This window comes from Bradyrhizobium vignae, from assembly GCF_004114425.1.
In the GTDB taxonomy this organism is placed as follows: domain Bacteria; phylum Pseudomonadota; class Alphaproteobacteria; order Rhizobiales; family Xanthobacteraceae; genus Bradyrhizobium; species Bradyrhizobium vignae.
In genome coordinates, this window is sequence record NZ_RDQF01000013.1 from 1 (window position 1) to 115,343 (window position 115,343).

Annotated in this window: 97 protein-coding genes, 1 tRNA gene and 7 pseudogenes; 33 read left to right on the forward strand and 72 right to left on the reverse strand. The window is 61.4% G+C overall.

Annotation, left to right across the window (positions count from 1 at the left end):
• Positions 1-193: 193 nt before the first annotated feature.
• On the forward strand, positions 194-1,381 hold the full coding sequence (locus tag EAV90_RS13425) for a hypothetical protein (protein WP_129143592.1): 1,188 nt from the start codon (positions 194-196) through the stop codon (positions 1,379-1,381).
• A 17-nt stretch (positions 1,382-1,398) separates the two neighbouring features.
• On the opposite strand, the gene EAV90_RS13430 is transcribed toward EAV90_RS13425, so the two are convergent.
• The 3 genes from EAV90_RS13430 to EAV90_RS13440 form a co-directional block, all read right to left on the reverse strand.
• Entirely contained in the window at positions 1,399-1,632 is a 234-nt protein-coding gene (locus EAV90_RS13430) for a hypothetical protein (protein ID WP_245509498.1), read from the reverse strand.
• A 346-nt stretch (positions 1,633-1,978) separates the two neighbouring features.
• Positions 1,979-2,395, reverse strand: a complete 417-nt coding sequence (locus EAV90_RS13435) for a hypothetical protein (protein ID WP_122406856.1) — start codon at positions 2,393-2,395, stop codon at positions 1,979-1,981.
• 41 nt (positions 2,396-2,436) lie between these two features.
• The gene (locus EAV90_RS13440; RefSeq protein WP_122405048.1) at positions 2,437-2,727 is read right to left on the reverse strand and encodes a hypothetical protein; all 291 of its coding nucleotides are present in this window, start codon (positions 2,725-2,727) and stop codon (positions 2,437-2,439) included.
• Between the two features lie 1,259 nt (positions 2,728-3,986).
• Between EAV90_RS13440 and EAV90_RS39440 the strand changes: the two genes are divergently transcribed.
• From EAV90_RS39440 to EAV90_RS13450, 4 genes are all read left to right on the forward strand, one after another.
• Positions 3,987-4,160, forward strand: a complete 174-nt coding sequence (locus EAV90_RS39440) for a hypothetical protein (protein ID WP_164936902.1) — start codon at positions 3,987-3,989, stop codon at positions 4,158-4,160.
• Positions 4,161-4,462: 302 nt separating this feature from the next.
• The gene (locus EAV90_RS39445; protein WP_164936903.1) at positions 4,463-4,660 is read left to right on the forward strand and encodes a hypothetical protein; all 198 of its coding nucleotides are present in this window, start codon (positions 4,463-4,465) and stop codon (positions 4,658-4,660) included.
• A gap of 462 nt (positions 4,661-5,122) precedes the next feature.
• Positions 5,123-6,715, forward strand: coding sequence for an EAL domain-containing protein (locus EAV90_RS13445; RefSeq protein WP_129143593.1), 1,593 nt, complete (start codon positions 5,123-5,125; stop codon positions 6,713-6,715).
• Between the two features lie 72 nt (positions 6,716-6,787).
• Complete coding sequence (locus EAV90_RS13450; protein WP_122405052.1) at positions 6,788-7,153, forward strand: VanZ family protein; 366 nt, start codon at positions 6,788-6,790, stop codon at positions 7,151-7,153.
• Between the two features lie 44 nt (positions 7,154-7,197).
• Here EAV90_RS13450 and EAV90_RS13455 read toward each other — a convergent pair whose 3' ends face one another.
• The 12 genes from EAV90_RS13455 to EAV90_RS13510 form a co-directional block, all read right to left on the reverse strand.
• Positions 7,198-7,626 carry a CHRD domain-containing protein gene (locus EAV90_RS13455; protein WP_129143594.1) on the reverse strand — a complete coding sequence of 143 codons (429 nt, stop codon included), beginning with the start codon at positions 7,624-7,626 and terminating at the stop codon, positions 7,198-7,200.
• Positions 7,627-7,702: 76 nt separating this feature from the next.
• Positions 7,703-8,164 (reverse strand): hypothetical protein, encoded by a 462-nt coding sequence (locus EAV90_RS13460; protein WP_129143595.1) that lies wholly within the window; start codon positions 8,162-8,164, stop codon positions 7,703-7,705.
• Positions 8,165-8,314: 150 nt separating this feature from the next.
• Positions 8,315-10,042: a coiled-coil domain-containing protein gene (locus EAV90_RS13465; RefSeq protein WP_129143596.1), complete on the reverse strand. Its 1,728-nt coding sequence runs from the start codon at positions 10,040-10,042 to the stop codon at positions 8,315-8,317.
• A gap of 5 nt (positions 10,043-10,047) precedes the next feature.
• Positions 10,048-11,139 carry a protein-glutamate methylesterase/protein-glutamine glutaminase gene (locus tag EAV90_RS13470; protein WP_122405055.1) on the reverse strand — a complete coding sequence of 364 codons (1,092 nt, stop codon included), beginning with the start codon at positions 11,137-11,139 and terminating at the stop codon, positions 10,048-10,050.
• A 16-nt stretch (positions 11,140-11,155) separates the two neighbouring features.
• The gene (locus EAV90_RS13475; protein ID WP_129143597.1) at positions 11,156-12,010 is read right to left on the reverse strand and encodes a CheR family methyltransferase; all 855 of its coding nucleotides are present in this window, start codon (positions 12,008-12,010) and stop codon (positions 11,156-11,158) included.
• A gap of 140 nt (positions 12,011-12,150) precedes the next feature.
• Positions 12,151-13,950: a methyl-accepting chemotaxis protein gene (locus tag EAV90_RS13480; protein ID WP_129143598.1), complete on the reverse strand. Its 1,800-nt coding sequence runs from the start codon at positions 13,948-13,950 to the stop codon at positions 12,151-12,153.
• Positions 13,951-14,011: 61 nt separating this feature from the next.
• Entirely contained in the window at positions 14,012-14,500 is a 489-nt protein-coding gene (locus EAV90_RS13485; RefSeq protein WP_129143599.1) for a chemotaxis protein CheW, read from the reverse strand.
• A gap of 45 nt (positions 14,501-14,545) precedes the next feature.
• Positions 14,546-16,633 (reverse strand): HAMP domain-containing methyl-accepting chemotaxis protein, encoded by a 2,088-nt coding sequence (locus tag EAV90_RS13490; RefSeq protein WP_129143600.1) that lies wholly within the window; start codon positions 16,631-16,633, stop codon positions 14,546-14,548.
• A 38-nt stretch (positions 16,634-16,671) separates the two neighbouring features.
• Positions 16,672-17,133 carry a chemotaxis protein CheW gene (locus EAV90_RS13495; RefSeq protein WP_162500418.1) on the reverse strand — a complete coding sequence of 154 codons (462 nt, stop codon included), beginning with the start codon at positions 17,131-17,133 and terminating at the stop codon, positions 16,672-16,674.
• Complete coding sequence (locus tag EAV90_RS13500) at positions 17,133-19,217, reverse strand: chemotaxis protein CheA (RefSeq protein WP_129143601.1); 2,085 nt, start codon at positions 19,215-19,217, stop codon at positions 17,133-17,135. Before EAV90_RS13500 ends, EAV90_RS13495 begins: the two co-directional genes overlap by 1 nt.
• On the reverse strand, positions 19,214-19,579 hold the full coding sequence (locus tag EAV90_RS13505; protein ID WP_122405062.1) for a response regulator: 366 nt from the start codon (positions 19,577-19,579) through the stop codon (positions 19,214-19,216). The genes EAV90_RS13500 and EAV90_RS13505 overlap by 4 nt, the downstream gene beginning before the upstream one ends.
• Positions 19,579-19,902 carry an STAS domain-containing protein gene (locus EAV90_RS13510; RefSeq protein ID WP_129143602.1) on the reverse strand — a complete coding sequence of 108 codons (324 nt, stop codon included), beginning with the start codon at positions 19,900-19,902 and terminating at the stop codon, positions 19,579-19,581. Before EAV90_RS13510 ends, EAV90_RS13505 begins: the two co-directional genes overlap by 1 nt.
• Before the next feature lie 264 nt (positions 19,903-20,166).
• Between EAV90_RS13510 and EAV90_RS13515 the strand changes: the two genes are divergently transcribed.
• From EAV90_RS13515 to EAV90_RS13525, 3 genes are all read left to right on the forward strand, one after another.
• Complete coding sequence (locus EAV90_RS13515; protein WP_129143603.1) at positions 20,167-21,294, forward strand: HD domain-containing phosphohydrolase; 1,128 nt, start codon at positions 20,167-20,169, stop codon at positions 21,292-21,294.
• Positions 21,295-21,479: 185 nt separating this feature from the next.
• Complete coding sequence (locus EAV90_RS13520) at positions 21,480-22,148, forward strand: hypothetical protein (protein WP_164936905.1); 669 nt, start codon at positions 21,480-21,482, stop codon at positions 22,146-22,148.
• 19 nt (positions 22,149-22,167) lie between these two features.
• Positions 22,168-24,315 (forward strand): adenylate/guanylate cyclase domain-containing protein, encoded by a 2,148-nt coding sequence (locus tag EAV90_RS13525; RefSeq protein ID WP_129143605.1) that lies wholly within the window; start codon positions 22,168-22,170, stop codon positions 24,313-24,315.
• An 85-nt stretch (positions 24,316-24,400) separates the two neighbouring features.
• Here EAV90_RS13525 and pobA read toward each other — a convergent pair.
• Positions 24,401-25,574, reverse strand: a pseudogene (pobA, locus tag EAV90_RS13530) (4-hydroxybenzoate 3-monooxygenase).
• Between the two features lie 50 nt (positions 25,575-25,624).
• Between pobA and EAV90_RS13535 the strand changes: the two are divergent.
• Positions 25,625-26,530: a helix-turn-helix domain-containing protein gene (locus EAV90_RS13535; RefSeq protein ID WP_129143606.1), complete on the forward strand. Its 906-nt coding sequence runs from the start codon at positions 25,625-25,627 to the stop codon at positions 26,528-26,530.
• Positions 26,531-26,891: 361 nt separating this feature from the next.
• Positions 26,892-27,503 (forward strand): LabA-like NYN domain-containing protein, encoded by a 612-nt coding sequence (locus EAV90_RS13540; RefSeq protein WP_129143677.1) that lies wholly within the window; start codon positions 26,892-26,894, stop codon positions 27,501-27,503.
• Between the two features lie 24 nt (positions 27,504-27,527).
• Here the strand turns inward: EAV90_RS13540 and pcaG are convergent, their stop codons facing one another.
• Complete coding sequence (gene pcaG, locus EAV90_RS13545) at positions 27,528-28,154, reverse strand: protocatechuate 3,4-dioxygenase subunit alpha (protein WP_122405070.1); 627 nt, start codon at positions 28,152-28,154, stop codon at positions 27,528-27,530.
• 5 nt (positions 28,155-28,159) lie between these two features.
• A complete protein-coding gene (pcaH, locus tag EAV90_RS13550) occupies positions 28,160-28,948 on the reverse strand; it encodes a protocatechuate 3,4-dioxygenase subunit beta (RefSeq protein ID WP_129143607.1) in 789 nt (262 codons plus the stop codon).
• Between the two features lie 102 nt (positions 28,949-29,050).
• On the opposite strand from pcaH, the gene EAV90_RS13555 reads away from it, so the two are divergent.
• A complete protein-coding gene (locus EAV90_RS13555; protein WP_164936906.1) occupies positions 29,051-29,971 on the forward strand; it encodes a LysR family transcriptional regulator in 921 nt (306 codons plus the stop codon).
• Positions 29,972-30,114: 143 nt separating this feature from the next.
• Positions 30,115-31,419 carry a nicotinate phosphoribosyltransferase gene (pncB, locus tag EAV90_RS13560; protein ID WP_129143609.1) on the forward strand — a complete coding sequence of 435 codons (1,305 nt, stop codon included), beginning with the start codon at positions 30,115-30,117 and terminating at the stop codon, positions 31,417-31,419.
• 86 nt (positions 31,420-31,505) lie between these two features.
• Here pncB and tcuB read toward each other — a convergent pair whose 3' ends face one another.
• Together tcuB and tcuA are read right to left on the reverse strand one after the other, a co-directional pair.
• Entirely contained in the window at positions 31,506-32,606 is a 1,101-nt protein-coding gene (gene tcuB, locus EAV90_RS13565) for a tricarballylate utilization 4Fe-4S protein TcuB (RefSeq protein WP_129143610.1), read from the reverse strand.
• Positions 32,593-33,984, reverse strand: a complete 1,392-nt coding sequence (gene tcuA / locus EAV90_RS13570) for an FAD-dependent tricarballylate dehydrogenase TcuA (RefSeq protein WP_129143611.1) — start codon at positions 33,982-33,984, stop codon at positions 32,593-32,595. Before tcuA ends, tcuB begins: the two co-directional genes overlap by 14 nt.
• Before the next feature lie 151 nt (positions 33,985-34,135).
• Here tcuA and EAV90_RS13575 point away from each other — a divergent pair, with 151 nt between their 5' ends.
• Positions 34,136-34,819: a GntR family transcriptional regulator gene (locus tag EAV90_RS13575; protein WP_122405076.1), complete on the forward strand. Its 684-nt coding sequence runs from the start codon at positions 34,136-34,138 to the stop codon at positions 34,817-34,819.
• Positions 34,820-34,828: 9 nt separating this feature from the next.
• Here EAV90_RS13575 and ybaK read toward each other — a convergent pair whose 3' ends face one another.
• The 9 genes from ybaK to mobB all read right to left on the reverse strand — a co-directional run bounded on the left by ybaK (position 34,829) and on the right by mobB (position 47,827).
• Positions 34,829-35,302 (reverse strand): Cys-tRNA(Pro) deacylase, encoded by a 474-nt coding sequence (gene ybaK / locus EAV90_RS13580; RefSeq protein ID WP_129143612.1) that lies wholly within the window; start codon positions 35,300-35,302, stop codon positions 34,829-34,831.
• Between the two features lie 140 nt (positions 35,303-35,442).
• Positions 35,443-38,208 (reverse strand): formate dehydrogenase subunit alpha, encoded by a 2,766-nt coding sequence (fdhF, locus tag EAV90_RS13585; RefSeq protein WP_129143613.1) that lies wholly within the window; start codon positions 38,206-38,208, stop codon positions 35,443-35,445.
• Positions 38,205-39,908: an NADH-ubiquinone oxidoreductase-F iron-sulfur binding region domain-containing protein gene (locus EAV90_RS13590; RefSeq protein WP_129143614.1), complete on the reverse strand. Its 1,704-nt coding sequence runs from the start codon at positions 39,906-39,908 to the stop codon at positions 38,205-38,207. Before EAV90_RS13590 ends, fdhF begins: the two co-directional genes overlap by 4 nt.
• A 298-nt stretch (positions 39,909-40,206) precedes the next feature.
• Positions 40,207-41,841, reverse strand: coding sequence for an OFA family MFS transporter (locus tag EAV90_RS13595; protein ID WP_129143615.1), 1,635 nt, complete (start codon positions 41,839-41,841; stop codon positions 40,207-40,209).
• 338 nt (positions 41,842-42,179) lie between these two features.
• Positions 42,180-44,204, reverse strand: coding sequence for a sensor histidine kinase (locus EAV90_RS13600; protein WP_122405081.1), 2,025 nt, complete (start codon positions 44,202-44,204; stop codon positions 42,180-42,182).
• Positions 44,197-45,630 carry a sigma-54-dependent transcriptional regulator gene (locus tag EAV90_RS13605; RefSeq protein WP_122405082.1) on the reverse strand — a complete coding sequence of 478 codons (1,434 nt, stop codon included), beginning with the start codon at positions 45,628-45,630 and terminating at the stop codon, positions 44,197-44,199. Before EAV90_RS13605 ends, EAV90_RS13600 begins: the two co-directional genes overlap by 8 nt.
• Positions 45,631-45,754: 124 nt before the next feature.
• Entirely contained in the window at positions 45,755-45,988 is a 234-nt protein-coding gene (locus tag EAV90_RS13610; RefSeq protein WP_122405083.1) for a sulfurtransferase TusA family protein, read from the reverse strand.
• A gap of 45 nt (positions 45,989-46,033) precedes the next feature.
• Positions 46,034-47,290 (reverse strand): molybdopterin molybdotransferase MoeA, encoded by a 1,257-nt coding sequence (locus EAV90_RS13615; protein ID WP_129143616.1) that lies wholly within the window; start codon positions 47,288-47,290, stop codon positions 46,034-46,036.
• A 9-nt stretch (positions 47,291-47,299) separates the two neighbouring features.
• On the reverse strand, positions 47,300-47,827 hold the full coding sequence (gene mobB, locus EAV90_RS13620; RefSeq protein WP_122405085.1) for a molybdopterin-guanine dinucleotide biosynthesis protein B: 528 nt from the start codon (positions 47,825-47,827) through the stop codon (positions 47,300-47,302).
• A 205-nt stretch (positions 47,828-48,032) separates the two neighbouring features.
• Between mobB and EAV90_RS13625 the strand changes: the two genes are divergently transcribed.
• Both EAV90_RS13625 and mobA read left to right on the forward strand, forming a co-directional pair.
• A complete protein-coding gene (locus tag EAV90_RS13625) occupies positions 48,033-48,923 on the forward strand; it encodes a formate dehydrogenase accessory sulfurtransferase FdhD (RefSeq protein WP_122405086.1) in 891 nt (296 codons plus the stop codon).
• Positions 48,868-49,560: a molybdenum cofactor guanylyltransferase MobA gene (gene mobA / locus EAV90_RS13630; RefSeq protein ID WP_245509499.1), complete on the forward strand. Its 693-nt coding sequence runs from the start codon at positions 48,868-48,870 to the stop codon at positions 49,558-49,560. The genes EAV90_RS13625 and mobA overlap by 56 nt, the downstream gene beginning before the upstream one ends.
• A 49-nt stretch (positions 49,561-49,609) precedes the next feature.
• Here the strand turns inward: mobA and EAV90_RS13635 are convergent, their stop codons facing one another.
• The 3 genes from EAV90_RS13635 to EAV90_RS13645 are packed head-to-tail and all read right to left on the reverse strand — an operon-like array spanning position 49,610 to position 53,561.
• On the reverse strand, positions 49,610-51,559 hold the full coding sequence (locus EAV90_RS13635) for a molybdopterin biosynthesis protein (RefSeq protein WP_164936907.1): 1,950 nt from the start codon (positions 51,557-51,559) through the stop codon (positions 49,610-49,612).
• 13 nt (positions 51,560-51,572) lie between these two features.
• A complete protein-coding gene (locus EAV90_RS13640; protein WP_129143618.1) occupies positions 51,573-52,679 on the reverse strand; it encodes a molybdopterin-binding protein in 1,107 nt (368 codons plus the stop codon).
• 54 nt (positions 52,680-52,733) lie between these two features.
• Positions 52,734-53,561 (reverse strand): ABC transporter substrate-binding protein, encoded by an 828-nt coding sequence (locus EAV90_RS13645; RefSeq protein WP_122405090.1) that lies wholly within the window; start codon positions 53,559-53,561, stop codon positions 52,734-52,736.
• Positions 53,562-53,690: 129 nt separating this feature from the next.
• Here EAV90_RS13645 and EAV90_RS39450 point away from each other — a divergent pair, with 129 nt between their 5' ends.
• Together EAV90_RS39450 and EAV90_RS13655 are read left to right on the forward strand one after the other, a co-directional pair.
• Positions 53,691-53,993, forward strand: a complete 303-nt coding sequence (locus EAV90_RS39450) for a substrate-binding domain-containing protein (RefSeq protein WP_407194493.1) — start codon at positions 53,691-53,693, stop codon at positions 53,991-53,993.
• Positions 53,994-54,091: 98 nt separating this feature from the next.
• Positions 54,092-55,306 carry an ABC transporter substrate-binding protein gene (locus tag EAV90_RS13655; RefSeq protein WP_129143619.1) on the forward strand — a complete coding sequence of 405 codons (1,215 nt, stop codon included), beginning with the start codon at positions 54,092-54,094 and terminating at the stop codon, positions 55,304-55,306.
• 119 nt (positions 55,307-55,425) lie between these two features.
• On the opposite strand, the gene EAV90_RS13660 is transcribed toward EAV90_RS13655, so the two are convergent.
• On the reverse strand, positions 55,426-56,376 hold the full coding sequence (locus tag EAV90_RS13660; protein ID WP_407121628.1) for a TAXI family TRAP transporter solute-binding subunit: 951 nt from the start codon (positions 56,374-56,376) through the stop codon (positions 55,426-55,428).
• A gap of 119 nt (positions 56,377-56,495) precedes the next feature.
• Here EAV90_RS13660 and EAV90_RS13665 point away from each other — a divergent pair, with 119 nt between their 5' ends.
• A complete protein-coding gene (locus tag EAV90_RS13665; protein WP_164936908.1) occupies positions 56,496-57,470 on the forward strand; it encodes a Bug family tripartite tricarboxylate transporter substrate binding protein in 975 nt (324 codons plus the stop codon).
• A 426-nt stretch (positions 57,471-57,896) separates the two neighbouring features.
• Positions 57,897-57,972 (forward strand) — tRNA-Ile (locus EAV90_RS13670).
• Positions 57,973-57,986: 14 nt separating this feature from the next.
• Here EAV90_RS13670 and EAV90_RS13675 read toward each other — a convergent pair.
• From EAV90_RS13675 to EAV90_RS13710, 8 genes are all read right to left on the reverse strand, one after another.
• Positions 57,987-59,240, reverse strand: coding sequence for a tyrosine-type recombinase/integrase (locus EAV90_RS13675; RefSeq protein ID WP_164936909.1), 1,254 nt, complete (start codon positions 59,238-59,240; stop codon positions 57,987-57,989).
• 223 nt (positions 59,241-59,463) lie between these two features.
• Entirely contained in the window at positions 59,464-59,898 is a 435-nt protein-coding gene (locus tag EAV90_RS40495; protein ID WP_245509500.1) for an ABC transporter substrate-binding protein, read from the reverse strand.
• Positions 59,899-59,900: 2 nt separating this feature from the next.
• Positions 59,901-60,206: an ABC transporter substrate-binding protein gene (locus tag EAV90_RS40500; protein ID WP_245509501.1), complete on the reverse strand. Its 306-nt coding sequence runs from the start codon at positions 60,204-60,206 to the stop codon at positions 59,901-59,903.
• 292 nt (positions 60,207-60,498) lie between these two features.
• Positions 60,499-61,896, reverse strand: a complete 1,398-nt coding sequence (locus tag EAV90_RS13690) for a M20 family metallopeptidase (protein ID WP_129143622.1) — start codon at positions 61,894-61,896, stop codon at positions 60,499-60,501.
• A gap of 31 nt (positions 61,897-61,927) precedes the next feature.
• Complete coding sequence (locus EAV90_RS13695) at positions 61,928-63,055, reverse strand: ABC transporter ATP-binding protein (RefSeq protein ID WP_129143623.1); 1,128 nt, start codon at positions 63,053-63,055, stop codon at positions 61,928-61,930.
• Positions 63,052-64,194: a M24 family metallopeptidase gene (locus EAV90_RS13700; RefSeq protein WP_164936910.1), complete on the reverse strand. Its 1,143-nt coding sequence runs from the start codon at positions 64,192-64,194 to the stop codon at positions 63,052-63,054. Before EAV90_RS13700 ends, EAV90_RS13695 begins: the two co-directional genes overlap by 4 nt.
• Before the next feature lie 121 nt (positions 64,195-64,315).
• Complete coding sequence (locus tag EAV90_RS13705; protein ID WP_164936911.1) at positions 64,316-66,052, reverse strand: ABC transporter permease subunit; 1,737 nt, start codon at positions 66,050-66,052, stop codon at positions 64,316-64,318.
• Between the two features lie 66 nt (positions 66,053-66,118).
• On the reverse strand, positions 66,119-67,234 hold the full coding sequence (locus EAV90_RS13710) for an ABC transporter substrate-binding protein (protein ID WP_164936912.1): 1,116 nt from the start codon (positions 67,232-67,234) through the stop codon (positions 66,119-66,121).
• A gap of 121 nt (positions 67,235-67,355) precedes the next feature.
• Here EAV90_RS13710 and EAV90_RS13715 point away from each other — a divergent pair, with 121 nt between their 5' ends.
• Positions 67,356-67,838, forward strand: a complete 483-nt coding sequence (locus EAV90_RS13715) for an Lrp/AsnC family transcriptional regulator (RefSeq protein ID WP_129143627.1) — start codon at positions 67,356-67,358, stop codon at positions 67,836-67,838.
• Between the two features lie 19 nt (positions 67,839-67,857).
• Here EAV90_RS13715 and EAV90_RS13720 read toward each other — a convergent pair whose 3' ends face one another.
• Entirely contained in the window at positions 67,858-69,075 is a 1,218-nt protein-coding gene (locus tag EAV90_RS13720; protein ID WP_164936913.1) for a diaminopropionate ammonia-lyase, read from the reverse strand.
• An 87-nt stretch (positions 69,076-69,162) separates the two neighbouring features.
• Here EAV90_RS13720 and EAV90_RS13725 point away from each other — a divergent pair, with 87 nt between their 5' ends.
• Entirely contained in the window at positions 69,163-70,527 is a 1,365-nt protein-coding gene (locus tag EAV90_RS13725) for an aminotransferase class V-fold PLP-dependent enzyme (protein ID WP_245509502.1), read from the forward strand.
• 570 nt (positions 70,528-71,097) lie between these two features.
• Here EAV90_RS13725 and EAV90_RS13730 read toward each other — a convergent pair.
• Positions 71,098-72,261, reverse strand: coding sequence for a TlpA disulfide reductase family protein (locus tag EAV90_RS13730; protein WP_129143630.1), 1,164 nt, complete (start codon positions 72,259-72,261; stop codon positions 71,098-71,100).
• 1,246 nt (positions 72,262-73,507) lie between these two features.
• On the opposite strand from EAV90_RS13730, the gene EAV90_RS13735 reads away from it, so the two are divergent.
• Positions 73,508-74,833, forward strand: coding sequence for a DUF3422 family protein (locus EAV90_RS13735; protein ID WP_129143631.1), 1,326 nt, complete (start codon positions 73,508-73,510; stop codon positions 74,831-74,833).
• Positions 74,834-75,051: 218 nt separating this feature from the next.
• Here the strand turns inward: EAV90_RS13735 and EAV90_RS13745 are convergent, their stop codons facing one another.
• From EAV90_RS13745 to EAV90_RS13770, 6 genes and pseudogenes are all read right to left on the reverse strand, one after another.
• Positions 75,052-76,107: a hypothetical protein gene (locus tag EAV90_RS13745; RefSeq protein ID WP_129143632.1), complete on the reverse strand. Its 1,056-nt coding sequence runs from the start codon at positions 76,105-76,107 to the stop codon at positions 75,052-75,054.
• 863 nt (positions 76,108-76,970) lie between these two features.
• Positions 76,971-77,252, reverse strand: coding sequence for a hypothetical protein (locus tag EAV90_RS41440; RefSeq protein WP_208738489.1), 282 nt, complete (start codon positions 77,250-77,252; stop codon positions 76,971-76,973).
• Between the two features lie 135 nt (positions 77,253-77,387).
• Entirely contained in the window at positions 77,388-77,867 is a 480-nt protein-coding gene (locus EAV90_RS41445) for a hypothetical protein (protein WP_208738490.1), read from the reverse strand.
• 665 nt (positions 77,868-78,532) lie between these two features.
• Positions 78,533-79,813, reverse strand: coding sequence for a type II toxin-antitoxin system HipA family toxin (locus tag EAV90_RS13760; RefSeq protein WP_129143634.1), 1,281 nt, complete (start codon positions 79,811-79,813; stop codon positions 78,533-78,535).
• Entirely contained in the window at positions 79,803-80,141 is a 339-nt protein-coding gene (locus EAV90_RS13765; protein WP_129143635.1) for a helix-turn-helix transcriptional regulator, read from the reverse strand. Before EAV90_RS13765 ends, EAV90_RS13760 begins: the two co-directional genes overlap by 11 nt.
• A gap of 402 nt (positions 80,142-80,543) precedes the next feature.
• A pseudogene (locus EAV90_RS13770) lies at positions 80,544-80,836 on the reverse strand (transposase); the annotation flags it as partial.
• On the opposite strand from EAV90_RS13770, the pseudogene EAV90_RS41665 reads away from it, so the two are divergent.
• Positions 80,829-81,135, forward strand: a pseudogene (locus tag EAV90_RS41665) (transposase family protein); the annotation flags it as partial. The pseudogenes EAV90_RS13770 and EAV90_RS41665 overlap by 8 nt on opposite strands.
• Here EAV90_RS41665 and EAV90_RS40110 read toward each other — a convergent pair.
• Both EAV90_RS40110 and EAV90_RS13785 read right to left on the reverse strand, forming a co-directional pair.
• Positions 81,128-81,223: pseudogene (locus tag EAV90_RS40110) on the reverse strand (IS5/IS1182 family transposase); the annotation flags it as partial. The pseudogenes EAV90_RS41665 and EAV90_RS40110 overlap by 8 nt on opposite strands.
• A gap of 102 nt (positions 81,224-81,325) precedes the next feature.
• Positions 81,326-81,799, reverse strand: a complete 474-nt coding sequence (locus EAV90_RS13785; protein WP_122405124.1) for a MarR family winged helix-turn-helix transcriptional regulator — start codon at positions 81,797-81,799, stop codon at positions 81,326-81,328.
• A 96-nt stretch (positions 81,800-81,895) separates the two neighbouring features.
• Here EAV90_RS13785 and EAV90_RS13790 point away from each other — a divergent pair, with 96 nt between their 5' ends.
• The 3 genes from EAV90_RS13790 to EAV90_RS13800 all read left to right on the forward strand — a co-directional run bounded on the left by EAV90_RS13790 (position 81,896) and on the right by EAV90_RS13800 (position 83,496).
• Positions 81,896-82,264, forward strand: a complete 369-nt coding sequence (locus tag EAV90_RS13790) for an antibiotic biosynthesis monooxygenase family protein (RefSeq protein WP_244558879.1) — start codon at positions 81,896-81,898, stop codon at positions 82,262-82,264.
• A 30-nt stretch (positions 82,265-82,294) separates the two neighbouring features.
• Positions 82,295-82,741 carry a hypothetical protein gene (locus tag EAV90_RS13795; protein ID WP_129143636.1) on the forward strand — a complete coding sequence of 149 codons (447 nt, stop codon included), beginning with the start codon at positions 82,295-82,297 and terminating at the stop codon, positions 82,739-82,741.
• A 239-nt stretch (positions 82,742-82,980) separates the two neighbouring features.
• A complete protein-coding gene (locus EAV90_RS13800; RefSeq protein ID WP_122405127.1) occupies positions 82,981-83,496 on the forward strand; it encodes a hypothetical protein in 516 nt (171 codons plus the stop codon).
• A gap of 52 nt (positions 83,497-83,548) precedes the next feature.
• Here EAV90_RS13800 and EAV90_RS41670 read toward each other — a convergent pair.
• The 4 genes and pseudogenes from EAV90_RS41670 to EAV90_RS13815 form a co-directional block, all read right to left on the reverse strand.
• Positions 83,549-83,977, reverse strand: a pseudogene (locus tag EAV90_RS41670) (IS66 family transposase); the annotation flags it as partial.
• Between the two features lie 107 nt (positions 83,978-84,084).
• Positions 84,085-84,345: an IS66 family transposase gene (locus tag EAV90_RS41675; protein WP_430644726.1), complete on the reverse strand. Its 261-nt coding sequence runs from the start codon at positions 84,343-84,345 to the stop codon at positions 84,085-84,087.
• Between the two features lie 329 nt (positions 84,346-84,674).
• Positions 84,675-85,052 (reverse strand): annotated as a pseudogene (locus EAV90_RS13810) (ectoine synthase).
• Positions 85,053-85,853: 801 nt separating this feature from the next.
• Positions 85,854-86,063 (reverse strand): hypothetical protein, encoded by a 210-nt coding sequence (locus tag EAV90_RS13815; RefSeq protein ID WP_129143637.1) that lies wholly within the window; start codon positions 86,061-86,063, stop codon positions 85,854-85,856.
• Positions 86,064-86,458: 395 nt separating this feature from the next.
• Here EAV90_RS13815 and EAV90_RS13820 point away from each other — a divergent pair, with 395 nt between their 5' ends.
• Positions 86,459-86,662, forward strand: a complete 204-nt coding sequence (locus EAV90_RS13820) for a hypothetical protein (RefSeq protein ID WP_122405129.1) — start codon at positions 86,459-86,461, stop codon at positions 86,660-86,662.
• Positions 86,663-87,306: 644 nt separating this feature from the next.
• On the opposite strand, the gene EAV90_RS39455 is transcribed toward EAV90_RS13820, so the two are convergent.
• The 4 genes and pseudogenes from EAV90_RS39455 to panB all read right to left on the reverse strand — a co-directional run bounded on the left by EAV90_RS39455 (position 87,307) and on the right by panB (position 90,836).
• Positions 87,307-87,513 (reverse strand): hypothetical protein, encoded by a 207-nt coding sequence (locus EAV90_RS39455; protein WP_164936914.1) that lies wholly within the window; start codon positions 87,511-87,513, stop codon positions 87,307-87,309.
• 1,116 nt (positions 87,514-88,629) lie between these two features.
• Positions 88,630-88,827: a hypothetical protein gene (locus EAV90_RS39460; protein WP_164936915.1), complete on the reverse strand. Its 198-nt coding sequence runs from the start codon at positions 88,825-88,827 to the stop codon at positions 88,630-88,632.
• Between the two features lie 282 nt (positions 88,828-89,109).
• Positions 89,110-89,950, reverse strand: a pseudogene (gene panC, locus EAV90_RS13835) (pantoate--beta-alanine ligase).
• A 13-nt stretch (positions 89,951-89,963) separates the two neighbouring features.
• Positions 89,964-90,836: a 3-methyl-2-oxobutanoate hydroxymethyltransferase gene (gene panB / locus EAV90_RS13845; RefSeq protein WP_164936916.1), complete on the reverse strand. Its 873-nt coding sequence runs from the start codon at positions 90,834-90,836 to the stop codon at positions 89,964-89,966.
• A gap of 121 nt (positions 90,837-90,957) precedes the next feature.
• On the opposite strand from panB, the gene EAV90_RS39465 reads away from it, so the two are divergent.
• Positions 90,958-91,113, forward strand: a complete 156-nt coding sequence (locus EAV90_RS39465) for a hypothetical protein (protein ID WP_164936917.1) — start codon at positions 90,958-90,960, stop codon at positions 91,111-91,113.
• Positions 91,114-92,125: 1,012 nt separating this feature from the next.
• Here the strand turns inward: EAV90_RS39465 and EAV90_RS13860 are convergent.
• The 5 genes from EAV90_RS13860 to bioB form a co-directional block, all read right to left on the reverse strand.
• Positions 92,126-93,391, reverse strand: coding sequence for an adenosylmethionine--8-amino-7-oxononanoate transaminase (locus tag EAV90_RS13860; protein ID WP_129143641.1), 1,266 nt, complete (start codon positions 93,389-93,391; stop codon positions 92,126-92,128).
• Positions 93,388-94,023 carry a dethiobiotin synthase gene (bioD, locus tag EAV90_RS13865; protein WP_129143681.1) on the reverse strand — a complete coding sequence of 212 codons (636 nt, stop codon included), beginning with the start codon at positions 94,021-94,023 and terminating at the stop codon, positions 93,388-93,390. Before bioD ends, EAV90_RS13860 begins: the two co-directional genes overlap by 4 nt.
• Positions 94,023-95,174, reverse strand: coding sequence for an 8-amino-7-oxononanoate synthase (locus EAV90_RS13870; protein ID WP_129143642.1), 1,152 nt, complete (start codon positions 95,172-95,174; stop codon positions 94,023-94,025). Before EAV90_RS13870 ends, bioD begins: the two co-directional genes overlap by 1 nt.
• A 78-nt stretch (positions 95,175-95,252) precedes the next feature.
• Positions 95,253-95,606 (reverse strand): aspartate 1-decarboxylase, encoded by a 354-nt coding sequence (gene panD, locus EAV90_RS13875; protein ID WP_129143643.1) that lies wholly within the window; start codon positions 95,604-95,606, stop codon positions 95,253-95,255.
• A gap of 50 nt (positions 95,607-95,656) precedes the next feature.
• Positions 95,657-96,652 (reverse strand): biotin synthase BioB, encoded by a 996-nt coding sequence (gene bioB, locus EAV90_RS13880; RefSeq protein ID WP_129143644.1) that lies wholly within the window; start codon positions 96,650-96,652, stop codon positions 95,657-95,659.
• Between the two features lie 112 nt (positions 96,653-96,764).
• Between bioB and EAV90_RS13885 the strand changes: the two genes are divergently transcribed.
• From EAV90_RS13885 to EAV90_RS13900, 4 genes are all read left to right on the forward strand, one after another.
• Positions 96,765-97,400: a GntR family transcriptional regulator gene (locus EAV90_RS13885; RefSeq protein WP_129143645.1), complete on the forward strand. Its 636-nt coding sequence runs from the start codon at positions 96,765-96,767 to the stop codon at positions 97,398-97,400.
• Positions 97,401-97,533: 133 nt separating this feature from the next.
• Entirely contained in the window at positions 97,534-97,851 is a 318-nt protein-coding gene (locus EAV90_RS13890; RefSeq protein ID WP_129143646.1) for a Dabb family protein, read from the forward strand.
• A 138-nt stretch (positions 97,852-97,989) separates the two neighbouring features.
• Positions 97,990-99,384 (forward strand): aminodeoxychorismate synthase component I, encoded by a 1,395-nt coding sequence (pabB, locus tag EAV90_RS13895; protein ID WP_164936925.1) that lies wholly within the window; start codon positions 97,990-97,992, stop codon positions 99,382-99,384.
• Entirely contained in the window at positions 99,381-99,977 is a 597-nt protein-coding gene (locus EAV90_RS13900) for an anthranilate synthase component II (RefSeq protein ID WP_164936918.1), read from the forward strand. The genes pabB and EAV90_RS13900 overlap by 4 nt, the downstream gene beginning before the upstream one ends.
• Positions 99,978-100,066: 89 nt before the next feature.
• Here the strand turns inward: EAV90_RS13900 and EAV90_RS13905 are convergent, their stop codons facing one another.
• Both EAV90_RS13905 and EAV90_RS13910 read right to left on the reverse strand, forming a co-directional pair.
• Positions 100,067-100,651 carry a hypothetical protein gene (locus tag EAV90_RS13905; protein ID WP_245509503.1) on the reverse strand — a complete coding sequence of 195 codons (585 nt, stop codon included), beginning with the start codon at positions 100,649-100,651 and terminating at the stop codon, positions 100,067-100,069.
• 1,853 nt (positions 100,652-102,504) lie between these two features.
• Complete coding sequence (locus EAV90_RS13910; protein WP_129143647.1) at positions 102,505-104,775, reverse strand: hypothetical protein; 2,271 nt, start codon at positions 104,773-104,775, stop codon at positions 102,505-102,507.
• 923 nt (positions 104,776-105,698) lie between these two features.
• Here EAV90_RS13910 and EAV90_RS40515 point away from each other — a divergent pair.
• Positions 105,699-105,908 carry an IS1096 element passenger TnpR family protein gene (locus EAV90_RS40515; RefSeq protein WP_245509504.1) on the forward strand — a complete coding sequence of 70 codons (210 nt, stop codon included), beginning with the start codon at positions 105,699-105,701 and terminating at the stop codon, positions 105,906-105,908.
• Positions 105,909-106,748: 840 nt separating this feature from the next.
• On the opposite strand, the gene EAV90_RS13925 is transcribed toward EAV90_RS40515, so the two are convergent.
• The 6 genes from EAV90_RS13925 to EAV90_RS13950 all read right to left on the reverse strand — a co-directional run bounded on the left by EAV90_RS13925 (position 106,749) and on the right by EAV90_RS13950 (position 114,782).
• On the reverse strand, positions 106,749-108,086 hold the full coding sequence (locus EAV90_RS13925) for a glutamine synthetase (protein WP_129143648.1): 1,338 nt from the start codon (positions 108,084-108,086) through the stop codon (positions 106,749-106,751).
• Positions 108,086-109,372, reverse strand: coding sequence for an ATP-grasp domain-containing protein (locus tag EAV90_RS13930; protein ID WP_129143649.1), 1,287 nt, complete (start codon positions 109,370-109,372; stop codon positions 108,086-108,088). The genes EAV90_RS13925 and EAV90_RS13930 overlap by 1 nt, the downstream gene beginning before the upstream one ends.
• Complete coding sequence (locus tag EAV90_RS13935; RefSeq protein ID WP_245509505.1) at positions 109,369-110,238, reverse strand: DMT family transporter; 870 nt, start codon at positions 110,236-110,238, stop codon at positions 109,369-109,371. The genes EAV90_RS13930 and EAV90_RS13935 overlap by 4 nt, the downstream gene beginning before the upstream one ends.
• 162 nt (positions 110,239-110,400) lie before the next feature.
• On the reverse strand, positions 110,401-111,219 hold the full coding sequence (locus tag EAV90_RS13940; protein WP_129143650.1) for a gamma-glutamyl-gamma-aminobutyrate hydrolase family protein: 819 nt from the start codon (positions 111,217-111,219) through the stop codon (positions 110,401-110,403).
• Positions 111,216-112,274: a dhydrorhizobitoxine desaturase gene (gene rtxC, locus EAV90_RS13945; RefSeq protein ID WP_129143651.1), complete on the reverse strand. Its 1,059-nt coding sequence runs from the start codon at positions 112,272-112,274 to the stop codon at positions 111,216-111,218. The genes EAV90_RS13940 and rtxC overlap by 4 nt, the downstream gene beginning before the upstream one ends.
• Before the next feature lie 30 nt (positions 112,275-112,304).
• The gene (locus tag EAV90_RS13950) at positions 112,305-114,782 is read right to left on the reverse strand and encodes a 2-aminoethylphosphonate--pyruvate transaminase (RefSeq protein ID WP_164936919.1); all 2,478 of its coding nucleotides are present in this window, start codon (positions 114,780-114,782) and stop codon (positions 112,305-112,307) included.
• Positions 114,783-115,343 lie beyond the last annotated feature (561 nt).

Genomic DNA, 115,343 nt, shown 5'->3' on the forward strand with positions numbered 1-115,343 from the left:
GACCCTGAAACGGCGGGGCCGGCCACCAAAAGACGGAGGTGCTGATCACGTCGACGGCTGATCGCCATCCCGCCAACTGGGGAATTTTGCGGCGCCACTTCTGAGGAGATTCCGTGCGCCGTTGACACCGGTGGGATCCGAAGGTGAAAAGCCCTAGCGAAACAGCACCATCCGGGCTAGTTGATCGGCCTTGATGACGGAGCCCGGCGACACAGCAGCCAGCGCCTCGCAGGCGCAAGAGATCCAGGCCGGACTGGTCCGCCTGCTGACGGAGCGGATCCGCGAAATCTCCGACGATCCCAGGCAGATGCGGGATGTCGTGTACGAGCTGGCCCGGATCAAGCTCCTGGAACAATTCACCCACACCGATGCGCGGGAAGCGCGAGAGCTCCAGCAAGTCCTCGAGCGCGCCATTCGGGAGGTCGAGCGGACCTTTGAACGAAGCGGAACATCCCCACCGCCAAAGGCCGCCCCCGCGACGCCGGTCAGCGTCTCTGTTCCGGCACCGGCTGCCTCGGCTTCAGCGGCCATTCCAACGGCTGCCGAGACGCCGCGCCATCCTGCCGCACCGCCACGATCGCCCGACCGAGCCAAACGGAGCGGCGCCTTCAATTCTCTGGTTCGATTGAGCCCCATCCTCCTGCTCATCGCGGGCGCCGGGACCGCGGCCATCTATTGGCCACGGCTGAAGACACAACTGACCGCATCGTCGCAGGTGGCGCCGCTGTCCGAGCGTGCGCCGAAAAGTCCGGAGCCTCAGCCGACCGCGATCCCGGCTCGCTCGGCAGGCGAGACCATGGAACGAACGGCGGAGAGCACAAAGGATCCGGCGCCAGCTGCGCAACCCTCGATGCCTTTGCCGACGACGTTCGGCGTCTACGCCTTGAGCGAGGGCCAGCTCCATGAACTCAAGCCGGTTCCTGGAAAAATCCCGGACCGGCGCGTCGCGATCTCCGCCGCCATCAACACGCCGAGCGTGACCACATTGCCGGACGGCGACGTCAAGTTCATCGTGTTCAGGCCCGACGGAGGTGTCGATGCAAGCGGGACCGAAGTTCGCGTGGTCGCGAAGGTCTCCCGGGCCATGGGCGTCGATGCCACCGGGAAAGCCGCCATGGTCAGCGCCGGCGATTCCTGGGTCATCCGCAGCATGTCCTACCCCTACAAGGTAGGTCCGATCGAAGATCAATCGAGAATGCTATTGCTGCAGCCGGAGCAAGACGGTTTTGCGCTTGCGCCGGGCCGCTACATCGTCGTCGTCAAGGGCATGGGCTACGACTTCACCGTGGCTGGAACGATCACTGATCCCAATCAATGCGTCGAACGCATCAATGCGACCAACGGCGCGTTCTACTCGCCCTGCCCGCCGCCGCGAAGATAACGCTGCGTCCCCCTTTCCTATTTGACCGGCTTGTTGTCCTTTGGCGCATCCGCCGGCATGTCGTCGACCTTGCCGTTGTTGGCGACGCACTTTTGGAAGTATTCGCGCCGATCCTTGGCCGTTCCCTTGGCGCTCCCGGCCGCGGGGTTGCCGATTTGTCTGGGCGGAAAGGCCTTGGCGACCGCGGCATCGCATGCGCGCGCCACTTCGGCAGTGATGGCCGAAGCCGTCGCCGGCGCGACCAGCGTCAAGGCACCTGCCAATCCAACCAACGTCCGCAAATTCTTGACCGGCACCGCTTCGCTCCTTCAGTCCGTGAATGCTTGCCGGAACCATACCAAAAAGCAACGAAGCGCCAAACGGCAAAGCGATGCCGAGTTGTCACGCGGTCTGCCTGCAACGGCTATCGCAAGACTCGGCGGCGGCCTCAGCGCACGCCTCGTCCTTCGAGACGGCGCGTACGCGCTTCTCAGGATGAGGCTAATCGACGTCAGAGCCTATTGAAACTGCTGCCGCGCACGCCGTCCCTCATCCTGTGAGGAGACCGCGAAGCGGTCGTCTCGAAGGATGGCCGCAAAGCGCGCACCGAGGTCCCAACTAGCTGTTGAGCTGCGGCGGCTTGAAGTCCGGGAAACGGGTGAGCATTGCGGTCTTGACGAACTTCAAGTGGGCAATGGTGCTGGCCAATTCCTTGAGCCGTCGCTGGCCGTTCGAGATGTCGGCTGCAAAGAGATCCTGATGATAATTATCGAGCGCCTCGCGCTCGAGATATTCGTCGGTGCCGTTTCCGAAGGTGACGGATGCACGCGCAAGGGCATCGTCAACACGCCGGTTGAGCCCGACCTGTTCCCTCTCCGCCTCTTGCAACGCTGTTTCGATCGCCGCCAGGACGGCACCGATCCGCACGCGGTCGGTCTCGGCATCACGCTCGACGGAGCGGGCTTTGAAGCCTTTGTCCTCGCGGCGGGAGCCGAGAAGATTGTGTGCGCGCGCTCTCAGGAACAGCTGAAACATCTGGGCCATCCCACATTCGAGATTCAGACGGCTACCATCGGTCAGACATAGTTAACAAAGCTTAAATCCTGCGCTCGCCCTGCCTGGCTTTGTACGATCCACGCCCGCCAAGCTCCTTCGTGCTTGGCATAGAGCTCGCGCCAGCGAATTTCGTGCCTGGCAGCGGCGCCTTCGCGCACGCAGATCCCGGATGCGAGCTGCACTGTCTCGTCCGGTGCAAGATCGAGCGCCTCGAACTCTGCCGTCTCTTCCGCAGACAGGCCGATCAGAACACGATGTCCTTGGGCGTCGACGAAATATCTGCGGGGCGCGTTGTGCCTTTGATCAATCATTCGAATGGCCCTCGTTCAGGATCCAAGGACCCGGAAGATGTTTCAGCCGCCGATCAAAGCTACGAACAAACGCGATCGAAATAAGGACGCAAATCGCGCCCAGCAACGCAATCAAATACGCCATTCACGCTACCTATGCGCGCCGCGAAAAATATCGAAGCAGCCAAATTCTCGCCATGAACTGATACGTTTTAGGTTGCCTTTCCGAAGCTCTCAAGGACCGCACCATGTTAACCTAACTGCACATGGTTATCCGATCTTTCGGCAAGGCAAGATCAACCCCAGCCGACACCGCGGCCATGGCTCTGCCATCACGATGGATGCTCATTTTGCCTGACGCCCATCGATGCCGGCGTGTAGGGCGCATAGAGACGATATCGGGCTGATCGCTTGCGCGAGCGCCACGCCCGCACACCATAGCCACAGCAAAAGCCAGCTGCAAAAATCGAAATCAAAACCAGAACTGCAAGCATTTGGAATGTTCCCAATTTTCGGAACGCACCTCCCGGTACATTTCAACGTGATGCTGTAACCAGTTCAAGATCAGCGGCGCTGAAACTTTTGTCAGACGAACATGAAGTTTGTGCAACGTGATGCTCGAAGCTCGGTCGTCATGACGGGGTTATGCATTTGATGGCTTTTCCCTGCGGCCATCCTTCGAGACGCCCGCCTTAGGCGGGCTCCTTTTTGAGTCAGGCTCTCAGGATGAGGACGGAGTGCGCGGCAGCAGCTTCAACGGGTACTGACGCCGATTGGCCTCATCCTGAGGCGGCGCGGAAGCGCCGTCCCGAAGGACGAGGCGTGCGCGCAGGCTGCCGTCGCGAGCCATATGCGATAGCCCCTGCAGAAGATGACGCAATCTCTCATTGTTCGAGAGCAGTATCCAGCGGGCGATGTTAACCCCTGTTCATTTCGACAAGCAGCCTCAAACGAAGCGGCTGAACGCGCTGTGGTCGGGCACAGCTGCGATCTGCACGCTAGTGTCTCCGGCACGTTCTCGAACACGTCTGGCAGCCGTCGCGGGTGAGACTGCTGACGAAAACACCCGTGGTTATACGGAGCGTCATGCACCAACTTCAGCGCGGTAAGGTTGAGAGGTTAGCTTAATCCCCGTTGTTTGTTGCGAACCCTCGCGCTTTGCTTATCCATCTTCCGCACCGGGCTCCCCCAAGCCCGGCCCCACCCAAGCAAAGCCGTCGAGCGAACATGGGTCCGCTTGGCGGCTTTGTCGTTGTGTCGACGAGAGGATCATTTCGGTTATGGCGCGCAGGCCCTGGTCGTTCAAGGAAGATCGCCGGCTCATGGAGTTGGCCAAGTCTTCAGCCTCGTTGGAGCAAGCGGCGAAAGCTCTCGGGCGCTCGCCCGATGCGATCAAGCGCATGGCGTTGCGCCTTGGTCTTTCGTTGAAGTCGAAGGCGGCTAAGAAAACCTGATTGCGAAAACGACCGCGCTCGCCGCAGGCGGCGCAGTCTGCACGGCTTCCCTTCGGCGCAGGGCCATCGCATATGAGATCCTTTCCCTGCGGCCATACTTCGAGACGCCCGCTTGAGGCGGGCTCCTCAGCATGAGGACGGAGTGCGCGGCAGCAGCTTCAACGGGCACTGACGCTGATTGGCCTTATCCTGAGGAGGCGCGTACGCGCCGTCTCGAAGGACGAGGCGTGCACGCAGGCTGCAGCCACGACCCATATGCGATAGCCCTGCCCTCGGCGGGACGGAACCAAATCAACCTTCGGATGTTGGTCCCGATCTCGCAGCGAGGTCTGGCGGTGCTCCACTTTGCCATTTCCGCAATCTTGGTTTGGCTGGCGATCAACATCGCCTTCGTGCTGCTCCGGTTGCGGACGATTCGCCATTCCGCCGCGCACCGCATCGACGGGCCTAACCGGTCCTATCCTGAGCTCATTCCCGTCCGCCAGCGCCCCGGGCAGTGAGCATCGATTGAGCGTCCTGCCCGGCGGCCTGGCCTGCTCAACTAGTTGTGCGTCCTCTTCTGGGAGCCCATCCCCGGGCTGGTGCCGTAGTTCGGCGTCCCCGTTCCTTTGAACGCACCCCCCATGCTGTCCGAACCGGAGTTGGTGCCCGTGCCGCTGCGCGTCGCGGAAGTCGGCTGCGTGCCCGATGGCGTGTCTTTGGTTCCCTGCGCCGAAGCCACAGAGATCCCGACGGCTAGCGCCAGGAGGAGGCTTAACGTCCTGATCATACTGCTCAACTTTCCATGCTCGTTTCTATCCGGGCCGCCGGACCATTGGTCAGGCCATCCTCGGGTCGGCCGTCCGGCCGGTCTCTCCGTTAAACCCTATCTTAGCCCTTGCTGGCTAGGATCAATCGCCAAGCCTTGGCCCAAATTCAAGCCTCGCCCGAATTCAAGCCTCGCCTGATTTCACCCAAGCCGGATGCGATTGCTGCGACCAACCTTTCCGTTTGCGGCGCTCGTGCTTGCGAGCACGATGGCGTTCGCCTTGGCGGGCCATTTCGCCGCTGAGGCCGTCATTCGCCGCCAGCAGGCGCATCAACTCGACGAGCTGACCGAGGTCGTTCTGCGCCGGTCGGAATTTGCGGTCGATTTTGCCGCGGCCAGCCTGGACGAGCTCGCAAGGCGCAAGCTGGTCAGCTGCGAGCCGGGCGCACTGCAAGCCATCCGCCTGCACGTCTATCAGCGCTCGGCGATCAAGGACGTCCGGCTCGTCAAGCCGGATGGCTCCGTGATCTGCTCGGCCTATTCCGAGACGCTCGAATTCGACAAGGGATGGGTGGATCGTCGCGACATGCTGCCTTCGCGCGACAAGGCGCTTTCGCTGTTTCGCGTGGAGCAGTTCGGAGGCGCCGCCTTGGGCGTGCTCAGGGACATCGATGGCAGCTCCGCGCTCGTCGCCATTGTCGGCATCAACGCCAGCCTGTTCGACATCATGCCCGCCGAGCTGCGCGCACGCAGCGACGTGATCCTCGCCTTGGGCAATGGCGAGAAGCTCGGCAAATTCCAGAGCGACGCCGGTAAGTCCTTGCTGGAGCCGATCAGCTTCGAGCGGAATTCCGTTCGCTTCCCGCTTCATGCCACGATCCAGCTCGAGCGCGCGGTGCTTGCGAGCTGGAATAACGAGGCATATTGGCCCACAGTCGCGGTGGCCCTCGGACTTGGCGCAATCTTTGGCATCCTGTTGGCACGCAGCCGCCGCATGGAGGAGCCTGTCGCCGATCTCGATCGGGCGCTGGCAGCCGGCGAGTTCAAGCCATATTACCAACCGATCTTCGACCTGCGGACAGGTCAGATCAAGGGCTGCGAGATTCTGGCGCGTTGGCTGCGCCGAGACGGCTCGGTCGTCCCGCCGATGAACTTCATTCCGCTCGCCGAATCCAGTGGGCGCATCCAGGCGATGACGTGGCATCTGCTGGGATCGGCGCTGACCGAACTGAAGCCGTTGCTGAAGACAGACAAGAATTTCAAGCTGTCCCTGAATGTCGTACCCAATCATCTCCTGAGTGCGGGCTTCGTCGAAACGCTGCGCCGCACGGTCCTGGCGGCGCGTGTCTCCGCGCGCCAGATCGTGGTCGAGATCACCGAGCGCGACGAGCTCGACGATCTCGCGCGCGCCGCGGCGGTCGTTGCCGAGCTGCGGGACCACGGCTTCCGCGTCGCCATCGACGACGTCGGCGTCGGCCATAGCGGACTGTCCCGGCTGAAGGGCCTCGGCGCCGACATGATCAAGATCGACAAGTTCTTCGTCGACACGATCACCGTGGACGCATCGACGACGGCGATCGTGGAAATGCTGGTGGCGCTTGCGAAGGACCTCAATATGACCGTGGTCGCGGAGGGCATCGAGACGGAGGAGCAGCTCCGTGCATTGATCGCGTCCGGCGTCGAGGAGGGCCAGGGCTATCTCGTTGCGCCGCCCCTGCCCTTCGCCCGCTTCAATGAGCTCGTGGTATCGCGCCGCGTGAGGCGGTCAGGCGCGGCGGTCTCCGGCGACACGGTTTTGGTGGCCTGATCCCGACGCGGGCCTTTAACGATATTTTCGGCTTTCGAACCAGACCGGCAACCAACCGGCTATGCTGGCGCCATGCGCAGAAACCACGTCATTGCAGCCGCGAGCATCTGCCTTGCCCTGATCGTCTACGCCACGCTGGCGAAACTATCGGGAAGGCCGGCGCTCATGGGGCATCACGAGGCGTACTGGGTCGTCGTGATCGAGCGCTTCAGCGCCTATGGTCTGCTCGGTTTTCTGCTTTCCTTCCTGCTGCCCGGACGAATCGGTTTGGCTTGCTCGCTCGTCATCGCGGTCGCAATGGGACTGGAGCTGATGCAAGCGTTCATCCCCGACCGGGATCCGGGCTTCCTCGACGTTTTGCAGAAGGCGGCAGGAGGCACTGTGGGCGTCATGCTCGCCCAGATGATCCTGGCGTTCCTTCCGAGACCCCCGTCCTGAGGCGGCCCGCATCTCCTTGGCGAGATGACCGGCGGACCGCGCTTTTACTTCATCATCTGACCGCGCAACTCACCGCCCGGATTCGCGGCCGTGTGGATGTTCGCGTACCATTTGCCGCCCAGCAGATCTGCCGCCTGCGCGTCGGTGAGCGTGGCATGGCCTTGGATCGGGCTTTGCACCGTCTTGAACGGCAGGACGATGCCGGCATTCTTGCCGGCCTCGCCGGGACCGTGAAAATGCGCCCCCATCGCCGGCCCCGTGAGCCCGGTATAGGTGACAACGTAAGTCAGAACTCTGGTTTCAGTGTCGTAGCTCGCCTCGGCCTTGCCCGACCCGGTCGAGCCGTTCGGAGGCACTTCATTGCTTCCCTTGAGCTCGGCTTGCAGCTTCACGACTTCCGCGTTTGCCGTTCCGCTCGCCGCAATGATGCCTCCGACGAGCGCAAGTGTCCCCAACAGTGCCACTTTGCTCATGCACTCCTCCCGCACACTCCGCTCCCTATCGTGATCGAAACACCGACCGCAACCGGAAAATTCCGCCATGGAGGGATTATTGCCGATTTGGCTTTTGCTTGGGCGAGCCCGCCTTGAACGGAGGCCGCGGTCGGGAACGGCCGTCGAGTCCCTTGGGCAGCTTGTCGGCATTGAGCTTTACGACCGCGCTCCGGGCGTCGGCAGCCGGCGCGACTTCCTGGCTGTAGATCAGGGTCGCTTCGAACCTCACGTCGGGCGCTTGGCGAGCCGTGCCCGAACAGGTCGCCATCGCACCGCTATACACGCCGGAGAGCTCGACCTCGACTTCGTCGAACCCGAACACGGTCGGCGGTCCGTCGGCATGTCGCCGTGTGGTCAGAACGGCCGTGAAACGCTGGTCGTCGTCGAACCGATAGGAGCCGCCATAGGTGAAGAAGCTGTCACTGCCCGAGATCCGACCCTGGGCCAGATGCACGATACCAGTGCCTTGTGCTTGCGCGGTTCTGAACCACGCCGCGTATTTGCCCTCTTTCAGCATGGAAACGTCCACCCATGAATTCCATGCGTATTTGCAACGAACCGTGAGGGCGCGACAATGACCGTCGCGGCGAGCATTCCGCCACGGTTAACGCCCTGCAAAGTCAATCCGTCAAATTTCCGCGGGCGCGAGGCGACGCCCACGGCAGCATCAAAACAATTCGATGCCATCGTCCGCGCTCTCGATCGCCTCGACCCGGCGCGTGGTCGCGATCGACGCCAGCCCGAGCGTCTGCAGAAATTCCCGGTGGACGTGCCGCTCGCGCTCCATCGTGTAGCGCGCGAACAGCTGGTCGAGCATCGCTTGGTCCTGCGCTTGCGGCCGCGGCTTCTGCGCGCCAGCGCTTGCGGCTTCGAGCCGCGCTGCGACCGCGGGCAATGCCGCGGAGGCCTCGCCAAGCGTGGTCATCAGGCCTTGCGCCGAATTCATGAGCTCCTCGAATTCCGCACCTTCATTGACCAGCCGGCTCATCAGCTTGCCGAGCCGTTCATTGCCGGCCTCGACCTCGCGCAGCGCCTGGAGAATCTGCGGTTCGAGCTTGGCGAGCTGGGTGGGATCGCCCTGCACGCGGAGCTCCTTCAGGTCCCTGGCCGAGCGCTCGATGCCGTCGAGCACGGGCCTCAGACGCCCCGCCCCCGCCGAGACCTGGTCGGCGGTGGCCTTCAGCTCGTTGGCAATGACGACGAAAGCGCTGCCGCGGCTGCCGAGATGGCTTGCCTTGAGGCCCGCATTCATTCCGATCAGCGTGATGTCGACGGTCGCCTCGGCCAGCCCGGCGATGGCGTGGCGGAATTTCGTCAGCGTCTCCTCGACGATCGCGAGCGCCTCGTCCACCGAGCGGCCGGCGCCCTCGCAGGTGGCGATCAGGGTCGAGGCGTGCGCCAGCGTCTGCTTGATGCGCGCCAGGAACGATGACGACCCGCCCTCCTCGCCGCCGAACAGCGTGCGGCCCCGGCCGACGACACTGCCCGCATCGCGCAGGATTGCGGTCAGCGCGTGAACGATCTGGCCGATGTCGCCGCCGAACTCGCGTTGGGCATCTCTGAGCTGGGCCGCCTGCAATTGACAAATGATGCGCACCCCGTCGTCGCTCGCGACAGGTTCGGGAACGAGGCTCGGGGTGGATCCCGAGGCGAGCGTGAGGCCATCGGAGACGTGCTCGAGACGCTGACGCGTGCTGTCGCCGGCCTGCAAGGAGATGATCGCACTGCCGACCGCCTCGGCGATCTTCCTCGTGCTGGCGCTCGCAAGATCGGCGAGATGGCTGCTGTTGCTGCGCTGGTCGCGCAACCCGGAATAGGCGGACGCGAGCTCGACGCTCTCCGCCGCCAGCTGATTGCGGTAGCGGCTCTCGAACTCCTTCTGCCGGCCGAATGCGGTGGCGACCGCCTCGGACAGGCGCTGCTGATCCCGCGCGCAGCCCTCGATCGCGCCCTGGACGGCCTTGCCGAGATCGTAGGCCTCTTGCGTGAAGGCGAGAAAGCCCTCGCGGTCGCCGTCGAGCGAGGCCGCCTCGATCCGCGCGCTACGCGCGATGATGGTGATCATCTGGATGTGCTTGAACAGCGGCTTGAGCAGCGAAGACGCCTCCGCCGTGCTCGTGCCGATGGTCTCCAGCAGCGCGGCCTCGGCCGGCAGCGCCTGCGCCAGGTCGTTGAGCCGCGCGGCGATCTCCTGGAGCGCCGTTGCAGCGCCTTCGATCTCGGCGCCGGAGAGCTCACCGGAAAGCGCCGCGAGACCCTGGTTCAGCTCCTTGAAGACGAGATGCCCGCGTCCCAGCTCGTTGCCGACGCGCGCGAACACGGCCTCGATTCGCGAGGAGACGTCCTCGATCCCGGCGATGGCCTCGGTGAGCATATTGGCTGGAATGAGCGACATTGCCATCAGCCCGCCACCGCTGGATGCCCGGCCTGATACCAGAGCATGATCTCGCGCGGGATGTGGTGCAGCGAAACGACCTTCTCGACGCCGCCATGGGCGATGGCTTCCTTGGGCATGCCGAACACCACGCAGCTCTCTTCGTCCTGCGCCCGCGTCGCGGCGCCGAGCTTGCGCATCTCCAGCATGCCGCGCGCACCGTCATCGCCCATGCCGGTCATGATCACGCCGAGTGCGTTGGCGCCGGCATGCTGGGCGGCCGAGCGGAACAACACGTCCACCGACGGACGATGCCGGGACACCGGCGGTCCGTCCTTGATCGCGATCTGGTAGCGCAGACCGATGCGCTGGAGCAGCATGTGGCGGGCGCCCGGCGCGATATAGGCACAGCCCGGCAGCACCGGCTCACCGTCCTCGGCCTCCTTGACCCGGATCTGGCAGACGCTGTCGAGACGCCTGGCAAAGGCCGCGGTAAAGCCTGCCGGCATGTGCTGGACGATAACGATCGGCGGACAGTGGGCCGGCAGCATCTCGAGGACGTCGTTGAGCGCTTCGGTGCCGCCCGTCGAGGCGCCGATGCAAACGATGCGCTCGGTGGTCGGCCGGACCTTGCCCTGTACCGGCGGCGGGATGATGGCATCGGCAGTCAGCTTCTTCTCGATCTCCCGACGCTCCGCGCGCGGACGCACCCGGGCGCGGGCGGCCGATTTCACGGCCTCGCGCAACCGCGTGGAGCATTCGAGCAGCGCCTGCCGCGTGTCGATCTTCGGCTTCGGCACGATGTCGACCGCACCCGCCTCGAACGCCTCGAACATCACGTTGGAGCCCTCCTCGGTGAGCGAGGAGCAGATGATCACCGGGATCGGACGTTGCGCCATGATCTTGCGCAGGAACGTCATGCCGTCCATGCGCGGCATTTCGAGGTCGAGAATGATGACATCGGGCAACTCCTTCTCGAGCCGGCGCGCCGCGGCGAAAGGATCGGAGGCGGTCGCCATCACCTCGATATCAGGGTCTTCGGAAAGGATCGTCTGCAGGATTTGGCGCACCGACGCCGAATCGTCCACGATCAGCACGCGAACTTTCCCCCTCGGCATCGTGGTTGCGCTCCGGCTAGACCTGGAAGATGGTTGGCTGAACCTGCTTCAGCCCAGGCACGGTACTGTGAATCATCGATTCCGAATGCCCGACCAGCAGGTAGCCGCCCGGACGCAAATGGCCGCACAATTGCTCGACCACCTTGCGCTGGGTCTCGCGCTCGAAATAGATCAGGACGTTGCGGCAGAAGATGATATCGACGTCACGGTCGACGGGATAGGACTTGTCCATGAGGTTCATCCTCATGAAGTGCGTCATGCGCCGTAACTCGGGCACGATCCGCACTTCGCCGCGCGACCTGTCCCGCGACGACGAGAAGTATCGTTTTGCGAATGGCTCCGGCACCGGGGCGAGCACATCGCGGGTGTAGATCGCCGTCCTGGCGAGGCGCAGCACCGCGGTCGAGATGTCGGTGCCGAGGATGCGGTACTGGAAGCGCGAGCCGTTCCGCGTCATGTCGTCCAGCACCATGGCGATCGTGTAGGCTTCCATGCCGGTGGAGCTCGCCGAGCTCCAGATCTTCAGGTTCGCATTCTTCCGTCCATGCGACTTGAGCAGAGCAGGGACCGCGACGTCCCTCATGAAGGTGAAGTGCTGCGGCTCGCGGAAAAAATCGGTCTTGTTGGTCGTCACCACGTCGATGAGATGAGTAAGCTCGGTCTCGAACAGATCCGCCTCGAACAGGTTCTCGACATATTCATTGAGACCGGCGAAGTTCAGCGCGCGCACGCGCTTGTGCAGCCGCCCCTCCAGCATCAGCCGCTTGCCCTGCGGCAGCTTGATGCCGACCTGGCTCTCGATCAATTCGGCGATGGTCCGGAAGTGGCGGTCGGACAGATGCACGGCCGTATCCTGCATGGCGGGCATCATGGATGACGACCCTGCTTCGTAACGGCCGCCTGCACTGAATGTCGGGTCATCCTGGCCATGTTGAATCCCACGCGTTCACGTTCACCGCTGAAAGCGGACCGGTCACCGAACGGACCGGTCCGCAGGAGCCTCGCGGGGGCCTAGCGCTGGAAATCGGCGTCGCGGTCGTCCTCGCCGTCATTCATGTCGAAAGTGAAGCCGCCGCCGGCGACCTTTGCGGCGCGTACCGGCTTGGCCTGCGGCTTCTTGGCCGGTCGTTCAGCCGCCGCCATGGAGGCCGCCTTGGCGCGCAGCTGGCTGACCGCCCGGTCGATCGGCGCGGGCGCCTGGCTCTTTGCGCCCTGTTCGATGCGGAAATAGGCGATGGTGGACTGCAGCTGTTCGGCCTGCGAGGCGAGCTCCTCCGAGGTCGAGGACACCTGCTCGGAGGCGCTGGCGTTCTGCTGGCCGACCTTGTCGAGCTGCTGGATCGCCTGGTTGATCTGCGCCGAACCGACGTCCTGCTCGCGGCAGGCCGCGGTGATCTCCTCGACCAGCTCGGCCGTCTTCTTGATGTCAGGAACGAGCTTGGCGAGCATCGAGCCCGCCTCCTGCGCCACCTTGACGGTGTCGGCCGAGAGCGTGCCGATCTCGGCGGCGGCCGCCTGGCTGCGCTCGGCGAGCTTGCGCACCTCGGAGGCGACCACCGCAAAGCCCTTGCCGTGCTCGCCGGCGCGCGCGGCCTCGACCGCTGCGTTGAGCGCGAGCAGGTCGGTCTGGCGCGCAATCTCCTGCACGATCGTGATCTTCTCGGCGATGGTCTGCATCGCGTTGACGGCGCGGCCCACGGCGGCGCCGCTGGCCTCGGCGTCCTTGGCGGACTGCGCGGCGATCTTCTCGGTCTGGTTGGCGTTGTCGGCGTTCTGCTTCACGTTCGAGGCCATCTCCTCCATCGATGAAGAAGCTTCCTCGGCGGACGAGGCCTGTTCGGCTGCGCCCTGCGAGAGCTGCTCGGCGCTCGCGGAGAGCTCCTGGCTGCCGGCAGAGACGTTCTGCGCCGCCGTCAGCGCCTCCGATACGATCTGCCGGAGCTTCTCCACCATGCGTTCGAGCGCGAGGCCGAGCGTGTCCTTGTCCGACAGCGGCTTGGCTTCGATCGTGAGATTGCCTCGTGCGATCTCGTTGGCGACCGCCGCGGTGGCATTCAGATTCACCGTCATCGCGTTCAGCGACTTGATGAGATCACCGATCTCGTCGTCGCTGGAGGATTCGATCTTTTGGCTGAGATCGCCGATCGCCACCGCATCGGCAAGGCCGACGGCCTGCCCCAGCGACCGGCTGATGTTGAGTGCGATCAAGATGGCGGCCACCGCCGCGATCAGGAGCGAAGCGATGACCAGGATCATCAACAGCAGCTCGGCGCGCGAGCCATCCTGCCTGGCCTGCTCGACCTGCTCGGCCATGTTCTTCTTGACGTTGTTGATGTAGGCATTGGCCGCTTCGAGCGCATCGGCGACGACCTTGCGGCCGTCATGCATCGAGCGGTCCATCGCCCTGGCCTTGTCGGTCTTCGCCAGCCTGACCGTTTCGTCCTGGTAAGCGTTCATCCTGCCATAGGCGGCGGAGAAGCCATCCATCAGCTTCTTGCCGCCTTCGCTGGCGGCTGCATAGATCTCGTCCTTGGACTTTGCGAGCTGTTCGCGGGTCTTGGCGAGGTCGGCGACGAATTGATCGTATTCGGCGTCCGATGCGAGGATCGAGTTCTTCTCCGCGCGAAGCTGGAGCAGGATGCCTTCCTTGAGCTCGGACGCCTTTTCCATGCGATTCGCGCGAGCGACCAGAGCCTCGGTGGTGCCGACCATATCGGACAGCTTCATGTAACCGACCCCGCCGGCGATCATGGACAGCAGGATGACCACACCGAATGCGCTGGCCAGCTTGGCTTTGACGGTGAATCTCATCTCAATCCCTTTTGGTTCGAATGGAGCTGCGTACGCTCGATAACGCCTAAAACGAACAAACTCAGGCGGCGCGGGACGCGTCCACGGCAGCATCGCGCCCGTCCGGGAACTCGTCCTTCGCCATCAGTTTGGCGAGATCAAAGATGATGACAAACTTTTCGCCCTTGCGCCCGATACCGGCCGCATAGTCAGACTGCCATTTGCCGCCGACCTCCGGCACGGGCTCGATCGCCTGTTCGTCGATGTCGGTGACCTCGAACACGCAATCCGCGACGAAGCCGACGCCGACCAGGCGGTCCTTCATCGGCACGTCGAGGATGATGATGCGCGTCGCCTCGGTCGCCGAGACGCTTGGCAAGCCGAGCTTGGTCCTGAGATCGACGATCGGATAGCCGCTGCCGCGCACGTCGATCATGCCCAGCAGGAAGCTCGGCGCATGCGGCAGCCGCGAGATCGGCCGCATATCCAGGATCTCCCGGACGTTGCGAATGCTGATGCCGAACGTCTCGCCGGCGAGACCGAGCGTCAGGTATTGCGAGGTTGCGGCCATGGTGCGTCCATTCGATGTTGGGAGAGGCCTGTTCGGACCAGCCAGTCAGCGTTGAAACTCCGCGTCGCGATCGTCGCCGCCAGCATCCATGTCGAAGGCGAAGCCGCCTCCCGCGCCGGCAACCTTCAGGGCTCGGGCCGGTTTGGCAGCGGGCGCCTTGCCGCGGCGATCGACCGCCGCCATCTTCGCCGCCTGGGCGCGGAGCTGTCCAACGGCCCGGTCGATCTCCTGAGGTGCGGCCTTCGCTCCGCGCGCAGTGTCATCGATACGGAAGAACGAGATCGTCGACTGCAACTGCTCGGCCTGGGAGGCCAATTCCTCGGAGGTCGAGGAGACCTGCTCTGATGCGCTGGCGTTCTGCTGGCCGACCTTGTCGAGTTGCTGGATCGCCTGGTTGATCTGGGCCGAGCCGACGTCCTGCTCGCGACAGGCCGCGGTGATCTCCTGAACGAGCTCCGCCGTTTTCTTGATGTCGGGCACCAGCTTGGAGAGCATCTCTCCGGCCTCCTGGGCAACCTTGACTGTTTCGCTCGACAAGGTGCCGATCTCGGCGGCGGCGGCCTGGCTGCGCTCGGCGAGTTTGCGCACTTCGGAGGCGACCACCGCAAAGCCCTTGCCGTGCTCACCGGCACGGGCGGCTTCGACGGCAGCGTTGAGCGCGAGCAGGTCGGTCTGCCGCGCGATCTCCTGAACGATCGTGATCTTTTCGGCGATGGTCTGCATCGCCTGAACGGCCCGACCGACAGCGCTGCCGCTGGATTCGGCATCGCGCGCCGACTGTGCGGCAATCTTCTCCGTCTGGTTGGCGTTGTCGGCGTTCTGCTTCACGTTGGACGCCATTTCCTCCATGGAAGACGAAGCTTCTTCCGCCGAGGAAGCCTGCTCCGTCGCACCCTGCGACAGCTGCTCGGCGCTGGCGGAAAGCTCCTGGCTGCCGGCAGATACGTTCTGGGCCGCGGTGAGAGCTTCGGACACGACCTGACGAAGCTTCTCGACCATGACGTTGAGAGAACGGACGAGATCTCCGATCTCATCGTTGCTCTTGACGGCGATCGTCTGGCTCAGATCGCCATTGGCGACCGCGCCGGCGAGGCTGACCGCGCGCGACAAGCCGTGGCTGATGCTGAGTGCCATCATGACTGCCGATCCTACGCCAAGCAGGAGTGACAATCCGATGACGCTGACCAACATGATCTTTGCGCGAGCGGCATTCTGCACCGACTCCGCGGACATCTCCGCCATCTGCTTCTTGACCAACGTGATGTACTCGCCCGAGGTTGCGATCGCGTCCATAGCGTTCGCCTTCCCTTCGGTCGCGGCAAGCGTGGTTGCCCTGATATTACCGCCCTCCTTCACGATTTCCGCCACGCGGGAGACGACATTGACGAGGCGATCCGTCTGAGCCACAAAGCTCGCGGGCGACACGCCGGCCGCGGTGAGGGGGGCGACGGCCTGCTTGGTTGCCGCCTTGAGCGCTTCGTCTCCTTCGCTGATTGACTTGATCGCGGCATTCAGCTCCTCGACGCTGGAGGCCGAGAACGACAAGGCGACCTGCCGCTGCAGGCGGACACCTTCGAGCCTGATGGCATGGATCGCCAGAACGGCGCTGTTCTTCTCGGCGGAAGGCGGCAGGCGATTCAGCTCGGCGAGAGACGCATCGAGCGAGTCGTTCCAATGCTTCAGAATCGGCATCGCGTCGGTGGTCCACAGCTGGCCGCCCCGATAGTTCGAATTCTTCATCGCGAGCCCGACGATGACGTCCTCTCCGGCATTCATCTTGTCGTAAGACGCCGAGAACTTGTCGAGCAGGTGCTTGCCGACGTCAGAAGCGGTCGCCTTGATCTCGGTAAGAAGACGACTCACCTCGGCGCGATACTTCTTGATCTCATCGGCCAGCTTCTGCATCTCCGCGTCCGTGGACGCGAGGATGATGTCGCGCTCCGCCCGGGTCTGATAGAGCACGTTGTTTTGCAGCTCGCCGGCCCTGTCGATGCGCGCCGCGCGCACCACGAAATCCGCGGAGACCTCGACCTGATCCGAAAGCTTCAGAAAAGCCAGTCCACCCGTGAGTCCCGAAAGCACGATGATCGCACCAAACGCGCAAGCCAGCTTTGCCTTGATCGTGAATCGCATATCGAGCCCCCAATTTACCGGCCTTCTCGAGACCGCTCTCAATTCAAAATGCGTTCCATGTTGGGAACAATAACGAACTCTTCACGCCACTTCGCGATAAAACGAATGAACTCAGGCTTCCAGTGCATGCCGACACGCGGCGTCTGCTGCACATCGGCCTGCGAGATCTCCGTGACCTCGTAAACCTTGTCCGCGGTCACGCCGACCAGCACCGGTTCGTTATCGATCTCGATTTCGATCACGACGATGCGGGTGTCGGCGGAGTTGTCGAGCTGCGGCATGCCGAAACGGATGCGCAGATCCGCGAGCGGAATGACGTTGCCGCGCACGTTGATCACGCTGGGAACGAAGGCTCGCGCGCCCGCAACCTGGGTCACGGGAACGGGATCGATGATCTCGCGCACGAGGCCCGCGTCCAGCGCGAACTTCTCCTCGCCGAGGCCGATCATCACGACCTGCATCGCACTCGACTGCTGCTCGCCCGCCAACCCGCCGTTCATCACGCCGCCTCGTTGATATGCTGCTTCTCGAACTTCGACTGCGCCAGCGAGACCAGCTGCGCGACGTCGAGGATCAGCGCCGCCGTGCCGTCACCCAGGATCGTCGCGCCGGAGAAGATCGTGACGTCCGAATGCAGCTTGGACAGAGACTTGATCACGGTCTGGTGGTTGCCGATGATCTGGTCGGCGACGAGGCCGACGCGGGTCTCGCCGGTCGAGATGATGATCGTCTTCTGGTGCTGGTCGGGCGCACCGGATGCGGCCATGAGCTCGCGCAAGCGCAAGAAGGGCACGAGGTTGCCGCGCACGTTGAGGAAGTTGCGGCCGCGCGAGCGCTCGTCCTCGGCCGTCAGCTCGACGCATTCCTCGACCGCCGACAGCGGGATGATGTAGCGGCCTTCGCCGACGCGGATGAGCAGGCCTTCGATGATCGCGAGCGTGAGCGGCAGGCGCAGCGTCACGGTGGTGCCCTGGCCGGGCCTGGTCGACAGGTCGATCGAGCCGCGCATGTTCTCGATGGTGCGCTTGACCACGTCCATGCCGACGCCGCGGCCGGACAGTGCCGAGATGGTCTGCGCCGTCGAGAAGCCCGGGTGGAACAGGAATTGATGGATCTCATGGTCGGTCAGCACGGCGCCGGCCGCGATCAGCCCCTGCTCTTCCGCCTTCGCGCGGATGCGCGCGGTGTTGAGGCCGCCGCCATTGTCCTTCACCGTGACCAGCACCTGCGCGCCCGAATGCACCGCGGCAAGCTCGATCCGGCCCTGATCGGTCTTGCCGTTGGCGGCGCGCGTCGCGGTGTCTTCGATGCCGTGGTCGATGGCGTTGCGGATCAGGTGCACCAGCGGATCGGCGAGGCACTCGATCATGGTCTTGTCGAGCTCGGTATCCTCGCCCGAGGTGACGAATTCGACCGGCTTGGACAGGTCGCGCGACAGATCGTGCACGAGGCGGCGGAAGCGGCCGAACAACGAGCCGATCGGCACCATGCGCGCGCCCATCGTGGTGTCGCGCAAGGAGGACGCAAGGCGCTCGATCTCCTCGGCGATCATCTTGATCGAGAGGTCGGAGCCGGAGGCGGCGAGCTGGGTCAGCCGCGCCTGGGCGATGACGAGCTCGCCGACCCGGTCCATCAGCTCGTCGAGGCGCTCGGCCTGGACGCGAACCGTGGCGATGCCACGCTCTTGCTTTCCGTCCTCGCGGCGCGCGGGTGCCGCCTCGCGCTTGATCTCCGGCTTCGTCTCCGGCTTGGCCTCAGATTGGGGTTTCGCCCTTGCGACGGGCTGCTCGGCAACAGCCTCCACCACCGGCGCAGCCATCTCGGCGATCACCGGCTCCTCCTCGGACAGCTGGAACAACGGGACCGGCGCGAGCGCTTCGACACGTTGCAAAGGCGAGAGCGTCAACTTCATCTCGTCCTGGACGAACATGAAGACGTCGTCGATGGCGTCCTTGGTGCAGGCGGCGTGCAGCTTGACGTCCCACTTCAGATAGCAGTCTTCCGGCTCCATCTCGTCGAGGAACGGGATGCCGTCGGTGACGGGCACGACGAAGCAGGGACCGAGCTTGCAGAGATCTTCCAACAGATCGAGCGGATTCGAGCCGTTGCGCAGGATATGGGAATCGAACTCCAGATACAGGTGCCAGCCGGCCTGCTTGCTCTCGGGTGGAGACAGCAGCGGTGCCTCGACGACCGGAGCGGCAGGCTTGTCGGCGGAGACGAAGCGCTTGAGGTCGTCGAGGATGGCTTCGCCGATGATGTCGTCGGTCGACTGCGGGTCCTCGATCAACGCGCGGATGTAGTCCTTGGCGGCGAGCGCGACCGAGATCAGCTCCTGCGTCGGTTTGATCTCGCCCTTCCTGACGCGGTCGAAGGCGGTCTCGAATTCGTGGGTGAAGGAGGCGACCTTGTCGAAGCCGAACATGGCGCCCGATCCCTTGATCGTATGCAGGGCGCGGAAGGCGGAATCGACCAGCTCGCGGTCGTCGGGACACTGGCCGAGATCGAGCAAGGCCCCTTCAAGAACTTCGAAGAGCTCGCTGGCTTCCTGACGGAAGACCTCGGCCGGGTCCATTGCGCTCATGTGCGCACCAGCTTGCCAACCACCGCGAGCAACTGCTCGGGCTTGAACGGCTTGGTGATCCAGCCGGTGGCGCCGGCGCTCTTGGCCTCCTGCTTTACGGCATCGTTGGATTCGGTGGTCAGGAACACGATGGGCATGCCGACCGCGCTCGGCAGCTTGCGCAGTGCCCGGATCAGCTCCAGTCCATTCATGACGGGCATGTTGAGGTCGGTGATGACGAGGTCGAGCTTGCCCGCTTGCGCCTTGGCGAGCCCTTGCGCGCCGTCGCCGGCCTCGATCACGTTGTGACCGGCCGGCTCGAGCACGACCTTGATCATTTGCCGGATACTGGGGGAGTCGTCGACGGTCAGAATCGTGGCCATTAGATGCCATCTTTCTTTTGCGGGAAATGCTGATCGATCAGTGAATCGCTGGCGAAGCCGGCGCGGCGCAGGGTGTTGCGCAGAGACTGGGAGAAGGAGGTCAGGACCACCGGGCGGCCCTGGGCCTCGCCCGTCTTGGCGGTCGACAGCAGAAGCTGGATCGAGGTCACGTCGGCCTTATCGACGCTCGAACAGTCGATCTCGAGCCGCTCCTGGCGGCCGAACGCCTCGCGAACGAGGTCGTAGACGCTGCGAATGGCCGCAATGCTGCAGTCGGCGGGCAACCGTAACGACCACTTCGGCTCCGTGGGATTGAGCGCCATCGCTGCCCCGCCTTTGCGAAACTTCTAATACACGTTTGACGCGAATCAGATGAGCAAACCCCTAACGGAGGGCTCCGTACAACTACGGGTCACATTCCCAAAGACTTCGCGCGAATGCCTGCAACCGTGCATAGCGTGGCGAAATCTCATGCAAGGTGCGCAAGCCCATCGCCGCGTATCTGCACGATGCATTTGCTTCGCGTTAAATCGTGCGCGGTATGCAAGGGGCCGTGCTTTTGCCAGCGAAGAGAGCCCCGGCCGCCGATGCTGACCCAAGCGCTCCTGGTTGATGACAGTCGCTCCGTCCTCAACTTCCTGAAACGTCACATCGAGGCCGAAGGTCTGGTCGAGGCCACCGCCTTCCTCGATCCCGTGGAGGCGCTGGCCTGCGCGCAGGAGCGCGTCTTCGATCTGGTGCTGGTCGACTATGAGATGCCGCATATGGACGGCATCAGCTTCATCCGTGTCTTCCGGACCTTGGCCGGCTGCTCCGACATTCCGATCGCGATGATCACCTCGCGACAGACCGATGACGTCAAGATGGAAGCGCTGCAGGCCGGTGCAACCGATTTCCTGCCCAAGGCGCCGCAGAGCGTCGAGATGACGGTGCGCCTGCGGAATTTGATTCAGCTCGGTGCAGCCGTGCGCAAGCTCAACGATCGCGCCGCGCACCTGGCCAGCGAAGTCGCGGCCGCGACACGAAAGCTCGGCGAGCGCGAGGAGGAGATCATCCTGCGGCTCGCGCTCGCGGTCGAATACCGCGACAACGACACCGGCGAGCATACGCTGCGTGTCGCCCGCTACAGCCGCATCATCGCCGAGCAGCTCGGCCTGCCGGCCCGGCTCTGCCGCGACATCTATCTCGCCGCGCCGCTGCACGACGTCGGCAAGGTCGCCATTCCCGACAATATCCTGCTCAAGCCAGGCAAGCTCACCGACGAGGAGATGGCGGTGATCCGGACGCACGCGACGATCGGCGAGCGAATCCTGGCCGATTCCGGCTGCGAGCTGATCCGGCTCGGTGCGCAAATTGCCGCAGGACATCACGAGCGCTGGGACGGCGCGGGCTATCCGAACGGGCTCAAGGCGGATGAAATCCCGGTCGCCGCGCGCGTGGTCGCAGTCGCCGACGTCTTCGACGCCCTGACGACGCGGCGGCCATATAAGGAGCCGATGCCGCTCGAGGTGGCGCGGACTTACCTCGCTGAGAACGCGGGCCGGCAGTTCGATCCCGCCTGCGTCGAGGCTTTCTTGTCGCGCTGGGACGAGGTGATCGAGATCGCCGCCGGTCAGCGGACGACCTCTTTTCAGAGGATCGAGTCCCCTCTCGTTCCAGCTATGGAGGGTGCGGCGGAGAGCCGTCCGGCCAATCGGCCGAGGCCGACCGCCTGACATGATCAGTTCGCGAACATCTTGCCGCGGCTTCATTTTTCTGCGGTCGCCGGTTTGAACCTGTTCCTGCTAGAGTGGCACCAACAGCTAAGAGTGATTCTGGTCACACTTGCCCCGGCGCCCTGCTGCTAGGCATCGAACCAGGACGGGGCACCAGAGCATCGTCGAATTGGATGAGAATTCCCATGAAATGCCTGATCGGCGCCTGTGTCGGCGCGTTTTTTGTTGCGGCCCCTGCTTTGGCGGAGACCGCTGCCGCGATCGTCGAGGACGTCCAGGGCAAGGTCGATGGCATCGCGTTCATGGACTATGTGGCGCCGGGCAAGATCATCAAGCTCGGGCCCAAGGCGAGCATCACGCTCAGCTACCTCAAATCCTGCCAGCGCGAGACCATCAGCGAGGGTGTCGTCCTGGTCGGCGCCGAGCAGAGCACCGTGCAGCTCGGCGAGGTCAAGCGGGAAAAGGTGCCCTGCGATACCAATGCGGCAAAACTGTCCGAGCGCGAGGCGAACCAGAGTGCCGCAACGACCTTCCGCACCATGCGGTCGGACGCGAAGGGCATGCCGGCCAAGCTGCCGACGCTCTACGGCGTCTCGCCGCTGGTGCAAGCCAAGGCCGGCAGCACGCTGGTGATCGAGCGCACCGACGGCAAGGAGCCCACGATCAGCGTGCCGCTCAAGGGCGATGCCATGATCGGCGGCAAGTTCTATGATTTCGCCAAGGCCGGGAAGGCACTGACGCCGGGCGGCAGCTATCTCGCCATTCTCGGTGCCAAGCGCTACACCTTCCAGATCGACGCGAGCGCCACCTCCTCGCCGACCCCGATCATCGGCCGCCTGCTGCGTCTCGAATAGGAAGCCTGGCGAAGGCGCGATGCGGCGGATCGGCAGGCGGGATATGGTTGCGGCGATCCTGATCGCGCTCCTTGCGGGCGGGGTCTTCACGTCGCCCCCGCTTGAGACGCTGCAAGGTCTCTCCCTCGACATCCTCACGGCGCTGCGCGGCAAGATCATTGGCGATCGCCGCGATCCCGCGACATCACCCGTCGTCGTGGTGGCGATCGACGGGGAGACCTACGACACGCCACCCTTCAAGGGGTCGCCGACGCAGACCTGGACGCGCGAGATCGGCCGGGTGCTCGGGAGCATCACTGAGGGCGGCGCCAAGGTGATCGGCTTCGACGTCATCTTTCCGAGCTCGATCGAGCAGTCCGAGATTCCCTTTGGCGAGGCGCCGCTCGGCGCGCGCATGAAGGGATTTGACCGGGACTATCTGATTGCGCTCAGGCGACTTTCCGACAGCGGCAAGCTCGTGCTGGGCGAGATTCTCAGCAACGACCATCCGGACAGGCCCGACCGCGCGCAGCAACTGGCGGCGAAGAACAACATCCGCGCGCTCAACGTCCATACCGACAGTGACGACGTCATCCGGCGGATGCCGCTGAGCTTTTCCATTGCGGGCCAGCCGGCGCCTGCAATGGCGGTCGAGCTTGCCGCGCGCGCCCTCGGTGCCAAGCCTGAGATCGGACCGACCGGAATGACGAACTTGTCGGGCTATGCCGTCCCCAGCGCGGTGCCCAACACGCTCACGCTCAACTTCCGCGGCCTCGGCCGCGACGTCCCGGCCTATTCATTCGCCGACCTGCGCGCCTGCGTCGAGAAAGGCGACCGTGATTTCTTCCGCCGCGCCTTCGAGGGCAAGGTCGTGCTGCTCGGCACCATCCTCAATTTCGAGGATCGCAAGCTCACCTCGATGCGGCTGTCCGGCGGATATGACGGCTCGCCGGGGTCGCGATGCGCGCTGCCCGCCCCTGCCAGCACCGCGAAGACCCGCAGCGACGTTGCAGGCGTGTTCGTGCATGCCACTGTGGTCCGCAGCCTGATCGAGCAGGACGCCGTGACCGAGCTCGGCTCTCCCATGCGGACCATTCTCACATTTGCGTTCGCAGTGATCATCGCCTGCGCGGCTTGCATGCTCGCGCCTTTCGGTGCGGTGATCGCCTGGCTCGCCCTCACCGCCGTTTACGCGGCCGCGGCCGTCGGCGTGTTCGTGCATGCGCTGGCACTGCCGCTGACCGAGCCTGCGCTCGCGAGCCTTGCCGCGCTCGCCATGATGACCGGCTATCGCTTCGTGCTGGCCGACCGCGACGAGCGTTTCCTGCGCAAGAGCTTTGCGCTCTATCTCGCGCCTGAAGTGATCGAGACGATGGTCGCCTCCGGCAAGATGCCGGCGCTCGGCGGCGAGATGCGCAATGTCACCATGTTCTTCTCCGACCTCAGCGGTTTCTCCTCGATCGCAGAGACGATGACGCCCGGTGAGCTGGTCACGCTGATGAATGAATATCTCTCCGCCATGACCGACATCATCGAGGGTCATGGCGGTTACGTCGACAAATATATCGGCGATTCCATCGTCGCCATGTTCGGCGCGCCCGCCGACGATCCCGCGCACGCGCGCAACGCGGTGTGTGCCGCACTGAAGTGCCACGGGAAGCTGGCGGAGCTCAATGCCGGCCATCCCGCGTTCGCCGGCCACGGCCTGTCGCATCGCATCGGGCTCAACAGCGGCGAAGCCGTGGTCGGCAACATCGGCTCGCGGCGCCGCTTCAACTACACCGTGATGAGCGACACCGTGAACGTCGCCTCGCGGCTCGAAGGCGCCAACAAATATTACGGCACCGCGATCATGGCATCGGAGGCGACGGTCGCGCAGACCGGCGACACCTTCGCCTGGCGCGAGCTCGATGCCATCAGGGTGATGGGACGCGGCGAGGCGATCAGGGTGTTCGAGCCGCTGGCGGAGATGGGCGCGGAAACCGCCGCGCAGGCAAAGGTCGCCGCCGCGTATGCAGAGGGGCTGACGTGCTGGCGGGCAAGGGAGTTTGCGAAGGCGGCGGATGCGTTCGGAAAGACGGCAGAGACCGATGCGGCGTCGGCATTGTTCGAAAAACGCGCGAGAGCGCTTGCGGCAAGTCCAACGCCGTCGGGTTGGACACCGGTCAATATCCTGGAAGGGAAGTAGCGCAGAACCCCTCATCCGGCGCATCGCGCCACCTTCTTCCACAAGGGAAGAAGGGATGGCAGCACGCATCTTGCGAGAGCGCTCCCTAGAACGGCAGGCCCACGTAATTCTCCGCGAGCAGGCGCTGCGCTGTCTCGGACGAGAGCAGATAGTCCAGCTCCGTGTGTTGCAGCCGATCCTCATATTCGATCCGGTCGGGGAAGCGGTGCAGCAGCATCGTCATCCACCAGGAGAAGCGCTGCGCCTTCCAGATCCGCGCCAGCGCCTTGGCGGAATAGCCTTTGAGGACGGAATCGTCGCCGTGCTGATAGTGCGCGAGCATGGCATGGTAGAGATAGTAGATGTCGGAGGCGGCGCTGTTCAGGCCGCGCGCGCCGGTCGGCGGCACGATGTGGGCGGCATCGCCGGCGAGGAAGAGCCGGCCATAGCTCATCGGCTCGGCGACGAAGCTGCGCAATGGCGCGATGCTCTTCTCGATCGACGGCCCCGTGATCAGGCGGCCCCGCGACCTCCTCCGGCAGGCGGCGCTTCAGCTCGGCCCAGAACGCATCGTCGCTCCAGTCCTCCACCTTGTCGGTCAGCGGCACCTGGATGTAGTAGCGGCTGAGCACCTGCGAGCGCAGGGAGCAGAGCGCAAAGCCGCGCGCGTGCTTCACATAGATCAGCTCGGGCGACACCGGTTTCGTGCGCGACAGCACCCCCAGCCAGCCGAACGGATAGACCTTTTCATATTCACGCAGCACGTCCTTCGGGATCGACTTGCGGCTGACGCCATGGAAGCCGTCGGCGCCGACGATGTAGTCGCAATCGACGCGGATCGTTTCACCGTTCGAGCGATACGTCACATAGGGCCGGTCGGATGTCAGATCGTGCGGGGTCACATCCTCGGCGTTGTGCACGACCTTGCCGCCGAGCCGGTCGCGGGCCTCGTACAGGTCCCGCGTCAGCTCGGTCTGGCCGTAGACCAGCACCGAATTGCCGCCGGAATGCTTGTGCAGGTCGATATGGGACAGCATGCCGTCATGGGCGATCTCGAACCCACGATGGATCTCGCCCTCGCGGTCCATCCGCTCGCCGCATTGCGCCTCGCGCATCAGTTTCGCAAAGCCGTGCTCGAGCACGCCGGCGCGGATCCGGGCCAGCACGTGATCGCGGCTGTATTTCTCCAGCACGACCGTATCGATGCCCTTGAGGTGCAGCAGCTGGGACAGCAGCAGCCCGGACGGCCCGCCGCCGATGATACAGACCTGAACTTTCATTTTTGCATCCTCCCGTCGCTACTTTTTTGCAGAATCGGCGCCGCAAACCGATGGAGGGTTTCGTCATTGTCTTGTACTATTCGAACATGAAGAATGCCGCCCCTGCTCCGCCGATCCGGGTCTACAATCTGTTCGGCGAGTCCGGCGATCTGCCGGATGTCGTGCATTGCGAGACGATCGCGTCCCGCTCGGTGCTGCACGACTGGACGCTGGCCGTGCACCGCCATGCCCGGCTGCACCAGGTGCTGCTGATCGAGCGCGGCGGCGGCGAGGCGACACTCGACGGGCGCCTGGTGCCCTTGAGGCCGATGCAGATCGTCAACGTGCCTGTCGGCCACGTCCATGGCTTCCGCTTCGTGCCCGGTACCCAGGGCTGGGTACTGACGATCGCGGCGGAGATTCTGGATGAGGCGTTGCTCTCGGCCGAGGGCCTGCGCGGTGTCCTGTCGCAATCGGGCGTGGTGCGCGGCACGCCGCAGATCCGCGCCATCATGAAGCAGATCTTCGCCGAACACGCCGCTCGCCATTTCGGCCGTGCGCACGTGCTCCGCGCCCTGTCGGCGGCCATGATCGGGCTCGTGGCACGCGCACTCACGGGCGAGTGCGGCGGCAGCGGTACGGCAGAAAGCGGATTATTCCGCCGCTTCGAGGCACTGCTGGAGCAGCACCACCTGGAGCGCTGGAGAGTCGCCGATTATGCCAAGGCGCTGTCGGTGTCCCCGACGCATCTCAACCGGATCACGCGGGCGGCGACCGGCGACACCGCCTCGCATCTCATCCTCAATCGCCTGATCCGCGAGGCGCGACGCAACCTCGTCTACACCAACCTGCCGGTCTCGACGATCGCCTACGCGCTCGGCTTCGAGGATCCTGCCTATTTCAGCCGGGTCTACGCCGCAGCCACGGGCGTATCGCCGCGCGCCTTCCGCGCGCAGCTCCATGGCAGCGAAAGCTGAGGCCCCGGAAGCCAAACCTGCAAGCGTCGCATTCTACTAGGCCGCGGTGCGCGCCGACCGCCTCAATCCGGCGTCTTCGCGGCCACTTACCTTCGTATATGGCGTCCCATCCTTTGGATAGAGGCCCTTTACCTCCGTACAATTGAGCAGGGGATGCGAACGCCTTAGCGTGACTGCATTCGGCGCCCTGGCGCTGGTGGCATGGAACCTCCCTAACCTCGGCGCAAGGCGGCCAACCCTGTCCGGTCGTCTGCGCCGCTTTTTAGGCAAGCCATCGGCGCCTTCAGTATTTTCCGGCCGACACACCGAGCCATTCCGGCTGGACGGTCAGCTTTCGTGTCGAACTGGGGATTTGTGCACAATGTCTTCGTTTGGGAAGATCGCGCTCTTCATCGACGGCTCCAATCTCTATGCCACCGCCAAGGCGCTCGGCTTCGACATCGATTACAGACGCCTGCTCGGCGAATTTCAAAGCCGAGGTACGCTGCTTCGGGCCTTCTACTATACGACCCTCATCGAGGATCAGGAATTTTCGTCGATCCGCCCGTTGATCGACTGGCTCGACTACAACGGATACACCGTCGTCACCAAGCTCACCAAGGAATTCGTCGACGCCACGACCGGCCGCCGCAAGGTGAAAGGCCGCATGGATGTGGACCTCGCCGTAAGCGCGATGGAGCTCGCCCCGCACGTCGACCAGATCGTGTTGTTCTCGGGCGATGGCGATTTCCGTTCGCTGGTTGAGGCCTTGCAACGCCGCGGTGTCCGCGTGACGGTCGTCTCCACACTGTCCACTCAGCCCCCCATGGTCGCCGACGACTTGCGCCGGCAGGCGGACGTCTTCATGGATTTGGCCGAACTGAGACCAAAGCTGGGACGAGATCCGGTCGAGCGCACGGGATCGCGCGAGCTGCGGCAGCCGCAGCAATTCCTCGCGCGCGGAACGATCAAGCGCGACGACCGGGTCGAGTGACCCTGCGAGACGACCGCAGGATACTCACACGTCGAAGAACACCGTCTCTTCCGGCCCCTGCAGATTGATCGTGAAGGTGTACACGATCTTGCCGGCACGCTCGCTGCGCTTTGCGATCAGCGTCGCGCGCCGGGCCGGCTGCTCGATCAGGTTGAGCACGGGATCGGCGGCATTGGCGGCCTCTTCGTCCGAGAAATAGAGCCGCGTGTTGAGACCGATATTGATGCCGCGCGCGACGATCCAGAGATTGACGTGCGGCGCGCATTTGCGCCCAGTCCTGTCGGTGATCGCGCCCGGTTTGATGGTCTCGAAGGTGACGAGGCCGCTGTCGAAGTCGGAGCCGGCGCGGCCCCAGCCGCGAAACTCTTCCTCCAGCGCACCGGCCGAACGGTCGGCCGGATGGTTGTAGCGGCCGGCCGCATTGGCCTGCCAGATCTCCAGCAGCACGTCGCGCAACGGCGTGCCGGCGCCGTCGAGCACCCTGCCCTCCAGCGTGATGCGTTCGCCCTTGGTATTCGGCGTCACCAGCACGTTGGAGAAATTCTTCTCGAAGATGTCGAAGCCGGCCATCGCCGGGATCAGGCCGATATGGACGTAGGGCCCGGCGGTCTGCGAGGCGGTTTCCTTGAGATAGTTGAGCGGCTGCGGCATGGGTTTTAGTTCCCCGCGGTGCGATTTTCGAAATAGGTGGAGCGCTGGCCACGCAGGACGATGTCGAAGCGGTAGGCCAGCGAGTCGAACGGCGTCGAGGCGTTGAGGTCGAGCGGCGCCACCAGGCGGTCGAGTGCATCCTTGTCCGGGATCGTCGTCAGGATCGGGCAGACCGGGATCAGGGGATCGCCCTCGAAATACATCTGCGTGATCAAGCGCTGGGCAAAGCCCGAGCCGAACACCGAGAAATGGATGTGAGCGGGGCGCCAGCTGTTGACGTAGTTGCGCCAGGGATAGGGCCCCGGCTTCACGGTGCGGAAGTAGTAGTAGCCGGTGTCATCGGTGAGCGCGCGGCCGCAGCCACCGAAATTCGGGTCGATCGGCGCCACATAGGTGTCCTTCTTGTGCCGGTAGCGGCCGCCGGCATTGGCCTGCCAGAACTCGACCAGAGTGTTCGGAACGCCGCGGCCGGTCTCGTCCAGCACGCGGCCATGGACGATGATGCGCTCGCCGACCGGATCGCCGTCCTTGGCGTAATTGCGGATCAGATCATTGTCGAGCGGGCCGAGATCATTGTGCCCGAACACCGGCCCGGTGATCTCCGAGATCGAGTTCTCCAGCGACAGCAGCGCCTGGCGCGGCGAGCGCAGCACCGAGGATTTGTACCCCGGCGCATGCGCCGGCGGATGAATGGAACGGTCGCGCTGAAAGAAGCCGCCGTCGCCGAGCGGCGGCGTAAAGGGCTCGGGTCGGTTGAGGCGGGGATCCCGCAAGGCTGGCGCCTGGGCATTCATCGGCGTTGTCTCTCCCTGAAGCGCCCAGGTCCGGGCGCGGCTTATCGGGAGATCATGGGCCGGACTTTTCCACAGATAAATAGATCGATTATAATATATTTCATGAAGAAAATCGATCATTTGGCTCTCGACGGCCACGCCCTCGAACTGTTCCTAGCCGTGCTGGAGGAAGGTTCGGTGACGGCGGCGGCCACGCGGCTCGGCCTGACGCAATCTGCGGTCAGCCACGCCCTGAACAAGCTGCGGCGCATCGCGGGCGATCCGCTGTTCGCCAAGTCCGGCCGTGGCATCGTTGCGACGGCTCATGCCCAGGCGCTGGCCGGCAAGGCACGCGCGCTGATCGATGAGATGCGCAGCTTTGCCGGCGGCGTCAGCTTCGCGCCGGCCCAGGCCCAGCTGTCGCTGACGATCGCCGCCAACGACTTCCAGCGCGACCTGTTGCTGCCACGGTTCTTCGACCACGTCGCCGCACAAGTGAAGAGCTTGAACCTGCGCGTGATTCCCTCGCAATCGCCTTCGCCGGCGATGCTGCGCGAGAACCGCTGCGACCTCCTGATCACCCCGCTGCCGCCATCCGGCGTCGACATCGTGCAGAAACGGCTGCTGAGAGATCACTACGTCTGCTACTACGACGCAAAGGCGCGTGCCGCGCCGGCCAGCCGCAACACTTATCTCGCGGCGCGTCACATCACCGTGGTCTATACTGACAACGAGCGGCTCGACTTCGATCGCCGGCTGGCAGCCAACGGGCTCCATCGCGACATCGCGATCTCGGTGCCGAGCTTCTCCGGCGTGCCGTCGTTCCTGCGCGGCTCGCAGATGCTTGCGAGCATGCCGAGCCTGCTCGCATCCGGCGTGATGCGCGGTTTTGGACAAACGCCGATACCGCTGGCGTCCCGCGCGCGGACCCTGGCCGAGTTGCCGATGTTCATGGTCTGGCACCAGCGCTACCAGAAAGACCCGGCCCACCGCTGGGTCAGGAGCCAGCTCGAGGCCGTCGCGGCGACGGCCGCCAAGTCCTGACATCGAGTCCTGACATCGAGCCCCGATATCGAGCCCTGACATCGAGCCCTGATATCAAGTCCTGATGTCAGGTGCCGTCGTCTGCAAGACTGCCCTTCGCAAACCCACTGGTTGCGCAAGGGGAGCCGCGCTAAAATCCGCTCATGACAGTGACCGACATTGCGAGCCGGACCTACAATCACAGCTGGCGGCTGGATCCCATCATCCGCAGCCTGCTTGATACCGACTTCTACAAGCTATTGATGTTACAGATGATTCGGGAGGATTACCCGAGTCAGCAGGTGACCTTCTCGGTCATCAACCGCTCGCGCCATGTGCGGCTCGCCGAGATCATCGACGAGGGCGAGCTGCGCGCCCAGCTCGACCACGCCCGCACCATCCGCTTCAGCAAGAAAGAGCTGATCTGGCTCGCCGGTAACACCTTCTACGGCAAGACTCATATGTTCTCGGCGGACTTCATCCGCTGGCTGGCGGAATTCCGTTTGCCTGAGTACGAGCTGCGCAAGGTCGAAGGCCAGTACGAGCTGCATTTCCATGGCCCCTGGACCCACACCACGATGTGGGAAATTCCGGCGCTTGCGATCCTCAACGAGCTGCGCTCGCGCGCGGCGATGAAGGGCCGCGGCCGCTTCGAGCTCGACGTGCTCTATGCCCGCGCCAAGGCCAAGCTGTGGACCAAGGTGGAGCGGCTGCGCAAGCTGGAGAACTTGCGGCTCTCCGACTTCGGCACCCGCCGCCGTCACGGCTTCCTCTGGCAGCGCTGGTGCGTCGAGGCGGTGAAGGAAGGCCTGGGCTCATCCTTCATCGGCACCTCCAACGTGCTGCTCGCGATGGACAACGATCTCGAAGCGATCGGCACGAACGCACACGAGCTGCCGATGGTCGCAGCCGCGCTCGCCAGGGACGACGAGGAATTGCGCTGGGCGCCTTACCGGATTCTCGACCAGTGGCGCCAGACCTATGGCGGCAACCTCCTGATCGCGCTGCCCGACGCCTTCGGCACCAAGGCCTTCCTGCGCGATGCGCCGGAATGGGTCGCCGACTGGACCGGCTTCCGCCCCGACAGCGCGCCGCCGATCCAGGCCGGCGAGGAGATCGTCGCCTGGTGGCAGAAGAAGGGCCGCAACCCCAAGGACAAGCTCCTCGTCTTTTCCGACGCGATGGACGTCGGCTCGATCGAGGAGACCTATCATCACTTCGCCGGTCGCGTGCGGCTCTCCTTCGGCTGGGGCACCAACCTCACCAACGACTTCGTCGGCTGCACGCCGGATGGCTCGTTCGATCTCGATCCGATCTCGCTGGTCTGCAAGGTCTCGTCGGTGGACGGCCATCCGGCCGTCAAGCTCTCCGACAATCCGGAGAAAGCGACCGGCCTTCCCTCGGAGATCGAGCGTTACCTGCGCGTGTTCGGCGACGCCGGCCGCGTGCGCAAGCCGGTGCTGGTGTAGAGCACGTCACGGCGACGGCGATGGCCCGCGAGCAGGCTTCCGCGCCGGAGCGCGAGGTGGCGTAAGACGGCGAGCGGGTTCGCCGGTCATGCCGCCGTTCGCCGCTCCTGCGCGTAACGCACCAGCGCGGCGAAGCGATAGATGCCGTGCACGAACTTGCCGTAGGGCATGGTGATGAACAGAGCAAACACCGCACCGAGATGCAGCGCGAGCAGCGGGCCCATCGCGCCAGTCTCGCGCAGGAGCAGCAGCAGCATCCCGGTGAAACCGGTCAGGAACAGCATGGCGATGAAGCCGACATCCATGCCGTAGCGGCTCTCGTCGAGCAGCGCCGGATCGCGCTGCATCCTGGCCATGAACAGGCCGATCGGCCCGATGATCAGACCGATGCCACCGAGCGTGCCGAGCACGACCGGCAGATCCCACCACGGATACGGCGCCTCGCGTCCCCAGAGATAGTGATACAGCGTCGCCACCGACGTCGCGACAAAGCAGAGCAGGAAGCCATAGAACGTCAGATGATGATAGAGCTTGCGCCGGTCCGTCGGACGGTCGTCCTCGTTGTAGCAGCCGACGCCGCCGCCATGGAGATAGCGCAGCTCGCCGGCATCACGGATCGCCTGGAACATCGAGCCGCCATCGACGCGGCCGCCGATCGGCGCACCAATATCGCGCCAGAACGCGCGCACGCTCATGGCGAGGGCCAGGATGGCATAGAGAAGTGCGGCGCTGAACAGCGCAGCCATCGCATTGTGCGGCATCAATTTGTAGAACGCACCCGGCCCGGTGTTGACGCCGAACAGCACGCTGCGATCGTTGAGCACGGCGAAGCCGAGGATGAAGGCCGCCATGCTCAGCGCGGCGATGATGCTGATGAGGAGGCCGTTGCGCGCGAAGGCGCCGGACAGCATGCGCGGCCAGGCATAGGCCGCATAGGATTCCGCGCGTGCGACCGCAAGCGTCTTGGGAACGTTGACGTTGAACTCGTGCGGCGGCGAGAACTGGCAGTCGACGTAGCAGGCGCCGCAGGCATGGCAGAGATTGGCGAGATAGTTGAGGTCGCCGTCGGAGAAGGCGCGCCGCATCTCCATCGCCGGAAATACCGCGCACAGACCCTCGCAATAGCGACAGGAATTGCAGACCGTCATCAGACGGTCGGCTTCGTCCAAAATCCTAGTTCCGTGCATGTTCCGCCGCTTCCCGTCCTGCGATCCGCCCGAACACGCTGCCGATGGTCATGCCCATGCCGGCCGCATAGCCCTGGCCGAGCACGTTGCCGGCCATGATCTCGCCGGCGGCGAACATGTTGCTTGATGGCTTGCCGCCCTTCATCAGCATCCGCGCCTCCTTGTTCACGCGCGTGCCGAGATAGGTGAAGGTGATGCCGGGTCGCACCGGATAGGCGAGATAAGGCGGCGTTTCGATTTTGCGCGCCCAGTGCGTCTTGGGTGGCGTTATGCCCTCTGTGCGACAGTCGTCCAGAATGGTGTGATCGAACGTGCCGGGCCGCACCGCGGCGTTGAATTCAGTGATGGTCTTCTCCAACGCGGTCGGATCGAGCTCCAGCTTACCGGCAAGCTCGGCGACGCTCTGCCCGGCGATCGGCGGAAACAGCGTCGGCATGAAGCTCGTCACGACGGTGGAATCGAAGATGATGTAGGCGATCTGGTCGGGCTGCGCCGCGACCAGGCGGCCCCAAATCGCGTAGCGCTTCGGCCAGATGTCCTCGCCCTCGTCGTAGAAGCGCTGGGCATGCTTGTTGACGACGATGCCGAACACGACGGAGTCGTGGCGCGTGATGATGCCGCCGTCGAATTTCGGCGCGCGGGCGTCGATCGCGACCGCATGACATTGCGTGGGATCGCCGACCTCCTGCACGCCCTTGTCGAGCAGCAGCTTCAAGATCGAGCCGCGATTATAGGGGGTGCCGCGGATCAGGAAATTGTCGGCAGCCTCGCCCCAATATCGCTTCAGCCATTCGACGTTGGCCTCGAAGCCGCCAGCCGCCGCGACCAGCGAAGTCGCGCGGATCTCGGTCTCGCCCTTGACCGGCCGCTTGAGGCGCGCGGCGAGGAACATGCCATCCTCGATCACGAGGTCGATGACCTCGGCGTCGTATTCGACCTCGACGCCGAGCCGTTCGGCCGTGAGATACAACGCGTTCAGCATGGCCCGGCCGCCGCCGAGAAAGAAGGAGTTGGTGCGGCCGAGGCTCAGCGTGCCGCCCAGCGAGGGCTGCCAGCGCACGCCCTGCTCCACGATCCAGTTCAGGATGTCCTTGGACTCCCGGATCATGTGACGGGCCAGCTCCTCGTCGGTCTGCCCGCCGGTGACGCGCAGCAGGTCCTCCCAGAATTCCTGTTCGGTATAGGGGCCAGTCAGGATTTCGGTCGCCGCATCGTGGGCGCAGCGCATGTTGCGGGTGTGGCGGGTGTTGCCGCCGCGATAGAACTTCGGCGCACCTTCGAGCACGAGCACCGAGGCGCCGCCGCGCCGTGCGCTGATCGCCGCACACAGGGCCGCGTTGCCGCCTCCGATCACCAGCACGTCGTATTTGCTGCCCATGCCGTCTGCCCGATGCGACGAAGTTGGAGACATTCTGCCGGCCGGCGGGCTCGATTGCCGCCGATCCGCCATTGCGTACTTTTGTATACAAAGATATACATAACAGGCGCAAGCGGCATCTCTGCATGGGCAGGATGCGCATCGAGGGATCATGGCCAGACGCCCGGCAAAGACAGGCGGATCGGTTTCGCGCGGCGCCGGCGTGGCGCTGGGCGAAGCCGTGTTCCGCTCACTGTGCGAGGCGCTCCAGGCCGGCAGCTACCGCGCCGGCGACCGCCTGCGCGAGGAGGAAGTGGCGCAGCGGCTCAAGGTCAGCCGCACGCCGGTGCGGGAAGCGCTGGGCCGGCTCGCGGCGCGCGGTTTCGTCGCGCCCGCCGGCGGCCGCGGGCTGATCGTCCGCAATCTCGACATCTCCGAGGTGCTCGAGCTCTACGCCATGCGCGAGATCATGGAAGGCGCTGCCGCGCGCCTCGCCGCCGCGCACGCTTCAATGACGGAGATCGACGCGCTCTGCGATATCGAGCAGGCCTTTGTCGAGACATCCGCGAGAGACGCAGCCGAAATGGCGCGGCTCAACCGCGCCTTCCACGAGGCCATCTGCCGCGCCGCACGCAACCGCTATCTCGACAACGCTTCGCGGGAATTGCAGGATTGGATCGCCCTGCTCGGCCCGACCACCTTCACCGTATCGGGCCGCCCTTCGACCAGCCACGCCGAGCATCAGGCTATCATCGACGCGATCGCCGCGCGCGACGGCGACAAGGCCGAGCAGCTGGCGCGCGCACACATCCGCGAAGCGCTGCGCTGCCGGCTCAAGCTGCTGCAGAAGCAATAGCCGAGACGCTCACGCCAGCACGTCCGCGACGACCGCCTTCAAAACTTCCCTGACGTCACCGGGCTTCAGCCGCACCTGCAAGCCGCGCTGCCCGCCGTTGAGATAGACCAGGTCATGGGCGAGCGCGCTCTGCTCGACCACGGTGCGCACCGTCCGCCGCTGCCCGAACGGGCTGATGCCGCCGACCTTGTAGCCGGTGACGCGCTCGGCCTCGGGCGGCTTCATCATCTGCGCCGACTTGCCGCTCGCCGCCGCCGCCAGCTTCTTCATCGAGACCTCCTGGTCGGACGGCACGACCACGCAGACCGGCTTGCCATCGACCAGCGCCATCAGCGTCTTCAGGACGCGCGCCGGGTCCTCGCCAAGGGCAGCGGCCGCCTGAAGCCCGATACTCTCGGCGTCGGGATCATAGTCGTAGGTGTGAACGGTGAAGGCAACACCGGCGGCGCCAAGCGCACGTGTGGCGGGGGTGACTTTGGACATAAACGGTATTTACCACCGTCATTGCGAGGAGCGAAGCGACGAAGCAACCCGGAATCTTGCCGCGGAGGCAGTCTGGATTGCTTCGCTTCGCTCGCAATGACGGTGTGGGTGCAGATGCGCGCCCCACCCGCGACGCCCCCCTACTCCGCCGCGTCCCGCATCTCGGCGCGCTCGGCCCGTACTGCGCAGAACTTGAACTCCGGGATCTTGCCGAACGGGTCCAGCGCCGGGTTGGTGAGCAGGTTCGCCGCCGCCTCGGCGTAGCAGAACGGCATGAACACCATGTTCTCCGGCACGTCGCGGTCGGAGCGGACCTTGACCTCGACGGCGCCGCGGCGAGTCTCCAGGCGAATGAAATCGCCCGGCGCGAGGTTCTTCTTCCGCATGTCCTTCGGCGACATGAACGCGACCGCCTCCGGCTCGATCTGATCGAGCACCTGGGCGCGGCGCGTCATCGAGCCGGTGTGCCAATGCTCCAGCACGCGGCCGGTCGACAGCACCATCGGATATTCATCGTCCGGAATCTCGTCCGGCGGGATGACCTTGGCCGGCACGATCTTGCCGCGGCCGGTCGCGGTCGGGAAGCCCGTGGTGAAGATGATCTCGTTGCCGGGCTTGTCGGGAGCGTCGGCCGGATAGGTGACCGCGCCTTCGCGCACCAGCCGCTCCCAGCTGATGTTCTTCAGCGACGGCATCAGCTCCGCCATTTCGGTATAGACGTCGCCGGGGCCTGAATAATTCCACGGCAGCCCCATGCGCTTGCCGATCTCCTGGATGATCCAGAGATCCTGCCGCGCATCGCCCGGCGGATTGATCACCTGGCGCGCAAGTTGCACGCGGCGGTCGGTGTTGGTGAAGGAGCCCTCCTTCTCCGCAAAGGCCGAGGCCGGCAGGATCACGTCGGCATGGAATGCGGTCTCGGTGACGAAGAGATCCTGCACCACGAGATGATCGAGCATGGCGAGCGCTTCGCGGGCATGCTGGAGATCGGGATCGGACATCGCGGGGTTCTCGCCCTCGATATACATGCCCTTGATCTCGCCGGCATGGATCGCGTTCATGATCTCGACCACGGTCAGGCCCCGGACGGGATCGAGGTCCTGCTGCCAGAGCTCTTCGAAGGCGCCGCGCAGGTCGTCGCGGCCGACCGGCTGGTAATCCGGCAGGAACATCGGGATCAGGCCGGCGTCGGAGGCGCCCTGCACGTTGTTCTGGCCGCGCAGCGGATGCAGGCCGGTGCCGGGACGGCCGACCTGGCCGGTGATCAATGCAAGCGCAATCAGGCAGCGCGCATTGTCGGTGCCGTGAACGTGCTGGCTGATGCCCATGCCCCAGAAAATGATCGACGATTTCGCGCGCGCATAGGTCCGTGCTACCTCGCGCAGCATCTGCGCCGGGATGCCGCAGATCGGCTCCATCCTCTCCGGCGTGAATTCCTTGATCTTCTCCTTGAGCTCCTCGAAGCCCTCAGTGTAGCCGGCGATATACTGGTCGTCGGTCAGGCCTTCGGTGATGATCGTGTTGATCATCGCATTCAACATCGCAACGTCGGAGCCGGGCTTGAACTGCAGATGCTTGGTCGCGTGACGCGACAGCGTCTGTCGCCGGGGATCCATGACGAACAGCTTGGCACCGTTCTTCGCCGCATTCTTGATGTAGGTCGCCGCGACCGGATGATTCACCGTCGGGTTGGCACCGATCACCCAGATCACTTCGGCGTCCATCGCGGCCGCAAACGGCGCCGACACCGCCCCCGAGCTCAGTCCTTCGAACAGCGCCGCGACCGACGAGGCGTGGCACAAACGGGTGCAATGGTCGACGTTGTTCGAGCCAAAACCGGTACGCACCAGCTTCTGGAACAAATACGCCTCTTCGTTGGACCCCTTGGCCGAGCCGAAGCCCGCCAGCGCCTTCACGCCCTTCTCGTCGCGAATCTTGACCAATCCCTCAGCCGCGATGTCGAGCGCCTCTTCCCAGCTCGCTTCACGGAAATGCGTGAAGGGATTGGCGGGATCGACCTGGTCGTTGGCATCCTTCTTCGCATTGGGCAGCCGCACCAGCGGCTTGGTCAGGCGATGCGGATGGTGGATGTAGTCGAAGCCGAAACGACCCTTCACACAGAGACGGTTGTGGTTGGCGGGGCCGTCACGGCCTTCCGCATAGATCACCTTCTCGTCCTTGACCTCATACGTGACCTGGCAGCCGACGCCGCAGAATGGGCAGAGCGAGTCGACCTTCCTGTCGGCATAGGTGACGCGGGTCTGCTTGTCGTCGAGCATCACGGCCGGCATCAGCGCCCCGGTCGGGCAGGCCTGCACGCATTCGCCGCAGGCGACGCAGGTGGACTCGCCCATGGGATCGTCGAAATCGAACACGATCTTGGCGCCGGCATTGCGATAGGCCATGCCGATGACGTCGTTGACCTGGACCTCGCGGCAGGCGCGCACGCACAGGCCGCACTGGATGCAGGCATCGAGATTGACGCGCATCGCCGGATGGCTGGCGTCGGTCGCCCAGCGTTCGGCGGCGGGGAAGCGGCTTTCGGTGACACCCGTGGTCTCGGCCCAGTGCCAGAACTTCGAATCCGGATCGTGCGAGGTTTCGCGTGCCGGCTGGTCGGCGACGAGCAGCTCCATCACCATTCTTTGTGCCGCAATCGCACGCGCGGATTCCGTCTTCACCTTCATGCCGACCGACGGCGTGCGCTTGCAGGACGCCGCGAGCACACGTTCGCCCTCGATCTCGACCATGCAGGCGCGGCAATTGCCGTCGGGGCGATAATCGGGCGCCGGCGAGTAGCACAGATGCGGGATGTCGCGGCCCTGGCGTTTGGCGACCTGCCAGATCGTCTCGCCGGGATTGGCCTCGACCTGCTTGCCGTCGAGCTCGAACGTAATCTTCGTCATTCGGCCGCTTCCTTGAACTCGTCAGGGAAATATTTGATCACAGAGGACAGCGGGTTCGATGCCGCCTGTCCGAGCCCGCAGATCGAGGCGTCGCGCATCGCCTGGCTTAATTCTTCCAGCAAGGCACGGTTCCAGACCGGCCTCTGCATCAGCAGCGCCGCCTTCTGGGTTCCGACGCGGCACGGCGTGCACTGGCCGCAGCTCTCGTCCTCGAAGAACTTCATCAGGTTCAGTGCCGCTGCGCGCACGCTGTCCTTCTGCGACAGGATCACGATCGCAGCCGAGCCGATGAAGCAGCCGTATTTCTCCAGCGTGCCGAAGTCGAGCGGGATGTCGTCCATCGAGGCCGGCAGGATGCCGCCGGACGCACCGCCCGGCAGGTAGGCGTAGAACTGATGGCCGTCGGCCATGCCGCCGCAATATTCGTCGATCAGCTCGCGCACGGTGATGCCGGCAGGCGCCAGCTTCATGCCGGGATTCTTCACGCGCCCCGAGACCGAGAAGCTGCGCAGGCCATGACGCTCGTGGCGACCATGGCCCTTCCACCAATCGGAGCCCTTCTCGACGATGTCGCGCACCCACCACAACGTCTCGACGTTGTTGATCAGCGTCGGCAGCCCGAACAGGCCGACCTGGAACGGATATGGCGGCTTGTGCCGGGGCAGGCCGCGCTTGCCCTCGATGCTTTCCAGCAGCGAGGATTCCTCGCCGCAGATATAGGCGCCGGCGCCGCGGCGCATGTGCAGCGTCGGGCCGCCCGGCGGGAGCTTGGCAATCTCGCGCTCGAGGATCTCGCGCGATGCCGGGTATTCGTCGCGCAGATAGATGTAGACGTCGGAGGCCTGCACCACGTGCGCGCCGATCAGCATGCCCTCGATGAAGCGGTGCGGATCGGTTTCCAGGTAATAGCGGTCCTTGAACGTGCCGGGCTCGCCCTCGTCGCCGTTGATCGCCATCAGCCGCGGGCCCGGTTCGCCCAGCACCGCGCGCCATTTCCGTCCCGTCGGGAAGCCGGCGCCGCCGAGGCCGCGCAGCGAAGCATCGTCGAGCGCCTTGAGGAGATCGTCCTTCGACAGCTCGCCCGAGCGCAGCCGGCCCAGCAGCTTGTAGCCGCCGCCGGCGACATAGGCATCGTAGTCGATATATTTGGGCAGATGCGCGTGAGTGTTGCCAGCCTTGGCCGCCGCCATCACATTGGCGACGGTGGCGTGATCGACGAAGTTGTGACCGACCTCCGCGGCAGGCGCGGTATCACAACGACCGACGCAGGGCGCGCGCACGACGCGGATGCCGGGACCTGACGCACTCTGCAGATCCTCGAGCAGCTTCTCGCCGCCAAGCATCGCGCAAGTCAGCGAATCGCAGACGCGGATCGTCAGCGGCGGAATGTCGGGCTCGCCTTCCTTCACCACGTCGAAATGCGCATAGAAGGTCGCGGTCTCGAACACCTCGGCGAAGGCGAGCTTCATCTCGTCGGCGAGCGCGGCCAGATGCGCAGCCGAGATTTGATGGTACTTGTCCTGGATCAGGTGCAGATATTCGATCAAGAGATCGCGCCGCCGCGGCCTGTCGCCGAGCAACTTCTCGATCTCGTGCGCGGCCGTGGGATCGACCTGCCGCCCCTTGGGGGTCGCCTTGGCGCGTCGGCGCCCCTCGCCGGGATGCTCGAACGGGCGGACCTTGTGCACGTCGTGGCTCATCGATTCGTCTCGATCTCGTCTTTTAGAACGGCTCCAGTTCTAGCTTCTGGCATGCCAGATGCCAAGCAAATTCTCATGCTCTCGGAAGCAGTTAAGCGCGGCTCGAAAGGCAACCCTGGAACGCTGCCGGACACAGCCTTGCGTTCGTCTAACGCGCCAACCGATGGAACGAAGCCTGAATTGGTCTGGAGATCAATAAAGGCTTCCCATGCTGCGATAGCGAAATCGTATCGCGCTCCGGCTCCGAGGCTACGGCGGGAGCGCGCAAGCTGCGCTCCCGCCCGTGGCGAACGTGCGATCAGAAAATCTTGACCGCGCTCTCCAGCGTCTTCCAGACACCCCAGAGGAGAGGACCGCCGACGATCGCCCAGAAGAACGCCGCCTTGATGTCAAGCCCGCCAAATCCGATGCCGTAGGAGCCGTGCGGCCCCGCAGCCGCGGCGCTGGCGCTCGCCGCCTGCAGCTTGGCGACGTCGGCCTCCTTCATGTGCCACTTCGAATCCACCGGCTTGATCAGGTAATTGCAGATCAGGCCCGCGATCAACATCGCACAGAGGATGTACATGGTGGTGTTGTAGAGTTGGTCGCGCGGCACGCCGGCCGCAAGTTGGAACTCGCGGATGTAGTTCACCACGACCGGGCCGATGATGCCGGCGGTCGACCACGCCGTCAGCAAACGGCCGTGGATGGCGCCGACGAACTGCGTTCCGAACATGTCGGCAAGATAGGCCGGCACGGTCGCAAACCCGCCGCCATACATCGACAGGATGATGCCGAATCCGGCCACGAACAGGAGCTTCGAGCCCATCGCCGCAAAGGTCGGCGCCAGCGCGTAGAGCACGATGCCGAGGATGAAGAACGTGTAGTAGGTGTTCTTCCGCCCGATCCTGTCCGACAGCGACGCCCAGAAGAAGCGGCCGCCGATGTTGAACAGCGACAGCAATCCGGCGAAGCCGGCGGCGATCGCGGCGATCTGCGCCTTCTGCCCGGCATCGAGCGCGTTGAAGCCGACTTCCGGCAAACCGATCAGCTTGCCGGCGAAGATCTCCTGAAGCATCGGCGAGGCCATGCCGATCACGCCGATACCCGCCGACACGTTGAGGCAGAGCACCCACCAGATCAGCCAGAACTGCGGCGTCTTGTGCGCGTCGTTGAGATGGACGTTGTTCTTCGAGATCATCGCGTTGGCCTTGACCGGCGGGGTCCAGCCTTCGGGCTGCCAGCCGGCCGGCGTCACGCGATAGGCGAAGGCGCCGATCATCATGAAGACGAAATAGACCACCCCCATCGTGACGAAGGAGGTCGGCGTCTTGAAGTAGTTGATCAAGAGATTGGCCAGAGGCGCTCCGATCATGGCACCGCCGCCAAATCCCATGATGGCCATGCCGGTCGCCATGCCGCGGCGGTCCGGAAACCATTTGATCAAGGTCGACACCGGGGAAATGTAGCCGAGGCCGAGACCGACGCCACCGATCACGCCGCAGCCAAGCCACATGATCCAGAGCTGGTGGACGTAGACGCCGAAGGCACCGATCAGAAGCCCGCCGCCCCAACAGCAGGCAGCGACGACGCCCGCCTTGCGCGGACCGGCGCGCTCGAGCCAGCCGCCCCAGATCGCGGCCGAAACGCCGAGCAGGACAAAGAACAGCGTGTACATCCAGCCGAGGCTCGCGACCTTCCAGTCGCAGGTCGTGGTGAACAGCTCCTGCCACAGCGACATGTCGGGGCAGGCCTTCGGCGCCGCGACGCCAATTGCGCGCGACAGCGGTAGCCAGAACACCGAGAAGCCGTAGGCCATGCCGATGCACAGATGGATGCACAGCGCCGCCGGCGGCACCAGCCAGCGATTGAACCCGGCCGTCGCGATCGTGCGTTCACGATCGAGAAAGCCGGAAGCACCAACCGGTGCAAGAACGGTATCGGCAGTCGTCATAAGCATTACCTCCCAAGCGCGGCCTTGCCGGCACATCGGTTTGAGACCGGGCATGCGTGCTCCCAGCCGCGCATGACGGGTCGGACTTCATGTCGAAGCGGAATGTCTGGTGCACATCGCCTCATGCGCACCGAGCAAGCAGCTGATCGCGGGTGATGTCCCTTCGCCTTGCGAGCAGCGTTGCAGTGACGGCTATCGCGCCCTCATCCCCTCAACACCCTGTCTTGAAATGAGCAACGCGCGTGCCAGAAATGGCATCGTGACAATTCAACGACTTCCCGCAGCGCAATGTGCTGCGTCGGACAGAATGTCCCGAGGTCCTTGGACAAAATGTCCAATCAGGTCGCTTCCGGCAGCCACACCGTGAATGTACTCCCGGAACCGACGCGGCTTTCGGCCGTGATCTGTCCGCCCTGGCGCTTGATCAGCGTCTGGCTGATGGAGAGGCCGAGCCCGGTGCCTTGCCGCCGCTTCGTCGTGTAGAAGGGGTCGAATATCTTTTCGATCACCTCAGCGCTCATGCCGATGCCGGTGTCGGCGACCTCGATGGCGACGCCCTGCTGGCCTTCGCGCTCGGCATCGAAGGAGCGGAGCGTCAGGGTTCCGCCTTCCGGCATGGCGTGGATCGCGTTGACGATGAGATTGACCAGCACCTGCTGCAACTCGTTGCTGTTCATCAGCACGAGCCGGTTGGCACGATCATCCCTGACCACGGCGATCTCGGTCTTGTTCAGAAGATGCTGCACCAGCGGCAGACAGTCGGAGATGACGCTTGCCGGTGCATGGCGCTCGACATAGCCGGCATATTCCTCCGGCCTCGCAAACTGCAACAGCTTGGTCACGATCTGACTGATGCGGTGAATCTGCTCGTCGAGCAGGCGAAACTCGACCTTCGCCTTGTCGGCATCGCCGCCGAACACGCTGCGGATGACGTCGAGATTGCCCTGCATCACCGCGATCGGATTGTTGATCTCGTGCGCAACGCCGGCGGTGATCTCGCCGATCGCAGCCAGCTTCTCGGACATGATGAGCTGCTTGGTGGTTGCCTCGAGCTTGAGATTGGCGTGCTCGAGGTCGCGGGTGCGCTCGCGCACGCGCACGTTCAGCTCTTCATTCCATTCGCGGAGTTGCCGGTCGCGTTCCTGGATCTGGTCGAGCAGGCTGTCGAGATGAACCGCGACGCGGCCGATCTCGTCGCCCAGTACCGGCATCTTGGTGCGGGCGGAGAGGTTCCCGCGCTCCACCTCGGTGATCGTCGCCGTAACGCGCTCCAGCGGCATGAAGATGGAGCTCGCCCAGCGCAGGAAGATCGGTACGGTCGCGGCGGTGATGATGATGAACGCCGCGATGATGATCACCAATGTCTGGTATTTGGCTTCGCTGAACGGCTTCTCCAGAAAGCCGACATAGAGCATGCCGACCCGCTTGCCGTAACTGTCCACCAGCGGCTCGTAGGCGGAGATGTACCAGTCATTGACCACGAAAGCGCTGTCGAGCCAGGTGCGCCCCTCGCCCAGCACGGCCGAGCGCACCGCCGCCGACACGCGCGTGCCGAGCGCGCGCCGTCCCTCGAACAGGCGGACGTTGGTCGATATCCGTACGTCGTCCAGGAACAGCGTCGCGGTGCCCTGGCTGCCCTCCGGCAGGCTCGCCGCGCGATAGACGAGATCGTTGATCGTGTCGATGAATTCGAGATTCTGGTTGAGCAGTGTGCCGCCGACCAGCGCAGCGGCGCCACCGTCAGGCAGCATCGCCCGGCTGGCCGCATGCACGACCATGCCGCGCGTCTCCGTGCTGCGGTCGGTCGGCACTGCGTTCGGGGTCGGCACGAGGTCCAAGCGCGCGCGCTCGGCCAGGGCCGGCGAAATTGCGGCGAGCTCGTCATTGCCGAAAATGTCGACGCCCGTCGCAGGAGCCTGGCCCGACAGCGCCGACATGATGATCGGCCAGTCACTTCTCGGTCGATGCTGCAGCGGCGGCGACGAGGCCAGGACGTCGCCGTGGCCGTTGGCCAGATACAGGAAATCGAGGCCGATTTCCTTGCGGGTCTCATCGAGCAGATCCTGCAGGGAGCCGCGCGCATCCGGCGCCAGCACCTCGTGGAAGCGGGCCGACAGGCTGAGCGCCCGGAGCTGGACGCCGGTCTTTTCGAGGATGCGGGCGAGATATTGGTGGGCGATGGTGAGATCGCCGTTGACCTTGGAGATCAGGGTCGCGTCGAATTTCGCGTTCCAGCGATAGATCGCAACGCCGAGCAGGAGCGGCAGGATGACCAGCATCGGCAGCAGCGCGATCGCGAGCAGCCGGAAGCGGACGGAGCGTCCCCGCACGGGCTCGCCGCTGCGGCCGCCAGCATCAGACATCCCACAACGCGCATTTGCGGTCGATGGTCTTGCGCGAGATGCCGAGGCGCCGCGCCGCCTCCTCGCGATTGCCATTGACCTCCTTCAGCACGCCGAGAATGTGACGGCGCTCGAGCTCCGCGAGACTGTCGGCAGGCGCCGACTGACCGTTGTCGCGGGGGCCGGCGAAATCGTCGGGGAAGGCGCCGAGGATCAGCGTGCGCTCGATCAGGTTACGCAGTTCGCGCACGTTGCCCGGCCAGTCATAGCTTGCGAGCGCCGCCCGCACCGAGGCGTCGATCGGCACCGGCGGCATGCCGAGCTGAGCCGAGAGCTTGCTCATGAAGATGGTGGCAAGCTCCTGCACGTCATCGCCGCGATCCTTCAGGAGCGGCAGGCGGATCTGCATCACGTTGAGCCGGTAGAACAGATCGGCTCGGAAACGTCCCTTCTCGACCTCCTTCTGCAGCTCGGCATTGGTTGCGAAGATGAAGCGCAGGTCGACCGGAACTTCGCGCTCGGAGCCGACCGGACGGACGCGGCGGTCCTCGAGCACGCGGAGCAGCTTGCTCTGCATCGGCAGCGGCAGCTCCCCGATCTCGTCGAGAAACAGCGTGCCGCCATGCGCATACAGGAACAGGCCCTCGCGCCCCGAATCGGCGCCGGTGAAGGCGCCCTTGATGTGCCCGAACAGCTCGGCCTCAATCATCTCGGGCGGGATCGCCGCGCAATTCACGGGCACGAAGGGCTTGTCGGCGCGATCGGACAGCGAGTGGATCGAGCGCGCGGCGACTTCCTTGCCGGTGCCGGATTCGCCGGTGAGGAGAACCGAGGTCGGCAGGCGCGCGACGCGGGCGATGGTCTCACGCACGCGCAGCGTCGCCGCCGACCGTCCGATCAGATTGTCACGCAGGAACGTGCGGTCGGACGAGGCACGCAAAGCGTAGCGCAGGACATAGTTCTCGCGCTGCAGGCGGACACGGTCGAGGCATCGTGCCACCGCGTTGAGGATCTGGTTGGAGCGGAACGGCTTCAGCACGAAATCGGCCGCACCGGCGCGCAGGGCCTGGATCGCGGTGTCGAGGTCGGCATAGGCGGTGATCAGGATGGCGTCGGCGAAAAAGCCGACGGCGCGCTGCTCGGCGAGCCAGTCGACGCCGTTCTTGCCCGGCATGATGTTATCGAGAATGACGACGTCGTAGCGATTGGAATCGAGCTTGCGCGAAGCCTGGTCGGTATCGGCCGCCTCGTCCACCAGCTTGCAGCGCGGCGCCAGCGTGCGCACCAGGAAATTGCGCATGCCCGGCTCGTCGTCGACGATCAGGATGGAGGCCTGCGCCAGCGCGCTGAACTCCGGCCCTGCAGCTGCCTTGCCGAGCTTGACGGCAGGCTCGCGACCCACCGTGGGGTTTGCGGCTGCGCTTGCCCTCGATGTTGAGAAAGTCATGCCCGATGTTTAAGGTTTGAGATCATCCACCACAATAATCGGCGCCTTTCGCATTGCAGCGAAGCTCCGGCCGTTCCCCCAGGCGCAGCATAGTCAAACGTCCCCGCCGTGAATATTCGCCTTCCTACGGGGCGTCGCTCTTTTCGACCAGGAACACGATGCGCGTCTCGTTGCGCTCGGTGATCTCGACCTTGTCGCCGGTCTCGCGAATCAGGTTCGGAATGTCAATCACCGACAAGGGATCGGTACAGTGAACCTCGAGCTGATCACCCGGCTGCAAAGGCTTGAGCGCCTTGCGCGTCTTGAGGGCGGGCAGCGGGCATTTCAGTCCGGTGAGATCGAGCGTCGTTCTGGCCATGGCCGCAACATGGCGGGACGAAGCGATGGCGTCAACGGAAGGGCCCTAGAGCAGGTCGGCGTAGGACAGGAAGCCCACGTCCTGACCCGGCTCGACATTGGTGATGTCCTCGCCGAGTTCGACGAGTCCGTCAGTCTCGACCAGCGAGGACAACAGCCCGGCTCCTTCGCGCGGGAACTTGATCGCCTCGAGGCCGCCGTCCTCAGCGCGGCGCAGCGAGGCGCGCACATATTCGCGCCGCCCGGCCTTCTTCTTGTAAGTGAACGCCGCCCGCAGCGGGATGGGCGTCAGCGGCTCCGGTAGGCCTCCCCCCAGCGCCAAGGCCGTCGGTCGCACCACATGGACAAACGTCACGAAGCTCGCGACGGGATTGCCCGGCAATCCGATCAGCGGCACGCCGTCGATGATACCCATCGCCACGGGACGGCCGGGCTTGATCGCCATCCGCCACAGCACCAGCGAGCCGACGCTCTCGACCGCCGCCTTGACGTGATCCTCCTCCCCGGTCGAGACGCCGCCGGTGGTGAGGATCAGGTCGTGGTGACCTGCGACCTGCTTCAGGCCGCTCGCAAGTGACGTTCGCTCATCCCGCAGGATGCCGAGGTCGCTGACCTCGCAGCCGAGCCGCCGCAGCATCGTCATCAGCATGAAGCGATTGGAATCAAACAGCTGCGAGGCGGAGCGCGGCTCGCCAGGTGAGGCCAATTCGTCGCCGGTCGAGAACACGGCGACGCGGATGCGCCTGACGACGTCGAGCCTCGTCAGGCCGAATGCGGCGGCGAGCGCGACATGCTGCGGCCGCAAGCGCTGGCCGCCGCGCAGCGCGACGTGACCTTGCGGAATGTCCTCGCCTGCGGGACGGACATTGGCGCCGGGCTTCAGCCCCGGCGGCAACACGATCTTGCCGGACTCATCGATGCGGACGTCCTCCTGCATGAAGACGGTCTCGGCATCCGGCGGCATCGGCGCGCCGGTGAAGATCCGCGCGGTGTGGCCGGGCTTGATTGGCGCTTGCGCAAGCCCGCCGGCCTGGATGCGACCATCGAGCGGGAATGCCTGCTCCGCAGCTTGCGGAAGGTCGGCGTTGCGCACGGCGTAGCCGTCGACCGCGGAGTTGGTGAACGGCGGCAGCGGCAGTGGCGCCGCGTTATCGCGCGCGAGCACGCGCCCGTCGGCATCGACCAGCGCAACAGTCTCGAGATCGGTGATCGCGTTGACGCGTGTCGTGATGAGGCCGACGGCTTCGTCGACCGACATCATCGGGCCGCCGAAGGCAAAGCAATCGTCCGATAATTGCGCCATGGTGCCTCGTCAGCGTATCGCGGTGCTTCTTGCCACCACTTCCTCGACCGGCATCGCCGCAAGCAGCAGCAACGCGGCTACAGCAGGGATATCATCGAGATGGACGGTCGGCAGCCGGGTTTCAACCGCGGTGTCGGTCGCAATCCCGGCAATTCCGGGATCGTCGGGAAAGAGCAGCGGTTTGCCGTTCGCGGCACGATGCACCTCGATCTTGCGATGCGGCTCGCGCTTGAAGCCCTCGACCACGACGACATCGACCGCGGAGAGCTTCTCGAGCAGCTCCGGCAGCCGCGGCTCCGCCGCCCCGCGCAACTCATGCATCAGCGCCCACCGCTTTGACGAAGCGACCAGCACCTCCGCCGCGCCGGCCTCGCGATGGCGCCAGGAATCCTTGCCGGGCACATCGACGTCAAACTGGTGATGCGCATGCTTGATCACGGAGACGCGCAGGCCTTGCGCCTTGAAATGCGGGATCAGCCGCGTCAACAGCGTGGTCTTGCCCGCACCGCTCCAGCCTGCAAGGCCGATGACTTTCATAACCGTTCGATCTCCGCCAACGGCTCGCCAGCCGATGGAACCCGCCGGCCGTCATTGCGAGCGCAGCGAAACAAATCCAGACCGTCACTGCGGATATTATTCTGGATTGCTTCGCTGCGCTCGCAATGACGACGAGGCGGCATTTCGCTCTCTTGCCGCCATGCTTATATCGGCTTGACCCGAATGTCATGCTAACCTCGCCGCCATGATGAAGATCGACAAAGCCCCGGTGCCCCTGATCGTCCCCAATCCGGACGACCCGCGCCTGACCCAGAGCGTGACCGGCACTGACCAGACCGGCGCCAGGGTCGAGATCAAGGTCCCGATGGAGCGGCCACTGACGCTCTACCTGAATGCCCAGGAGATCGTCACCATGATGACGATCGGCGATTACCCCGAATATCTGGCGCTCGGCTATCTGCTGAACCAGAACATGCTGAAATATAATGACGTGGTCACCGAGGTCGAATACGACGACGACCTCCAGGTGGTCGTCGTGCGCACCGAGCACCACACCAATTTCGAGGCCAAGCTGAAGAAGCGCACGCAGACCTCGGGCTGCGCGCAGGGCACCGCCTTCGGCGACCTCTTGGAGGCGGTCGAGAGCGCCGCGCTGCCCAAGGCGGAGCTGCGCACCTCTTGGCTCTACCAGATGACGCAGACCATCAACACCATGCCCTCGCTCTACCTTGAGGCCGGCGCGATCCATGGCTGCGTGCTGTGCAAGGAGGGCACGCCGCTCTGCTACACCGAGGACGTCGGCCGCCACAATGCCGTCGACAAGATCGCAGGCTGGATGTATCGCCACGGCGTCGATCCCTCCGACAAGATCCTCTACACCACGGGACGCCTCACCTCGGAGATGGTGATCAAGACCGTGCGCATGGGCATTCCAATCCTGGTCTCGCGCTCCGGCTTCACCGCCTGGGGCGTCGACCTCGCCAGGCAGGTCGGGCTGACGCTGGTCGGCCGCACCCGCGGCAAGCGCTTCATTGCGCTCGCGGGCGAGGAGCGCATCGTCTACGACCAGAACCTCGCCTATGTGGAAGAGGAGTCCGCCAAGCACAAGCGCAAGGGTGAAGGCGGTGACGACTGACATCCCCGCCACGAGTGTTCCTTCGACTCTTGGCGTGCTGCTCGCCGGCGGTCTCGCGCGGCGCATGGGCGGCGGCGACAAGCCGATGCGCACCATCGGCGGCCGCACCATTCTGGAGCGCGTGATCGCGCGCCTTTCGCCCCAGTGCAGCGGGCTGATCCTCAACGCCAACGGCGATCCCGCCCGCTTCGCCGCGTTCGGCTTGCAAGTCGTCGCCGACGACGTGCCCGGCTTCCCCGGCCCGCTCGCCGGCATCCTCGCCGCGCTCGACTGGACCGCGGCGAACCGGCCGGAGATCGAATGGGTGCTCAGCGCCGCCGGCGACTGCCCGTTCCTGCCGCGCGATCTCGTCGCACGGCTACATGACGCGCGCGCGCGTGAGAACGCGCAGCTCGTGGTCGCCGCATCAGGCGAGCAGTCGCATCCGGTGATCGGCCTGTGGCGCGTCGCCTTGCGCGACGAACTGCGCCACGCCCTTGTCGTCGAAGACCTCCGCAAGATCGACCGCTGGACGGCACGCTATCCGCTGGCGACGGTGACATGGCCGACCGAGCCGCTCGATCCATTCTTCAATGCGAACACGGTCGAGGACATTGCCGAGGCCGAGCGGCTGGCGGCGCTGGATGACGCGTCCTAAGGCGGTGCATTGAGCTCTGGCCGTGACCCGGGATAGACCCAGCTGGTATCTACGCGGGCCGGAAGCCGGCGCGCTCGAGTGCTACGCGGGCCGCGTCCGAGCCGAGCGCATCGAGAAAGGCCTGCACTGCCGGCCGGTGTTTGCGCGCCGTCACCAGCGCGAAGTCATAATGCTCTTCCGCCAGCGGAATGAAGCCGAGGCTGGCCGCATGGGCGACCGGCGCGATCGTCATGCCCCAGTCCGCGCGGCGCTGGGCGACGGCCGCCGCCACCGCATTGTGCGAACGCGGCTGGTTCCAGTAGCCGTCCGGCCGTACGCCGCCGAGCAGCCGGTCGATCAGGATGCGCGTGCCGGCGCCCTGGTTGCGGTTGACCATGATGCAGCTGGAGTCCGCGAGCGCGGCAGCGACCGCATCCTTCGCGTTCAGGCCCTGGAAGCGCGTGTCGCCCTTTCGGAAGACGATGCCCTGCATCCGCCGCCAGCCTGGGACGAGCTCGAGCCCGTCGACGAGATAAGGCGTGTTGTAGGTCTCGCTCCTGTCGTCGAACAGGTGGATCGGCGCGAGATCGCATTCGCCGCGCTTGGCCGCTGCGAGGCCGCCGAGGCTGCCGACCGCAATGGAACGCACGGTCAGGCCGGCATGCGCGACTTGTGCGGTGACGAGATCGAGGCCGGTGCAATGGCTGCCGACAATGACGAGATCGGGCACGCGCACATGCGGCGTGAATAGCGTCACCTCTGTCGCGGTCCCAGCCGGCATCTGATCGGCGAGCGCGTCGATGCGCAGGAATCCATCGGCCTGTGCAAATGACGTGATCGCACCAGAGCCCTTGCCGGAGGGATAGGCAATCAGGCCATCCCTGCCCTGGACCAGCGAGACCATGACGAATTCGGTGCGGCCGAGCTCGGACGCAATGCGCACCGGCACGGTCGCGCTGACCTTGGCATCGGAGCGCGGCGGCAGGCCGGCCATCCTGCGCAGCACCGGCACGATCATATCGTGGAAGGTGAACATCGCCGAGGTTGGGAAGCCCGGCAGTATCACCACCGGCTTGCCGTCGCAGACCGCAAGGCAAAGCGGCTTGCCGGGCTTGAGCGCCACACCATGCGCAATGATGCCGGGCGCGCCGAGTCGGCCGATGATGCGATGGGAGAGATCGCCCGCGCCTTTCGACGTCCCCCCCGACAGCACCAGCATGTCGGCATCCGCAAGCGCGCTGCACATGGCGGCTTCGAGCCTGGCTTCATCGTCGGGAATGGCACCGAGGAAAACGGCCTCGCCACCATTCTCGTCGACCGCGGCCGCGACGATGGCGCCGTTGGTATCGTAGATTTCGGCAGGTCCGAGCGGCTGGCCGGGCTGAACCAGTTCGTCGCCGGTGGAGATCACGGCAACCCGCGGCCGGCGCGCGACACTCACCTCGGCAATGCCGCAAGCCGCCAGCATGCCGATCTCGCGCGAGCCCATGACGGTGCCGGCGCGCAGCAGCGCCTCGCCGCGCGCGATGTCGGATCCGGCGTATGAGACGAACTGCCCCGGCGAGACGGCGCGGCGGACATCGATCGCATCCGGCCCGGCCGGCTGGGTGTGCTCGACCATGACCACGGCATCGGCGCCGCGCGGCAGCGGACCGCCGGTGGCAATCGGCGTCGCAGTCCCGGCGGCCACCTGCAGCGACGACGCGGTGCCGCAATGAATTGTCTCGCCATTCAACGCAAGGCGCACGGGCGCGCCCTCGCCGGCCCCCGCGAGGTCGGCAGAGCGCACGGCAAAGCCGTCGACATTGGAGCGGTCGAACGGCGGCACGTCGATCGGCGCGGTAATGTCCTCGGCGAGCGCCGCGCCGAGCGCAGCGGCGAGCTTGCGCGTTTCGCTGCGAAGCGCGCGCGGCAACAAGGCCGCCTCGAAGCGCACCAGGGCCTCCTCGCGCGAGAGGATCTTGAGGAACTGCTCCTGTTCGAGCGCGCTGCGGTCTGGTGATTTCGGGATCATCGTCATGCCAGGACCCATATCACTCCCGCATCGGATGGGCATCCACCGGCGTACCTGCCGCAAATCCCTCGTGACTGGCAGGAATGAGCAGCCATGCGTCCGCACCGGCGATGGCCTGAAGCGGCCATTCTCGCACGGCAAGCGGCAGCCAGGCACGATGTTCCTCGGCCAGCAAAGCGATCTCAGCGATGCCGACACTGGATGCGATTTTTCGCGCGAGCGGCAGGGACACTTTTAGTCGCGGCCGACGCGCCGACAAACGGTCGACGAGCGGCAGCACGAGCGCGAGCCACGCCGCAAGCGCAGAATCGGGCGAGCCGGGCAAGGCGACGACGGGAACTCGTCCGAGCCGTCCGACCGCGGCGGTGCGCCCGGGCTGGAGCGCAAGGCCGTGCGCCATCACCTCGCCGCGCTGCGCCAGGGCCGTGATGGCGGCGTCCTGTCGGCCGACGCCGCTACCGCCGATGGACAGCAGAAGATCGCAGGAGGACGCATCAAGCACGTCGGCAATCGATGCTGCATCGCGTGCACGGGCTTGACGCGTTTCCGCGTTCAATCCCGTGGCGCGCGCGATCCCGGCAATCAGATGCATCGTTGCCGTTGCGCCCGGCACGTTCACGATGTGCAGTCGGGGCCGCCGCACGCCGATTTTCTCCAGGCCCGCAACGCGCGCGAGCAGCAGATCCGTCGCACCGATCGGACAGCCCTCGGCACCGGCTGGCGTGCGTTCCACGATGTCGCTACCGGCGCGCCGAACGCCCTGCCCCGGCACGCCCTCCGCCAGCACCTGGGCGAGCGGCCCCGCCACCTCCACCGCGTCGGCATCGAGCACACAATCGCAGCCCGCAGGCATCGCGTCGCCGGCCTCGACCCACGACGGCAGTTTAGTCAAAGGCAGCGGCGAGTAAGCGGACGCACCGACGAGATCATTGGCGGATAACGCCCAACCGTCTGCGGCCGCAATGTCGCGCGAAGGATAGGCGGCAGGCAGCGGAGTGCCCGCCGCGATGCAGCCGATCGCGTCCGCCAGCGGCACCTCCACCGGCGCCACGGGATCAACGCCTCGCAGCAAAGCGGCGAGCGCGGTGTCGAGCGGCGTGAGCGAGGATGGCAGGCGTTGGGTCATGCGCCATGATGGATCACGCATCGTCCGGTTTGGCAACCGCCGGCGACGACGGCCTCAGCCGCCGGACCTGTCCGAATTGGGGAAGAACAGCTGCTGCCCGTCGACCTTGTAGCCGGCGATCGCTGTCTGCCCCTCCGGCGACGTCAGCCAGTCGATGAAGGTCTGCGCGAGGTCCTTCTTCACGTTCGGGAACTTCTCGGGGCTCACGAGCATCACGCCATACTGGTTGAGCAGTCGCCGGTCGCCTTCGACGACGATGTCGAGATCGCCGCGATCCCTGAAGCCGGTCCAGCTGCCGCGATCCGACAGCACATAGGCGTTGGCCGCACGCGCGGCCTCGAGCGCCGCATCCATGCCCTGCTTGGCCTCGCGATACCAGGCGCCCTTGGCGCTCGCGATGTCGATGCCGGCGACGATCCAAAGCGCGAGTTCCGCGGCGTGAGTGCCCGACCGATCGCCACGCGTCACGAACGGCGCGCCCTTGGCTTCGATCGCTTTCAGCGCCGTCGCGATGTCCTTGCCCTTCACGCCCGCAGGATCGCTCTTCGGCCCGATCAACACATAATCGTTGTACATCACGTCGTAGCGCTTCACGCCAAAGCCGTCGGCAACGAATTTCTCCTCCTGAGGCCTCGCGTGCATCAGCACGACGTCGACCTCGCCCCGTCGCGCCCCATCGAGCACTTCGTCGGCGCGCCGTGCGATCACGGTGACGTCGATGCCGGTCTTGTCGCGGAAGATCGGCAGCAGATAGTTGAGCAGGCCGGACTCCTGCGTCGCCGTCGTCGTCGCGAGGACTATGCCGCGGTCCTGCGCGGACGACGCGGCAACGCCCGCAGCAAGGCCGCAGAGAAGCGCGGCGGCAACGGATAGGCGGCCCATGATCAAGTTCCCCACTGGCTATGACGCGATCATGATGATCGATTGCGCCGCGCTCGTGACGCGCTTGCGCTGCTTAGCCGGGAAACTTCGGCAACGCAGAGCGCTCTGGGATCGTTCACCAGAGCAGAAATCGCGCGTGCGGATGTGTTGCAAAGCAGCGAGATGATCGGGCATGGTTCCCGCGCCGAACTGGTCCACGCCGGCCAGGCCGATTGCGGCATTGCGACGCGCGCCGCGGCGCGCTCGGCCGGTCTCGATTTCGTGCCGCTGGTCTGGGAGAACTTTGACCTCGCGATGCGGCAGCGCAGCTATTTCCGCCCTGCCATGCAGGCCTTGCTCCGCTTCCTGAACGAACGGCGGCTGCGCCAGCGTGCCGAGGAGCTGACCGGCTACGATCCCTCGCCCGCACGGCTGATCCGCTTCGCGGCCTGACGTTGACGCCCGCCCCCAAACAGTTGCAAAAGAAACCAATTCAGCCGGGCATACCCGGACGCAACACCGGCCAACGAGCCGGCTCAGGGGAGGACAGCGTGAACCCAACCAGATTTGGACTGCCGGTCGCGGCCGCTTTGACTGCGGCGCTGCTTTCAGGTGCGGCGTCGGCGCAGGTTTCCGACGACGTCGTCAAGATCGGCGTGCTCACCGACATGAACGGCCCGGCCTCGGCGCCGACCGGCCAGGGCTCGGTGACGGCGGCGCAAATGGCGATCGACGATTTCGGCGGCACCGTGCTCGGCAAGCCGATCAGCGTCGTGATCGGCGACCACCAGCTCAAGGCCGATGTCGGCGGCGCGATTGCGCGGCGCTGGTACGACGTCGACCACGTCGATCTGATCGTCGACGTGCCGGTCTCGGCGGTCGGGCTCGCGGTGCAGAACATCGCCAACGAGAAGAAGCGGCTGTTCATCACCCACTCCACCGGCACCGCGGATTTCCACGGCAAGTTCTGCTCGCCTTACGCGATCCAATGGGTGTTCGACACCCGCGCGCTCGCGGTCGGCACCGCGGACGCCGTGGTCAAGCGCGGCGGCGACAGCTGGTTCTTCATCACCGACGACTACGCCTTCGGCCATTCGCTGGAGCGCGACGCCTCCGCCGTCGTCACCGCCAATGGCGGCAAGGTGCTGGGCTCGGTGCGGCCGCCGCTGGCAACGCCGGACCTCTCCTCATTCGTGCTGCAGGCGCAGGCCTCCAAGGCCAAGATCATCGGCATTGCTGCCGGCCCCCCCAACAACATGAACGAGATCAAGACCGGCGCCGAGTTCGGCGTGTTCAAGGGCGGCCAGCAGATGGCGGCGCTACTGGCGCTGATCACCGACATCCACGGCCTCGGCCTGCAAGCGGCGCAAGGCCTGCTCCTGACCACGTCGTTCTACTGGGACATGGACGACAAGACCCGCGAATGGTCGAAGCGCTATTTTGCCAAGATGAACAAGATGCCGTCGATGTGGCAGGCCGGCGTTTATTCCAGCGTGATGCACTATCTCAACGCCATCAAGGAGACCGGCACCGACGATCCGCTCAAGGTCGCGGCCAAGATGCGCGAGAAGCCGATCGAGGATTTCTTCGCCCGCAACGGCAAACTGCGCGAGGACAATCTGATGGTGCACGACCTCTGGCTGGTGCAGGTGAAGACGCCGGAGGAGAGCAAATATCCGTGGGACTATTACAGGATCCTCACGACCATCTCCGGCGACAAGGCGTTCGGTCCGCCGGACCCGGCATGTGCGCTGGTGAAGAAGTGACGAGGTAGCCGTCATTCCGGGGCGGTCCGCAGGACCGAACTACGGTGCGCAATTGCGCACCTGAGAATCTCGAGATTCCGGGTTCGCGCTTCGTGCGCCAGGGAATGACCGCTACGCGGTCACTTCACCACGCCGATCTCGCGAAAGTACTTCATCACGCCCGGATGGATCAGCTGCACCTTCGGCGCGGCCGCGACCGTGTTCGCGGCCGTGGTCTCGCAGGCCTGCGCGAGCTTCCTGCAGAACGTCGCCTCGATACCGTGCAGCGTCTTCGCGAGCCGATAGGCGACATCGTCGGGCAGATCCTCGCGCGTCAGCACGAAGCTCCACGAGCCGAGCGAAGCGATCGGCTCGGACTGTTTCGGATAGCTGCCGGCCGGCACGGTGAGCGGCTTCAGGAACGCATGCTTGGCGCGGATGCGCGCGATCTCTTCGGCATTGGGCGCGATGAAGCGCGCGCCCGATGCGCTCGAGGCGACCGCGGCAAAACCGGGCCAGCCGATGCCGGCGCCCCAGAGCGCGGCGACGCGGCCGTCCTCGACCATCGCAGGGCCGTCGCCGGCGCGGTCGAGATAGATCGCCTTGAAGTCCTCGTCCTGGTTCAGGCCGAGGCCATCGAGTACATAGCGCGCCAGGATCGGCAGGCCGGAGCCTTTGGCGCCGAACGCGACGGGCTGGCCAACGAGATCGCGAATGGTCCTGTAGGGACTGTCCGCGCGCACCACGAACATGCCGGGGTTGGAATAGATCGCCGTGAGAATCTTCAATCGTACCGGCGCACGGCCGATGCCGGCGAAGGCCTCATAGGCCGGCTCGCCCGCGACCAGCGCAAGATCGAGCTCGCCTTTCTCCAGCAGCGGGATGTTCTCGTTGCTGCCCTTGGTGTTGCGCGGTGCGATGGAAATTTCCGGATCGGCCGCGTTCATCACCTCGGCGAAGGCATTGCCATAGAGCGGGAAGCCGCCGCCGGGTGTCGCGGTGCCGAGGCTGAGAGTAGTGGTCGGAATGGCCGTGCCTCCGGTTTGGGCGGCGGCGGAGCTGGCGAGCAGCGCCGCACTGATGAGCATCATCGCGAATCTCATGGTCGCTCCCGGCGGGCCTGCGTCAACATCGACTTGCGGCGATGTAGGCAGCCGCGCGTTTTTGTGAAAGCATGCCCTCCAACGACAATAAAGCAATGGGAGGCGTCATGTTGCGAATTTTGCGTAACGGTGTTTTCGGGCTCGCAGTTCTCTTAGGTCTTTTCAGCGCCACCCCTCCCGCCGCCGCCGGCTACCCCGACCGTCCCGTGCACTGGCTGATCGGCTTTGCCGCCGGCGGCCCGGTCGACATCGTGGCGCGGATCATGGCGCAGTGGCTGTCGGACCGTCTCGGCCAGCAATTCATCGTCGAGAACCGCACCGGATCCGGCGGCAACATCGCCGCGGCTGCCGCGATCAATTCGCCTCCGGACGGCTACACGCTGCTGTTCGTCGCGCCCAACAACGCGATTTCGACCTCGCTCTACAAGAAGCTGCCGTTCGACTTTTTGCGCGACACCGTGCCGGTGGCCAGCATCATGCAGCTCACCAACATGCTGGTCGTCTCCAACGCGTTTCCGCCGAAGACGGTCCAGGAGTTCATCGACTATTGCAAGGCCAATCCCGGCAAGATCTCCTTTGCCTCCTCCGGCAACGGCACCTCGGTGCACATGTCGGCCGAGCTGTTCAAGGTGATGACGAAGTGCGACATGGTGCACGTGCCCTATCGCGGCTCGGCCATCGCCTTCCCCGACATCATCTCCAACAAGGTGCAGCTGATCTTCGACAATCTGCCCTCGGCGATGGAGCAGGTGAAAGGCGGCAATGTCCGCGCGCTCGGCGTGACCTCGCCGCAGCGCTGGCCGAGCGTGCCCGACGTGCCCGCGATCGCCGAGACCGTGCCGGGATTCGAATCGGTCGGCTTCTACGGCATCTCCGCGCCGAAGGGCACGCCGCCCGAGGTGATCGAGATCCTCAACAAGGCCGTCGGCGAAGCGCTGAAGGACCCCAAGCTGGTCGCGCGCCTCACTGAGGTCGGCGGCCTCCCCAAGCCGATGACGCCCGCCGAGTTCGGCAAGCTGGTCGCGGACGAAACCGAGAAGTGGCGCAAGGTGGTGGAGTTCGCCGGGGTCTCCGTGGACTAGGCGGCGGCCCGTCCGCTTGCTTGCGAGACATCTGTGGGGACCGTGCGGTCCCCCTCAGACAAAAAGTCGAAAAACAACCCCATGCACAGTAGACGAGGCCAGCAATTACAAGGGGTTACGGAAGCACGAAACGAGCCTTGCCGTAAGCTCGATTTGACCCGTCGGGCAAAACAGGACTATAAGGGCATCATCGCAGATTTCGGGTATTCAAAAATTCGGGCGCTGGCGCTCCTTCCGCCGGCGCGATGAGATTTGGATGAATCGTCATCGCGCTTTAGGTTGTTGTTTACGCATGACCTTTCCGGAAAACCGCTTCGCACTTTTCCGGATCATGCTTTGGCGCCAGCATTGCACCCCCGCCTTCATCCCTGTAAACGAACCGCGCACCGTTGCCGGCCGCGTGTTCCCGCGAGCCGCCTCGCGGCGGGGCCTGTAGCTCAATGGTTAGAGCCGGCCGCTCATAACGGTCTGGTTGCAGGTTCGAGTCCTGCCGGGCCCACCAATAAAATCAGTAACTTATGAGGGATGATTTCGTTTCATCGGAAGCACCGCACCAGATATCGCACCAGATACGTGCGCCTTTCGTTCGCCAGCCGAATCACGTCTGGCGATCTTTTCCACAGCATCGGACAAATAGTCGGGATGGTGATGACCATAGGTGTTGAGCAACACCTCTAGCGACATCCCGAGATAGCCAGCTGCCTGCCAAGGATCCGCACCTCTCTGCATGAGCCAGGTCGCTGCGGTGTGCCGCAAAGTGTGAGGGGAGATTCCCGGGCCGAGTCCTGCGAGCCTGACAGCACTCTTGAATGCCGTCTTGACTGAGCTCACAGCCTTTCCATTGTACTCCACAAAATGCTTCGCCTCTGGATTAACTCGGTGCCAGCGCCGCAGGTGCGCGAGCAAGCGCAAGGGGATCGGCACGGTCGGTTGCCGTTTGTTGGTTTTCGCGCTGCCCTGCTTCAGGCGATAGTAGCGGCCACGCTCTAAGTCGACGTAAGAGCGACCAATCGCCGGAATGGGAGATGCAGCTGCGATAGCTCCGGCACGAGTTCCACTGTAGATCCCCAATAAAATAAACCGTGCAAGATGGCGCAATGGACGCTTGCTTGTCGGGACCTTCACATCGTCGGTCGGCCGACGCGAGCCCTTTTGCATTTCGCGATAGCGCCAGCAGGTCCAAATCAGTTTGGCCGCATCGCTTCGCGTCAGCCACTTGTCTCTAGGTTGGCCCTTCTCTGGCAGCGATATCTTGACGATCTCCCGATGATATCCTTCGGCCGCATGGAGACCAATGGCTGCGCGGAGGTCTTCAAGGTCTCGGCGCGCGCCTCCCCTCTTGGCGCGCTTCTTGGCGTACGAGCGACAGGCCTCCCCATTTACCTCGCCCAGCATTTTTGCTCCCCACCAGTCGTTCAACCGCTCGATCCGCTTTTTGAACTTGCGGATATCGGGGATGGTGTCTTCGCTCTCGCTATCAACATTGAAACGGGCGCGAAGCTTGTCCAATTGCGCATCCAAATAGATTGAGAGGACGTCCGCGACGGCGATATCGTCAATGTGACGAATTCGTCGCTTGGGCGTGTGTTTAGACGTGATGTAATCCCTTAGTTTTTCTTCCGCGGCCGCAATCTCATCTGCAGCGCAGCCCGTGCCGACATCCCGGCCGTTGTCTCTGATGATCCAGGTCGCTTGGTGGGTGATCTTTCCGCTTTTGTTTCGGCGGGCGGCCTTAAGCTGGAGTCTGGCCCCCTTGCTTCTTCGCGGCATAGCTCTCGCATCCGTTCGATATGAGCCAGGGTCGTAAATTCCTTGCCGGCAATCTTCTCGATAACCAATCGGTTACGATCGCGCTCGCGACGTAGGCCCGCGACCGTCATTCCTCCCAGAGGGAACGCGATCTTCACGGCATCAACAAGGCGAAGAGGGGTATCGGGTGTAATTTCAGGTTGCGCTCGATTTGACATCGACGCTTGTCAGCTGTTGTGGGGGCTTACACGAGCAGTCCCACTATCTTCGCAAAGGCAAATCTCCGCATAAAGGCACCACGCTCCTTAGTCGCACAATCGAGTGCGTCCTCGACCAATCGAGTAGGTGAGCGTAGCCGCGAGCAGGCGCGCTGGCCGCCGGGCTCGCCACCAAAGAAGCCATCGATACTCCCGACGCGAAGGCTTGCGACGTACTCGGTAGGAGGAACGATCCGATATTTGACGTCCTGGTCGGGATCGAGGCCGGCCGCGGCCAGATAATTACGAAGCTGCAGGGTCTGGTGGCTCTGTTCGAACGGAACGGCGAAGGTGAAGCCCTTCCAGTTCTTCGGATCTCGATTATCCTTGTGCTTGTTCGCGAGGACGAGGGAGTTTCCATTCTGATTCAGGATGGTAAGCACCTTAATCGACTGGACATTGCCCTCGAGGCCTGCCGTCATGGTCAGGGGACTGGCATGACCTGCTGTGAGACGTCCAGCTCTCCATTGAGCATCTTGTCGCGAATCAAGGCGATGCCGGCGATCTTTTGCAGGCTGACCTCAAGACCTTCCTTGCTGTAGCTTCCGAGCTTCTCGCCGTAGATCAGCGGGACGGCACAGGTGATCGGCAAGAAGCCCACGGCAAGTTTCGTCTTCTCGAGAGGCTTAAGCTCCTGGGCGATCGCCTTCAGCGTCTCGATCGGGAGAATGCTAGAAAGCGCTCCGATGATCGCACCCGTCCCGACGGTTCGCAGCAAATCGCGCCGCACGGGAACAGACCGTGCAGAAGCGCCTGCTCGACTCGATTTGAGATGGCAGCCTCAAGGGCCGCTGAGCCGGACCAGGCGCGCAGCAATCGCAACTCTCGCCGCCGAAGCGACGATGCTTCGATGCATCACCCATGTGCTTTCCCCCTTCAGCGTCCTCATTTCAAAAATGGCGTCCGGCGCCACCTGGACGAAGCTTGGCGTATCAGTCGGGAAGCGGTACTTTGAAAATGCGCAAGGGCCTTCGCAGAAAAGCGATCACCCGGCCCACGGGGCGGCAGCAAAGCGCAGGCGATCAGTTCATTGTCGGCGCGCTAGGCAATGTATCTGGCTCACCAAGATCCCAATATAGCCCCGCCATAATCTCTAGAGCTTCACGCGCGAGCCCGATCGGCAGGTGCTCGCCGGCTGCATGTTGCCGGCACCCAGGATAGGCATGTGGTATCCACAACGTGGGCAAATCCAGCACGTTGGCAAAGATATCGTTCGGAAGGGATCCTGCGAAGTTGGGCAAGATTGCCGGCAATTTTTGTGTCGTTCGAGCGATCGAGGCTTGAGCCCACCCGGCCCAGGGTCCCTCAGGATCGAGACGCGTGGCCAGAAAAACACCGTCATCGGGACTTGGCGTCACCTGGACCATGCCGAGACCGGACTTCGCGAAGTGTCGCCGAAGCGCCGGCAAAATGTCCTCGTAATCAACGCCGACCACGAAGCGGAGCTGACAGCGCGCCCAGGTACTCGGGGGAATGGCGTTGACCGGCGCCCCCGGATTTCCGCAACTCATGGCGAGGACATCGAAAGAGCACCAGCCGTACACCTGCTCTGCCGGAGTCAGTCCCGGCTCACCCCAAGCCGGATCGATCTCAGGTCCGCCAGGACCCCCGTCAACCACACAATCGGCAAGCACCATCCGGACGGAGTCAGGCAGCGCACTTGGAAGCCATTCTGGGACCAGGATGCGGCCGGTCGGGGAGACGATCGTCGCCAAGGCATGCGCGAGCTGGATTGCGGGATCGGAAAGCAGGCCGCCCCAATTGCCCGAATGGTACGCGCTCTCTCGCGCGTTAATTGAAATGTCGAATGTGACACATCCGCGCGAGCCCAGGAATATTGTCGGCCGACGCTCGGACAACCGCGGTCCGTCGGATGCGATGAAGAGATCGGCACGCAGGAGTTGCTGCTGCGTCGTGCACAATTCGCGAAGGCCGGGCGAATCGACCTCTTCACCCATTTCAACGAGGTATTTGAGATTGAATCCCAGCCGACCTCTCGTCTCGAGGACAGCACGGAGGCTGGCAATATTGATGGCATGCTGTCCCTTGTTGTCTGCGACACCACGCCCATACCAGCGATCATTGAGCTTTGCGAGGCGCCAAGGCGACATTCCGGCGGCCCAGGATTCGTCCATTCCCCGAACCACATCGCCGTGCCCATATCCGAGCACAGTCAGCATTGCCGTATCTTCTATGCGCTCTGCATAAAGGAAATGTGCGCCTGCAGCCGTCAAGAGCTGGCAATCGCAGCCGAGTTCTTCAAGCATGCAGCGGAGTTCGTCGAGATACTCGGCAATCTGGTCTGTCCGCTCCGGATTCTGACTCTCGGAGGGAATTGCGACGAGCCGCGAGAGCACAGTCTCGAAGTCCCCAGAATCGAGATGGCTTCTCGCGCGCGAGATTGCGGCGTTCCGGCTCATTACGGGCAGCTCCTCGCACGCCAAAGGCAGCTCAACGGGCGGCTGGAAACACCCGGGTATGCGCAGCATCGATCTCAAAGCGGACGCGTTGACCGGATTGGAACAGCGGCCGCCCGGCGCTCACCGAAGTCCGGGCGGTCAATCGAATGGATCCCACCTGCACGAGCACGCTTTGGTTCGTGCCCGTGTAGGCAGATTCCAAAACCATCGCGGTGGCACGCTCGTCCGGTGTCAAACCGACATACTCCGGGCGAACCGCCAGCAATCCTCGGTCGCCCGACGTCAGCACCTGACCTGCCTCCTGCATAACCTCAAGCCCGAGATCAGCGCTACGGGCACAGACCTCGCCTCCCGACTGCCGCAACTCGACCGGGAGAAAGTTCATCTCGCCGATGAAATCCGCGACAAACGCAATCGCCGGCTGCTCGTATAGCTCACGCGGTGTTCCACACTGCTGCAAGCGGCCCTGCTCGAGAACGGCAACGCGATCGGCCATGGACAGCGCTTCCTCCTGGTCGTGGGTAACGAAGATGATCGTGCTGCCGACCTCCTTATGGATCAGCTTGATCTCCATTTGGAGCTGCTGTCTGAGCTTGCGATCAAGTGCACCGAGCGGCTCGTCCATGAGCAACAGGGGTGGACGGAAGACAAGAGCGCGGGCCAGAGCGACGCGCTGCTGCTGCCCCCCCGACAACTGGCTCGGAAGTCGCGTACCATAGCCGTCAAGTGCAACGAGCTTGAGGGCTTTAACGACTTCACGCTCAACATCTGCTCCACGCAGTCCGCGTCGCCGCAGTGGATAAGCAATGTTCTCCGCGATGGTCATATGGGGGAACAACGCATAACTCTGGAAAACCATGCCGAAGCCGCGACGATAGCTTGGAACATCATTGATCCGCATGCCGTCGAGCATGATATCGCCGGATGACGACGCTTCGAACCCTGCGATCATCATCAGCAGCGTTGATTTTCCCGACCCGCTCGATCCAAGCAAGGCCACGAACTCTCCTGGCTCGATAGACAAAGAGACGTCGTCGACCGCCTTGACTGGACCAAAGTTCTTGGTCAACGAGTTGACCGAAACGGCGCCTCGCCGACTTTGCGACGTTGCTAGGCCTGCCGTTACCTTTGCGCTCACCGTTGCTGTGCTGACGCTCATTTCGGCCTCGTCTCGAATATCTTGCGCGGTATTGAGGTCAATCGCTTCCCACCCGAACTGGTCACCACGACGGACTCGCTGAAGGCAAGGCCAGCAGCGGATGTGTACATGTGAAAGACCATTCCTTCCTCCACAGTCCACTCCGAACGAGGCGTGAAGCAGCGGTAGAGGTCACTCGTGTGCTGGGAAACGAGCGGGGCGGTACCAAGCGTATACCCGGTGATGTTATCGTAGCTCTCGCGCAACCCCGCCGCGACAACGCCTTCCCGGACGATACGGTCGACGTCAGCGGCAATCGCGCCGGGCCGGAGCGCGGCGATTTGGCGATCTTGCAACGCAATAAGAGCCTGAGCCGCAGCTTGCTGCTCCTCGGTTGCCCGTCCCACGATGACGGACCGCATGATCCGTACCGTATAGAACCGTAATCGCGGCAATAGCTCGATATGAACGATGTCGCCATCGACCAGCGGTCGCTCTGCTAAGAACCCATGCAGCGAATCCCAGCCTGATCCGACATTGAGAGGCCCAACAAAGCCATCGTCGAACCCAAGCCGATAGTAGGCCGCAGCGGCAGCTGCAGCGATATCACGCTGATTCTTGCCGCTCGCCACCTCCTTGACAGTTGCGTCGAAGGCCGCATCCAAGAGTGAACCGGCGCGAGACATATGCGCGATCTCCTCCGGCGACTTGCATCGCCTGAGATCCCATCCCGACCGCTCAAGGTCAACAAACTCGGTAGCCGGCAAGAGCTTTCGAAGCGATTGGAGTCTTTGGATCGTGAACGAATTCGATTGAAACTCAGCGGCGATCCGGGCGGGCACCGAACCCCTTTCCCGCAAAGTGCTGACCAGCACTGTCAGCGGATCGTCCCAATCGCCAAACCCCACGATGTTATCCATCCACGTGCGTTGCCGCGCCGGCGGCATATCAAGCTTGCGCACCAGCAGGAACGGCTCTGATGATGCCGGCACGATGCAGGCTCGCCAGAGATTTTCCGAGACCGTGTAGCCCGACAGCCAGGACATCATCTCGGGCTCGTCAAAGATGACGCAGTCAAGACGACGCTCTGCCATCAACTTTCGGACGGCGTCACATCGACGCTTGTACTCCTCGCCGGAGAAAGTGAGATCGCGGCTCATGATCGATGCTCCGTTACAATTGCGAGACCTAGCCAGATTGGGTCGAGTGGAGTGCTCGAGGAAAGGCGCCAGTGGCTCCGTCGTAAGATGAACAATGCGCAAGAGCGATCCATCCATCTGCTCAAGCATGGAGGCTTTCCTGCGGGCGGCGACCTTGAACAACAGCGCCCACGAAGAGCCGCAGAACCATCAGAAGCGCAAGTACAATGAGAAACAGAACGGCGATGACGGCGATCTGGGGACTGATTTCCAGGCGGATGTTGTCCCACATTCTCATGGGCAACGGTGTCGCAGTGGGTCCGCTCAGGAATAGACCGAACACAACGTCATCGAACCCCACGATGAACGCGAAGATCGCTCCGCTCGCTAGCGTCGGTAGCAGCAAGGGAAACGTCACCGTTCTCAGCGTCACGAGAGGGCTAGAGCCTAGGCTCGCGGCAGCGAGCTCGAGGGTGCGATTGAAGCGCTTGAGCCCCGCGATCATGACGACGACCGTATATGGTGCGCCAATGATCGTATAGCTGAGGGCAAATGCCAGCGGATTATCGATGAGCGAGGATCCGGCGAGAGCGAAGAACAGGGAAACTGCGATGACGACGTGAGGAACAATCAGTGGAGAAATCAGGAGAAGATAGACAGGCACGCGCGCAGAGAACCGGTACCGCACGAGAGCGAAGGCGGCAGGCACACCAATCGCCACGCTCAGGAGAGCGGACAGTCCTGCCCATCTCAGGCTGAAGCTTAGGGCATCGAGCCATTGGGTATTCTTGAGCAAACTTGAGAACCACCGCAGTGAGTAGCCGGGCGGCGGAAAGGTGAGATATGGTGCATTGCTGAACGCAAGAGGAATTACGACCACGAAAGGCAGCACCAGAAGAAGGAGCGTCAGCCCGGCGCTCACGTATAACGCGGGTCGGCGGACGACCGTCAAGGCCTCATGTAGCCTCATTAACGGGCCATGCAAAACCGCCGTCAGTCGCTCCAGTATTGGCGACCGCGGGGAGAGACCGGTTGACGACTTGCCGGTCGAAGAAACGTTGTTATTTGGGCGATCATCGAGTTCTTCCGCAATCCGCTGACGAAATATCAGAAAGACCGCGATCACCGTCAGCATCAAGATCGATGATTGGGCTGCGGCTTCATCAAAATTGCCGAGGATCAGCACGCGCAGGCTAATGCCTTGAGCAATCAGATAGCTGTCAGGACCACCAAGAAGCTCTGGCGTAATATAGAAGCCGAGACTGGAGAGAAAGACGAGCGTGCAGCCGCTAATCACGCCTGGCATCGAGGCTGGTAGCGTGACCCTCAGGAAGGCATCGCTAGGAGGACTTCCGAGGCTTTGTGCTGCTTTTGCAAGGCTTGGATTAACCCGCGCCAGCACGGCGTAGAGAGGAAACACCATGAGCGGCAACTGCACCTGCACCATGCCGACATAGACGCCGACCGAATTGAACACCATTTGCAGCGGCTCAGAGATAAGGCCAAGGTGCAAGAGGAGCTGGTTAACCGGCCCGTTGGGGCTGAGCAGGACGATCCAAGCATAGGTCCTGATCAGGACACTCGTCAGATAGGGGAGAGTGACAATAAGAAGCAGAAATGCTGCCGGGCGCGGCGGGCATTTCGATATGGCATATGCGAGCGGATAAGCAATGAGCAAGCAGACGATGGTGACAGTCGCGGCTAGCGCAAGTGTCTTGAGGACGATCCATAGAAACGCCGGCGAGTTGGCGATCTCGATGTAGCTTTTGAGCGACCAGGCACCCTCGTGCTGCAGGCTCTTGAGTACGAGTTGCGCAAGCGGCACGATGTACCCAACCGAGAACAGGGCCACGATCGGTAAGAGAAGGAGGACGGGCAACAGGTGCTCCCGCCCTAAGGCGTCTCTCCTGTGCGGCATGGCGACACTCGCATCCACCATTTTGAGCTACCGTACGCCGGAAATCCAACGTTCCCATTGAGCGACGGCAATTTCATTGTTGGCCTTGCCGTTGGAGCTCACAGTGTTCCAGAATTCGTAGTCCTGGACGAACTGCAGCTTCCGTGCTTCGGGTGAGGTCGGCAGGAGCTTCGCCCGTTCGGGCGGCACATGCTCGAATGCGCGCGCATTCGGCGGCGCGTAAAGGATGTGCTGGACGAACTTCGCCTGATTTTCGGCTCTCGCTGAGAACGCCAGAAACTTGAATGCGTTGTCCGCATTCTTCGTTCCTTTCAAGACCACCCAGGTGTCGTACTGCAGCATCCCCTGATTCCAGGTGTACCCGATCTTGGCGCCCTGCTCGTTGGCTGCCGAAACCCGACCGTTCCAGGCGCTACCGGCCGTGATCAACCTATCAATGATCATCTGCGGAGCTTCCGCGCCGTTGTTCCACCACTTCAGTATACTGGGCTTGACACGGCTGAGGCTCTTGAACGCGCGATCCCAATCAAGCGGATACAGCTTTGACGGATCGACACCATCGGCCATTAGAGCCGCTTCGAAAGTGCCGCCATCCGAGGCCCAGGTACCGGCCATGAGCGAACGCCGACCTGCGAATTTTTGTACGTCCCAGACATCCGCCCACGTGTTCGGCGCACCGGATGCAAACTTTAACGCATCGTACGCAATAAACAGCGAATAGATGATCGCAGGCACGGTGAACTTGCCGACCTTGACAGGACTGAACGCGTCAAGGTCCGCCTTGTCGAAGTAGCCATAGTCGATCGGAAGCAGAAAATTGTCCCGCTCGAAAGTAGGGGCCTTGCCGCCAGGAAGAATTGTCACGTCGTATCTGGGAGCGCCGGCGAGCACGCTCGCCCGCACGGCCCCCGTGTCGGTCCGGGGCTGAGCTATGACCTTGATGCCAGTTTCTTTCTCGAATGGCTCGAAATAGGCGATCCGCTTGGCCTCTCCCCAAGAGCCGCCGCCGTCGTAGACCACGACCTCACCGGTACCTTTCGGGATTTGTGCAATCGCGGGGGCCGGGAACAGCGAGCGCGCGGCCGCCAGTCCCCCTGCCAAAGCGGTGCCCTGAAGCAGCTTGCGTCTGACTACGTCCACCATCCTTCCCTCCATGTGTGGAAGACTTGCTCGATCCGGCTTGCGCATATAATCTGACAAGCGGCTGGCTAAATCCGCCGTTTTGCCACCCAAAATGCCAGAAAGCTGCAAATCTAAATTTTAAATGGCTGTCACGCGCACCGACCTGGATCGCCTCGATCTGAAGCTTCTCATGCTGCTGCAGGAGAATAACCTGCAGACCGCTGAGGAATTGGCAGAGCGCGTGGGACTTTCGCCGACTTCTTGCCTCCGCCGGCTCAGGCGATTGCGCGAAAACGGGGCGATCATGTCCGACGTCTCGATCATATCGCCTTCGGTTGCTGGCAAACGGGTCACGTCGATCGTGCTTGTGGCGCTCGAGCAAGAGCAGCTCGACCTTCTGCACACCTTTAAAAGTCGAATGAGCGCCTATCCTGAGGTTACGCAGTGCTACTACGTAACGGGTTCGGCTGATTTTATTCTGGTCGTCAACACTGGCTCTATGGAGGAATATGGGGCTTTCACCGAGCGAGCATTCTTTCCCGACAAGAACATCAAGTCGTTCAACACATACGTTTCGATGCAGACGGTCAAGTTCACCACCCGCGTCAATCTTGACGTATCCTGACCGGCCGCTTTGGTCCTGCCTATGGGTTTCCACTCCAAGCTGATAGATCAGTCGGGCCTTCCGTCGCGAAAAGCAGAACCTTGGCGGACTGATCGAGCCCAAGCCCCTCTCGGTCCTTCTCTTCGGCCGCCCGTAAGAGGCCTGCTAATCCCGCCGCTCCCGATTCTCCGACACGAAGAGGCTGATCGCCTGAAACGCCGTCATTAAGCAAACGTACTGCGTTCGCAGCCTCTTCATCCGTGACCGTGATGTAGCCGCTGCTCAGCTCTTGGATGATGGGCCAAACCAACAACGATGGGCTTTGGCATTCAAGCATCGACATGTTCGTTGCCGGTCCGGACGGGAGCCGCACGGGCATCTTGGCTCGGGCGCTCTCGTAGAGACAAGCCGATCGTTCCGGCTCCACGATCCAAAGATGGGTATCCGGCCCGAATAGACCACGCGCCCAGCCATGGCCGAAAACGCTTGCTGCAAGACCTCCCACACCAGCCTGAACCAGCACATGCGTAAACGGCTTTGACTGTCCTGCCGTTGCTGCAATGATTTCGTCGATCAGCACCGTATATCCCTGGACCACAAACGTGCAAGCAGTGGCATCCTCCCCGGGCCCGACCGTATCCGGGACAGCGATCCAACCATCCTGTGAGGCAGCCTTGGCCGCAGCCTCGACGGAATCGTTATAGTCTCCAGCCACTCGCACAATTGCAGCGCCGAGCCGCGAGATATGAGCGGCTCGCTCGTCGCTCACACCCTCGTGGAGATATACGACCGCCCGCGCTCCGATGAGCCTTGCTCCAGCCGACACCGAACGGCCATGGTTACCATCCGAAGCACATGAAAATGTGAGCTCCGATAGCATAGACCGCACGCCAGGCTCCGCCAATTCTGCAGGCAGAATCGAGCGGTCGGTCCGTTTCTCAACGTAATTCATTGCGAGCTTAAGCACTGCATAGGCACCGCCAAGCCCCTTGAAACTGCCTATGCCAAGCCTCTGAGTCTCGTCCTTGATCCAGATTTCGCCGAGATCCAGCTTTTCCGCCATATGCGGCAAAGAAATCAATCTGGTCGGCGCATAGCGCGGACAAGCCCGAAGAAGGCGCAGAGGATCATTTCCTGCGTTGCGGTCGCACCACCAAGGAGCCTCTTTCAATTCGGGTGAGCGATTGCGCAGCAGAAGGGGCCGATGGTCGACGAGCGTCTTCGACGCAGTTTCCGCGGATCTTGAAGTGGGGACCAAGGTCATCCTCCTGGGCAGGCAAGTACGATTTTCTCGAACCACTTTGCCAACCCGTGAGGCCGTTTGGCGCAATCTATGAAGCCGCAAATGAAGGATTTTGGCATTGTGAGCCTTAAAATGGCGGGTTTGGGCCCTTCTGTCAGGTATGTTTCCAGAGATTGGCTTGGCGAGGACCGGTCGTCTCTGCGAATCTCTCCATCTACCTTCGTCGCGAAGAAGGAACTTCAGGTGCATAACGTTCGGAAGCACACTGCAAGCTCGATCAGGGATCTTTCTGATGCCGACGTCATTCGCTTGCGAGCGGATACGCCCGGCGTTGCACATCGAATCCATCTCAACAATGCGGGCGCCGCGTTGATGCCGAGCCCCGTCGTCGATGGTATGGTCGCATACCTCCAGCGCGAATCTCAAATTGGTGGATACGAAGCCAGTGCCGAAAGCACGGGGCGGTTGGAGGGCGTATACGATAGCATTGCTCGACTGGTCGGCTCAAAGCGCGAAGAAATCGCCTTCGCCGAGAATGCCACTTTGGCATGGCAACGCGCCTTCTATTCGCTCCGCTTTAGCCCTGGCGACCGAATTCTCACTAGCTCCGCAGAGTTTGCGGCAAACTATGTTGCGCTTTTGCAGGTTGCCCGCCGTACGGGCGCACGGGTCGAGGTTATACCGGACGACGCAAATCAGGTTCTGGACCCGGAGGCGCTGGAGCGCATGATTGATAAGCGCGTAAGGCTGATCGCCATCACGTGGATACCGACCAACGGCGGCTTGGTGAACCCAGCTGAAGCCGTGGGACGCATCGCACGCGCTCATAGCGTTCCCTACCTGCTGGATGCGTGCCAGGCTGTTGGTCAGATCCCCGTCGATGTCCGTGCACTTGGTTGCGATATGCTGACGGCAACAGGACGGAAATTCTTGCGTGGTCCGCGCGGAACAGGCTTTCTCTACATGCGAGACGATTTCATCAAGGACATCGAACCCGCCATGATAGACCTGTTTGGCGCACCTTGGGTTGGACCTGAGCGCTACGAACTTAGGCCCGACGCACGACGATTCGAGACTTGGGAAGCGAACTACGCGGCGCGGCTTGGACTTGGTATCGCCGCGGACTACGCGCTTTCGATTGGTATCGAGAGGATCGAACAACGTTGCCGCCAGCTTGCGAACGAGTTGCGAGCAGCACTTGGCACCGTCCCTGGGGTCTTGCTTCACGATCTTGGAGAACGTCCGGCTTCAATCGTGTCGTTCACAGTACGGGGCGCAGGTGCCCGCGAGGTCATGTGCAAGCTTGCATGGCACAAGATTAATGTATCCGTCTCGCCACCAGCAAGTACACCGTTAGATGCAGCACGCAGAGGTCTGCCGGACATTGTTCGCGCATCCCCCCATTACTACAATACGATCGATGAGGTTCAAACTCTCGCGTCAGCGGTCAGGAGAACTGCCGCGTAGTCGCAGGCTGCGAGCGGCGCCGATTGTTCAAACATGTCCAGTTTGCGATTGCGGCCCAGCATGTGGCTTATCGAGGGCTCGCCGTTCGCATCACGGCTCTCCATCCTCCATTTCGGTCGGCGTAGGGCCAGAGAAGCTATAGAGGTAGCATCACCGCTGAGCCAGCGCCTTTTCTTATCGCCAAGCACGAACAAGGTACGCACGTGACGGTTCAGTCCCACGTGGGTCTCCATAAAATGATGATGGCCTCCGACGCTCGGAGGCCATCTCGTTTGTTATCTTGACTGGTCATGCCGCTAGGGGGTTTGTGGCGCACACGGTGTAAAAACCGTTCGATACGGACCCGATGTGCACAATGCTTGGCGTTGTCGCGGAGGAGTGCGATAAATGCCCGCAGTCCGGGCGCTGCGGCCTAACTCTTCTAGCCATTTCTCCCACGCTTGGCTGAGCTGGAGCGCCTCACGCTTTGCGAGCCCCTCGGGCTGAGAGCATCGATCTGAGACATCGGCCAGCCTTGCGCGATCCAAGCTTGTGTGAGCCAGGCAGGCGGGATCCGCGGCACTCTCTTTTTCATCTTTTCTCCTCCGGCGCTTGCGCTTTGGTACTTTGCGAGACCCCGCGTCGCGGAGTCGCACAAAGAGATCCATAGCAAGCCTTCTCTCCCTTGTAGTTGGCGAGCGCTTGGACCAACGGGGACATAACTTCCTGTTTCAGTTCTTCGGGGATAGGCTCAGGACCGTCCAACGACTTCAGCGCCACCTCGACCACCTCGATCGCACGATCCTTGTTGCCGCTCTCGTAATAGTACTGCGCGATCGCCGGATAGGACAGGAACTTAAGGGCCTGACCGCCTTGCGGAGGATTCAGTGCCAGGATGTGTTCGGACAACTCCTTGCCCATCGCAAAGCGCTCGGCAGGCGGCAAGTGGGAGTTGTCATTCGCCGGATCGAAAAGTTGGCGCATCGCCTCCGCCATCCACAGCTCGGATTTCTTGTCTATCGCATCGCGAACCAATTGGCTCATGACCGGCAAGCCGGTCTGCAAGTCGCGCACTTTGTGAAGCAACAGATCCGCACGGAGCACACGGAAGTTGAGGTCGTCCGGCATCACCGCGACGCCCTCTTCGAGCGCCGAAAGCGCCTTCGTCCAGTCCTTCGCCTCCATCGCTGGCGTAAGTTTGGCAAAGATCGGCTCAGTCAACGCTCTCTCGCGCGCCTCCTTTTCGCCTTTGGCGATCCGCTCTTTATCGGCGTTTCTAGCTTCATCACTGCTGCGCCAGCTGCCGTTAAGAATTTTCGACAGAACGCCATCGAGTTCCGTCGGAAAACCGATAAAGGCGATGTGGCCGTCACGGTCGACGACGAACGAGGTGGGAATCCCGACAGAAAGACTGGGATCCATCCAAAGCTTGTCCATTTTCTCTGTGTAGTCGAATCCGACCCGGTAGTTGAGGTTCGGAAGCTTTTCGCTCAACCATGTGTCCAATTTGGTTCGGGCCTCGTCCGTCGTTCGAGCTTGTTCATAAGCTGCGACTGCGACGACCTCAACTCCGCTGTCTTTATATTTATCTTGCAGCTCCACCAGATGGGGCATGGCGGCGACACAGGGCTCGCACCAAGTTGCCCAAAATTCGACGATGTACACTTTTCCCGGCTCGAAGCTCGTGAGGGGCTCGCCACGCAGCCAGTTCTCCACCGTGATCGGAGGAGCAGGGGACTCTAAACCCAGCACCATGTTACTCTCCAAAGTTATTGTCAAAGGGTGCGCGACGTTTGCGCCAGCTCGTCTCTGATCGCGACCGCTAGTGGGGCTGCCTTGGTGTAGACGCGCTGCCGGAGCGAGGTCCGCAGCAAATGTCGCTGTCGCCGCGCTAAGGCCTACGACACACAAGATCACACGCCAACAAGCTCTTCCTTTCACACGAGGGCCACATCGGTTCAAGGAAGGAGAGCATCGCTGGTCTCGCGTTGGGTGCGCTCAGCACTTTCAGTACTGCCGCACCCTAGTAGCAACGTCCGTGCCAGCATCGTCTTCGCATTAAGTGTTTGACTGCGGAAGAATAGCGTCAACAGCACGATCGCCACGTATCTGCCTCCCTTCGACAAACCGGCTGAGCCGCAAGGCTTGCGCTGCTCTGAGCGACGCTTCAAAGGCGCGGAGAGCGCTCCAGCTGCGTGATCCAGTCAACTTCACTCGAGGTGACGTTATCCGAGCATCGCCGAGCCTTGCTCCGGGGTTAGGGGCGCGATCACTCGCATGGCTCTGCATGGACAAGTCCAACGAAAGCGTGGCCGCTGAAACAATGGCAGCGGCCTTTGAGCGATGACCTTGCCGAAGACACACCCTTCCCTGTGGCCTGTGCCACCTGCGCATTTTGTCAGAATACAAGCGCGCTCTTGTCTGAAACCCGCCTCCGACTGTCTACGAAGCCACATTGCGTAAAAAAGAAGAGAAAGTGTTCTGTGGTGCTGGCCCGAATCCTGCAGCGCCTCTCGGCGCCAGGAAGTTTGGTGCCGGCAACAAGATGGGAGTCGAGTGTGGACCTCGATCGTTCAATCGACAATGCGTTTGCCGCACCAGTTGCACGCGTCCCCTTCGGGGGCGACGTCGTGCGATTCGGAGACGGATGTCCACGTAAATCTAGGCATTCGTCCAGCGGTGCCACCCGCGCCAAGGTCGCGGAACGGCTTGCTGGCGCACCGATACACCTGTTGATCGACAATGCGGCATTTCGTCATAGATACCGGACCATACGTTGATGGCGTCATTCGAAGGCTGAATGAGGCGGCTGCATCTGAATCTGCCTGGCCTGACCTGCCTCCGGCAAGACCTCTTTCCCGAGTTCAAGGCGGCCTCGGTAGTGATTGTCGACATGACTCGGTCGACAGCCTAGCGGCGTTCAACCGTTTCCCAGCGCCGCCATGGCCTGCCGCGTCAAGGCTGACGGTTGCCTGCTAACCCTGAAGCGAGGCACCAATACATGATCGACGAACTGGATCTGCGAACCTTCACGCCACATCCGCAACGCGACGCTGTGCTCGGAGAAGTGCACGCGCGCCCCTTCATGCGCCTTGTTTCGCCGTTCAGCGTGATCCACTTCGCTTTTCTTGCACAGGGCGAGGCGGCCACAAGCGATCGCTGCCGTTTTATCGATTTTTGCCTCGAGCACAATCTTACGCCGCCTGAGCAATCGGCGAAACTTCATCAGATTGTCATCGGGCCTGCTACGCTACGCTGGGAGCAGCATTCGGAATTTACAACATTCACCTGGATCTGGACTCACGCAAATTGTTCTGCCGCAGACCAATTTGACAAACTTGACGGTACCGTCCGATCTCTGATCCGCGCGTTGCGTCAGACCGGACAATTGCTGGTCGCGATCAGGCTAGACGTGGAGCAAGACGCCTCGCCGACCAAGCGGGCCGAACAGATTTTTGACAAGGACAGCCTGGCCATGGTTGCCACAAAGGACGGCGCAGCCGTTGCAGCCTCAGACTTCCGCGTAGACGAAAGAGGCTTCACGAAAATCCTCGTCTGCGACCTGGGGTTGACGTCGCACGATCTCGGAGCGCTGGTGCAACGGCTCCTGGAAATCGAGACCTACCGTCCATTGGCGCTGCTTGGCCTGTCGGCGGCCCTTGAGCTTGCACCGGCTGTTGATCGCATCGACCGCCGTCTTGTTGAGGCACTCGAGAAAATGCAACGCGGTGAGGGGCTGCAGTTCAACAACCATCTGCTTGCCGAACTGACGGCGCTGGCCGCATCCTTCGAAAGAGGCGCGACCAGCAGCCTGTTTCGATTCGGCGCCAGCAGGGCCTATAACGAGCTGGTCCAATCGCGATTATCCATTATTGAAGGCAGCGATGTCTCGGGGTATCCAACCTGGTCGTCGTTTCTGGCGCGCCGCATGGCGCCGGCGATGCGAACCTGCGCAACTGTGGAGGATCGTCAGGCGGCTCTGTCGGTCAAGCTCGCGCGTGCCGCCGATCTGTTGCGAACGCGGGTCGACGTCGAAATCGAGCGACAGCATCGTGATCTGTTGCAGGCTATCAACGAGCGCGCGAGACAGCAGCTTCGGCTGCAGTGCACGGTCGAAGGATTGTCGGTCGCGGCGATAGGATATTATGTGGTCAGCCTGTTTAGCTATGTTGCCAAGGGCGCGCATGATGTCGGACTGCGAGTAGAGCCCTCGTTCCTGACCGCAGCCTTCGTGCCGATCGCGGTCGGCGTGATCTGGCTGGTGAGTTACAATGTCCGAAAGCGACACTTCAAGCACGACGACGCGCCCTCGGTTACTTGCGAGTAAAGCTCCTTGAGGGAATCGGTGCGTCCCTCCTGCGAAGCTCGCATGGTCGGGTGCGTCGCTGCCGCAAGATCGCAGCCGGCTCCTGCGCAAGGTAATGCCCCGCCAGGACCAGGGAGGCGAGGCAATGTGGGCCGGGTCAGTCGCCTTTGCGGCGCCTGGGGCGGTACCAGATCAGGCTGAAGCCCTCACCTTCCTCGTCGGCGAAGAGGTAGCGGCGCTCAGCGGGTTCGAGAGGCTGCAATCATGTCGCGCTCGGAGCTGGCCCTTGCTTTCTTGATCGGCCGAACATTTTGCGGTGGGTCGACCCTGTACGGATTCGGTTCGCTGGTCGTCTGATAGTCACCCAGATTGCCGCCCAAAAACAAGACCTCGGTCTCCTGAGACGGTATTCCCCTCACCCAATCTAGCAGCTCCTTATCTCCGGGAGCGCGCCCGCGCTCTAGAATACCCCTGATTTTCTCGGTTGTCCAAGCGGTAACACTCGGCACCGTGTAGGTGTGTAGCTCCTTAGCATTCTTTGCAATCGCCTGCGCGCCATGCTCACTGTGGTCATTTGAAAGAAGCAGTCGTGAGGGTTCCTGGGACAATGATACAAAAGCACTATCGGTAAGGCCTTGCGTGTGCCATGCGCCGAGGCGCGCCATATCAATTTCGTCCTCCGTCTCGTCGTCGGAACAGATACCCGACTTAGAAACATGGGGCCTAGCGTGACAACGAAAATCCGCTAAGGAACGCACATGCTCGATGGCGCTCACATCCTCATCTAGGCGCGGCTTGCAATCGATGGCCTCGTCCTGAAAGCGGTGCAGCCGCAAATATGACGATGCTAACACATCGTCGAGAATGCGACCGCCATCGACACCACCGGCCGAGGACTCGTTCGTTGCTGGCCACCGCGCTACTCGCCGCGCAGCCAGCCTGATTTCGTTCTTCAGAGTCTCAACGTTTGCTCCGGCCAGCGAAACGGCAAGTTCGGCGCGTCCCGCGACAAAGGATAGGGCCGGGCACCGTTCGCGTTCCTGGATAGCACGCGCTCGCACATTTCCCTTCGTGAGGGTCGAGGGGGATCCAACCTCGGAACAGTTCAAAGGGGCAGTCGAATCCCACGTTTGCAGGACTGGCCGCACGTCATTAAGTTGCCGCTCAAAGTTCGCCTGATCGACAGAAGGGTCTGCTAGTGAGCTGGATTGTGCATTCAAATCTTCTGGCCGTTGCGGCGCTTGTGTGGCGTTCGGTAGATCGATAATCATTTTGTTCCCGTCGACTCGATACATTCAGGCTTCATTTTTGCAGGGGCGCCTTTCGAGAAGCTGACAAGTCAGGGAAAGGGTGTCACCGAGGTCAGATGCTTCCCCGTGTAGCTGCCAAGCGACATCCGGACCTGCTCCCTTTGCATCATGAAGAACTCCCCACCTGGTTCATGATGTCGGTTGACGGTTGGCTCCGCCGCTGACAGGCAAAGGTCTTGAAGATGACAATGGTAAGGTCCGCCCAGACATCCCCGCAGAACGACTTCTCAAAGTCGATCAAGGCGCCGAGGCGGATACGCCGGATGCTGTTTGATGATGGTCGATCTTCGACCGCAACGCATCATCGAGCCGCCTGTAAGCGATTGCGGCAACTTCCATGTCGCCCATATCCCGTCAGGCGTAAGCAGGACTGGCCTGCCGCGCGAGGACGAAAACAATACCGCGGGAACGCGCGTGGCTTGGCTCCCCGTCCGCACAGCAATTGCTAGCAATAAAATCTCTCAAATCAGTCCGTGACCGACGCGACCACTGCATTGACGGAGATCAACTGGCATTGATTTCGTCAGAAATGCACGAAGGTCTCTGACAGGCGGTTTGGGACTTCAACAGATCAAAATGACCGTCGCCTCGTAGGTCTGTTGTTTGCCGTCTCGGGGCAGCGTGCAACGGATCTACACCCCTGAAGGCAACAAAGTGCTCGGCGTACGGTCTACAAGCGTTTACGAAAACTCCGACTTTTAAGAGCGACGACCGCGACGGTCACATTTTCTTCGAAAACTCCGTGCTAACTATCGTCTGATTGTTCCGGCGGGATGTACGCTGTGACATGACGGGAGCCCTGGCTTTCACGCCGGCGTTTTCATTTCCAGCGCGGGAAGTCTGCCGATTTAAGTTGCCTTTGTGCAGCTTGATTGGACTAGGCTCATGACCTGTCGCCGCCCACCACGAAAACTCTGCTCGGGATACGGAATGCGTGCCAGTCGAGGCGACTGGCAAGCGAGATGCAACGTGTTCGCCGATTTAACGTCGACGTCGGGCGCCATTCCCGGCGACTGCGGGAACGCGCGCGGATCATCGGTCAGCACCTTGTCGATGACGGTGAGGCGCGTTTCGGTCGTGGTGACATGCCTGGCATAGAGCGCGCCAGTGATCGTGGTGGTGAACACCACGCGGCCACGTTCCTGCAACCGGACGAAGGCGTCGGGCCAAGCTGAGCCTCTGGTGAGAAGTTTGCGCCTGATATCGTGACCAGGCGGCCCCATCAGCAAGACGCGCCACGCCCAGCGATGTGACGTTACGAAGTGTCAGCCATGCGGCCGGAAACGTTCGCCCTCGCCGAAAAAAGGTGGGTTCATCAGCACGACTTCGGGCAACACCTGGATGGAGGTGATCGTCGACTTGGCCGCGTCGAAGCGCGTGACGCAGTTAGCCGGCAACATGGAAGAGAGCAACATGCCCCGGCACTCGGCCAGCTCGTTGAGCACGAGGGGTGCTGCCGGCGATCTCGGAGAGGATGGCGGGCAGCCCGGTGCCCGCGGACGGCTCGAGCACACGCGATTGGCCGCCGTAATGGCGGCGGCGCGCAGCGCTGCCAGGCCGAGAGTGGTCGGCGTCGAGAATCGCTGGAAATCCCGCGCTCGGCAGAGCGGTGCGTGCGAGTCGGCAGAAGCGACGCGATCTTTGCCCAAGGCGGAAAGACGTGAAGCCGGAGAAGCGGCTTTGCGGAAAAGCGCTTTCCGTAGTCGCGCAAGAACAGGAGGGTGGCGGCCTTCTTCGTATGCCAACTTCCAATCCCAGCCTACGAGGCGGGGGCCATAGCAAGCGCGTGACAAATTGCAGTTTTTCGCGCAGTGTTTACTTCCCTGGTGCTCTCGTGAGAGCTACCGGTATAGCCACCCTGCACCTCCCTAACCGTCCCCCCGCGGACGTGGGCACGAGCTAGGCTTTGGGTGCATTGTTTATGTGGAGAATAATCCGCTGCCTGAGCATGTGCGTATGGTCCGCGCCCTAGATCGGCAGCTTCGAGCGCGCCGTTTGCGGCGAGACGATGGAGATTTGGAATACGGCCTCGGTGCCACATATCGACTAGTAGCTGGTCCCGTTCGGCGTCCACCTCAGAACTCCCGAAAGCAGCAATAATGCAGTGCCTTGGCCGGAACGAGTCCGCTTCGTCTGCATTGCATGGCATGCCAAGGCACTACTTCGTTTCTGAGGGAGCTCGGACGTATTCACGAGGCACTGCGCACGAGGTCTAAGGCGCTGGGCGTGACTGATATCGTCGCCGCGCCATGCGACTAAGCTCCTTCTCGGCGTCTATCCCACGCTCCCATGGCGTTGCTGCCGCGGCAATAAGGGCCTCCCGCAGCTCTGCACGAATGGTCTCAGACCGGTATGGAGAGATCCTGGAAGAGTTCGATCCGGGTGTTTGTCGCTCATTTGTTTGTTCGAACTAGCTGACCAGGCTCGTTATGGCCTGCGGCGCGCCAATGAAGGCGTAAGGATTGAGGAACTGACGACGCCAAAACAAGTTTCGATCCACTTGTCCAAGCGCGGCTTCATCACAAACCGCCGACCAGCGGTCCTTGATGGTCTTGATTTGATGCACGACAATTGCGACGGCATCCGCCTCGTTGAGAAGAAACGATGGCGCGCCTTTCAGGCAGAGCGCAATCTGACTGTGTCGATCCTGGCCCAATATAAGCATCGCTTGCGTCGCCTCGCCGCCCGTGCGGCTTTGCGGGCAAATATCATAGGCAGGTGTGAGCGTCAGATTCGTGCCGTCCCAGAGGGCTGCGTGATTTCTGGCATGGTCATCCGTGTTACCGCAGAGCACGTTGAAAACAATGCGCGAAAATAACTCCCGTAGCGTCTCCTTGGGTTCCGTGAAACGGTGGCGGATGGTCGTGGCGAGCTGTTCGTAGCTGGCGTAACGGGCCATCATTTCGTCCAGCTCAAGCAATGTTAGGGCGGATACCATGGCCTTGCGGGACCATCCGCCGGTAGCCTTCGCACGATCGAAGCGCTCGATAACGAGGACGTCCTTGCCCGCCACGCGTTGAAGGCTCACAGGCGCGACGCGAAGCCCGGCCGCCGCGGCCAAGCGCATTGCAATGAATTCCGCCTTCACCACGCTGTAGAGGTCGGTTTGCGAAGAAAACTTCGCGATGAATTTCTTATCGTCGGAGGTAATCGTCGCTTTCGGCCGCGCCCCGCCAATGGAGCTACCGTGGAAAACCGCCCGGTCGAGCTCGGGCGTCAGCGGCGTTCCCTGTTCGACGAGCGCCGCCGCATTCAAAAGCTCATCGAGAGACGCGCCCTCGCCTTCACGCGCGACATAGGCCGACGGCGAGGCTTGAAAATCGAGCGCGCCGATGCGATCCGACCCCGACTCGAGGAGAAAGGTCAGCTCATCAAGACTGCCCGCGTCAATCTCTTTCCCGCGCGCGCCAAACTTCCGATTGAGGATCACGCGTCGGCCCCAGGCGTCGGGAGCGGCGTCGCGAATACAGTTCGGCATGTTCAGACCCGCAAGAAGCGGAAGGATTCCGCTCCGCAGCGGCAATTCGGGTTGGTAAAGCGCAATGGCATCCTTGCGCTCGATGTAGCTCCGTCCATAGTTGAACACGAGCTGTTCGCCACGTGCCGACAAACGGCCCGCAACAACCGGTTTCGTCTCACTTGGTAGCCAAGTCCAGACATAGGCCTCAGTGAATTTGGGATCAGAAGTCATCCTTGACCTCTTCACCCCGCCGGGCACGAACGGATTTAGGCAGAAGCGTCAGGACCTCGCGATTGGTTTCGATCGCCTGAGACATTGTCGCCGGCCCGAGGTCGAACAGCCTGACGCCGACAATTGCAGCGACCTCAAAGACAGCGCCAATGGTGGATCGCGGGTCGCCTGCCTCTATGCGCCGCAGCAGCCCGCGCGAGATCCCTGCCCGCTCGGCGACGTTGACCGTGCTCATCTTCCGTTCGATGCGGGCCTTGCGCAGAAGCTGCCCAAGCAGCACCGCAGCATCGGCTGCATAGACAGAAATCGGGTGATGGATCTTAGCCATGGATCCCATTGGTTCATAAATAGATCGTCAAGTGCTTCGTGGATCATATATAGACCAGGGTCGCAAAATCTTCAACTGAGCTGGTGCATAAAAAAACCAGACCGGCTGTTATGGTCCATTAATGGACCAGGCAGGTTCCAGACAACGTGAGGAGCTGGCGAGGACGCCACCAATCCCAGATCGCGCCTCGTCCAAGCTTAAGAGCCTGCGCCGAACACCGTCATCCGCCCGAAAGACCTGAGCCCGTGGCGCTGTGAACATGCCGCTGCGCTTGGACAACGCAATCGCGTTGCCCACATGCCCACAGCAAAAGGCGCGCAACTTGACCGATGCCATAAAACTAACCAGCCAGAACGCCTCGCCACTGGGCGAGATCAAATTGGAGAGGTGGGCGACATCGTCTCGGATTGACGCGAGTTGCACCAAGGCAAGGTAGTTGGCGGCGAGCCTGTCGTAGCGCGTTGCGACCCGACGACATTGCTTGATCCTGTTGAAGAGTCTTTCGATCTGGTTTCGAGCGCGGTAAAGGTACGGGCTGAAGCAGATCGGATCATTGCGGTTGCATTTGGCGGGATGTTTGCCCATGCACCTTTCTTCATGGCAAGGTCTCTGATCCAGTCAGCGTCGTAACCACGATCGGCGAGCAGCATCGATCCAGGCTTCAGACGAGACAGAAGTTTTCCGGCGAGTCGATTACCTTGGCGCGATTTGCCGGATCATTTTGGCCCTTACACTACCTGCTATAACCGCCTTGTTCGCTCGCGCTGGCCGGGTGTCTGGAGCCGAATCATAGCCGCTGCTCACGATGCGGCGGTCCAGATGATCGACACCTCTATTGTTCGCGTTCATCAGCACGGACGGTGCATCGCCAAGAACCAGAGGCAAATTGATAGGACGTTCACGCGGCGGGTTGACCAGCGAGATTCATGCGCTTGTAGGTGGCAATGGGCCCGTGCCCGTACGGCTGGCACTGACGCCTGGTGAGGCCCATGACAGCCCAGATCGCAGGACCCAGAAGATGCCATTGAGGACGCGTCGGTCAGAGGAACTCCACGCGGCTTGTTTGGTAGCATAGACTTGATAGCTGCCCATTCTTAGTCAGTCAGTTCATGGCGCATGATTCGAAGCCTCAGTTTGGGAGCTAGAATCACGGGCGCCGGGGCGAGCACAATGCTTTTGCCATGTCAGGCCGACTTGTCCTCACGGCTGCCCTCAAGCTTATCTCGCAAGGCCGTGATCACGCGATGGACAATCCGTATATCCTTGACAGACAGCCCTTCTGAAAGATCGTTGATCCAGGGAACCTGCAATTCCATTGCGGCTTCGAAGGCGCGCTGTCCATTCTCAGTGAGCACGACGAGCTGCGCCCGTCGGTGATGCGGGTTGACCTCAAAAGATACGAGGCCCTCCCTGTGCAGATCATTGATAATCCGCTGCACGTTTTGACGATTGCCGCCGAGGTCGCGTGCGAGCCAAGCGACCGGTTGGGGACGTTCGGCGGACACAATGGCGCCAAGCACCTGCCACCGTGCGCTTGTTAGGCCAAGCGGGGCGACCAGACGGTCGCCGGCCGTCAGAAGCAGGCCGTCGAGCCTGAATAGATCGAGAACAAGGTCGCTCAGGGCGTCCCCCTCGGGGGTTCGCTCGGCTCTTTTCATTCGTCACCATTGTTTTATGTTGACATCATAGTGTCAATATGTTTGTAACCATAATACCAATTAGGCACCACATGTTAAACAGCGATGGAGGCACTCATGTCGTTGCTACGCCCACTAGACCCTTCCTTCCCGATCGACCGCCAGATCGCTATCGAGGCAAATTCGGTCGTCCTGGTGAACCCATTCACTCTCGACAAAGCCGATGAGGCGGCTTTTCTCAAGACCTGGCAGGACGACGCAGCGTTCATGAAGCGACAGCCGGGCTTCATTTCCACTCAGCTGCACAGAGCTCTCGGCGACAGCTCGACCTATCTGAACTACGCCGTCTGGGAATCCACCGCACACTTCCGCGCGGCCTTCACCCATCCTGACTTTCTAGCAAAAATCGCCAGCTATCCGGCCTCGGCGATAGCTTCCCCTCATCTGTTCCAGAAAGTTGCCGTGCCCGGCATCTGCGTTGCCTAGCCCTGCTGCTTTTAGGAGGGGAAAATACCCATGATCAAGTTGATCCATCCTGTCGCTGGCGCCTTGGCTATCGCAACGATCGGCACATTTTGGCTATCGACGGTACTCAGTGAGCTGTTCGCGCCCCATGCCACAGTTGCAGCGGTTAAGGGCACCATACCGTGGGGTTTCTTGTTGCTGATTCCGGCGCTCGCTGCGACCGGTGGTACAGGTGTCATCTTGGCAAAGGGGCGCCGGGCCGGACTGATCGGGGCCAAATTCAAGCGCATGCCGTTCATTGCAGGGAACGGCATCCTGATTCTTATTCCGTCTGCGCTCTTCCTTGCGTCCAAGGCTCAGGCGGCAGAATTCGATGCCACGTTCTATGCTGTGCAGGCGATCGAGCTCGTCGCGGGCGCAACAAACATTACACTTCTTGCTCTCAACATGCGGGACGGTCTCAAAATGAAGGGATGGTTGGGCCGCAAACTCGCTTGATCACCTGAACCGGAACTGCGCGGACAACTGATCTGACGCCTGGTATTGTCGTGATTTAATGAGTACGCGCCCTAGCCTAGGCGTGTACTCATTAAGCGCAGATGCCTTGGCATATGAGCATATATTCACAAACTCACAATGAGCTGGCCGGAACGAGCTGGTTCGTCGCATCGACGTTGAAACGGCTCCCCCGGCCGACAGCGCCGAGGCGTTCTCATAACCCGCTAGAGGAGCGCGCTATGTCCTGGAAGTGGAAGCCGAGTTGGTACATCTTGAGCAAGGACAGCATCGTGCAACCGGCCCATCAATGTTTTGTCACAGAACGCTCGACTGTCTTTAAGATCGACGGCTGCCGCGTCCCCAAGCGGGCCCAGCCCGACTTGGTACTCGATCTGATCCGCAAGGCTGCAAACGCCCTTCTGCACCTAAGGCGGCGCAAGGTGCATCGCAGCCGGTTCAGCGAACCAAAAGGAAATCCGCGCAAGGCGAAGGGCGAAGCGCCATTGCAGACCTCAGCAGATTTTGTGTGCACCTATAGTGCTGTCGTCGACGCGCTCACAGCCACGATTCTCAATGCAGAGGCCGCCTTAAAATGGTTGGGCACTCAACCGCCAGATCTGGAAGAAGCCCGGCGAGCACTTAATACTATCGCTAAGGACGGTAAGCGAGCAGGCGAACTTATCGTTCGACTTCGAGCGCCGATGCAGGATGACGCTCTTGATCCCCATAGTACGCATACGACGAAGCCCGCCTGATTGACGCATGCGCGCGAGAGCCGGGTAGCGCTATGATAGCACCGCGTGACAGTTAGGCGGCTTGCTGATCGGTAGGTTCGTTGGCTTGGTGCGGGAGCTTCCATTCCCAGAGCAGCAGTTCGTGCAGACCCGAAGCGGGAAGATCGGCGATCCGGGCGAGGACGTCGGAGAGACAGGCTTTGGGATCGACATCGTTAAGACGACAGGTGGTGATCATCGTCAGCATGATAGCGGCGCGGTGGGCGCCGCGCAGGCTGCCGGCGAAGGTCCAATTGCTCCTTCCCAAGGCGATGCCGCGCAACGCTCTTTCTGCGGCGTTGTTGCTGAGGCAAATCCTGCCATCGTCCGAGGAAGCGGCAAAGTCGGCCCAGCGCCTGAGCATGTAATTCATGGGCTTCAGGACCTCGGATGAGCGCGAGAGGGTTTCTCGCTCGCGCAGCAGCCAGGCGTGCATGTCGTCGAACAGCGGCTTGCTTGTCTCCTAGCAGCAGGCGCAGCTCTTCGGGGCCTCGACAACGACGCGCTCGCGTTCGATGTCGTCCGGCCAGGGCTTGCGTACCGGCCGCTTGCGCGTGAAGGCGCGCACGCTCAGGGTTTTCGCCGCGGGGGCCCGCGCGGCAAGCTCATCCTCGCTCGCTTGGTAACCACTTCTTCGAGCTCCAATTCCAATTGCTCGATCAGCCGCGCCGTTCGCTCGGAGCGCTGCCCGTACAGTTCGCGCTTGAGCTTCTCGATCCGCAGCTCAAGATGCGCGATCAGAGCCTCGTTGGCCGACAGCTCCGCCTGCGCGCTGGCAGCTACCGCCTCGGCTTGCAGCCGCGCCTCACGTTCGGCCTGCAGCGCCGCCATGCGGTCAATCTGCTTGGGCGCTAATCGAGCGACAGCAAAATGCCAGCGGAAGCTCCCATCCAGAGCGCAAACCTCATCGTACAACTGAGCGCGCTATCAATCGGCACAAGCCTCCGCTCGCCTGGTCTTCCGGACAGAGGAAAATGGACATGGAATGCCAAAATAATTTGTCAGCTCAGCCGAAGCGCATCGCGTGCGCATTTCGAAACACCGGCACAAAGACTTTTCTGAGGTCCGCGCGTGCGGTACGAGGCAGTGCTGGATCGCTCGACTAACTGTTTCTCACCATTAGCGGCAGTTCATGTTGGATTGGCGCTTATTCGCATCGCTCAATATGTGGAGCCTGCCGGGTCGTCGAGCTTGTGGCGCTCGGTTCTGGTGAGGGGCGGTTTGAAGATGCTAACGAGGATCATGTCCTTGTCCCGTTCCCCGCGTAGGAAATGCTTGTCAAGCACATACATGTCACCCTTGCGAATGGGAAAGACATTGCCGTCCATGTCCTCGACCTCTCCCTCTCCGCCGATGCAGTAGCAGGCTTCGAGATGATTCCGGTATTGCAGAAGCGAAAACGGTGTTAGCGCGCACCACGGTGTGGCAGATGCTAAAACCCATGCCGTCCTTATCGGTCAGAAGGCGGTGGCTAGTATCATTGCCCAATCGACGAAGTGATCGATCGCTTCGACGTCGTGCAGGCTACGCACAATCATAGTGTTCGATTGCTGGTGCCAGGTTGAAGTGATTGATCCAAAAGCTGGAGGCCGTTGTTTTGCCGCGGAACTGCGACTTCTCTGTCGCGCGGCCGACTGCGGTCGGAACAACCAACCGTCGGCCGCGGAGAACCCGGGCAATCGCCTACGGGATCGGTTACACGCAAGGCCTGCCATTTTCCCGACGGCGACTAGTGAAAATATCGGCGAGGATCTTTCGCAGCCAAGCCCCATCGGCGCGTACCAACTTGATGTTCCACCTTTCGCGTGGGGCGGACGCTTACCTTTGTACTCCCCAGAATGCTGCTGGGGCTATTGCCCGCGACATAAACTCTCTCCAGTCGCAAACTTGGCAAGTCGTTTCCTTCCTTGCTGTGCCTCTCGCCGCGAATACGGTTCCGCGGCGTCTCAGCCAGTAGAGCAAATCTCATGCCGTGGTCGCAGACCGATGAAAAGATGAAGTTGTGGCTGTCTCAGCTGGCTAGCGACTGAGAACGATTTAGCTGGGCGTGTAGCCAATCTAACAAACTGCCGAGATATGGCCGAATACAAACAGGTCCGCGAGCGAGGACCGATCGAACAGTGCGGCTTTTTAATCCGCTATGGGCTAATGCCGATATAGATTGAGCACCTGATACACGAGCCGAATGAACTCACGTGCAGGTCAGCAGATCAGGTCCTCAGGGCTAGGCCAACAGCGGGCGGATATCATCGATTATTTGCCAGGTCGCGAGCTCATGATGATGCCGCCGCCGAGAAATCGCGTAGTCTCGAACGCGCGCGTCGTTCGCGGCTCCGCGCCTAGCTTGCCGGCATGTCCGCCCCCTTCCGAAGGCTAAACGCGAGCGGGAAGGTCTCGGTCGAAAGAGACTCGAGCGCGGTCTGCTCCTCGATGAGGCGGTTTTCGATGAACTGGCGTTCGACATCCGACAGGTTCGACTTCAGCAGGCGACGATAACGGTGGATGTTGTTGCGGTGAGCACGAATGCGGGCCAAAAATTCATCGAGCATCCTGGACGCTCCTTACGTCGTCGCAATCCTTACCAAGAGATATTCAGGCGAGCATGTCATCGGTCAACGCGCCGCTATCAGCGCATCGCGAAAGCCGCTCGGCAGGCGGATGAGGACCCTAGCAGTTCGGGAAATCGTTCTCTCCTCATCATACCATTTCCAACGCGACGATCCGAAGCGTTTTTGGCTCGCTACACGCCGTGTTTCTGCTCGTCTAGTCCCTCTAACAGAGCTGGACGCTTGTAACGTGCAAGGAATAGTCGGTCACGTCCCGGGTGCCCGACGCTTGTCGCTAACAAGCTCGCGCCTCAGTACTCTCCCCCGGCGGGGCTGAACATCATTTGCTGATGTGCTATAGGCATCTGCGTTGAGAACCGCTTTGTTTGAGAGTTTCGATGTCTCTTTCGATTGGATTGATTGTGGACGGCTATGTGAAACTAAACAACCGCAGCGCGCTGGAGAACCTTCTGACGCATCGGCGGGAGTTACTGCAGAAGTTGAACCGGGTTACCGGAATTGATGCGAAGGAAGCGATCGCTCAGGTCAGTCAAGAAATCACAGTGATCGAAACGGCACTTGCGGCGCTCGCACGGGAGTAAACAGCAAAGGGCGCACCGGCTCGCATGAGTTGACGGCGCTTGGGCGCCGAACACTGATTTCGCCCGCGTTTGCGGATGAGTGTTAGGGCACGACGCCTCACCGGCATCCTGGCGGGCAAGGATGCGTGCGCCAAGGCTTGGACGCACTGCCTTTTGTGCGAACTGCCCTCTTTTTTCAACGATCGGCCGCTCCCATCGAGCAACGCGCCAACCGATTCACATATGCAAATGCGGGCGGCGGCTTGCATGGGCCTATCGTGACGTATCGGGGTAATGAACTGGGGGAACTAAGATTGGCTGAGGGCGCTTGTTCGCAAAGCAGATTCTTTGTTCGGAAGGGCGGAAAGGGTTGGATGGTTTATGATCGAGAACGTAAGGGCCCAGCGCTGATTGGGACCAGCTTGGCAGCCAATCTAACCGTTGAACAAGCCGAACGGATAAAGCGGATGCTCACCGCTTCGCGGGAAGACAAGGTCTAATCTCGATATGTGACGTTAGCCGACATCGATTTGCGACCACGATACACCCGTGCGAGCTGGTCAGATCGCTGCGCCGCAGGCGACGCGAAGGCGCGCGAACCTGGATAAGAGGCCACGATCTTCAGCACTGTGGCTTGGAATTTCACCTCGATGACAAGCCATGTCCTAGATCTCTCGCCACATCGTTGGTGCTTTCGAAAGAGCTTCCTGACCGATCTGTTTAAGCAGATCGGGGCGCGTCTCACCCCTGGTGGCGGCCTCCAGGATTCTGGAGGCGACGTAGGCGCGGACGCCGGTGTCATACGGTGGGACGTTCTCGCAAACCTCATCCAGGATCGTGCGCAGGAGCGCGGTCGTGGCACCGTCCAGCATTGAGAGATCTTCCTCATCCCACCGAGGAAGATAATGGGCATTTATTGGACCGCAACGCAAGTACATCAGATCGTATGAGACTTCGCGACTACAGGTCAGCCAATTTTAGCGGCGCTGCAATGTCCAGCATCTCTGAGATGGTTGATCAATTGCAGAGCTCGATCGAGCTGCTTTTGTTTTTCTCGTCGCCCCTCTCGGTTTAACAGACAACCTTGGCAGGGCTCAGAGCCCAAGGTGACGGGCTGCCACCATGCTCTGCGATTATCTAAGGCATGCTCGGCCATCTATAGCGCGCTGAACTGGCCGGTCGGCTGCGGCAGACCAATGTTCGGACGGTGCTAGTTCGACCTGATCAGGTTCATTGCAGCCAGAGGATTTGCCGCCTATCGAGCGTGCTGCGTCCAGCCAAGCCCGAGCGCTTCGCATCTTGCACTGTAGAGGGACATCGCGCGCATTTGTTTCGGTGAAGCATATTTTTGCGCCAAAAAACAGCGCCGGCCCCATGTCTGGCGAGGAAATCGCGCCGAGATCCGGCGGCCACCCTCAGCAACCCGTGACTCACCCCCTAAACGCTCTGGGCGATTTATGCAGCATCACAGTAAACTCATGGTCATGGGCGTGGCTATGATCCATAACCGCAGGTACTGGCAGCAAACAATTTTGAGCGAGCCTGCTTTGGGAATGCCCGCTTGCAGGCGGATGATCTCAGTAACGCCCTGCGTTTTGGACATAAGCCTGGTGTAGAAGTGACCCCAGCACGGACATGCGAACGTCCTGTGAAAATTCATCGGGGGCGCTGCCGCAATGCAGGATTTGAGCGCGGGAGCGCGGCTCGTCGCATAAATCGATATTGCGATTTTGTTACACTCTCCGCCCAGAGCAAACACATGCAACCGGGGGCGGCATATTCCGCGGCTACATTGTGAGCCATTACTGCAACTAGCATGAGCCATGAGCGAGATGGCGTCGCGGAAGGTGCCGTCGCATCTGCGAATTGGGCGCGAGCCCCTTTGCAGGGAGTGAGCTAGCAAACCAGCCTGCCGCGGGCTGCATGTGAAAAACGCTCCGATCTGAGGCCAAGGCGCTTCGTTCAGCGGGGAGAAGAGACTGGGCTGTTCAGATTTTCTGCTGTGTTTGTCGAATCGGAAAGGGAGCTACATGAATCATCTCGGCAGCAGCCAACGTCGCACAACATCTGTGATGACGGCCGAACAGCACGAGCTTGAGCGCTGCAAGCAGGAGAATGCGCGCCTCAAACAGCTGGTTGTACGACTTTCTGAAATTGCGTTGCGCCACGTCGCAGAAAGCGCGCATAGCGCTCAGAATGTCCCAGATCGTCTGAGCGAGCCGCCGAAGTCATAATACGGAAAGCGAACTCGCACTTGGCTGCGCTCGGGAGCGTGGAGCGGTCCGGTCTTGCTCACTTGTCAGCGGCAGAGCCAAGATCATGAGCTCGAGCGTGGGCCAGTTGTTCAGGAGGCAAAGGAGCAGTTTCGGATCGCGTTCGAGAGCTCTTTCAGGATGCTGAGGATTTCAGGGCCAACTGATCGGGTTCGACTACTTCTGAGTGCAGTCGCTTGCGGATCTGGCTACGCGCTAGGTCAGGACTACATTATCGATCAACCGCGTCGAGCCCACATACGCTGCCACACAGAGCACCGCCGGATAACGCAGAGGGCTCTCGGCAATCCTGAGGGTCCCAGCGTCGACAAGCTCAAGGTACTGGAGACGATCGACCCTTTGCAGATGCGTTCTTGCAAGCGCAATCAGCGTTGACGTCTCCCGCTCCCCTGAGGCAAATTCTTGGGATGCAGCGAACAAGCCACGGCTGATCGCAAGGCTCCGACCACGTTCTTCCGGGCTGAGATAACGATTGCGACTGCTCATTGCCAGTCCATCTGGCTCCCGTACGGTTGGCACGGTGACAATCTCGATCGGAAGATTCAGATCAACCGTCATGCGGCGTATCACAGCGCATTGCTGAAAATCCTTCTGGCCAAAGTACGCGGCGTCCGGCTGCACCATGTTGAATAGCTTGCAGACAACAGTCGCTACACCACGAAAATGTCCGCGCCTGAAGTCTCCGCAGAGCGGTTTTGCGAGTTCGCCCGGCTCGACAAAGGTCTCAAATTGAGCCGGATACATCTCCTCTGCACTTGGTGCGAAGATGATGGAGACTCCGGCACTACGGCACAAGGCTTCATCGCGCGCGAAGTCGCGAGGGTACCTGCTGAGATCCTCATTTGGTCCGAACTGAGTGGGGTTGACGAAGATGCTAACGACAGTGACGTCGCAGTGTCCACGGCTAGCCGAGATCAGGGACAGGTGGCCGTCGTGCAGGTATCCCCATCGTCGGAACGAACCCGATGCGCTTATAGGCTTTCCGGACGTCTGCAAGGGCCCGACGCAGCTCAGCGACGTTCGTAATTACTTGCATTTCTTACCTTGCTTCACGCTGAATTGGAGGGCAGCCAGTTGGCGATGGCATTCCGAAGCTGATCAGGAAGCCGATAGCATTCCTCTGAGCCGGGGAATGCACCTTTGCGGATATCGGCAGCCCAGCGCGACAGCGCCTCCTGCAACAGCTGGAATCCATTTGTATAGGCACGAACGAATTTGGGGCGATGGCCTTCGGTTAGCCCCAAGACATCATGGAACACAAGCACTTGGCCCGAGCAATCGGGTCCTGCTCCGATGCCGATGGTGGGTATCGTGAGAAACTGGGTCGCTCGCGCGGCGAGCTCGGCAGGAATCCCTTCCAGGACCAGAGCGAAACAGCCGGCTTCCTGCAGACGGTGGGCGTCATCGAGCAGACGCAAGGCGGTATCCGTTGTCCTTCCCTGCACCTTGAATCCACCCATGACGTTGACGCTCTGCGGGGTCAGACCGAGATGTCCCATGACAGGAATTTCGCAATCGACCAGGGCGCGCACCATCTCGACGCGTTTGGCGCCACCCTCGAGTTTCACAGCATCGGCGCCACGCTGCAGAAAACCTCCTGCATTGCGGATGGTATCCTCACAACCGATATGAAAGCTCAGAAAGGGCATGTCGGCCACAAGCAGGGCTTGAGGCCTCGTACGCGCAACAGCCTCCAGGTGATGATTCATCATGGCCACGCTAACGGGCAGCGTGTTATCGAATCCCAGGCAGACGTTTCCAACGCTATCGCCAACCAGGATGATATCGACAACGGGATCCGCGATGCGCGCCGCAACCGCATCGTAGGCGGTGGTCATCACGATACGACGTCCTTCATCCTTCCAATGCTGCAGTGCCGGAATCGTGACACGTTCTAGAGGCTGCTCTGAACTGTGGCTCATATTGGATCTGCTCCCCACACGCTGTCGGCGCTTCCTAGAGAAGGCGGGAGAAACCTGTCAATGGGATGGAGGATGAGAACCCCAGTTCTCTTGAACTGGAGAACAACGCAAAAACAATCCAATGGTTGCGCAACCACGAGGCAAGACCTTCCTCATCGCGATTTCATCACCCGATGGCTCGTTTTTCGCGTACAGTTTCAACGACTATGCCGGCCGCCGCCTCGATCGAGGAGTGGCGCTCGCGACGGGCTACCATCTGCAGGCGTTTCTGGGCTGATTGCAGTCTCTTCAAACGGCGACGGCTCGATCGAAGCGCGCTGTAGATACACGCAGCGAGGGGCTTCGTCTTTAGGGGCACATCTCCGCGTCTGCTGCCCTAGGGTACTCGTGAGGCTCCTGCTTCGGCGCTGGCGCACCGAGCAAAGCAAACGGATCCCGGGCCAGGAACGTCCAGAGGTGACAGGCCATTGTAAGCGCAGTGAGAACGGCGGTCGAGTAGATGTCGTCGGGAACGCGCTCAGACCGCCCCGGCCTGCCGGCCCTGTAGGTCCTGAAGTCGATTATTTTGCCGATGTTTCTGTCACTTGATTGTCCACGCGCTCTAGAGGGCGAATCGAATTCGCAACATGTCTGACCAGGGCGGTACCCACAACTCGGTCTAGCCTAAGCCGCTCGCAACGATCGAAGCCACTTCTGATCGGCCTCTCGCCGCGCCTTGAAGCGGTTGACGCATTTCTTGGAGCAAAGGCCTGTTCGCCAGCAGTAATAGCGGATCAGCCCAAACTTTCCGCCGCATATCGCGCAGCATGTGGCTGAATGGTCGAGTGAATTACGGAAGCCAATGTGCATTCTCGCCTCCTGTCAGACATTCACTTGGGAAGCCCCGCTACCCTCTCAGCGCGGCACCACGATCGTACCAAAGGAGCGGCCGCCCGACGGTCTGTCTCAATGGTCTTGCAGCCATCAAGAGCCTGACTCTGATTGCGGCTGCCTCGCGAAGCAGTACTTTTCACAGAATGCATCGCCGAGAATTTGCTCAAGATAATGGATTTCTCAGTCGTGATTACCGCAATTCGCTCGGCATTTCGGCCAAATTCTGCGCCTCTCATAGCTAGTCCGCAGGATTGCTGCGGCAGTTGGATCAGGAGCGATTAAAGCAAGTGCTTAAAGCACGGTCAGCCTGCGAGCCGTGGGCGCTGCATCCCCCTTGCATTATCAAACGGCAGCAATACGGACGCTTCCGGCTTGCAAGACCCTGTCACAGCAGACGATTGCAGCACTCATGCACCTCACATCAGCAAGTCAGCAGCGTCGCGGATGGCAGCATAGATTTCATCAAGATCGGTCGCCGTTACGCAGTAAGGGGGCATCACGTAGATCGTATTACCAAGCGGGCGTAACAGCAGATTCCGCGATTGGAAGAAAGCCAAAAGCTTCGGCCCGATGTCCGCCAGATAGCCGGCATCGCTCGTGTTGAGTTCAAGCGCTGTGACTGTTCCTGTGCGCCGGACGTTTGCGAACCGTGAATCGTCGCAAAATGGCGCGAGTGCCCGTTCTTGCATCCTGGCCAAGGATGCGACCCGCCGGCGGTAGTCCTGATCCTGCCATAGGTCGAGATTGGCCTTGGCGGCGGCGCAGGCCACTGGATTGGCCGTATATGAGCTCGAATGAAAGAACGTACGCGTGCGATCTTCAGAATAATGCGCATCGAAAATATCGGCACGACAGAGTGTGACGGCGAGCGGCAGCGCCCCAGCCGTGAGGCCCTTCGAATAGCAGGCGATATCGGGCGTGACATCGGCCTGCTCACACGCAAACAAGCTACCCGTCCGGCCCCAGCCCGTCATGACCTCGTCGGCAATGAACAGGACGTCGAAGGCTTCGCAGATCCGCTTCATCTCCCTTAAAACCGAGGGAGAATACATCAGCATTCCACCGGCACCCAATATCAGGGGCTCCACAATAAAGGCTGCGGGATGTTGGTTTCGACAGGCGCTTTCAAGCGCATCGAGCGCTATTTGCTCACGATCTCTTGCCGGGAACGGAATCGAGGTCACCTCGAACATCAGCGCCCCGTAGGCCGCATTGAAGACGCCTCGGCTACCTACCGACATCGCCCCGATCGTGTCGCCATGGTACGAGTGCTGCATCACCACGATTTGGGTTCGCTGTCTTCCGGTATTGTACCAGTAGCCGAGCGCCATTTTCAGCGCGACTTCGACGCTGGTTGACCCGCTATCAGAGAAGAACACATGTTCGAGCGCCGGGGACGTCACCTTCAATAGTTCCGTCGCAACTTGCTCAGCCGGTTCGTGAGTGTATCCGGCGAAGATGATCTGGTTGAGCTTGCCTGCCTGTTCTCGGATCGCGTTCACGATGCGTGGATGGCAATGGCCGTGGGTCACGACCCACCAGGAGGAGATTGCATCGATAAGGCGTCGGCCATCTTCCGTGTAGAGATAAGCCCCCTCTCCCCGCAGCACCTTCGTCATGTCCTGCTGTAGAGCATGCTGCGTGAACGGGTGCCAGATCGGCGACCTCTTCGCCATCTTCATAGGTTCAGGAAATCACTGCCAACAAAGGAGACCTTGAAAGCGGCCTGCAGCCCATCGTTCGTGAGGGGATCAAGCCACGGGAGCCGTCCCAACCAACGCACTCTCCCGATCTCGCAAACCGCGCTTTCAGTTTCTGGGTTTCTTTCGCCAATGAACGCAATTCCAAGGATTCGAATCTGACGCTTCCGCAGAGCCTCTATGGAGAGCAGAGAGTGATTGATTGTGCCCAGTCCCGTCCTCGCGCAAAGCACGACGGGAAGCTGCCAGCGTTCGAAGATGTCGATGTAAAGAGTGCGCGCTGCCAACGGCACCATGAGCCCGCCGGCGCCCTCGATCACGAGTGGCCGCTCGCCCCTGTCCGGCAGTCCAAGTGTCTCTGTGTCTATGCGAACGCCGTCAATCTCCGCGGCGTAATGGGGCGAGGCAGGCGTCCGAAGTCGATAGAGCTCCGGGACAATGCGATCGGACGAGAGGCCGCCGAGGCGGCAGACGCACTCGGAATCGGTCTCTTGTTCGAGTCCAGCCTGGACCGGTTTCCAGTAATTCGCGCCGAGCAGGCCAGCGAGTCCTGCGGAAAATACCGTTTTGCCGACCCCGGTGTCCGTACCGGTCACGACGATCCGATTATTGATCAAAACGACCCCCTCGTCACCTCAACAAGCGCATCGAGCATTGCGCACACGTCCGCTTCCCCAACATTGAGCGTCAACGAAATTCGCAAACGGGCGGTGCCTGCTGGGACGGTTGGCGGCCGAATTCCGCGGATGTCGAAGCCGCGCGCCTGCAGAGCAGAGGCAATTCGCATTGCATGAGCATTGTCACCGACGATATACGGCACGATCTGAGAGGTCGACGGCGTGTGCAAACCAAGGGAGGTGATCTGCCGATGCGCGAACGCAACGAGCTTGGCCAGCCGTTGCTGCCGCTCCGGCTCCTTCTGTAAGATGAGGAGTGCCTCTCGAACGGCAACGGCCATCAATGGTGATGGGGCAGTAGTAAAAATAAATGGACGGCAGCGGTTGACCATGAAATCGCGCAGGATGCCGGAGGCCGTAACAAGTGCACCCGCCGCACCGAGCGCTTTGCCGCAGGTATGAACGACGATGAGATTGTCGCGCCTGTCATAAGGAGCCGTGAGCCCTCGTCCCTGATGCCCGTAAGCACCTGTGGCATGAGCCTCATCGACGATCAGAAACGCGTCATGGCGATCGGCGATTGCCACCAGCTCTTCGAGTGGAGCGAAGTCGCCATCCATGCTGTAGAGACTTTCGGCCACAATCCAGATGCGGCCCGCTCCACCTTTGGTTCGCCACTCGCGAATTGCGTCTTCGACTGACTGGGGATCATTGTGCGCGTGAACTCGGTACTCTGCGCGGCCGGCTCGCGCCCCTTCGTGAATACTGGCGTGTACGAGCGAATCGAGAACGAGCAGATCGCCGCGCTGCGGCAGCGTTGTCAGGAGGGCAAAATTTGCGATGTAGCCGCCTCCAAAGAAAAGCGCTGCCTCCGCGCCAAAGAATTGAGCCGCTTCCGTTTCGAGCCGTTCATGCTCCTCGCAATTGCCGCGCAGAAGCCGCGACCCGCCGGCTCCAACCGGAGTGCCCGCCTCGAGCGCGGCGACCACCGCCTTTTTGACGCGCGAGGCGCTCCCGAGCGCCAGATAGTCGTTTGATGCGAAATCGATCCCCACGCGCGGCTTGAGGCAGCGCAGCCGTTTATCTTCGTTCAAGGCATTCAACGCTGCGATGTAGGGAGTAAGTTTGGCTCTTTGGATTGACCGCATTCATCACTCCCCGAATCGCATCAAATCACGCAAAAAAAATGCGTTGGCCGTTTAAGAAGGAAGGATCGCCCTTGAGCTTCAACTTGCCAGGATGCGATTGTCTCCGTCCACACGCACAATACGTGGCTTGAATATCTTTGCTTCGGCCTCGTCGAATGAGGCATATGCAACGATAATGATCTTGTCTCCGGGCATGGCCAGTCGTGCGGCCGCGCCGTTCAGGCTTATCGTGCCGGACCTCGGCGGCGCCTCGATCACGTAAGTGGCAAAGCGCGTCCCGGTTTCGATATTGTAGATTTCGACGCGCTCGTTGATCACCATTCCTGCTGCCTCAAGGAGCGTACGATCTATCGAGATCGAGCCTTCATAGTGCAGATCAGCTTCGGTCACTGAGGCGCGATGGATTTTACCCTTCATCAAAGTAATCTGCATTTCTCACCTAGGCTGGATGTAGGGGCAACATATTGCGCGCACTGCTTCCGTCAGGCGAGCCCCGACGTGATGCCGAGCCGGGCAAGCAAATCCGCGTCGCGATCAACTTTCGGGTTTTTGGTCGTCAAGAGCACGTCGCCGATGAAAATTGAATTTGCACCGGCCAAGAAGCAAAGCGCCTGCAATTCATCGGTCATGTATTGCCGCCCGGCGGACAACCGAACCACACTCCCCGGCATCATGATCCGCGCGGTCGCCAGCAGCCGGACCAGCGCGATCGGATCCGGAGGCCGCGCGGTGTCTTCCACCGGCACGCCTTCGATCTTGTTCCACAGGTTGATGGGCACGCTTTCGGGATGGCGGGGGAGATTGGCGAGCAGCACGAGCATACCGAGGCGGTCCTCGACCTGCTCGCCCATGCCGATGATCCCGCCGCAGCAGATCTTGATGCCGGCATCGCGCACATGCGCCAGCGTATCGATGCGGTCCTGCAGGCTGCGGGTAGTGATGATCTTGCTGTAAAACTCGGGGGATGTGTCGACGTTGTGATTGTAGAAGTCAAGGCCGGCCTCGGCGAGGCGCGTGGCCTGGTTCGGTGTCAGCATGCCGAGCGTGACGCACGTTTCCATGCCGAGTCCCTTGACCGCATTGACCATGTCGCAGACGGAATCGAGATCGCGATCTTTTGGAGTGCGCCAGGCCGCGGCCATGCAGAAGCGCGTGGCGCCCGCATCCTTCGCGCGCCGCGCGGTCGCAACCACATCGGCGCAATGCATCAGACGGGTGGCTTTCAGGCGGGTTTCGTAATGCGCGCTTTGCGAGCAGTAACCGCAGTCTTCCGGACAGCCGCCGGTCTTGATGCTGAGCAGGCTTGCAGTTTCGACGTGGTTTGGATCGAAGTGCTTGCGGTGAGCGCGCTGCGCCTGAAGCATCAGGTCGGCAAAAGGAAGGTCGTAGAGCGCCTTAGCCTCCTCGAGGTTCCAATGATTACGAACCTGCGCCCCGTCGCCTGTTTCCTTCCGTTGGATTTGCGCAGCAGCATCCATAACCTATCCCGCCAATTGTAGATAATCGCGTGAATTATCTATAGTCATCGCTCTCCAAGAGATGCTAATCGAGCTGCCTCGCAAATGCACCGGTTATTGCGGTAGATAATCTATGATCGCTGCTGACAACATGACGACCGTCGCGCGCATCGCGGACTCGATCGCTGAGCGCATTATCAGCGGCGCCCTAGAGCCAGGCGCGCCACTCCGCCAGGATCACGTTGCACGAGAATTCAATTCCAGCCACGTCCCGGTGCGCGAGGCCTTTCGGCAGCTGCAGGCTCAACATCTTGTTGTCGCTGTGCCGCGTCGCGGTGTTCGGGTTGCCCCGCTCGATACCCGGTCAGTGAAGGAGATCGCCGAAATGCGCGCCGCGCTGGAAGTGGTGGCATTGCGCCATTCGGGGCCTAGGCTCACAACAGCTCATTTGGCTCGGATCGAGCTCGCTTTGATCGAAGGGGACAATGCAAAGACGATCGAGGAGTTTGAGATGGCCAACCGCGCCTTTCACCAAGCCTTGGTCGCGCCGTGCGGAATGCCGCGTCTGCTCGCGAGCCTCGACGGACTGCAGCTTGCCAATTCTCGATTGGTGTTCGCGACGGCGCGATCGGTCGGCTGGCGACCGCGCTCCAATCAAGATCACCGCCTGATTCTGCAAGCCTTGCGAACGCGCAACATCGATCAAGCCTGTAATCTGCTGACGCGGCACATTCAAACCATTGAACGCCTTATCCTTCCGGCGTCCTGAGCAAATCTGGCAAGCTTCATTGCGGATCGCCGACGATCGCAAGTGACGAGCATGCAGCAAGTCACTAGCCTCATTGCAACGGGCTCTATTCCCAGATAGTTATGCCCCCCGCTAGCGACATCTCCGGACGGCCATGATTCGTCACATCGTCTTCTTCAGCGCCAAGGACAAGGCGCATATCGACCAGATCATCGAAGGTCTTTCGCTTCTCACCGCGATACCACATGCGCGCCGGCTTGAGGTTGCCCGCAACCGCAAGACCGATCAGCTCGGCAACGATATTGACATCGTGGTCTATGGTGAGTTCGACAGTGAGACGGAGTTAGCAGCGTACAAAACACACGATCTCTACCAGGAATCGATCAAACGGGTGCGACCGCTCCGCGAGCTGCGGTTCGCGGCCGACTACGATGTATCAAAAGATACCCCTTTCGCCTCGACGGCAGGATGATCGAGGTGCTGTGGCAGCATAGGTCAACCGCCGGCTTAATTTGGCAACGGCCTCAAGTTTCGTGCCATCGCAGACAGGCGTCGCTCTCATCGGGTGGGGCAACAGATGGAACGTCAGCAGCCGGTGACCGTTAAGTCGATGTACGTCCGCGAGTTGCAGTGGATTGACCCTGTCACAGCGATGCGACGTCTTGGGCATCGATCGCATCTCACGTTTCTCGATAGCGCAGCAAGGCACGAGCTGCTTGGGCGCTACTCATATGTAACGTGCGACCCGTTCAGCACCTATAGGGTCGCGAACGGCCAAGCCAGTTGGAACGGACTGACTCTCAAGGCCGATCCATGGAAGGTCCTTCGCACGCTACTCGCGAAGTACCCGCAAGAGCATCGTCCCGATCTCCCGCCATTCCAGGGAGGAGCGGCAGGTTACCTTGCCTACGACATGAACAGGACATTGGAGCGATTGTTTGCGCCGGCAATTGCCGGTCTGGGTTTGCCCCAATCCATCCTGCATTTCTATGACGTGGTCATCAGCTTCGACCATCGGGATAACAAATGCTGGATCGTCTCGACCGGATGGCCGGAGCACGATCGCGTGCGACGGAGCGAGCGAGCGCGTCGTCGAGCTGATGAGTTTGCAGCATTCCTTGACCGTCCAGTGGCGCCACAGAATGGTTGTGCCAGCAAAGCGGGCGCTTGGAGCTCGAACTTCAGCCGCGAGGGCTACATTGCGGCGGTACAACGCGTGATCGACTTGATCTTGGCGGGTGACGTGTTCCAGACGAATATTGCGCAGCGTTTCAGCACCCGCCTGCCGACCTCATTTGATCCCCTCGCCTTCTATTGCCAGCTACGATCACTGAATCCGGCGCCTTTTGCGGCCCTGTTGCGATGGGGAAAGCTGACCATCGCATCAAGTTCGCCGGAACGATTCCTGAAACTTAACGAGCAACAAGTCGAGACACGACCCATCAAGGGCACGATCGCGCGTTCGCCTGATTTCAATGAAGACCACCGCCGTGCGGCTGTTCTCCTCGCTTCCGAAAAGGATCATGCCGAGAACACGATCATTGTCGACCTTTTGCGAAACGATCTGTCACGCGTTTGCACTGCGCATTCGGTCGAGGTTCCGGCTCTGTGCAATCTCGAGTCCTATGCCTCGGTGCACCATCTCGTGTCGATCGTTACGGGGGAACTTGCCGGAGGGGAAGACGCCGTTAGCCTGCTCCGTGCTTGCTTTCCCGGGGGCTCCATTACGGGAGCGCCAAAGGTGCGGTCAATGGAAATTATTACAGAAATCGAGCGCATAGCGCGAGAGGTCTATTGTGGGGCGATCGGCTTCATCGGCTTCAACGGGCACATGGACACAAGTATTGCGATCCGCACTGTCACCATCGACGGTGACCTGGCTGTGTTTCATGCGGGCGGTGGTATAACGGCCCTGTCGGAGCCCGTGGCCGAATACAAGGAAACGCTCGCCAAGGCAGAGCGACTCTTTGATGCATTTGGTTCTGAACCAGCTGGTGCATTTTGATTGTCATCATCGATAATTACGATTCCTTCGTGTTCAACATTGCCCGCTATTTCCACAAGCTCAGTGAAGCAACGGAAGTGATCCGAAACGACGCTATCAGCATCGGCGAGCTCGTTGGTCTCAACCCCCGCGCGGTGGTCATATCGCCCGGCCCCTGCACCCCAACTGAGGCAGGAATATCGACAGCAGTGGTTCGCGAACTTTCAGGACGCGTACCAATTCTCGGCATCTGCCTTGGACATCAGTGTATCGCGAGCGTTTTCGGAGGACGGGTGACGCGTGCGCATCGGCCCATGCACGGTCGGCGCTCCTACGTTGCGCATGACGGCCGAGGGTTATTCAAGGGGCTGCCCACCCCGCTTGGCGTCGGGCGCTACCATTCTCTTGTCGCAGAGCTTGATCAGTCATGTGCGCAGAACCTCAGAGTGACAGCGCGTTCCGAGGAAGGCGAGATCATGGCCCTCACGCACGGCTATTATCCCACCTATGGCGTCCAGTTCCATCCCGAGTCGATCCTTACCTCACAGGGCCACGTCCTGCTTATGAACTTCTTGCGACTGGCAGAGGATTTCCGAAACCACGCCAAGCAATGAGAGGCTCGGCCTGCCCATCAAGATGGTGGACCGTTGGTTTCCGACGTGGTTGGAAGGCGCAGCGCCATATGGCACGCATTTTGTGGTAATCAGCGCTGTTCTGTGCTCGGCTCCGCAGTCAGCGGCGCGCCTCCGACAGACACCGGACCTTGCGGTTTCGAGGGCCGGACGTCTCTCTTGGCTGACTTGGATGTGGAGCGCACGGGCGGCGGGGAAACAGCAGGAGCAGGAGAAGCAACAGGGGCCGGATTCTGCAGCTCCTCGATTCTTTGGGTCAGGGCTGCGATCCGATCCGAGACCCGCTTTAGCTCGGCTTGCTGCGCATCGACGTTGCGATTGAGCTCCGCAATTTCATCGGCTGTCTTCTGCTGCCCCGATTGGATCCCTATAAGGACGTCCCTATCCTCAGGTGACAAGCCGAGCGTGGGAGGGACGACTTCGTGCGCCGGCGGTGCCTCGGCAAACGATTCGATATTCCTCAAAAGATAGGCTCCTCCGGCACAAAGAGCCAGCAACACGGCTAGAAGAGCAAAGATCCACCGAAAGCCTTTCGACGGTCTCTGCAGGACCGGCGGCAACTCCGATGCTTGGGGTTGATCCGTCACAGCCACACCCGCTCTCATCATCTTGATCTGCTTTGGTTGTTCGTTGCCGCGATAGCAGAAGATCGTCAAGAGCTGCCGCGAGCCGTACCCCCCGCTGCATCGTTTCAGCAATGTTGTCCCCGAAGCCGGGTCTTGATCGCATCAGGATTTTTACAGGTAAATAGTGAGGGCCGATAAAGAGATTACCCGTGCAGCACATTCATACCTGCTTGCTCTTGACGGGTCCGTCTCACCGAAAGACTGTGCGTGTCGGGGATTCGCCAGGTGAGGCTTCCAGCGCTCCTGTGCCTGATTGTTCGAGGTGTGATAGTTTGTCGCGCCGAAGTTAAGTTCGGCGCAAAAATGCTGCGCAATGCACACACAAAAACGCGTGATGCGAGCGCAACCATAAGACTAACTATATCGTTCGATGGAGAGGGACTTACGTTGTTAGTGCAATTGCACGAAACCGAGCCAGGAGATCAAGTCCACCGTTCAGAACGACGGGCACTACATGAATTCGAGGAATCGGATCCCTATGGATGCCTGAGCAGATCATCTGCAACCGCTGGGTCTCCATACGTGGAAAACCATACCAGCGCTCCTGTCCGGCTGCGTACCGTCTTGCGTGAGGTTCTCGCAGAGATCCTAGCGCGCCAAAAGGTCCACTGCGGGATCTAAATGAACGCAAATGCGAGCAGGCTAGAGCAAAGCAGCGCAAGGCCCGCGGCGGTCAGCGCCAACAGGCTGCCGGACACAATGTCATGATTGCGCATGAACAGTCCTTCATGGCGCCCGGAAGCAGCACGAGGGGCTGCCTTCGCGGTGAATAGCCAACCACCCGGATTACTAATCAAACTCGCTGCACTATTCCTGCGGTCTGCAAGGGAAAATGCATTTTTTGAGCGCAATCGTCCCGCTGTTCGGCGGCTACCGGCGAGAACGAACGAGTATCAAAATTTGTGAGGTGTTTGCTGGCCAACAGGCTGTGTGGGTGGGGATGCCCCGTAAGAGCCGCTCCCCCAAAGCATGGGATGTGAGCCGTTTCATAATTGCGATATATCGTTTCGAGTAATCCTTGTTGCATGCGCGCTCTCCTAATCCTCCTCGCGGCTTTTACGATCATCTTGGCGGCACGTGACCGGCACCAAAATGGCTTCGTGCCACGCCCGACGGCATCCATGCCCCCGGTCGACGTGCCGTAACCCAGGCACCTGCCTCTGTCCGCAAAAACGACTTGACGCACTTCATTGGGCAACCACTCAGACCCATACGCGATCTGCACCGCTGCTGTAGGCAGCACATCTTCCGCCCTAGCGCGGTTACAGCCACGTCATTCTGTCATTGCGGAACTGGCTTAGCGGCACTTAAGTCCGGCAGCGCAGGCCCAAGCTCACGGAGCCGATTGGCACACCTCGCTGGCCGCCATCTCAAACTGGGCGGACGACTACAAATTCTACATCGGAAGGAAAGGATACTTGCTGCTGGCATTTCGTAGACATCCACATCGAGCGTCGACATATGACGTCGCTCTTGATTGCAAGGACGAACACGACCAGGGAACTTGCATCCTCGACGGTCTCCCGGCGGCGATTGCGATCCTCAAAGACAATTCGAGCTCTGAGGAAGAAAGTTGCGCGGGCTAAAGCTCGCTGTCCATCTGGCTCGGGACCTGCAGCAGCATTGCACGCAAGCGAACATAACGGCGATCAAGACGGGTAACAAACTGCATGTCATCTTGCACGCGAAGCGATCCGACGGCACGTCATATACGCGCGCGCCGACATTCCACAGCATGTGCTCGCCACTCCAACACAGCTCAATCCGGCTTCTTAACTCAGGAGTTGGAGCCTGTGGAGCCCAAGGTGCGGTTCATTCGGCCACTGCATCCGGATGCGAAGAAGACCGATGCCATACCACAAGCGGCCACTCTATCGAGTCGTTTAACTAGTCTCGTATCGAGTCACCTGGGCGCCCCGCGCTCCGGTTCCGGCAAAAGGATACCCTGGATAGCCGCTAAAAGCGGAACCTAACAGGGACTTGCAGAACGCAGGCGTGAGCTTGCCGCGATGGATCACGACATCTTCGTGACCCGTTGCAGCTCGAGCGTTCTGCCAGAGGCGATTGTAGCCGCGCTGTTCGTTGGATTTCACGTGGCAAGCGGCGAACTCGGTGTCATCCAATGTCGTTAACTGCCACGCATAGGCCGGCCGCTTCGTATGGATGTGCACCCACATCGGATTTGGCACCGTACCATTGTCCAGTGGCGCAGGCTGCAGCTTGATCTCGAACAGCTTCCCTGGCTCGCCCTTCAACGCGCGCGGTGGCTCCAAGGGAGCCAACTCCTCGGCCGCCTGCAACCCTTCGAGGTACTTCTGCGAGGGAAACGCATAGGTCTTCATGCAATCGATCTCGATCGAAGCCTTTTGCGCCTTCGAAGTACGTGCCTGCCCCTTAACCTCCGACCACATCGCCTTGAGGCGGACTATTTTTCTTTGCACTTCGGGCACTTGCATAGGCGTGAGTAGGACGCGTCGGCGATGTTCGTCCAGCGCGGCTACACAGGCCTCAATCTCCGCGGATTGGCTCTGCAGCCGCTCAACCACGGTGTCCACGACGTGCTCGGCATCTTCGGGCTTCATGTGGCGCGCTTGCGAAATGGCTCTTTGCTCACTGGGCAGATCGAATTGCAAGAGTTCGTCCAATCGCGCGAGCAGGCGCGTCAGTGTCTCCTTCGATGGCGCAGCCTGCCACATCGCCAAGTGTTCCCTCGCCGACGATGACATCCTCGTATGCGCCTCCTCCGCGCTCGCGAGTCGCTTCGTGCCCAGATCCGAGAGCACAATAACCTTGGTGGTTCGCGTCGTGTCGGCGTCGGGCCTAGCGAGCTGCGGCCCGGCTGCCGAACTCCCCGCACCTCCGGCCTGCCTCCGCTTGCCCTTCCCTTTCCTGCGCGCTGGACTGCCTTCGGCCGCCGGGTCGTTGCCGGCAGCGTCGGCCGGTAACGCAAGGCCAGCCTCCGTTGGCGGTGCAATGATGGCTGTTGTCTTCGGCTGCACTGCTAGCAGGCGCATGACTTCATGGGCAGTGACCCACGATCCTTCCACGATCTGATCCAACAGATCCAACGGAAGCTCGGGACTTGCTCCCTTGTTCCTTAGCTCGGCAACCATGTTAGGCAACGCCGACGCAAATTCCGATAGCCGCTCCATGACCCCTTCCAGAACGGCGCAGTGCTCTGCGTCGAGGGCTTGTCCTTTGCTGTTCAGAACAGCGTCGCCCGTTGAGAGGAATGCCGGAACAACATCGCCCATGAAGGTTCCGAGTAGACGTGCCCGACCGTTCTCACCCAAGAGGATTTGCCTGACGGCCGGGTCGAGCGTGCTCGCGTGCGACTCAATCATGACCCGCGCGAGAAGGACTTGCGATTGCAGATGCACGCACCTCGTATTCAGTGCCCAGCCGGTATGCAGCCGTAGTGTCGCCTGTTCGGCCTGTCGCATTTCGGCCGTTGCACTTGGCAAGTTGGCAGTTGCTGCGCAGACGGACTGCATCCGTTCAGACCGCAATGCCTTCTTTTCCCACCAGTCCGTGCAGGCCAAATAGTGTTTCGCCACACTGGAAGCCCCTCGGATCAGTTGGTCGGGCGGAGCATTGGATTGGCGCATCCGCTCGAGTATCTTTCCCGCATTCTCCCTACGCTGCTCCAAGGCGTAGATAGTCGGTGCGGCCAGCGCGTTGCATTCGTTCCCCGCATCCAGAGTCCGGTCACGAACCCGGCGAGCCTGATCTTGGGACAGAATGCTGCGCGCCACATCTGGAGACAGGCTCGCGTAGTAGTCCAGAACTGCTGCGCCTGCTTTGACAACCTGATCGATCAGCTCTTGCGCCTCAGACGAGCTCTGAGCGCCCATGGCAGCACTGTGGCAAGCATCAAGTTCCTCAAGCAGGCCGTCCATATTTTGTTTCGCTGCGTTGATCCCCTCACCGCTTGAGGAAATGGGGACCGCCACACCCGAACCTGAGGGCACGCTCGCGAGCGTCGCCATTCTATCTTCAGGCGCTAAGCACATCCGCTCCAAGACGGAGTTGAAAACTCGGTGGCGTTCCGCAGGGACAAAATTTGGCTCCGAATGCGCACTGCTCGATCCCGACGTGCTGTCGGCTCCTGCAGCCCCAACGTGCGGTTCGCCAGGTCGGCCAATGCCCGTCATGTTCCATCTCCCATACGGTCAACAATGCGCAGCGTCCCTGGATAGGCCGCCTGGCTGACGGTTGGCTGACGAAGGATGCTCTCCGGACGCACAACCCCGCCGTCCGAGTTCCAATTTCATGGAAGCTGTTGTGGTGCTGAGGCAGCAATATCGGATGGCCCATAAGGTGCGGGATCGTCGATTGTAGCGCCTGTCCGCATTCCGTTGCCTCGCCCTGACCAGTATGGAAATCTGCGCTGCCAGAAATAGCCCTGCCAAAGTCATTCCCGAATACCGAAAGCCGTCGAGCATGGCGAACCGCAGGCCGATTTTCAGACTTGAGGCAGCAGCAAAGCTCTTACTAACCGGGAGGAGATGCCATTGTTCGAGCAACGATTTTCGGATCCAACAATGCGTAGATCTGGCTCGATGTGGAACGTTCCGTCAAGACAACCTCTTCTTCTTGCGTTCGAGGAGCAGAACCTACGTTGCGCAAGTCTTTTTCAGAATAGGACCTCGCTGATGATGCTGACCAGTTAAGCGCACTTAGAATAATAGCGCAGTGAGCGCGCCAAGCACACCGAGCGCCAATCCGATATCGGCGAACCTACCGTTGGCCCGTCTCGAAACAGCTGAAGCGTGATATTTTCGAGCTGCATGTATCCCAGTGCATATCCGAAGACGAGGAGGATACCGCCGAATGGTATCAGCAGAAACATCGGCAAGAGCGTTGTGAGGTCCCCGCCGGCCTGTCCAAACTGCTTTTGAGGCAATCAACGCTGCGAAAGCGCTACTCCAAAGAAAATGGCGCCCACCGCTCAATCTTCAATGCTGAACTCATCGCCTGACGTATCGAAAGCGCTATCAAGGTGGTCTCCAATCAATGGGCTGCATCTCCTGGCTGCCTTGGACAGCTTGGCCGTCGATCTACACGATGCATGCACATGATCCGAGGCTGGCGGCATGAGCCTGAACACGACCGCGGTCCGGATCAAGGTGACCTCAAGGATGTGAAACCGGAGGTGACGCGGTGCCTTGTCGTGCCGCTCACGCTGCGCCTTGATCGGCTGCATCTGACGCTTCAGGCGGCGTTTGGCTGGACGAACAGCCATCTCTTCGAGTTCCTGGCCGGCGAAGGACGTCGGGGTATCTGATCCCGAAGGAGATTTTGGCAATCAGCCCGCAAGACGCGGCTCTTCAATGTCGATCAGGAGACCGGCGCGAAGACGGTCCATTATCTCTATGACTTCGGCGACAGCTGAGACCAAGTGATCACACTCGAAAAATGGTTCGACATCACGACGATAGAGGGACTTCCCTCCTGCTCGAGGACGTCGGCGGTGCGCCCGGCTATGCCGACTACCTCGATGCCAGCGGCGACCCTATTCATCTGGAACATGAAAATATGCGCCTTTGAGGTCCGCACAGTTCGACCCCAACGTCGTCGGCCCGAAGATGCTCGAGGCCGGCGTTAACGCATTGTCAAAAATTTGGAAGCCGTCAAGCGTCAATCATCAAAAGGCCCGCAGAGCTACGCTTAGAGTCCGCTTACCGGTCTGGCAAGCCAAGTTGGCAATGAGAGGCGAGGAGCTTCAGCTCGCTCACTTCAGCCGGAGTGAGTTTCTGGCTGAGGGACCGCAGCGCTTGTCTTGCCGCCTTGGGACCAACCCGGCAAGCCCGCGCACCTTCCAGGGCTTGCGAGGGATAGCTGCCAACCGGGCGCATGCTTGAGCTCCACCATCCGCTTGCCGATGTAAAGCTCACGAGAAGGACCGGACATTAGATATAATCTAGCATCCCAACGGAGCAATCGCGGTTGCTGCCACAGTGCAGATAACAGCAGACCTCCTCAGCGTTCCCGAGGTCCCCACTTAACGAGTAACGCACATTTGCTCTGTATGAAGTCCAACATCAGCGGAACAGGCAGCCGCAATAGTGCGGCCGGCACCGGCCAGAGGAATGAAATGAATTTCAGAACTGTCGAAGAGCTCGAGCTAAATGATCTCGAAGTATCTCCGACGTTCAAAGTCGGTGACCTGATGTTGAACCGCTTCCCATTCCCAACGGCGCGAGCAAGAAAACGCTTCAACAAACCTTTCTCCGAAGATAGCACTTGCCGCTGCAGACTCTGCAAACCGAGAAGTTGCCTCTGATAGGCTTTGAGGCAGTCTCGCGGACGGAGGACACATTTGCGCGCTTGCATCACCGATGATCGAAGCCGGTAGTGCCGGACCTGTCTCGACACCCAATACTCCCGAACCAATCGCACATGCGAGCGCGAGATATGGGTTCAGGTCTGCGCCAGGTAGCCTATACTCCAGGCGATGGGAAGATGGCTCTCCCGGAATGGCGCGAACCGCGCAGGAGCGGTTGTCAACTCCCCAGCTTGGACAGATTGGTGCCCAGCAGCCAGGCACTAATCTCTTGTAGCTGTTGAAGTTCGGCGCAGCGAGCACACAGAACTCATTCATGTATTCTAGTTGTCCGGCGATGAATTGCCTCATAAGCTTCGAGACGTTGCCGAACGCATCGCTGTCGTAAAACGCATTCTGACTATCCGAGAACATCGAGATGTGAATATGCCCGGACTGGCCGGGCCATTCCTCGGAAACCTTGGCCATGAATGTAGCCATCATGCCTCGCGTTTGCGCCCAGGCCTTCATCATCGACTTGAACATGGTTGCTCGATCGGCAGCTTCCAGCGCATCACAATGACGAAGTGACGCTTCGACCACGCCAGGTCCCGTTTCAAAGTGCAGTCCGCTGAGAGGTATTCTAGCCTTCTCACAAAGCGCCAAGATCTCATCGAACAGCTCATGTTGCGCGACAGAGCGCGCAATCGAGTAGCCGAACGGGCCCCGAGTTAAAGGAGCCCATTCGCCGAACGGCTTTTCTTCAATCGTCTCTGCGTTCTCCTTAAACAGCATGAATTCAAACTCGAACCCGGCAGTGCAGTCGTATCCGTGTTCAGCAGCCCTTCGCAGGACCTTACGCAAAATACCGCGCGGGCAGATGTCCTCATGTGCGCCCGTGAACTCCGCGAGGTAGAGATATTGATCGCCGATATGAGACACCGAACGGCCGGTGCCTGACAGAATACGCAGGTCAGCATCTCCGAACGCTGATAGCGGCTTTTGCGTGAAACTGGCCGGAATGACTCGGTCCGCGCAATCCCACGCCAGCACCGCTTCAGAGAACTTGATAACTTTATCTCCATCCGAGAGATCTTCACCCAAGACGTGTTTGCCTCGCAGAACGCCATCGAAGTCGCTTACGCCGACCATCGCCGCGCGGGCTGAATTCGCTCCGGTCAACCTGGGATCAGTTGGCATTAGCCGCGGTCCTGCATCACTAAATCGAACAGCTGGTCCATCCGCATTGCTCGCAACTTGCGATAGTCATTCTCAAGCTGAGTCAAGTCGCTATTCACGAGATAAACGATGCCTGGTGTTGACGCCAAGTCGATCGTGGGAACTAGCTCTTGACCAATCGGAACGAATGCAATGGCATCCGCGAAGCTTGGGAGCTTGCGGATTGCTTCGAGTCCCGGGTAACCGGCAACGACACCGCCCATATCTGAGATCAGCGAGACGCAAAGTGCGTGAGCCTGCCGCTTGTAGGGCCCGCGCAGCCTCATATATTCACCAAAGCCCATGGGATCTGCGTACCGCCAGGCCGTCAGACTCATGTGGTTGTGCCCCAACGCCATCGTTCGTGCTTTTGCCGACATGGTCCCTTGAAGCCTCGCTCCGAAGTCCACCAGAACCGGTCCGCGATGATCGACGATGATCTCAGCATGAGCCGGTCCGTTGACGATCTGTAGTGCCTGCAGCGCATGCACCAAGTAGTCGGAAAGTTCCTGAACGATTGGTTCGCTGCCCCCCAACAATCTCTCGAGTGAGCAGACCGATGACGCCCTTTCAATAGGAACCGTGTCATAGGTCCAGGCCTCCGTAACGAAGGCTTCCCCGTCGATCGAGACGGCATTTACGGTGTATTGCTGGCCGTTTATTTTTTCTTGCCCAAGGGCAACACGATTCAGCGCTCCGACACGGTTCGTCTTCCCGACAATTGCGCTTACAGCGCGTTGAATATCAGCATCTGTCGAGCAGAAGAATACATCCTCGGTACCCGTACTGTTCAGGGGCTTGATCACGATCTGATCGAACTTCGCTTCACGCTTCCAGCTCGCGATCTCTACAGCACTGTCGGACACGACTTGTCTGATCGATCGAACGCCTGCGGAGGTCAGCGCGCAAGACAATCGCGCTTTGTCACGCCGAGCAGCGGATAGCGCGGTCCCATTTGAAGGTAAGCCCAGCCGCTCCGACAAAGAATCGGCGAGCTCAACTCCGGTCTCGCAGCCCGCGATAACGAACTCGAATTTCCTGCCATCGAGAGCCTGAAGATGATATTCAACGATGTCGTCATACCCCATGTGCTCGCTGGGGCGGATGACTTCATCATACAGATCCGCATTGAAATGCGATTGAAATATGGGCGGAATCTGTGCAGCCGACATCACATGCACCGTCCCAATTCCGTAGCGCTTGAATTCTTCCGGCAGGTATCGGCCGGTAGAGTATGCGTCTACGATTACACAATTCCGTTCTTTCACGAGGATCTCCGATACTGCAAGCAGATGTTGCCGATAGCGACAGCCGTAATGAGAGCATTTCCAATGAACGTATGTAACGAAGGCACGATGCGAGTATCGAAATACTGGAACAGGAAGGTGATGATAGGGGCGGTAGACAGAACCATGTTGACGGTGAAGGGCTCTACGCGGCGAATGCCCTGCTGGATCAAGAGCAAAGGAATAATGATCGTCGACAGCCCAATTGTTGCGATCGCACACCAATGCTGGGAGACCTCAGGCACGATAGATGAATGGTCGACCAGCCCCAGCAGCAAGAGAATCGTTCCGTAGAAGCGATGCGCCAGGACTTGTCGGCCAGAAAACCCACGGTCGAACAGCAGTTTGACAAGTATATTTGTAAGGGCCAGCGATAGGCCGGCCACGATGGCCAGGACGATGCCAAAGGACGATCGCGCCCCCCACTCCACGCCTGCGTTACCGCTGGCCGAGATCCAAATCATGTAACTCCCGATCGTTGCGATCGTAACGCTCACGACAATATCGGATGCTGGAGGGGCACCCTGGCGCCTGATTAGTGCGTTTAGCCACACTGTTGCGGTGGGCCCCAGCGCCACCATGAAGGCGACGACGATCGCAGGTTCGGCGTATTTCAGTCCGATAAATAGCCCGATCCAGCTGATTGCTGTCACGACATTGAGCGCGACGAAGACCAGGAGCGACCATTTCGCCACCGTCGCCTCGCCTCCCTCGTGGCGAGCCAGGAGATTGAACATCAAACAAACCGCAGCAAAGGACAGCAGGAGCGCGACGAACACATCCGCCTGCTGAAAATACGACGCCGCATAAACCTCGCCTGCCGCGCTCACGACGACATAAAGGGCCACAAAGAAAATTCCCAGAGCGAAGCGATTTGCCGATCGCCCACTCTTCCTTCGCCCGCGAGGCGGCGCAGGGCCTTCGCAGGGCCAGGCGCGTGCATCGGCTTCGAGGGAGTGTCCTTTCGACGTGCACGGACCACGCTTGGTTCGAAATGTCACAATCCACCTCTAGTTCTTCTTAGTCTGGTGGTACCCAACACACGCCTCTCCAAATGCCTTGAACAGTTGTTTGCTGAGGAGATCGGTTGAGACGTGCCATTCGGGGTGCCATTGAACGCCGATTTGCAGGGTCGGGGCGCCAATGACCGAAGCCGCCTCGACCAAACCGTCAGGCGCCCACGCCTCACGTCTCAGCGCCGGTGCAAGCGCCTCGATACCTTGATTGTGCAGCGAGTTGACATGCACTTCGATCGTCCGCGTGATTGGAAAGAGCACGCCATCGGAACATATCCTGACGCTGTGCGCGGCGTCGTACTGACGGTCTCTTGGACGATCTGGCTTCTCGGCATGCATCGCGCCGCTTTCCGGCCTCCACTCGGCAAGCGATGAGCGGAGCGTGCCGCCGAAATAAACGTTGAGTTCCTGGAGCCCACGGCAGATGCCCAAAATAGGCATTCCGAGCGCGATGGCGCTCTCTATAGTCACGGCAGAGAGCCTGTCCCGCGGACGGTCGAGGACCCCAACCTCAACATCCTGCCGATCAGCCTCCGTCAAGGACGCAGGCGCTCTCAAGACGGTGGGGTCGATGTTCGATTCATCACCTGTCAACAGCAGGCCGTCGAGCCGGCGCATAATCGCCGGGGCGACCTCCTCCCACGCATCGTCGGCGTCCACCGTCGGCAATATGACGCAAGCCACTCCCGCATGACGATGGAGTGCCTGCAAATACTTGCGCCGCAACCAGTCGCGATGCACACCATCGACCAGAAGACGGTTCGAGGTGACGCCAACCACCGCTCGGGTGCTCTCTGACTCTAGCAACGTCATGCGACCTGCCCTCGCGAGCGAACCTCGGCAACTGACTGCTCATACAAGCGTCGATTTCGCTCCTTCAACTGAGTCATGACGCTAGGCTGACCTTGAGGTCCCTTGACAAAGAGTCCGCCCCAGGTCGCGGCAACCTTCGCGTAGTTCGGATCCTGCATTCGGATTTTCTGAGCTTTGCGCAACAGCCAAAACGGGATACCCGGCGAAAGGTGATGCTCAAGGTGGTACTCATCCAAATTCTGCCCAAGTATGGCCCGTTCGAGGAAATTTCCTTTCCGATTCCGAGTGAGATAGACGTTCTGCGTCTCGGTTTCGCACATAGGTGAGTGCTCGGCGAGCTCGATAAACCAGCCGAGGACCTGAAACGTGGTGAGATAGGGCACGATCCAAAACAGGACGACGATATGGAGCAGCCCAACAGCATATGACCCGGCCAGGATGCTGATCCAGAAGAGATAGAAGCCATACTTGTCGATAAGTATGCCGGAGCGGCTCTGATCCTCGACATCTGTGATCGAAAATCGATTGGTCCAAAGATACTTCAGATACGCCACTGTCGCGCCGCCGAAGATCGGCCTCCAGATCATGTTGAAGGCGTACCGCTCAGGAGGCTGCACGTCGTAAACGCCGCTGGCCAGGAAGAACTTCAGGTCGGGATCCTTGTCCGGGTCTCCAAGATAGGGATGATGCAAATAGACGTGCGAGATCCGGTAGGCCCAGTGGCGCTGGAACAAGGGATAGGAAGCAAACAGAATGCCCAACACGTAGTTCCAGGTCGTGTTCTTCGCGAGCGTGCGGTGAGCCGCATCATGAGCGATGGTTGTCAATCCGCGCTGATAGGCACCAATTAGAAGGACGGCCAGCGGGTAGAGCCACCACGAGACCGACACAGTCGCGAGCGTGCACGCTGTGATGACAGCGTAATCTTTGGCAATATAAGCAGCTCCCGTTATGTTGTCGGGTCTCAGCTCGGAGAGCTGCTTATTGATCTCTCGGCTGAATTGAACGGCCTCATAACGTGATGACCTCAATTTCCAAGCGTCTGCCTGATTCATGAGAACCTCTCCTGATCGCCTTGCAGGTTGTCAGATTGCGGAAAGCGCCTTGTCCAGATCACGCACGATGTCGTTGACATCTTCGATGCCGACGCAAAGCCGGATCGAGCCGCCAAATATGCCGGCGGCTTCGCGCTTTTCCCGCGGGACGGTGGTGTGGGTCGTCGAGACAGGATGGGTCACGAGCGTGCGGGCATCGCCGACATTCGAAACGTGATACATCAAGTCGACGTTCTGGATGAACTTGCGCCCGGCTTGTTCGTCCTCCACTTCGAACATGACCATCGCCCCGTGCCCGTATGCAGCATTGAGTGTCTGTTCGACGGTTTCCCGATCCGCGCCTTCAAAGAGCCCCGGGTAGAAGACACGGCGCACTTTAGGATGCTCCTTGAGAACGTCGGCTACGATCCTGGCATTCGCGCAGTGCTGCTTCATGCGAAGTGGCAGCGTTTCAAGCCCCTGGATCAGTTGAAAGCTCGCAAACGGGGCGATCGCCGCGCCGGTATCGCGCAACCAGGTCATGCGAGCCTTGAGGAGGAACTCGCTCTTTCCAAGATCGTCGACATCGCCCACCGCGTTATGCCAAACAATTCCGCCATGCGCATCGTCGGGACGATTGAACAAGGGAAAGCGAGAGGCTCCTCGGTAGCTAAACTCGCCGTTGTCAACGATCAGTCCGCCGAGCGTCGTACCGTGGCCGCATATATACTTCGTTGCGGAGTACGTCGTAATCGCCGCGCCAAGATCTGAGGGCCGGCATACCAGTGGCGTTGTCGTATTGTCCACGACCAAAGGCACGCCGTACTTTCGGCCGATCTCGGCCAGCTGTTTGACGGGGAGCGGAACCAGACAAGGATTCGAAATCACCTCTCCGAACAGACATATCGTGCGATCATCAATGGCACGCTCAAAGGTCTCGGGTTTTCGAGGATCTGCCGTCCTCACGCTGATCCCAAGGCGCTTTAATGTGTTGTGGAGCAGGTTCCAGGTATTGCCATATAGATACGGAGAAGCGACGACATTGTCCCCCACTTCGCCACTTGATAGGTTGACGATAGCAAGGAACGTCGCCGCTTGACCTGACGCAACTGCGAGCGAGTCGCTTCCCATATCAACGGCGGCGTAGCGCCTTTCCAGCGCGCGGGTCGTCGGATTGATGATCCTTGTGTAGGTGAACCCATCGGCCTTGACGTTGTAGACGTCGGCAATGTGGTTTAGATCGCCATCGAGTTCATAAGCTGTATTCTGGTAAATCGGCACTGCGACGGCTTTCGTCGCTACGTCACGTCGATAGCCCGCATGCAGAACAGCAGTCTCAGCCGAAAACGGCAGCTGCATTTCTTTAGCCGTTCGAGCCGGCATCTTTACGCGAGCCGCGCACGTCTCTTTCGCCGACATCGGGGCCGCTGACCACATCTGACCGGACCGGAAATATGTACGAAAGGCGCACCCCAGCTGCTCGATCCAGCTGGATTGGATTTCTCCAATGCAACCGATGCGGAAACTCCGCGTCGGAAGATGCAGCTTCGAGTAGACGTAAAGGTTGTGAGCCGCCAAGTGGCGGTACAGCCCATCAAATCCTGCTTGGTCCACGATTCCGGACGGCGCACTGAACGCGACGCAGACCGGCGACAGCAACTCCGTGGACAGCAGCGGCGACACTACTCCTTCGAGTTCTTTGACGAGATCGTCCCTGATCTTCTCATACCTGCGGCGCCTGGCATCAATTCCCTCCTCGTGCAGAATCTCCAATGCCTTTGTCGTTGCCTGAACGATGTGGGTTGGTGGGGTCGACCGCCACTCACCGGTGCGCTCGAGCGAGAGCCATTGATCTCTCACGTCGAGCACAAACGACCTACGTTCTTGAACCGCATTCTCCAGCAGCTCGCGAGACGCGATGACAAACGCTACTCCCGGCGGCCCTTCTATGCACTTGTTGCTGGAGGTGACCAGGACGTCAGCTCCACGCTGGCGCAGATCGATATTAAGGGCGCCAAAAGAACTCATCGCGTCGACGATGGTCTTTACGCCACGTCGCCTCGCCTCCTCCACGATCGCGTCCAGCGGATTGACGATTCCGGTTGTCGTCTCGCAATGCACGAAACATAGGTGCGTAACGCCAGGATTTCGGCTCAGATACTCGCCAATTTCCTGAGGATCCAAAGGATCGGTCGCTCGCTTGACGAGCTTCAGCGCTTCGACGCCCCACAGCCTCAAGATTCGCAAAATGCGCTCGCCATAGATGCCGTTTATGCAAACGAGCGGCCTGTCGGCTTGGGACACAAATGAAGAGAGAGCGGCTTCCATTGCAAAAGAGCCGCCTCCCTGAATAGGCACCACCGAATAGTCCTCAGAATTTCCCAGCAAGTTGAGCATCAGCCGCCTCATGCAGGCAGTCACTTCTTTGAACTCGCAATCGCGCGATGCGAGATCAAGCTGCATCTGGCTTCTGACCGCCAGCGATAACGACAATGGACCAGGCGTCAGCAAAGAGCGCTGTCTCGTCAAACCATTCCTCCTCAGGTTGTAGTGGTCAATTGATCTGGAGCCACCAGGGAGCCCCTGTGGCGAGCATCGACTTTCTCGGTCAACAGCTTCGGGGCAGGCGCCATACGCGGGCGCGTTTCGCCTCGGCGTCCGAAAACCCTGCCGGATGCCAACCTCCGTATCTCATGGCAGATACGGAGCGAGCGCTCCTAAAGCTCATCACTGTTGCCATTCACGCCTCCCAGAAATTGGCTTTGCGACCGCCCCCTCGAACGCAACTGGCACCCACGCGCGCTCTCATCCAGCCACGGATGTGCCGGGTTGAGCGCGCTCGCCTTTTGCGTCGCGAAGCGGCAGGCCGATCGACCGATTTGCGGTGAACCTGCGCTATGCAGGCAAACTTGACCTTACGGAACGATGCAGTCGGATGTCATCGCGCCTGGGAGGCAGATCAAGGCATGGCACACACGGTGATCGTCGTTGGCAGCGGGAGTTTGATGCGTGGGCTTGAGGCTTGATGCATTCGCACTCCGTCACTCATTGGAGGGTTTCGGACGCTGATGACTGTCACGTCCATTTCGA

Excerpts from the sequence above, each read along its gene's own strand:
- EAV90_RS13425 (WP_129143592.1), top strand. The coding sequence starts at position 194 with ATGACGGAGCCCGGCGACACAGCAGCCAGCGCCTCGCAGGCGCAAGAG.
- EAV90_RS13435 (WP_122406856.1), bottom strand. The coding sequence starts at position 2,395 with ATGTTTCAGCTGTTCCTGAGAGCGCGCGCACACAATCTTCTCGGCTCC.
- EAV90_RS13440 (WP_122405048.1), bottom strand. The coding sequence starts at position 2,727 with ATGATTGATCAAAGGCACAACGCGCCCCGCAGATATTTCGTCGACGCC.
- EAV90_RS39440 (WP_164936902.1), top strand. The coding sequence starts at position 3,987 with ATGGCGCGCAGGCCCTGGTCGTTCAAGGAAGATCGCCGGCTCATGGAG.
- EAV90_RS39445 (WP_164936903.1), top strand. The coding sequence starts at position 4,463 with ATGTTGGTCCCGATCTCGCAGCGAGGTCTGGCGGTGCTCCACTTTGCC.
- EAV90_RS13445 (WP_129143593.1), top strand. The coding sequence starts at position 5,123 with ATGCGATTGCTGCGACCAACCTTTCCGTTTGCGGCGCTCGTGCTTGCG.
- EAV90_RS13450 (WP_122405052.1), top strand. The coding sequence starts at position 6,788 with ATGCGCAGAAACCACGTCATTGCAGCCGCGAGCATCTGCCTTGCCCTG.
- EAV90_RS13455 (WP_129143594.1), bottom strand. The coding sequence starts at position 7,626 with ATGAGCAAAGTGGCACTGTTGGGGACACTTGCGCTCGTCGGAGGCATC.
- EAV90_RS13460 (WP_129143595.1), bottom strand. The coding sequence starts at position 8,164 with ATGCTGAAAGAGGGCAAATACGCGGCGTGGTTCAGAACCGCGCAAGCA.
- EAV90_RS13465 (WP_129143596.1), bottom strand. The coding sequence starts at position 10,042 with ATGTCGCTCATTCCAGCCAATATGCTCACCGAGGCCATCGCCGGGATC.
- EAV90_RS13470 (WP_122405055.1), bottom strand. The coding sequence starts at position 11,139 with ATGCCGAGGGGGAAAGTTCGCGTGCTGATCGTGGACGATTCGGCGTCG.
- EAV90_RS13475 (WP_129143597.1), bottom strand. The coding sequence starts at position 12,010 with ATGATGCCCGCCATGCAGGATACGGCCGTGCATCTGTCCGACCGCCAC.
- EAV90_RS13480 (WP_129143598.1), bottom strand. The coding sequence starts at position 13,950 with ATGAGATTCACCGTCAAAGCCAAGCTGGCCAGCGCATTCGGTGTGGTC.
- EAV90_RS13485 (WP_129143599.1), bottom strand. The coding sequence starts at position 14,500 with ATGGCCGCAACCTCGCAATACCTGACGCTCGGTCTCGCCGGCGAGACG.
- EAV90_RS13490 (WP_129143600.1), bottom strand. The coding sequence starts at position 16,633 with ATGCGATTCACGATCAAGGCAAAGCTGGCTTGCGCGTTTGGTGCGATC.
- EAV90_RS13495 (WP_162500418.1), bottom strand. The coding sequence starts at position 17,133 with ATGAACGGCGGGTTGGCGGGCGAGCAGCAGTCGAGTGCGATGCAGGTC.
- EAV90_RS13500 (WP_129143601.1), bottom strand. The coding sequence starts at position 19,217 with ATGAGCGCAATGGACCCGGCCGAGGTCTTCCGTCAGGAAGCCAGCGAG.
- EAV90_RS13505 (WP_122405062.1), bottom strand. The coding sequence starts at position 19,579 with ATGGCCACGATTCTGACCGTCGACGACTCCCCCAGTATCCGGCAAATG.
- EAV90_RS13510 (WP_129143602.1), bottom strand. The coding sequence starts at position 19,902 with ATGGCGCTCAATCCCACGGAGCCGAAGTGGTCGTTACGGTTGCCCGCC.
- EAV90_RS13515 (WP_129143603.1), top strand. The coding sequence starts at position 20,167 with ATGCTGACCCAAGCGCTCCTGGTTGATGACAGTCGCTCCGTCCTCAAC.
- EAV90_RS13520 (WP_164936905.1), top strand. The coding sequence starts at position 21,480 with ATGAAATGCCTGATCGGCGCCTGTGTCGGCGCGTTTTTTGTTGCGGCC.
- EAV90_RS13525 (WP_129143605.1), top strand. The coding sequence starts at position 22,168 with ATGCGGCGGATCGGCAGGCGGGATATGGTTGCGGCGATCCTGATCGCG.
- EAV90_RS13535 (WP_129143606.1), top strand. The coding sequence starts at position 25,625 with ATGGAGGGTTTCGTCATTGTCTTGTACTATTCGAACATGAAGAATGCC.
- EAV90_RS13540 (WP_129143677.1), top strand. The coding sequence starts at position 26,892 with ATGTCTTCGTTTGGGAAGATCGCGCTCTTCATCGACGGCTCCAATCTC.
- pcaG (WP_122405070.1), bottom strand. The coding sequence starts at position 28,154 with ATGCCGCAGCCGCTCAACTATCTCAAGGAAACCGCCTCGCAGACCGCC.
- pcaH (WP_129143607.1), bottom strand. The coding sequence starts at position 28,948 with ATGAATGCCCAGGCGCCAGCCTTGCGGGATCCCCGCCTCAACCGACCC.
- EAV90_RS13555 (WP_164936906.1), top strand. The coding sequence starts at position 29,051 with ATGAAGAAAATCGATCATTTGGCTCTCGACGGCCACGCCCTCGAACTG.
- pncB (WP_129143609.1), top strand. The coding sequence starts at position 30,115 with ATGACAGTGACCGACATTGCGAGCCGGACCTACAATCACAGCTGGCGG.
- tcuB (WP_129143610.1), bottom strand. The coding sequence starts at position 32,606 with ATGCACGGAACTAGGATTTTGGACGAAGCCGACCGTCTGATGACGGTC.
- tcuA (WP_129143611.1), bottom strand. The coding sequence starts at position 33,984 with ATGGGCAGCAAATACGACGTGCTGGTGATCGGAGGCGGCAACGCGGCC.
- EAV90_RS13575 (WP_122405076.1), top strand. The coding sequence starts at position 34,136 with ATGGCCAGACGCCCGGCAAAGACAGGCGGATCGGTTTCGCGCGGCGCC.
- ybaK (WP_129143612.1), bottom strand. The coding sequence starts at position 35,302 with ATGTCCAAAGTCACCCCCGCCACACGTGCGCTTGGCGCCGCCGGTGTT.
- fdhF (WP_129143613.1), bottom strand. The coding sequence starts at position 38,208 with ATGACGAAGATTACGTTCGAGCTCGACGGCAAGCAGGTCGAGGCCAAT.
- EAV90_RS13590 (WP_129143614.1), bottom strand. The coding sequence starts at position 39,908 with ATGAGCCACGACGTGCACAAGGTCCGCCCGTTCGAGCATCCCGGCGAG.
- EAV90_RS13595 (WP_129143615.1), bottom strand. The coding sequence starts at position 41,841 with ATGACGACTGCCGATACCGTTCTTGCACCGGTTGGTGCTTCCGGCTTT.
- EAV90_RS13600 (WP_122405081.1), bottom strand. The coding sequence starts at position 44,204 with ATGTCTGATGCTGGCGGCCGCAGCGGCGAGCCCGTGCGGGGACGCTCC.
- EAV90_RS13605 (WP_122405082.1), bottom strand. The coding sequence starts at position 45,630 with ATGACTTTCTCAACATCGAGGGCAAGCGCAGCCGCAAACCCCACGGTG.
- EAV90_RS13610 (WP_122405083.1), bottom strand. The coding sequence starts at position 45,988 with ATGGCCAGAACGACGCTCGATCTCACCGGACTGAAATGCCCGCTGCCC.
- EAV90_RS13615 (WP_129143616.1), bottom strand. The coding sequence starts at position 47,290 with ATGGCGCAATTATCGGACGATTGCTTTGCCTTCGGCGGCCCGATGATG.
- mobB (WP_122405085.1), bottom strand. The coding sequence starts at position 47,827 with ATGAAAGTCATCGGCCTTGCAGGCTGGAGCGGTGCGGGCAAGACCACG.
- EAV90_RS13625 (WP_122405086.1), top strand. The coding sequence starts at position 48,033 with ATGATGAAGATCGACAAAGCCCCGGTGCCCCTGATCGTCCCCAATCCG.
- mobA (WP_245509499.1), top strand. The coding sequence starts at position 48,868 with ATGTGGAAGAGGAGTCCGCCAAGCACAAGCGCAAGGGTGAAGGCGGTG.
- EAV90_RS13635 (WP_164936907.1), bottom strand. The coding sequence starts at position 51,559 with ATGACGATGATCCCGAAATCACCAGACCGCAGCGCGCTCGAACAGGAG.
- EAV90_RS13640 (WP_129143618.1), bottom strand. The coding sequence starts at position 52,679 with ATGACCCAACGCCTGCCATCCTCGCTCACGCCGCTCGACACCGCGCTC.
- EAV90_RS13645 (WP_122405090.1), bottom strand. The coding sequence starts at position 53,561 with ATGGGCCGCCTATCCGTTGCCGCCGCGCTTCTCTGCGGCCTTGCTGCG.
- EAV90_RS13660 (WP_407121628.1), bottom strand. The coding sequence starts at position 56,376 with ATGATGCTCATCAGTGCGGCGCTGCTCGCCAGCTCCGCCGCCGCCCAA.
- EAV90_RS13665 (WP_164936908.1), top strand. The coding sequence starts at position 56,496 with ATGTTGCGAATTTTGCGTAACGGTGTTTTCGGGCTCGCAGTTCTCTTA.
- EAV90_RS13675 (WP_164936909.1), bottom strand. The coding sequence starts at position 59,240 with ATGCCGCGAAGAAGCAAGGGGGCCAGACTCCAGCTTAAGGCCGCCCGC.
- EAV90_RS40495 (WP_245509500.1), bottom strand. The coding sequence starts at position 59,898 with ATGACGGCAGGCCTCGAGGGCAATGTCCAGTCGATTAAGGTGCTTACC.
- EAV90_RS13690 (WP_129143622.1), bottom strand. The coding sequence starts at position 61,896 with ATGAGCCGGAACGCCGCAATCTCGCGCGCGAGAAGCCATCTCGATTCT.
- EAV90_RS13695 (WP_129143623.1), bottom strand. The coding sequence starts at position 63,055 with ATGAGCGTCAGCACAGCAACGGTGAGCGCAAAGGTAACGGCAGGCCTA.
- EAV90_RS13700 (WP_164936910.1), bottom strand. The coding sequence starts at position 64,194 with ATGAGCCGCGATCTCACTTTCTCCGGCGAGGAGTACAAGCGTCGATGT.
- EAV90_RS13710 (WP_164936912.1), bottom strand. The coding sequence starts at position 67,234 with ATGGTGGACGTAGTCAGACGCAAGCTGCTTCAGGGCACCGCTTTGGCA.
- EAV90_RS13715 (WP_129143627.1), top strand. The coding sequence starts at position 67,356 with ATGGCTGTCACGCGCACCGACCTGGATCGCCTCGATCTGAAGCTTCTC.
- EAV90_RS13725 (WP_245509502.1), top strand. The coding sequence starts at position 69,163 with ATGAAGGATTTTGGCATTGTGAGCCTTAAAATGGCGGGTTTGGGCCCT.
- EAV90_RS13730 (WP_129143630.1), bottom strand. The coding sequence starts at position 72,261 with ATGGTGCTGGGTTTAGAGTCCCCTGCTCCTCCGATCACGGTGGAGAAC.
- EAV90_RS13735 (WP_129143631.1), top strand. The coding sequence starts at position 73,508 with ATGATCGACGAACTGGATCTGCGAACCTTCACGCCACATCCGCAACGC.
- EAV90_RS13745 (WP_129143632.1), bottom strand. The coding sequence starts at position 76,107 with ATGTATCGAGTCGACGGGAACAAAATGATTATCGATCTACCGAACGCC.
- EAV90_RS13760 (WP_129143634.1), bottom strand. The coding sequence starts at position 79,813 with ATGACTTCTGATCCCAAATTCACTGAGGCCTATGTCTGGACTTGGCTA.
- EAV90_RS13765 (WP_129143635.1), bottom strand. The coding sequence starts at position 80,141 with ATGGCTAAGATCCATCACCCGATTTCTGTCTATGCAGCCGATGCTGCG.
- EAV90_RS13785 (WP_122405124.1), bottom strand. The coding sequence starts at position 81,799 with ATGAAAAGAGCCGAGCGAACCCCCGAGGGGGACGCCCTGAGCGACCTT.
- EAV90_RS13790 (WP_244558879.1), top strand. The coding sequence starts at position 81,896 with ATGTCGTTGCTACGCCCACTAGACCCTTCCTTCCCGATCGACCGCCAG.
- EAV90_RS13795 (WP_129143636.1), top strand. The coding sequence starts at position 82,295 with ATGATCAAGTTGATCCATCCTGTCGCTGGCGCCTTGGCTATCGCAACG.
- EAV90_RS13800 (WP_122405127.1), top strand. The coding sequence starts at position 82,981 with ATGTCCTGGAAGTGGAAGCCGAGTTGGTACATCTTGAGCAAGGACAGC.
- EAV90_RS41675 (WP_430644726.1), bottom strand. The coding sequence starts at position 84,345 with ATGGCGGCGCTGCAGGCCGAACGTGAGGCGCGGCTGCAAGCCGAGGCG.
- EAV90_RS13815 (WP_129143637.1), bottom strand. The coding sequence starts at position 86,063 with ATGCTCGATGAATTTTTGGCCCGCATTCGTGCTCACCGCAACAACATC.
- EAV90_RS13820 (WP_122405129.1), top strand. The coding sequence starts at position 86,459 with ATGTCTCTTTCGATTGGATTGATTGTGGACGGCTATGTGAAACTAAAC.
- EAV90_RS39455 (WP_164936914.1), bottom strand. The coding sequence starts at position 87,513 with ATGCTGGACGGTGCCACGACCGCGCTCCTGCGCACGATCCTGGATGAG.
- EAV90_RS39460 (WP_164936915.1), bottom strand. The coding sequence starts at position 88,827 with ATGCGCGCTTTCTGCGACGTGGCGCAACGCAATTTCAGAAAGTCGTAC.
- panB (WP_164936916.1), bottom strand. The coding sequence starts at position 90,836 with ATGAGCCACAGTTCAGAGCAGCCTCTAGAACGTGTCACGATTCCGGCA.
- EAV90_RS39465 (WP_164936917.1), top strand. The coding sequence starts at position 90,958 with ATGGTTGCGCAACCACGAGGCAAGACCTTCCTCATCGCGATTTCATCA.
- EAV90_RS13860 (WP_129143641.1), bottom strand. The coding sequence starts at position 93,391 with ATGAAGATGGCGAAGAGGTCGCCGATCTGGCACCCGTTCACGCAGCAT.
- EAV90_RS13870 (WP_129143642.1), bottom strand. The coding sequence starts at position 95,174 with ATGCGGTCAATCCAAAGAGCCAAACTTACTCCCTACATCGCAGCGTTG.
- panD (WP_129143643.1), bottom strand. The coding sequence starts at position 95,606 with ATGCAGATTACTTTGATGAAGGGTAAAATCCATCGCGCCTCAGTGACC.
- bioB (WP_129143644.1), bottom strand. The coding sequence starts at position 96,652 with ATGGATGCTGCTGCGCAAATCCAACGGAAGGAAACAGGCGACGGGGCG.
- EAV90_RS13885 (WP_129143645.1), top strand. The coding sequence starts at position 96,765 with ATGATCGCTGCTGACAACATGACGACCGTCGCGCGCATCGCGGACTCG.
- EAV90_RS13890 (WP_129143646.1), top strand. The coding sequence starts at position 97,534 with ATGATTCGTCACATCGTCTTCTTCAGCGCCAAGGACAAGGCGCATATC.
- pabB (WP_164936925.1), top strand. The coding sequence starts at position 97,990 with ATGTACGTCCGCGAGTTGCAGTGGATTGACCCTGTCACAGCGATGCGA.
- EAV90_RS13910 (WP_129143647.1), bottom strand. The coding sequence starts at position 104,775 with ATGACGGGCATTGGCCGACCTGGCGAACCGCACGTTGGGGCTGCAGGA.
- EAV90_RS40515 (WP_245509504.1), top strand. The coding sequence starts at position 105,699 with ATGATCCGAGGCTGGCGGCATGAGCCTGAACACGACCGCGGTCCGGAT.
- EAV90_RS13925 (WP_129143648.1), bottom strand. The coding sequence starts at position 108,086 with ATGCCAACTGATCCCAGGTTGACCGGAGCGAATTCAGCCCGCGCGGCG.
- EAV90_RS13940 (WP_129143650.1), bottom strand. The coding sequence starts at position 111,219 with ATGACGTTGCTAGAGTCAGAGAGCACCCGAGCGGTGGTTGGCGTCACC.
- rtxC (WP_129143651.1), bottom strand. The coding sequence starts at position 112,274 with ATGAATCAGGCAGACGCTTGGAAATTGAGGTCATCACGTTATGAGGCC.